114 protein-coding genes, 1 tRNA gene and 3 pseudogenes (1 of these 118 only partly in view) are annotated in these 113283 nt (G+C 58.8%); 79 read left to right on the top strand and 39 right to left on the bottom strand.

The features are described from left to right. Together J1G35_RS10625 and J1G35_RS10620 are read right to left on the bottom strand one after the other, a co-directional pair. A protein-coding gene (locus tag J1G35_RS10625; protein ID WP_223014907.1) for a BRO family protein crosses the window boundary here: on the bottom strand, positions 1–513 show its 5' portion. 336 nt of this gene lie to the left of the window's left edge; only the first 513 of its 849 coding nucleotides appear in the window; the start codon lies at positions 511–513; the stop codon falls past the left edge of the window. A 213-nt stretch (positions 514–726) separates the two neighbouring features. After that, positions 727–906: a Cro/CI family transcriptional regulator gene (locus J1G35_RS10620; RefSeq protein ID WP_017255748.1), complete on the bottom strand. Its 180-nt coding sequence runs from the start codon at positions 904–906 to the stop codon at positions 727–729. Positions 907–1015: 109 nt separating this feature from the next. On the opposite strand from J1G35_RS10620, the gene J1G35_RS10615 reads away from it, so the two are divergent. The 10 genes from J1G35_RS10615 (at position 1016) to J1G35_RS10570 (ending at position 7937) form a co-directional block, all read left to right on the top strand. Further along, on the top strand, positions 1016–1672 hold the full coding sequence (locus tag J1G35_RS10615) for an XRE family transcriptional regulator (protein WP_223014906.1): 657 nt from the start codon (positions 1016–1018) through the stop codon (positions 1670–1672). Positions 1673–1764: 92 nt separating this feature from the next. Then, positions 1765–2073 (top strand): hypothetical protein, encoded by a 309-nt coding sequence (locus J1G35_RS10610; protein WP_223014905.1) that lies wholly within the window; start codon positions 1765–1767, stop codon positions 2071–2073. A 22-nt stretch (positions 2074–2095) separates the two neighbouring features. Beyond that, positions 2096–2314 (top strand): hypothetical protein, encoded by a 219-nt coding sequence (locus tag J1G35_RS10605; RefSeq protein WP_223014972.1) that lies wholly within the window; start codon positions 2096–2098, stop codon positions 2312–2314. A gap of 109 nt (positions 2315–2423) precedes the next feature. Further along, a complete protein-coding gene (locus J1G35_RS10600; RefSeq protein ID WP_223014904.1) occupies positions 2424–4280 on the top strand; it encodes a DEAD/DEAH box helicase family protein in 1857 nt (618 codons plus the stop codon). Next, positions 4277–4705, top strand: coding sequence for a hypothetical protein (locus J1G35_RS10595; RefSeq protein ID WP_223014903.1), 429 nt, complete (start codon positions 4277–4279; stop codon positions 4703–4705). The genes J1G35_RS10600 and J1G35_RS10595 overlap by 4 nt, the downstream gene beginning before the upstream one ends. Before the next feature lie 248 nt (positions 4706–4953). Further along, positions 4954–5385, top strand: coding sequence for a hypothetical protein (locus J1G35_RS10590; RefSeq protein WP_223014902.1), 432 nt, complete (start codon positions 4954–4956; stop codon positions 5383–5385). Positions 5386–5494: 109 nt separating this feature from the next. Further along, positions 5495–5821, top strand: a complete 327-nt coding sequence (locus J1G35_RS10585) for a DUF2388 domain-containing protein (RefSeq protein WP_223014901.1) — start codon at positions 5495–5497, stop codon at positions 5819–5821. Between the two features lie 217 nt (positions 5822–6038). Further along, complete coding sequence (locus J1G35_RS10580; RefSeq protein ID WP_223014900.1) at positions 6039–6449, top strand: VOC family protein; 411 nt, start codon at positions 6039–6041, stop codon at positions 6447–6449. Positions 6450–6620: 171 nt separating this feature from the next. Further along, positions 6621–6872 carry a DUF1654 domain-containing protein gene (locus J1G35_RS10575; RefSeq protein ID WP_223014899.1) on the top strand — a complete coding sequence of 84 codons (252 nt, stop codon included), beginning with the start codon at positions 6621–6623 and terminating at the stop codon, positions 6870–6872. A 681-nt stretch (positions 6873–7553) separates the two neighbouring features. Further along, positions 7554–7937 carry a helix-turn-helix transcriptional regulator gene (locus tag J1G35_RS10570; RefSeq protein WP_223014898.1) on the top strand — a complete coding sequence of 128 codons (384 nt, stop codon included), beginning with the start codon at positions 7554–7556 and terminating at the stop codon, positions 7935–7937. Between the two features lie 7 nt (positions 7938–7944). Here J1G35_RS10570 and J1G35_RS10565 read toward each other — a convergent pair whose 3' ends face one another. Further along, positions 7945–8358 carry a hypothetical protein gene (locus J1G35_RS10565; protein ID WP_223014897.1) on the bottom strand — a complete coding sequence of 138 codons (414 nt, stop codon included), beginning with the start codon at positions 8356–8358 and terminating at the stop codon, positions 7945–7947. A gap of 206 nt (positions 8359–8564) precedes the next feature. Here J1G35_RS10565 and J1G35_RS10560 point away from each other — a divergent pair, with 206 nt between their 5' ends. From J1G35_RS10560 to J1G35_RS10520, 9 genes are all read left to right on the top strand, one after another. Next, the gene (locus J1G35_RS10560; RefSeq protein WP_223014896.1) at positions 8565–8831 is read left to right on the top strand and encodes a hypothetical protein; all 267 of its coding nucleotides are present in this window, start codon (positions 8565–8567) and stop codon (positions 8829–8831) included. Further along, positions 8809–9039, top strand: a complete 231-nt coding sequence (locus J1G35_RS10555) for a hypothetical protein (RefSeq protein WP_223014895.1) — start codon at positions 8809–8811, stop codon at positions 9037–9039. The genes J1G35_RS10560 and J1G35_RS10555 overlap by 23 nt, the downstream gene beginning before the upstream one ends. Then, complete coding sequence (locus tag J1G35_RS10550) at positions 9036–9263, top strand: hypothetical protein (protein WP_223014894.1); 228 nt, start codon at positions 9036–9038, stop codon at positions 9261–9263. The genes J1G35_RS10555 and J1G35_RS10550 overlap by 4 nt, the downstream gene beginning before the upstream one ends. A 57-nt stretch (positions 9264–9320) precedes the next feature. Next, positions 9321–10481 carry a hypothetical protein gene (locus J1G35_RS10545; protein ID WP_262417223.1) on the top strand — a complete coding sequence of 387 codons (1161 nt, stop codon included), beginning with the start codon at positions 9321–9323 and terminating at the stop codon, positions 10479–10481. A gap of 53 nt (positions 10482–10534) precedes the next feature. Beyond that, the gene (locus J1G35_RS10540) at positions 10535–11524 is read left to right on the top strand and encodes a RecT family recombinase (protein WP_223014893.1); all 990 of its coding nucleotides are present in this window, start codon (positions 10535–10537) and stop codon (positions 11522–11524) included. Beyond that, a complete protein-coding gene (locus tag J1G35_RS10535) occupies positions 11524–12186 on the top strand; it encodes a lambda exonuclease family protein (protein WP_223014892.1) in 663 nt (220 codons plus the stop codon). Before J1G35_RS10540 ends, J1G35_RS10535 begins: the two co-directional genes overlap by 1 nt. Positions 12187–12188: 2 nt before the next feature. Further along, positions 12189–12431, top strand: coding sequence for a hypothetical protein (locus J1G35_RS10530; RefSeq protein ID WP_223014891.1), 243 nt, complete (start codon positions 12189–12191; stop codon positions 12429–12431). Further along, positions 12428–12898 (top strand): hypothetical protein, encoded by a 471-nt coding sequence (locus J1G35_RS10525; RefSeq protein WP_223014890.1) that lies wholly within the window; start codon positions 12428–12430, stop codon positions 12896–12898. Before J1G35_RS10530 ends, J1G35_RS10525 begins: the two co-directional genes overlap by 4 nt. Positions 12899–12967: 69 nt before the next feature. Next, positions 12968–13291, top strand: a complete 324-nt coding sequence (locus tag J1G35_RS10520; protein WP_223014889.1) for a hypothetical protein — start codon at positions 12968–12970, stop codon at positions 13289–13291. A gap of 79 nt (positions 13292–13370) precedes the next feature. Here J1G35_RS10520 and J1G35_RS10515 read toward each other — a convergent pair whose 3' ends face one another. Continuing rightward, positions 13371–13742 (bottom strand): hypothetical protein, encoded by a 372-nt coding sequence (locus J1G35_RS10515; RefSeq protein WP_223014888.1) that lies wholly within the window; start codon positions 13740–13742, stop codon positions 13371–13373. A gap of 104 nt (positions 13743–13846) precedes the next feature. On the opposite strand from J1G35_RS10515, the gene J1G35_RS10510 reads away from it, so the two are divergent. Continuing rightward, the gene (locus J1G35_RS10510; protein WP_223014887.1) at positions 13847–14878 is read left to right on the top strand and encodes a hypothetical protein; all 1032 of its coding nucleotides are present in this window, start codon (positions 13847–13849) and stop codon (positions 14876–14878) included. A gap of 542 nt (positions 14879–15420) precedes the next feature. Then, entirely contained in the window at positions 15421–15597 is a 177-nt protein-coding gene (locus tag J1G35_RS10505; protein WP_223014886.1) for a hypothetical protein, read from the top strand. A gap of 51 nt (positions 15598–15648) precedes the next feature. On the opposite strand, the gene J1G35_RS10500 is transcribed toward J1G35_RS10505, so the two are convergent. Further along, positions 15649–16386 carry a hypothetical protein gene (locus tag J1G35_RS10500; protein ID WP_223014885.1) on the bottom strand — a complete coding sequence of 246 codons (738 nt, stop codon included), beginning with the start codon at positions 16384–16386 and terminating at the stop codon, positions 15649–15651. A gap of 138 nt (positions 16387–16524) precedes the next feature. On the opposite strand from J1G35_RS10500, the gene J1G35_RS10495 reads away from it, so the two are divergent. The 9 genes from J1G35_RS10495 (at position 16525) to J1G35_RS10455 (ending at position 21497) form a co-directional block, all read left to right on the top strand. Further along, positions 16525–16800, top strand: a complete 276-nt coding sequence (locus J1G35_RS10495) for a hypothetical protein (protein ID WP_223014884.1) — start codon at positions 16525–16527, stop codon at positions 16798–16800. Beyond that, positions 16797–17108: a DUF4406 domain-containing protein gene (locus tag J1G35_RS10490; protein WP_223014883.1), complete on the top strand. Its 312-nt coding sequence runs from the start codon at positions 16797–16799 to the stop codon at positions 17106–17108. The genes J1G35_RS10495 and J1G35_RS10490 overlap by 4 nt, the downstream gene beginning before the upstream one ends. Further along, a complete protein-coding gene (locus tag J1G35_RS10485; RefSeq protein WP_223014974.1) occupies positions 17105–17617 on the top strand; it encodes a hypothetical protein in 513 nt (170 codons plus the stop codon). Before J1G35_RS10490 ends, J1G35_RS10485 begins: the two co-directional genes overlap by 4 nt. 46 nt (positions 17618–17663) lie before the next feature. Continuing rightward, on the top strand, positions 17664–18107 hold the full coding sequence (locus J1G35_RS10480; RefSeq protein WP_262417222.1) for a hypothetical protein: 444 nt from the start codon (positions 17664–17666) through the stop codon (positions 18105–18107). After that, positions 18104–18850, top strand: coding sequence for a hypothetical protein (locus tag J1G35_RS10475; protein WP_223014882.1), 747 nt, complete (start codon positions 18104–18106; stop codon positions 18848–18850). The genes J1G35_RS10480 and J1G35_RS10475 overlap by 4 nt, the downstream gene beginning before the upstream one ends. 49 nt (positions 18851–18899) lie before the next feature. Further along, positions 18900–19370, top strand: a complete 471-nt coding sequence (locus tag J1G35_RS10470) for a class I SAM-dependent methyltransferase (protein ID WP_223014881.1) — start codon at positions 18900–18902, stop codon at positions 19368–19370. A gap of 249 nt (positions 19371–19619) precedes the next feature. Then, the gene (locus J1G35_RS10465) at positions 19620–20162 is read left to right on the top strand and encodes a hypothetical protein (protein ID WP_262417221.1); all 543 of its coding nucleotides are present in this window, start codon (positions 19620–19622) and stop codon (positions 20160–20162) included. Positions 20163–20246: 84 nt separating this feature from the next. After that, on the top strand, positions 20247–20462 hold the full coding sequence (locus J1G35_RS10460; RefSeq protein WP_223014880.1) for a DUF4224 domain-containing protein: 216 nt from the start codon (positions 20247–20249) through the stop codon (positions 20460–20462). Beyond that, positions 20463–21497, top strand: a complete 1035-nt coding sequence (locus tag J1G35_RS10455) for a tyrosine-type recombinase/integrase (protein WP_223014879.1) — start codon at positions 20463–20465, stop codon at positions 21495–21497. It begins immediately after the preceding gene. A 680-nt stretch (positions 21498–22177) separates the two neighbouring features. On the opposite strand, the gene J1G35_RS10450 is transcribed toward J1G35_RS10455, so the two are convergent. The 6 genes from J1G35_RS10450 to J1G35_RS10425 all read right to left on the bottom strand — a co-directional run bounded on the left by J1G35_RS10450 (position 22178) and on the right by J1G35_RS10425 (position 26088). Beyond that, entirely contained in the window at positions 22178–22582 is a 405-nt protein-coding gene (locus J1G35_RS10450; protein WP_223014878.1) for a HEAT repeat domain-containing protein, read from the bottom strand. A gap of 187 nt (positions 22583–22769) precedes the next feature. Beyond that, positions 22770–23321 (bottom strand): hypothetical protein, encoded by a 552-nt coding sequence (locus tag J1G35_RS10445; protein ID WP_223014877.1) that lies wholly within the window; start codon positions 23319–23321, stop codon positions 22770–22772. 275 nt (positions 23322–23596) lie between these two features. After that, positions 23597–24055, bottom strand: coding sequence for a hypothetical protein (locus tag J1G35_RS10440; protein WP_223014876.1), 459 nt, complete (start codon positions 24053–24055; stop codon positions 23597–23599). 10 nt (positions 24056–24065) lie between these two features. Continuing rightward, positions 24066–24647, bottom strand: a complete 582-nt coding sequence (locus J1G35_RS10435) for a hypothetical protein (protein WP_223014875.1) — start codon at positions 24645–24647, stop codon at positions 24066–24068. A gap of 13 nt (positions 24648–24660) precedes the next feature. Beyond that, a complete protein-coding gene (locus tag J1G35_RS10430; RefSeq protein ID WP_053129625.1) occupies positions 24661–24981 on the bottom strand; it encodes a hypothetical protein in 321 nt (106 codons plus the stop codon). A gap of 171 nt (positions 24982–25152) precedes the next feature. Continuing rightward, positions 25153–26088 (bottom strand): helix-turn-helix domain-containing protein, encoded by a 936-nt coding sequence (locus J1G35_RS10425; protein ID WP_053129622.1) that lies wholly within the window; start codon positions 26086–26088, stop codon positions 25153–25155. A 251-nt stretch (positions 26089–26339) separates the two neighbouring features. On the opposite strand from J1G35_RS10425, the gene J1G35_RS10420 reads away from it, so the two are divergent. The 10 genes and pseudogenes from J1G35_RS10420 (at position 26340) to J1G35_RS10375 (ending at position 37006) form a co-directional block, all read left to right on the top strand. Then, the gene (locus tag J1G35_RS10420; RefSeq protein WP_223014874.1) at positions 26340–27398 is read left to right on the top strand and encodes a phenylacetaldoxime dehydratase family protein; all 1059 of its coding nucleotides are present in this window, start codon (positions 26340–26342) and stop codon (positions 27396–27398) included. A gap of 95 nt (positions 27399–27493) precedes the next feature. Then, positions 27494–28363, top strand: a complete 870-nt coding sequence (locus J1G35_RS10415; RefSeq protein WP_053129616.1) for a transporter — start codon at positions 27494–27496, stop codon at positions 28361–28363. 184 nt (positions 28364–28547) lie between these two features. After that, positions 28548–30062: pseudogene (locus tag J1G35_RS10410) on the top strand (amidase). Positions 30063–30146: 84 nt separating this feature from the next. Next, the gene (gene nthA, locus J1G35_RS10405; protein ID WP_223014873.1) at positions 30147–30746 is read left to right on the top strand and encodes a nitrile hydratase subunit alpha; all 600 of its coding nucleotides are present in this window, start codon (positions 30147–30149) and stop codon (positions 30744–30746) included. 41 nt (positions 30747–30787) lie between these two features. Beyond that, a complete protein-coding gene (gene nthB / locus J1G35_RS10400) occupies positions 30788–31450 on the top strand; it encodes a nitrile hydratase subunit beta (RefSeq protein ID WP_223014872.1) in 663 nt (220 codons plus the stop codon). Next, positions 31447–32706, top strand: coding sequence for a GTP-binding protein (locus J1G35_RS10395; protein ID WP_223014871.1), 1260 nt, complete (start codon positions 31447–31449; stop codon positions 32704–32706). The genes nthB and J1G35_RS10395 overlap by 4 nt, the downstream gene beginning before the upstream one ends. 19 nt (positions 32707–32725) lie before the next feature. Then, positions 32726–34018 carry a PAS domain-containing protein gene (locus J1G35_RS10390; RefSeq protein ID WP_223014870.1) on the top strand — a complete coding sequence of 431 codons (1293 nt, stop codon included), beginning with the start codon at positions 32726–32728 and terminating at the stop codon, positions 34016–34018. A 78-nt stretch (positions 34019–34096) separates the two neighbouring features. Continuing rightward, entirely contained in the window at positions 34097–35737 is a 1641-nt protein-coding gene (locus J1G35_RS10385) for an AMP-binding protein (protein ID WP_223014869.1), read from the top strand. A 65-nt stretch (positions 35738–35802) separates the two neighbouring features. After that, the gene (locus J1G35_RS10380; protein ID WP_053129599.1) at positions 35803–36048 is read left to right on the top strand and encodes a hypothetical protein; all 246 of its coding nucleotides are present in this window, start codon (positions 35803–35805) and stop codon (positions 36046–36048) included. Positions 36049–36556: 508 nt separating this feature from the next. After that, a complete protein-coding gene (locus J1G35_RS10375; RefSeq protein ID WP_053129594.1) occupies positions 36557–37006 on the top strand; it encodes a response regulator in 450 nt (149 codons plus the stop codon). Between the two features lie 88 nt (positions 37007–37094). Here J1G35_RS10375 and treS read toward each other — a convergent pair whose 3' ends face one another. Then, on the bottom strand, positions 37095–39158 hold the full coding sequence (treS, locus tag J1G35_RS10370; protein ID WP_053129591.1) for a maltose alpha-D-glucosyltransferase: 2064 nt from the start codon (positions 39156–39158) through the stop codon (positions 37095–37097). Positions 39159–39281: 123 nt separating this feature from the next. Further along, positions 39282–40049, bottom strand: a complete 768-nt coding sequence (locus tag J1G35_RS10365) for an AraC family transcriptional regulator (RefSeq protein WP_223014868.1) — start codon at positions 40047–40049, stop codon at positions 39282–39284. Between the two features lie 211 nt (positions 40050–40260). Here J1G35_RS10365 and J1G35_RS10360 point away from each other — a divergent pair, with 211 nt between their 5' ends. From J1G35_RS10360 to J1G35_RS10350, 3 genes are read left to right on the top strand one after another with little or no spacing between them, the layout of a single operon-like run. Continuing rightward, a complete protein-coding gene (locus tag J1G35_RS10360; RefSeq protein WP_223014867.1) occupies positions 40261–41187 on the top strand; it encodes a 4-hydroxyproline epimerase in 927 nt (308 codons plus the stop codon). 40 nt (positions 41188–41227) lie between these two features. Beyond that, entirely contained in the window at positions 41228–42166 is a 939-nt protein-coding gene (locus J1G35_RS10355) for a dihydrodipicolinate synthase family protein (protein ID WP_223014866.1), read from the top strand. 3 nt (positions 42167–42169) lie between these two features. Further along, positions 42170–43429 (top strand): FAD-dependent oxidoreductase, encoded by a 1260-nt coding sequence (locus J1G35_RS10350; protein WP_223014865.1) that lies wholly within the window; start codon positions 42170–42172, stop codon positions 43427–43429. Between the two features lie 271 nt (positions 43430–43700). On the opposite strand, the gene J1G35_RS10345 is transcribed toward J1G35_RS10350, so the two are convergent. The 3 genes from J1G35_RS10345 to J1G35_RS10335 form a co-directional block, all read right to left on the bottom strand. Beyond that, a complete protein-coding gene (locus tag J1G35_RS10345; RefSeq protein WP_223014864.1) occupies positions 43701–44708 on the bottom strand; it encodes a GlxA family transcriptional regulator in 1008 nt (335 codons plus the stop codon). 315 nt (positions 44709–45023) lie between these two features. Then, positions 45024–45632: a LysE family translocator gene (locus tag J1G35_RS10340; RefSeq protein ID WP_090403747.1), complete on the bottom strand. Its 609-nt coding sequence runs from the start codon at positions 45630–45632 to the stop codon at positions 45024–45026. A 282-nt stretch (positions 45633–45914) separates the two neighbouring features. Further along, a complete protein-coding gene (locus J1G35_RS10335) occupies positions 45915–46073 on the bottom strand; it encodes a hypothetical protein (protein WP_167361111.1) in 159 nt (52 codons plus the stop codon). A gap of 153 nt (positions 46074–46226) precedes the next feature. On the opposite strand from J1G35_RS10335, the gene J1G35_RS10330 reads away from it, so the two are divergent. Then, positions 46227–46484: a hypothetical protein gene (locus J1G35_RS10330; RefSeq protein ID WP_053129569.1), complete on the top strand. Its 258-nt coding sequence runs from the start codon at positions 46227–46229 to the stop codon at positions 46482–46484. Between the two features lie 1296 nt (positions 46485–47780). On the opposite strand, the gene J1G35_RS10325 is transcribed toward J1G35_RS10330, so the two are convergent. Genes J1G35_RS10325 through J1G35_RS10315 form a run of 3 tightly spaced genes read right to left on the bottom strand, consistent with a single transcriptional unit; the run spans position 47781 to position 49918 of the window. Then, the gene (locus J1G35_RS10325) at positions 47781–48758 is read right to left on the bottom strand and encodes a saccharopine dehydrogenase NADP-binding domain-containing protein (RefSeq protein ID WP_223014863.1); all 978 of its coding nucleotides are present in this window, start codon (positions 48756–48758) and stop codon (positions 47781–47783) included. Next, the gene (locus J1G35_RS10320) at positions 48755–49156 is read right to left on the bottom strand and encodes a VOC family protein (RefSeq protein WP_223014862.1); all 402 of its coding nucleotides are present in this window, start codon (positions 49154–49156) and stop codon (positions 48755–48757) included. The genes J1G35_RS10325 and J1G35_RS10320 overlap by 4 nt, the downstream gene beginning before the upstream one ends. An 18-nt stretch (positions 49157–49174) precedes the next feature. After that, entirely contained in the window at positions 49175–49918 is a 744-nt protein-coding gene (locus J1G35_RS10315; RefSeq protein WP_223014861.1) for an SDR family oxidoreductase, read from the bottom strand. A gap of 138 nt (positions 49919–50056) precedes the next feature. Here J1G35_RS10315 and J1G35_RS10310 point away from each other — a divergent pair, with 138 nt between their 5' ends. After that, a complete protein-coding gene (locus J1G35_RS10310) occupies positions 50057–50953 on the top strand; it encodes an AraC family transcriptional regulator (RefSeq protein ID WP_223014860.1) in 897 nt (298 codons plus the stop codon). Between the two features lie 235 nt (positions 50954–51188). On the opposite strand, the gene J1G35_RS10305 is transcribed toward J1G35_RS10310, so the two are convergent. From J1G35_RS10305 to J1G35_RS10295, 3 genes are read right to left on the bottom strand one after another with little or no spacing between them, the layout of a single operon-like run. Further along, the gene (locus tag J1G35_RS10305) at positions 51189–51872 is read right to left on the bottom strand and encodes an HAD hydrolase-like protein (RefSeq protein WP_223014859.1); all 684 of its coding nucleotides are present in this window, start codon (positions 51870–51872) and stop codon (positions 51189–51191) included. Positions 51873–51903: 31 nt separating this feature from the next. After that, positions 51904–53418 carry an MFS transporter gene (locus tag J1G35_RS10300; protein ID WP_223014858.1) on the bottom strand — a complete coding sequence of 505 codons (1515 nt, stop codon included), beginning with the start codon at positions 53416–53418 and terminating at the stop codon, positions 51904–51906. 57 nt (positions 53419–53475) lie between these two features. Beyond that, positions 53476–53964, bottom strand: coding sequence for a heme-binding protein (locus tag J1G35_RS10295; RefSeq protein ID WP_223014857.1), 489 nt, complete (start codon positions 53962–53964; stop codon positions 53476–53478). 111 nt (positions 53965–54075) lie between these two features. Between J1G35_RS10295 and J1G35_RS10290 the strand changes: the two genes are divergently transcribed. Continuing rightward, positions 54076–54999: a LysR substrate-binding domain-containing protein gene (locus tag J1G35_RS10290; RefSeq protein ID WP_223014856.1), complete on the top strand. Its 924-nt coding sequence runs from the start codon at positions 54076–54078 to the stop codon at positions 54997–54999. A 71-nt stretch (positions 55000–55070) separates the two neighbouring features. Here the strand turns inward: J1G35_RS10290 and J1G35_RS30890 are convergent. From J1G35_RS30890 to J1G35_RS10265, 6 genes and pseudogenes are all read right to left on the bottom strand, one after another. Next, positions 55071–55163, bottom strand: a pseudogene (locus J1G35_RS30890) (SDR family NAD(P)-dependent oxidoreductase); the annotation flags it as partial. 561 nt (positions 55164–55724) lie between these two features. Further along, positions 55725–56540, bottom strand: a complete 816-nt coding sequence (locus tag J1G35_RS10285; RefSeq protein ID WP_223014855.1) for a lipase family protein — start codon at positions 56538–56540, stop codon at positions 55725–55727. Between the two features lie 251 nt (positions 56541–56791). Continuing rightward, positions 56792–57139, bottom strand: coding sequence for a barstar family protein (locus J1G35_RS10280; RefSeq protein WP_347709452.1), 348 nt, complete (start codon positions 57137–57139; stop codon positions 56792–56794). Between the two features lie 311 nt (positions 57140–57450). Further along, positions 57451–57762, bottom strand: a complete 312-nt coding sequence (locus J1G35_RS10275; RefSeq protein ID WP_223014854.1) for a hypothetical protein — start codon at positions 57760–57762, stop codon at positions 57451–57453. Between the two features lie 307 nt (positions 57763–58069). Further along, positions 58070–58143 (bottom strand) — tRNA-Cys (locus tag J1G35_RS10270). Positions 58144–58355: 212 nt separating this feature from the next. Further along, positions 58356–60644, bottom strand: a complete 2289-nt coding sequence (locus J1G35_RS10265; RefSeq protein WP_223014853.1) for an acylase — start codon at positions 60642–60644, stop codon at positions 58356–58358. Positions 60645–60881: 237 nt separating this feature from the next. On the opposite strand from J1G35_RS10265, the gene J1G35_RS10260 reads away from it, so the two are divergent. Further along, positions 60882–61259, top strand: a complete 378-nt coding sequence (locus J1G35_RS10260) for a fe2+ zn2+ uptake regulation protein (RefSeq protein WP_223014852.1) — start codon at positions 60882–60884, stop codon at positions 61257–61259. On the opposite strand, the gene J1G35_RS10255 is transcribed toward J1G35_RS10260, so the two are convergent. Further along, a complete protein-coding gene (locus J1G35_RS10255) occupies positions 61256–61444 on the bottom strand; it encodes a hypothetical protein (protein WP_016978057.1) in 189 nt (62 codons plus the stop codon). The two genes, J1G35_RS10260 and J1G35_RS10255, sit on opposite strands and share 4 nt — an antisense overlap. A 318-nt stretch (positions 61445–61762) precedes the next feature. On the opposite strand from J1G35_RS10255, the gene J1G35_RS10250 reads away from it, so the two are divergent. The 19 genes from J1G35_RS10250 to J1G35_RS10160 all read left to right on the top strand — a co-directional run bounded on the left by J1G35_RS10250 (position 61763) and on the right by J1G35_RS10160 (position 88937). Continuing rightward, positions 61763–65263: a membrane-targeted effector domain-containing toxin gene (locus J1G35_RS10250; protein WP_223014851.1), complete on the top strand. Its 3501-nt coding sequence runs from the start codon at positions 61763–61765 to the stop codon at positions 65261–65263. A gap of 183 nt (positions 65264–65446) precedes the next feature. Further along, positions 65447–67441 carry a methyl-accepting chemotaxis protein gene (locus J1G35_RS10245; RefSeq protein WP_223014850.1) on the top strand — a complete coding sequence of 665 codons (1995 nt, stop codon included), beginning with the start codon at positions 65447–65449 and terminating at the stop codon, positions 67439–67441. A gap of 78 nt (positions 67442–67519) precedes the next feature. Then, positions 67520–67978: an SRPBCC family protein gene (locus J1G35_RS10240; protein ID WP_053129558.1), complete on the top strand. Its 459-nt coding sequence runs from the start codon at positions 67520–67522 to the stop codon at positions 67976–67978. A gap of 81 nt (positions 67979–68059) precedes the next feature. Next, a complete protein-coding gene (locus tag J1G35_RS10235; RefSeq protein ID WP_053129556.1) occupies positions 68060–68506 on the top strand; it encodes a DUF411 domain-containing protein in 447 nt (148 codons plus the stop codon). A 3-nt stretch (positions 68507–68509) separates the two neighbouring features. Beyond that, complete coding sequence (locus tag J1G35_RS10230; protein ID WP_172681450.1) at positions 68510–68953, top strand: YqaA family protein; 444 nt, start codon at positions 68510–68512, stop codon at positions 68951–68953. A gap of 44 nt (positions 68954–68997) precedes the next feature. After that, positions 68998–69999, top strand: coding sequence for an alpha/beta hydrolase (locus tag J1G35_RS10225; protein ID WP_223014849.1), 1002 nt, complete (start codon positions 68998–69000; stop codon positions 69997–69999). 25 nt (positions 70000–70024) lie between these two features. After that, entirely contained in the window at positions 70025–70978 is a 954-nt protein-coding gene (locus J1G35_RS10220) for a D-2-hydroxyacid dehydrogenase family protein (RefSeq protein WP_223014848.1), read from the top strand. 465 nt (positions 70979–71443) lie between these two features. Beyond that, positions 71444–72997 carry a glycogen synthase GlgA gene (gene glgA, locus J1G35_RS10215; RefSeq protein ID WP_053129543.1) on the top strand — a complete coding sequence of 518 codons (1554 nt, stop codon included), beginning with the start codon at positions 71444–71446 and terminating at the stop codon, positions 72995–72997. Between the two features lie 19 nt (positions 72998–73016). Beyond that, positions 73017–74762: a malto-oligosyltrehalose trehalohydrolase gene (gene treZ, locus J1G35_RS10210; RefSeq protein ID WP_223014847.1), complete on the top strand. Its 1746-nt coding sequence runs from the start codon at positions 73017–73019 to the stop codon at positions 74760–74762. After that, a complete protein-coding gene (gene malQ, locus J1G35_RS10205; protein ID WP_223014846.1) occupies positions 74759–76843 on the top strand; it encodes a 4-alpha-glucanotransferase in 2085 nt (694 codons plus the stop codon). The genes treZ and malQ overlap by 4 nt, the downstream gene beginning before the upstream one ends. Beyond that, positions 76840–79590, top strand: a complete 2751-nt coding sequence (locus J1G35_RS10200) for a malto-oligosyltrehalose synthase (RefSeq protein WP_223014845.1) — start codon at positions 76840–76842, stop codon at positions 79588–79590. The genes malQ and J1G35_RS10200 overlap by 4 nt, the downstream gene beginning before the upstream one ends. Before the next feature lie 24 nt (positions 79591–79614). Next, entirely contained in the window at positions 79615–79884 is a 270-nt protein-coding gene (locus tag J1G35_RS10195; RefSeq protein ID WP_053129533.1) for a DUF2934 domain-containing protein, read from the top strand. Positions 79885–80014: 130 nt separating this feature from the next. Beyond that, a complete protein-coding gene (glgX, locus tag J1G35_RS10190; protein WP_053129530.1) occupies positions 80015–82174 on the top strand; it encodes a glycogen debranching protein GlgX in 2160 nt (719 codons plus the stop codon). Position 82175: 1 nt separating this feature from the next. Beyond that, positions 82176–83174, top strand: coding sequence for an acyl-CoA dehydrogenase family protein (locus J1G35_RS10185; RefSeq protein WP_223014844.1), 999 nt, complete (start codon positions 82176–82178; stop codon positions 83172–83174). Further along, on the top strand, positions 83171–83929 hold the full coding sequence (locus J1G35_RS10180; protein ID WP_223014843.1) for a PIG-L family deacetylase: 759 nt from the start codon (positions 83171–83173) through the stop codon (positions 83927–83929). The genes J1G35_RS10185 and J1G35_RS10180 overlap by 4 nt, the downstream gene beginning before the upstream one ends. Then, positions 83926–84525, top strand: coding sequence for an SAM-dependent methyltransferase (locus tag J1G35_RS10175; protein ID WP_053129523.1), 600 nt, complete (start codon positions 83926–83928; stop codon positions 84523–84525). Before J1G35_RS10180 ends, J1G35_RS10175 begins: the two co-directional genes overlap by 4 nt. After that, a complete protein-coding gene (locus J1G35_RS10170; RefSeq protein WP_223014842.1) occupies positions 84522–85181 on the top strand; it encodes a glycosyltransferase in 660 nt (219 codons plus the stop codon). Before J1G35_RS10175 ends, J1G35_RS10170 begins: the two co-directional genes overlap by 4 nt. Positions 85182–85358: 177 nt before the next feature. Further along, positions 85359–86120 carry a PIG-L family deacetylase gene (locus J1G35_RS10165; protein WP_053129518.1) on the top strand — a complete coding sequence of 254 codons (762 nt, stop codon included), beginning with the start codon at positions 85359–85361 and terminating at the stop codon, positions 86118–86120. A 249-nt stretch (positions 86121–86369) separates the two neighbouring features. Continuing rightward, on the top strand, positions 86370–88937 hold the full coding sequence (locus tag J1G35_RS10160) for an autotransporter outer membrane beta-barrel domain-containing protein (RefSeq protein ID WP_223014841.1): 2568 nt from the start codon (positions 86370–86372) through the stop codon (positions 88935–88937). A gap of 12 nt (positions 88938–88949) precedes the next feature. Here J1G35_RS10160 and J1G35_RS10155 read toward each other — a convergent pair whose 3' ends face one another. Continuing rightward, positions 88950–90356, bottom strand: a complete 1407-nt coding sequence (locus J1G35_RS10155; RefSeq protein WP_223014840.1) for an amino acid permease — start codon at positions 90354–90356, stop codon at positions 88950–88952. A 68-nt stretch (positions 90357–90424) separates the two neighbouring features. Then, positions 90425–91459 (bottom strand): histone deacetylase family protein, encoded by a 1035-nt coding sequence (locus J1G35_RS10150; RefSeq protein WP_223014839.1) that lies wholly within the window; start codon positions 91457–91459, stop codon positions 90425–90427. A gap of 121 nt (positions 91460–91580) precedes the next feature. On the opposite strand from J1G35_RS10150, the gene J1G35_RS10145 reads away from it, so the two are divergent. The 7 genes from J1G35_RS10145 (at position 91581) to J1G35_RS10115 (ending at position 101093) form a co-directional block, all read left to right on the top strand. Next, the gene (locus J1G35_RS10145) at positions 91581–92072 is read left to right on the top strand and encodes an Lrp/AsnC family transcriptional regulator (protein ID WP_053129505.1); all 492 of its coding nucleotides are present in this window, start codon (positions 91581–91583) and stop codon (positions 92070–92072) included. Positions 92073–92213: 141 nt separating this feature from the next. Beyond that, the gene (locus J1G35_RS10140) at positions 92214–94376 is read left to right on the top strand and encodes a TonB-dependent siderophore receptor (RefSeq protein WP_223014838.1); all 2163 of its coding nucleotides are present in this window, start codon (positions 92214–92216) and stop codon (positions 94374–94376) included. 361 nt (positions 94377–94737) lie between these two features. Then, entirely contained in the window at positions 94738–96231 is a 1494-nt protein-coding gene (locus J1G35_RS31185; RefSeq protein WP_223014837.1) for a methyl-accepting chemotaxis protein, read from the top strand. Between the two features lie 250 nt (positions 96232–96481). Continuing rightward, positions 96482–96988 (top strand): sigma-70 family RNA polymerase sigma factor, encoded by a 507-nt coding sequence (locus tag J1G35_RS10130; RefSeq protein ID WP_053129496.1) that lies wholly within the window; start codon positions 96482–96484, stop codon positions 96986–96988. Continuing rightward, entirely contained in the window at positions 96985–97947 is a 963-nt protein-coding gene (locus J1G35_RS10125) for a FecR domain-containing protein (protein WP_223014836.1), read from the top strand. The genes J1G35_RS10130 and J1G35_RS10125 overlap by 4 nt, the downstream gene beginning before the upstream one ends. Before the next feature lie 98 nt (positions 97948–98045). Further along, positions 98046–100469 (top strand): TonB-dependent siderophore receptor, encoded by a 2424-nt coding sequence (locus J1G35_RS10120; protein ID WP_223014835.1) that lies wholly within the window; start codon positions 98046–98048, stop codon positions 100467–100469. A gap of 354 nt (positions 100470–100823) precedes the next feature. Beyond that, a complete protein-coding gene (locus tag J1G35_RS10115; protein ID WP_262417215.1) occupies positions 100824–101093 on the top strand; it encodes a GGDEF domain-containing protein in 270 nt (89 codons plus the stop codon). A gap of 68 nt (positions 101094–101161) precedes the next feature. Here the strand turns inward: J1G35_RS10115 and J1G35_RS10110 are convergent, their stop codons facing one another. After that, positions 101162–101905: a class I SAM-dependent methyltransferase gene (locus tag J1G35_RS10110; RefSeq protein WP_223014834.1), complete on the bottom strand. Its 744-nt coding sequence runs from the start codon at positions 101903–101905 to the stop codon at positions 101162–101164. A 103-nt stretch (positions 101906–102008) separates the two neighbouring features. Between J1G35_RS10110 and J1G35_RS10105 the strand changes: the two genes are divergently transcribed. Further along, positions 102009–102368, top strand: coding sequence for a VOC family protein (locus J1G35_RS10105; RefSeq protein WP_053129485.1), 360 nt, complete (start codon positions 102009–102011; stop codon positions 102366–102368). Here J1G35_RS10105 and J1G35_RS10100 read toward each other — a convergent pair. Then, positions 102365–102775 (bottom strand): RidA family protein, encoded by a 411-nt coding sequence (locus tag J1G35_RS10100; protein ID WP_223014833.1) that lies wholly within the window; start codon positions 102773–102775, stop codon positions 102365–102367. The genes J1G35_RS10105 and J1G35_RS10100 overlap by 4 nt on opposite strands. A 136-nt stretch (positions 102776–102911) precedes the next feature. Between J1G35_RS10100 and J1G35_RS10095 the strand changes: the two genes are divergently transcribed. Further along, a complete protein-coding gene (locus J1G35_RS10095) occupies positions 102912–103829 on the top strand; it encodes a LysR family transcriptional regulator (RefSeq protein ID WP_223014832.1) in 918 nt (305 codons plus the stop codon). 33 nt (positions 103830–103862) lie between these two features. Here J1G35_RS10095 and J1G35_RS10090 read toward each other — a convergent pair whose 3' ends face one another. Then, entirely contained in the window at positions 103863–104345 is a 483-nt protein-coding gene (locus tag J1G35_RS10090; RefSeq protein WP_223014831.1) for a DUF2867 domain-containing protein, read from the bottom strand. Between the two features lie 294 nt (positions 104346–104639). Here J1G35_RS10090 and J1G35_RS10085 point away from each other — a divergent pair, with 294 nt between their 5' ends. Together J1G35_RS10085 and J1G35_RS10080 are read left to right on the top strand one after the other, a co-directional pair. Continuing rightward, complete coding sequence (locus J1G35_RS10085; protein ID WP_223014830.1) at positions 104640–105077, top strand: DUF3592 domain-containing protein; 438 nt, start codon at positions 104640–104642, stop codon at positions 105075–105077. Between the two features lie 10 nt (positions 105078–105087). Continuing rightward, positions 105088–105666 (top strand): hypothetical protein, encoded by a 579-nt coding sequence (locus tag J1G35_RS10080; protein ID WP_053129475.1) that lies wholly within the window; start codon positions 105088–105090, stop codon positions 105664–105666. Positions 105667–105867: 201 nt separating this feature from the next. On the opposite strand, the gene J1G35_RS10075 is transcribed toward J1G35_RS10080, so the two are convergent. The 5 genes from J1G35_RS10075 to J1G35_RS10055 form a co-directional block, all read right to left on the bottom strand. After that, complete coding sequence (locus tag J1G35_RS10075) at positions 105868–107214, bottom strand: OprD family porin (protein WP_223014829.1); 1347 nt, start codon at positions 107212–107214, stop codon at positions 105868–105870. A gap of 202 nt (positions 107215–107416) precedes the next feature. After that, complete coding sequence (locus tag J1G35_RS10070; RefSeq protein WP_223014828.1) at positions 107417–108439, bottom strand: histone deacetylase family protein; 1023 nt, start codon at positions 108437–108439, stop codon at positions 107417–107419. 89 nt (positions 108440–108528) lie between these two features. Further along, positions 108529–109461 (bottom strand): glyoxylate/hydroxypyruvate reductase A, encoded by a 933-nt coding sequence (locus tag J1G35_RS10065; RefSeq protein WP_223014827.1) that lies wholly within the window; start codon positions 109459–109461, stop codon positions 108529–108531. 2 nt (positions 109462–109463) lie between these two features. Beyond that, a complete protein-coding gene (locus tag J1G35_RS10060; RefSeq protein ID WP_053129469.1) occupies positions 109464–110216 on the bottom strand; it encodes a class II aldolase/adducin family protein in 753 nt (250 codons plus the stop codon). Then, positions 110216–111526 carry an MFS transporter gene (locus J1G35_RS10055; protein WP_223014826.1) on the bottom strand — a complete coding sequence of 437 codons (1311 nt, stop codon included), beginning with the start codon at positions 111524–111526 and terminating at the stop codon, positions 110216–110218. Before J1G35_RS10055 ends, J1G35_RS10060 begins: the two co-directional genes overlap by 1 nt. A 157-nt stretch (positions 111527–111683) precedes the next feature. Here J1G35_RS10055 and J1G35_RS10050 point away from each other — a divergent pair, with 157 nt between their 5' ends. Both J1G35_RS10050 and J1G35_RS10045 read left to right on the top strand, forming a co-directional pair. Further along, positions 111684–112661, top strand: coding sequence for a LysR family transcriptional regulator (locus J1G35_RS10050; protein ID WP_223014825.1), 978 nt, complete (start codon positions 111684–111686; stop codon positions 112659–112661). Between the two features lie 174 nt (positions 112662–112835). Then, a pseudogene (locus J1G35_RS10045) lies at positions 112836–113153 on the top strand (LysE family transporter); the annotation flags it as partial. Positions 113154–113283 lie beyond the last annotated feature (130 nt).

Here is a 113283-nt window from a genome sequence, read left to right as displayed (position 1 = left end):
GCCGTTGTTGGCGGCGATCTTGGCCAGCATCAGCATCTTGCTGGAGTTGGCAGGCTTCAACAGGCGGTCAAAGCACTCCAGGATGGCCAGCTCGCCGACGATTTTGGAGTTGTTCGGGCCTTGGGCAGAAAAGGTGCCGGTCTCGCGGATGCTCGGCAGCACCTGCCCGACCACCCACTCTTCGAACTTCTCGGCGGCCGGCAGCTTGGACTTCATCACCAGCCGGTACAGGTCTCGCTCCGGGATGATGGTCATGAAACCACCACCCTGTTTCGGGGTAGTGGTCGCAGCCTTGCAGTGACGGGCTACAGCGTTCTCTGGCTTGGAGTAGCCCAGGGCGTCAGCGACGTCGCGCGCGACAAACCACGGATCGCCAAGCTTGTCGGTGATGACCCGAATTGCGGCGCCGTCGAAGTCGAAGGGAATCACTGAGGAATTGCGGCCCACGTTTTCGGATTGCGAAAAACGTGGCGCGAGATTGGTAGTGCTATTGATATGTGGCGGCGTTTGCATATAATCGGCCTCGCTAAGTTTTATCGAAGAAGCCGACCTCGACCGTCGGCTTTTTTATTGCCTGTAATTCGGCGCCGAAGCGCCAACCACCTCGCCCTACTCCCCGCATCGCCTCTCTCTAAACCCACTGGATAAAACACCAGCGACCTCAGGTTTCTTACTTCGCAGACCGGCTGGGCCGATACTGGCTACATCGGCAGAAGGGTTTGCCTGTCAGGCGGCTTGGTCTTTCTTTGTCGCCTTAAACTTGCCCTTGGAAAGGACCTGGATCTGGTACTGCCGGGATTCGGGGATCGTTTCCCCCCACATGGTCACGGCGCTTGGGCGGATGCCCAAAGCGAGTGCCAGCTTCGTCTTGCTGCCGAAGAATTCGGCGACTTCATGCGTATTCATTGCGCATCCTCGTTCGAGCCTGTCGCAATTTAAGCATGCTTAAGTTATGGCATCAACGGTGATTTGCACCTACTGCATGCTTAAATTCAGTTAACTTAATATTGAGTCCATGGAAAGACACGAACGTATCGCCCGCGCCATACAGGTCAGCGGTAAAAAGAAAGGGGAAATTGCATCGCTTTGCGGCGTTGCAAATTCGGCCGTCACTCAGTGGATCACCGGCGAGAGCAAAAGCCTCAGGCCGGAGAACCTTTACGCCCTGGCGAAAGCGACTGGCTTTCGGGCTGAGTGGCTAGCCATTGGCGAGGGCAATGAGCGGGAGGCTACCGAATCAAATATCTCCCCCGCCGCCCAGCCCACCAAATCTTTCCGCTACCCAGTAGTCAGCTGGGTTGCCGCCGGCGCCTGGACGGAAGCAGTGGAGCCCTACCCGGCCGGATTCTCGGACAGCTACGAGTTCTCGGAGTACGACTCCAAGGGCACAGCGTTTTGGCTGAAGGTGAAAGGTGACTCAATGACTGCGCCCGCCGGCCAGAGCATCACCGAAGGCACGCTGATCCTGGTGGACACTGAGGCTGAAGTTGCACCAGGTAAGCTAGTCGTGGCCAAACTCCCTGACAGCAACGAAGCCACATTCAAGAAGCTGGTCAGCGACGGCGGTCGACTGTTCCTGAAGCCGCTGAACCCTAGCTATCCCATCGAGGCGGTCGACGAGAATTGCCGGATCGTGGGCGTAGTTGTGCAGGCGCTGCAGAAGTTCTACTGATCCGCAAGTGTGCCGGGGCGAGTATGCCCGGGCGGTAAGCTAAATCGAGATATCGAGCTGAGTAGCGCTCGTATGCACAAAGGAATGTGGTAATGAATGCCTTTCGGATAGCGACACTGATAGTTGCGCCACTTTTTATCTCCGGTTGCTACAGCACGCCAAAAGAAAAAACTGAGTACGAAAAACAGATCGACGCAGTACCGATGCCCGTGACGGAAGCTGAGCGTCTAGAGCAATGCCGTACCTTCAAGCTAGCCGCAGATAGCCAGCAGGCTGAGGATTTAGTGCAATACGCACTGCGGTCCAAGATGGGCGCCTCGGATTCGGAATATACCGAGACTCAAGCTCTTAGAAATCGCCTCAGAGCCATGAAGTGCCCTGGGTATGGCCGGTTTTCCTGATGCTGCTGCCCAGGGTGAGCCAATGACTGCATGGCGAGAGCAGAGCTTCTGGAGCAAGGTCGGGGTCATTGCTTGCGTGGTTTTCCTCATGATGATCCCCGGCTATTCCGACGTAGCTGGTCTTAGCTGGAGCTCATCCGGCCGCAAGCGGGTATTCAGTCCTGGATTCGTTGTGCTCTGCACCATCGTGGCGGTGGTTGAGCTGATAGCGCTGAAGCACTTCTATAGTGCGCGGGGATGAGGGAGACTGAGAAGGACGGGGCGCGGTCGGTGAGGGGTTGAAGGGTACGTAAAGCAGTATCCGGAAACCCATATATTTTTTAACTATAATTTCAGGGATTAGAAAACTCATGAGTTACTTTTTAAGTACAGCTGTCAATATTGAAGGCAACAACAAGCTAAGAACCCCACAAATTGAAGCCTACTTAAAAATCAAGTCTTTTTTTTCATCCGCAGATAACACCGAAGCGTTAGTAGTACTTCCAACGGGCACGGGAAAAAGCGGCTTAATTTCAATAGCACCCTTTGGCACATCGACCGGACGCGTACTGATAGTAACCCCCGGACTAGTAACCAAAGACAGCATAAGAAAGACCCAAGAAGCATTATATGATAATTTCTGGATAAACTACGATATCCTCTTCAGCCATAAAGACCTACCAATAACAGTTGAGTATTCTGCAGGACTGCTCCAACAGCATTTAGATGACAGCAATATTGTATATTCAAACATTCAGCAACTATCAAACAACAGAGGCAATGCGTTAATAAACACCGTCCCCAATGACTACTTTGATGTAATCATAATAGACGAAGCACATCATGCACCAGCAGATAGTTGGGTACAGCTCCTAGGGTACTTTGCCAAAGCAAAAAAATTATATGTTACGGGAACCCCGTACCGTGGGGACGGACAAAAGCTCCCAGGCACTCTGATACACGAAACACAGCTCTCGGAAGTCATGCGAGATAGATACGTAAAATGGCTCAGGAAAGAGACTGTCAACGCGCATTCTTTATTTTTCACAGTTGCAGACCACCCCGGAAAAAAGTTCACCATTGATGAGGTTATAGACCTCAAAGATAAAGAATGGGTCGAGCGAAGTGTCGCGCTATCCGAAGAGTGTTCCAAAGACGTAATCGAACATAGCATTGGAAGACTAGCAGAACTAAAACAGCAATCCCCTAAGGTTCCACATAAAATTCTAGCAATCGGATGCAGCATATCGCACGCGGAAGATCTCAAAGCCTGGTATCTGGAAAGGGGTTTATCAGTTGCCTTAGTCCACAGCATGATGGATGCTGACGACGTACTAGCAGAGTTTAGAAGAATAGATGGACATGAGGTCGAAGTAGTAGTATCCGTTAATATGCTAATGGAAGGTTACGATCATAAATATTTGACTATTCTTGCTCTGTTCCGGCCTTATCGCAGCATCAATGCCTTCGCTCAAATTGTTGGTCGTGTCTTACGAGCAATACCTCCGGAAGAGATCAGTGCGTTTGAAATAGATAACAACGCACTAATTATCTACCATCAAGAAACCGGACTTGATGAAATGTGGCGTATATTTCAAACAGAAGTAGACAGGGCCAAGCACCAGCGCACACGAGAGTACGAATTCCTGGAGCGCGACTATGTAGAGCGCGACAATTCTCTAGGAGGAGTTGTTACCGTAGAGACGTTTTCAGGAAATGCAGAATCCTACTTGGCAGACCTTGACTTCAATGAGCTTTTTAAACAAAAAAGAAAGGAAATAAATGAGGCTGCCGAAGCGCAACTTAGTGAAATCCAAAAATCCGGGGACTTCGACGAAGAAACACTAAAGCGCTTTAAGGAAGTGCTAGTCGAAACAAAAACCAAGGAAGCCTCACAATATATAGATCCAAACCTAGTAGAAAAGCGCCCCGCACTAGCTCGGCAAGAACTACGCAAAATATTAGCTAAAAAAATTCAAGATGAAACTGCAAGCTTATTAAGCGACCGAGGGCTAAGCGACAAAGGAACGGAGCTGTGCGGTTCATTTAAAAGAATTATTAGTTACATCAAGCTCGACGCTCCAAATGATGGAGTGCTTGTAATTTACATAAATCACAAGCTATACTCCCGCTTTGGCAAGCGTGAAGCCTTAGAAAACAAGACTTTGATGCAAGCATTAGAATATGTTCCGGCAATTGTCGAAGAGTTGAGAGGTATGCTCCGATGAAAAATATTATGGATGAAGCGATTCAGGGCCTGCTTAACCTCCACCTCACGAAAGGGGTTCAGCCCTCCGATCTTTCGAACAATTTGTTTGATCAGGAATACGTAGACTTCAATATCAAGAAAAAAAATGGTGCGCTGATTTTAGATCTGTCCTATATGGAAGAAACAGATGAACTCCCCCAAAAAATCAGTATGAGATACACTTACAACTCAGATCGCTACTTAGTACTGATAGAGCAGAAAATCGGCACTAAAAAGTTCAACGTTCAGTGGTGCAGATTAAGTGCAGTAGCAATCGCAATACGAAACGTTACTGATATACTTGCTGGCGCAGGAATTTCGCCAGCGGTAATTGGTTCAATTTTAGAAACGCTGCCAAATGATTTAAAAGAATCCATAGTCGTACGATTGCGATCGGTTGCCTGATTAAGAAGAGCCCGGCCCAGCGCCGGGCTTCTTGTATCTCCCCTTTCACACTCAGGCTTCTCCGGTCATCCCAATTCCCAGACCGCGCCTAAATCCGCCCTCCGTAGCCGAATCCATAACGGCATATCTTGTTACAACCATTCACCTGCAGGCTCCTCCCGCAAAGAACTTGAAACTTTTGCACTAGTCTTAATGCTAGGCGTGCTTTATCCGTGAGCGCCTGCTGACAACCCATAGAGGTTCACAAAATGAAAATCACACTGCCTGCCCTATTTTTGGGTGCCCTCATTTCGCAAGGAGCACTAGCTGCAGGAGATGGCACAGCTGCTCTTGGGGGCGGCGTTGGTGGTGCACTTGGCAATATCGTAGGTCAGCAACTCGGCGGCTCAACGGGCGCCGCGGTAGGCGCAGGCGTAGGTGGTGCTGCCGGTAGTGCTGTCGGCGCTCAAAGAGGTAACAGAGCGGAAGCCGCGTTAGGTGGCGGTATCGGCTCGGCTGGTGGCTCACTCATTGGTAACCGCCTCGGCGGCACGACTGGCTCGACGATCGGTGCAGGTCTCGGCGGCGCTGCGGGTGGTGCGCTAGGAAACAACCTAGCGGATGATGAGAGCAATCATCGATCTGATGGTAAGAAGCACAAAGGCAACAACAAGCATAAACACAAGAACAAGCATCGTTAGTTTCTGACTTTGTTACATCGAAGCCCGGCTCTACGCCGGGCTTCTTGTTTCTGGCGAGCTTCTACCCTGCTATGGTGGCGCCCTCAGATCGCAATGGAAGCAATCAAGCATGCAGTCATGGAAGACACTGGCGATAGCTCTACTGGCATCTGTCAGCACGCAGGCCGTATCAGGTGATGGCGCCAATCCTATCGCTGCAGCGATATTTCTAACAATCTCTGCGCCAACCATTTTAATTGGGGCGACCACATCCCTCACGACCGAGCCGCCGAAGGTTTTCAAGTCAGCCAAGACCGACGCCCTTGCCTACATAGGTTCGGATGGCGAGATTCGCGGCGCCCAGTTTGAGCAAGCATCCCGACACTACCGATTGAGCTACAGGTCGCCCCTCATGTCCGATATGCAACTCGCCAGGGCAATCGCGACGTCCTACTGAGCGCGACCTTTCACGACCTTTTCACAGTCGAGCGCCTAAGGTTACACCAGCTCCTAGAGAACATACCTTTAAGCCCGCTACTCCCCATCGCAGGCTTTTCTTTGCCTGCGATTTGGAGGGCCGACACTCGCCCTCCCCGACTTACCCGACGACGGCTATACACGCCCACCTTCAAAATGACACGATAACGTCTCGCCTTCGTAAGTAGGAATACAGGATGTTCAGTCACGTAACCGTTGGGACAAACGATCTTGATAAGGCATCTACCTTCTATGACGCGGTGCTGATCCCTCTGGGGCTCTGTCGCAGGCCTGTAACGCCTGATGGAGGACCACCTTCGGCATGCTGGATTAAGCCAGATAGCGTTCTCCCTCGTTTTTATGTGTACAGCCCCTATGACCGTAATGAAGCCGGAGCAGGGAATGGCAGCATGGTGGCTTTCACCGCACCATCTCCTAATGCGGTAGACAGCGCCTATGCAGCTGGGCTTCTTGCGGGCGGATCTGATGAAGGTGAACCTGGCCAACGTCCCCACTACGGTGGCGGTTACTACGGTGCGTACCTACGTGATCCAGATGGCAACAAGGTACATATCGCTCATCGTGGAGATTTGGACTTGGCGGTGTAGCCGCCGCTCACCGTATTCGTTTAAAGCCCGCCCAGCGCGCGCTTTTTCATGCCTACCGGAATGCACTCACCATAAAACATGCATTTATGCATGAAACTTCCTATCGCCCTCTTGCCAAGATATGTCAGCGTCAATACTGTGTATACATACAGTATTCGCAAGGAGCGACGCATGATCCAAGCACCCTACCCCACACCGAAACCGAGAAATTCCTACGAGCTTGTGGGCCACCGCCTGCAACGCTTGATCGCATCCCCCCGGGTACAGCGGGTTCAGTTGGTCGAAGTTTCCAGGCGCGACGACGAAAGCCCTGAAGCTTGGCACCAGGTTATCCAAGACATCGGCGACACCGCCGGCATAAAAATCGAGCATTTGGATGGCGGTGCCGTCCGGATCGGCTGGCGCGAATACTGCGACGCATAAAGGAGCCCGCCAATGAGCGGGCTTTTTATCGACCGCAAATTTCAGCATTCTGAATTTATCTATTCAGCATGCTTGACACATTAATTTCAGCTTGCTTAAATTCATTTCAAGCCAGCAGCGACCACCGCCGGCCAGCAGCGAGAGCTGCGCCGCTCTTTAACAGTCAGCGCAATACAGAAATACCAACAGACCGCATTGCCTCTACCGGCGACCGGCGATCAGACGGGTCAGATAGCCCGCTCACGACAGGAGAAACCTGTACGGCTGATCGAGAGCGAAACGCTCGAGCCGTGCGAATGACCTGGCAAGCAATGCGCCCCGCGAATCCCAGCGGTAGAAGGGAGATTCAACTGAACAGAATTAGCGCTCTGAGCTTCGGCTATGAGGAGCGCCGGACCTCATGTGGTGTGCCGAACAAACTACCCAGGCACAGGGCTGTACGCCGCATGTTGTAAATACCCAATGACCACGCCGGTAACGCTGCTGATCCAGCCGGAGTGACCAGGGAAGCCCGCCGCCGCACACGACTACCGAAACCTGCAATTAGCAGCGGGGAATAGGCACCAGCAACACGCACCGCTGACGCAACAACCCCGTCCTGTCGCCAGTAGCGAGGTCGGGGGTTTCACCGATAGTCCTTGGCAACAGGGCCTAACGGGAAGCCAACCGAGGGTCACCACGATGGAAGCAACAATCATCAACGGTTCATGGAAAGGCCACCTCGGACGTGGCCTTGCGCCGCGAGAGCTTCAGTTCCTGCTTTGGATTGCCCAGGGCTTCACCTCGAAAGAGATCGCCCGGGAAGCAGGCATTGAGGCAGGCACCGTCAAGAAGCGCTTGACCAATGCGATGTTCAAGCTGGGCGTGACGAAGCGCACTGCCTTGGTGGCTGAGGCCATGAAGCGCCAGATCATCACGCCGGTGTGCTTTGTGCTGGCGGCGCTGATCGCCATGCATTCAATGATCAGTGACGACTCACTGCGTCGTGATCGCCGGGCGCCAGAAAGGCGGATTGCTCAGGTGCGGATGGTACGCCGGGCGGAGTGCGCTGAATTGACTGTGTAAGCAGGTACTACCGATTTTTCCGAGAGCGGATTAGCTGCTGGCATGTATCAGCCACCTGCGGGTGAGATACAGCCACGCCAGACAGTACGCGGTACATTTCCTGCTCGTCCGGAAACGGGTACACCTCGAGGTTGAGAGCGATCTGAATCTTGCGTAGATCTGTGCCTTCGACGAGCCAGCGCTCAGCGGTGCGAGTCATCGCTGACCCGTTGTCATCCGTCTGCCAGGCAAGAAAGTCGAAGAGCCGGGCCACCTGCATGAAAGCGATCGAATCGGGAATATCGGCAAATAGCCGGTCAGCCAGATTTTCCTCCCCAAACTCAATCACGACTGCATGAACAGCACTAAAAGCCTCAGTGTATTCAGGCTCGTGGCTCTCTGCTGCGATCACCCTTAATGCCCTTTCAACGACCTGATGCATAGCGACCCCTTGCTCCGAGAAGGAGTGTCGATGCTACCAGCCTTCAGTGCGACCGGCTAAACGGCGAGAGCCACGGCAGCCGGAAAGAACCGACACATACCCCTGCACACCTCTATTACGTCAGCACTCCTCCCCCGCGCCAATCGGCAACCAGCGGGAGGCATGAGTGTTGACGAATACAGGTGAACCAACGAATGGAGTTGACCATGATCCAAAGTCAGCACGCTTACTGCGATGTAGCGCTCGCAATGAATCAGCGCCGCAATATGGCCTTGGCGCTTTGCCTCGGCCTGGTCGGCTCCAGTGCACCCAAGACCTCGCCGCTTTATCGCGTTATCCCGGCAGGCAATGAGTTCTTCCATGTTGTAGATTCCGCCACCGGCAAGGTGAAGGGGTTTCGCCGAAACCATAACGAGGCCTGTGCTCTCGCCCGGAGCCTGGAGACTCGCCATGCCAACCAGCTACGCGGATAGCGCCCAGGCCAGGGAATCCGACAGGCGCTGGGACTTGCCCAACTTTGGCAAGAAGCAGCACGTCGACCTGTTCCACGAGTACACGGCTGACGACCTCGCTGAGCGCGAGGCTCGGCGCATCAAAGAGCGCGCCAGCCTCAAGCTGCGCATAGGTGCCGCCATGGCTCAGATGGATCTTATCTGCCCGCCAGTAGGAGGTACCGAATGAACGTCGCACAGCGAGATCATCAGAACGCTGTTAGCTGGATTGAGGGCGAGATCGAAAACATGATCCGCGACCTGGGTAAGCCTAATGCCAGCTCAGCTGCTACATCGTGCGTCACCCTGGCCTTCATGCTGCGGGTTATCGACGACAGCGAACATCGCTACTTCCGGGCGCGCATCGACAAGATTTACGCCAACTACAACTCCTCTATCGTTTCTGCCGCCTGACGGCACCACACAACCCCACCACTTTCAATGCTGCGCCAGGCGCGGCGAGGGATCGTCATGTCCACCAATCCTAAAAAAGCACCCGCACAAGAATCGCTCGAAATGAGCGAAACGGAAGAATCCAAGAAGTCCATTGCCCCTGCTGTCGCCGTCACCGACATCGCTGAATACCGGCCGCACGAAGAACAAATCGTTCGCCTGGAAACAACCTACGCGAAGCTGGTCGTTGACTGCTCGACGAGCGAAGGCTTGGCGAGCGCAAAGGAAGTTCGCGTCGATATCCGCGACGTGCGTTATGCCCTAGCCAACACCACCAAAACGGCACTGGTGCCCTACCAGCAGGCGGTTAAAGACGCCCAGGCTCGCGTCAACCAGGTAAAGGAGTTCGGTGAAACGCTCAAGAGTCGTGTGCTGGCGATTGAAGAGCCTGTCGATGAAGCGATCAAGGCCGAAGAAAAGCGCATTGCTGATGCCAAGGCAGAGCGCGAGCGTGTCGAGGCTGAGCGTGTCGAAGCCATCCGGGCGAAGATTACCCGCTTCAGCTCTGTCGCTGCCGCATACGCAAGCCGCAGCGCTGCCGATGTCGCAACGGTTCTGCAAAGTGTCAAGGAATCGGTGATCCTGCCAGAAGAATATGCCGAATTCGAAGCCGAAGGCACCATCGCTCGCGACAACGCTATCGAGCAACTGGAAACGTTGCACAAGTCTGCGGTGGACCGAGAAGAGGCATCTGCCAAATTACTGGCCCAGCAGAAAGAGCTCGACGAGTTGCGCGAGAAGCAACGCATCGCCGACGCTGAGGCCGAAGATTTGCGCAAGCAGCGCGCCGAGGAAGATCGTCAGCGCTTAAAGAAGCAGCAGGACGAGCTGGACAAGCAGCGCCGCGACATGGAAGAACAGCAACGACAACAGCGTGAGCAGCATGAAGAGCAGCAGCGCCAGCAGCGCGAGCGCGACGCCCAGTATCATCGAGATCAGGAAGAGCTGGCCCGTCTGCGCGCCCAAGCTGCCGCGCCGGCCCCGGTCATAGCTACGGCTCCTGCCTCAATCGAAGCGAAGGCCGAGGTCGCATCAGTCAGCTCACAGGCGACCCTCGTTGAGCAGGACGATTTGACTACCTCCGCACCGGCAGTTGACGACATTGTCGAGGTTGTAGCGCTGGGCTTTGACGTCGACCTCGAAACTGCTCGCGCCTGGCTTCGTGCCATCCGCTTCTAACCACCCTTTCCATCTCACAGCCAGCAAATCTCATGCTGGCTACGGAGGGCGCTATGACCGATACAGATCCCCAAGCACAGACAGGCCTCGCTACGTACAACGATCCGTCGCACAACGCGGCAGCGCTCATCCTTGACCCAGGAACCATGCGGTCGATGAGTGACCTTGCAATGATGATGTCTAAGGGAGTGACCACCGTCCCGAAACATCTCAAGGGTAACCAGGCAGACTGCATGGCGGTGGTGCTTCAAGCGATGCAGTGGCAGATGAATCCGTTCGCCGTGGCGCAGAAGACCTTCATCGTCAACGGTGGCGCGTTGAGCTATGAGGCGCAGCTCGTTAACGCAGTGATCATCGCCAAGGCGCCAGTCAAGAGTCGCCTTAACTTCGAATGGTTTGGCCCCTGGGAAAACGTCATCGGGAAGATGCGTGAAGTCACCAGCAAGTCCAAAAAGGACGAGGACACCGGAGAGTTTAAAAAATACCGCGTCCCGGCCTGGAGCTTTGACGACGAAAAAGGGATCGGCGTTAAGGTTTGGGCGACCTTCCGGGGTGAAGACGAACCACGCACCCTTGAGCTTTTGCTGACCCAGGTCCGTACTCGCAACTCTACGCTTTGGGCGGAAGACCCAAAACAGCAAATCGCCTACCTGGTTACCAAGAAATGGGCGCGCCTCTTCTGCCCTGACGTAATCCTTGGCGTTTACACCCCCGACGAATTTGAAGATTCGTATGGTGGCGAGATCGACATCACTCCCGCCCAACAGGCCGCAAACACCGCAGCAGCGGCCGGTGTGTCATTTGGCCCGAAATCCCCCTCGCCAGAAATTGACGGAGTATTCGCGGATCTGCTGTCCGTTGCGAAGCGCCAGGACATCGACGCCTACGCAGCAGCCTGGGCAGGCCTCAAGCCGAAGCAGCGCGCAGCAATCGGCCTGGAGTGCCATGAAGCACTCAAGAGCATGGCGGCAACCGTCGACGCTGACTTCACAGACATGACCAGCACCAACAGCGGCCAGCCCCACACAGAGGAGGCTGCGTAGTGAGAACTGAGCTTCAGGGCACAGAGAAGTGGCATGCAGATCGATCTGGCCGCGTGACCGCCAGCCGCTTCAAAGATGTGATGGCCTGGGGGAAACCTGACAAAAATGGCAAGCGCGAGCCAATGGGTGCCCGCACGTCGTACATGCGGGAGTTGTGCTTTGAGCGCCTTGCCAAGAAGTCCAAGCACAACGTCAGTAGCGCGTCGATGAAGTGGGGTCACACCGAGGAGCAAAAGGCCCAAGACGCCTACGAAATGCTGACCGGCAACATCGTCCTCCCCTCCGAATTCATCGTTCACCCCAAGTACGACTGGCTCGGCTGCTCGCCGGACGGCCTGATAAATGATGACGGGGGCACCGAATCGAAGTGCCCATTCAACGAAGCAATACATATCAGGACTTGGCTGGAAGGAATGCCCGAAGAACACATGCCGCAAGTCCAGGGCTGCATGTTCGTTACCGGCCGCAAATGGTGGGACTTTATTTCGTTCGACTCGCGTCAGGATGAGGACTGTCAGCTCTACATCGAGACGATTTACCGCGACGAAGCCTACATCGCCAACCTGCACAGAGAACTGGTCCAGTTCAACCTGGAGCTGAATCGCATGGTTGATGAGGTAGCGGACAAAGCTCGGGCGCAAGCCCATCGTTTAGGAGCCTGATCATGATCAGCAACCACCTCAACCTTGTTGAGCAGCAGCGTCAGCACGCCGACTCAATATCGGAGCGCACGGCGCAGTTCCTGGCGGCCGGCGGAACGATCTACCTGGGCGAAAGTCCGGCGATCAACCCGCCACCGCCGAAACGCTCCACCAAGATCGATCCCGAAACCATCCTCAAGCGCCGCAAGCCGCCCATCACAGCGGCAGAGCGTAAGGCGCTGCGCAAACTCGCGGAGGCATTATGAGCAAACGCAAGCCGTGCAATCGGCGCGTTCAGATCGAACGCAGCATGCGGGCCCTGATCAACACCAACCATGCTGCCGTCATCAACATCGATCCAAGCGGCCTGCAGGTGATGATCAACTGGAAGAACGGAAAGCAGATTATTTCGAGAACGGTTTCCGACGCGCTCTGCGATGTTGCACACCGCTGGACGATATACATCGCCAGCATCTGTGTTCGCCAAGATGGAGCCCAGTACATAAAATCGATCGACATCAGACCAGACGGCGTGCACCTGGTGGAAAGGCTTTCGGATGTCCTTGAGCACTTCTATGAAGAGGTGAAGGCCGACTGTAACCCGAATCACCGAGTAGGTATGGGCTGGCTGGCCGTGCCTGGCGAAAAGACGGTAACCGAGGCGCAACTGTCTTCCTTGCTGGCTTCGGTCGGCGCCTGGCGACAGGTGAAGGTCGATTCATGCGCCGCATAGCCCGCACCCAGCAACGCAAACGTCAAACCTGGCTCGCACTACCGGCCAGCGGAATAGAAGAGGTAGGCCATGGCGAAAACACTGCAGGAACGCTCGGCCAAAACCGCCAGGAAGCGCGTGGCGAATGCCGAAGAGGAATTGAGGCTCAGGGTTCGGCCGGGCACCCGCAAAGCCCTGGCCGACCTGATGGAGTGGTCATGCATTACTGAACAGGGCGAGGCGATGACGCTGATGATACATCACCTGCATGCGATGGGCTCGAAAGCCACATTTCTGCTTGAACCCCCGCGCCACGAATTCCAGATATCCGAAAACGTGGCGCGGGAATTCCGCAACAAGAGCCTTCTCGCCATTCAGAAAGACCCAGGCGACGAAATCATAGGCCCGGAATAACCCACCCTACTTGCTGAAACTTCTTATCGGAGTGCAGTACAGTTTCAATGGGCTGTTGCCAAACCTCAGTTCCGCCCAGTCAACCTTTCTTCTTTTCTTCAGTAACCGATATCCCGCATGCCGCCGCCGCCAAGCGGCTCAAGGAGCGAGCGGATCCGGAAAGCGCCCCAGACAAAGAATCTCCGTACTCCCGAAGGCCCGTAGTTGCAAGCATCTCCAACAAGTCTGCAAATTCAGATAGCTCAATTTCGGTGACGTAATCGTATTCGCCACTGGCGCTGGGATGTTTGCATTTCCGGTGAAGTATGGTGAGAACAGGTGCAGGGCCTGTCATGGATGTACCTGGGGAGGGTATGGCAGGACCCAGGCCAAATATCTGCGCTTTTGATTTCCGCGCCTTGAGTCTGGTCCAGCCCTCTTTACGGTTGGCGCCTTGTCTATGAATTTCCATCTATCCCCCTAATTCGGCCCTATGCCGAACGCCGTAATACCCCAACCCAAACCAAATTGCCACCACCGGCCACCGGAGGGGGGCTCCTGACTGGAGATAATCCAATGCAAATTCAACGCGAAGGTTGCGTGTCGTTCGGCGAGGCGCGCTTGGCCGTGTGGGAGGAAGGTATTCCCCGCGAGTGGGACGCCAAGGTGATCTGGGAACGCAAGTTCAAGCGCGAAGTTTTCAAGCGGATCATTCAAACGCTCAATCGGATCGGATGGACCGTCGGCGAGCAGACCCATATCTTCACTGGCAACAATTCACGTCATTGCGTGAAAGGCGATCTACAAGCAGACCTAAAAATCAGTGGGCGCAGCATTGAACTGGAGTTCTTCCAGGCTGTGAACACCCCGGATCGCGCAGACCACGGCGGTCGGTACCAAAGCGACAAAGAAAAGCACATGCCTTACCTGGCTCGCCTGGAAATGCAGCGTACCCGCATGCGCATTCGTGACTACCTGTGCAACGTCTTCACTGGCTACACATTCAAGGCGTCAGATCGAAAGTGCGGTTTAGGCGGTTTGACCAACATCGAGTGGATAAATGCCGACTATGTAAGTAAGCGCCGCTTCGGTCCGCCGACCATTCCCGCCGCCGATTACAACTCGGGATCAGGCGACAAGAAAACCATTGAGCATGGCGCGAAGGTTTGGACCACTGACCGAAAAGGCCGCTGGTACCAGGGCACTGCGTTCGTGAACATCAACAACATGTGGTGGGTGGCTTACGGAAAATACGGCTACACCAACAAGGCGTGCTTTGAACTCTTTGTTGATCGGCCGGCAGACATCAGGACCAAGAAAAACGAGCGAGCCCGCCGACAACGCTTGGAAGACATGATCGCCAGAGCAGTGGCCGGGATGAACTATCAGCGGGCCGAGGTTTTGCGCAAGGTGCTTTTCCCTGAGCCTGAGCCATTGTTCATGATCCTCAATGTGAAGGACGGGGTCTATTTCCGGCCCAACTACAGCGGATACACCAGTGACACGATCAGGGCTGGCAAGTACACCCGCGCGGAACTGAAGCGTTATCTGGGCGACGCCGATGAAAAAGACGACCTGAAGGCCATCCCGATTTCTCAAGAAGCCTGACCCGGCGCCCCGCCGGTCACCCGTAACACCCCATATCAACGAATCACGCCAGCCGGCAGCGCCCTATCGCCTTCCGTTCGTATCGGGAATAAAGCTTCCCAAGAAAAAGATAGTCGCAGGCCCTATGAGCCAAGCGGCGGTCGTTCCTGGACTTAAAAATGGCACGGCAATAGCAATTGCAAACAGGCCTATTCCAGTCCATCGCCGTCTACGCGGCGTGAACCATTCGCGGAACGCTTCAAGCTTTTTACCCGCCATTACCACCTCCTTGTTTGATAAGCAGCAAAGCATATCACCCACTTAAACGAATCACGCCAGCCGGCGAGGCAGGCGCACGCTTGGAGACAACCCATGCAAGCAGTCATCTACGCTGGCCTGCGCAACGGCGAGCGCGATCAGCGAATCCACGACGCCTTGGTCTATAAGCACGTCGTTGAGGTCGCCAAGGAGTTCCAGCTGGCACCGAACACGATCCGAGCGGCGGCAAAGCGCATTCAAAACGCTGTTGCGTTCGATCTCTGTCTGCTAGGGGGGGGCAGCCAATGCCTATTGGCAAAGTCGTCGCGAACTGTTTCCGGAAAGCGGCCCTCGGCGCTTACCGGAACTACCACGGCACCTTCCGCAACCTTGAGCTGCCTTGCTGGGTGATCACCGATGGCACCAACCGCATCGAGGTGATGGAGCTTCGCAAGATCGATACCGGCGAAGTTTCGCTGTAGACACCCCCCTCTTCTGAGCCTCTCATGAATCACGCCACGCCTGATCTCGAGTTAATTGATTGCGTCGCTGATACCGCATGATCCAGGAATATGCTTTTCAACCGTCCATTTATACGATGGACTTATCAGTTTGAATTTGTCCTTTTTCTGACATAGGCGAAGAAGGTATTTTCCATTTACCGAACCAACCAGAACTCCCCCTACTGCTTGTTCCTCAACTGCAGCGTAGGGGAAAGCACCTTTTTCATAAGCAGTCGCAAACGTCTTAGTGCTATTCACCAAGTAAGATGAAAAGCACGATGCGAAAACAAATAAAAGCAAACCCGCTGCGATATACTCGTAGGAACCTTTTTCATAAGAGTATCTAGCGACATTAGCAATAAAAACGCCAATAACAAGGTATGAGGCGCCGTAGACCATCAGCTCACTTATATATACATCTAGCACATAACCTAGAAACCGAATGCCAATGCCAATACTTATTGCGATACCCAGCACTATAAGTCCGACGATACGTCGCCCGTGATTGTCTATTTCTAGAGAAGTTCTGTAACCAAAAAACAGTGGAACAGCCGTTAGCGCACAGAAGAAAACATCAACCACTCCGTTGGCAACAACATCCTGAACCGAATGAAACGGAAGCACCCAACTACAGTTGAAAGCTGAATATAGGAAATAGAATTTAAAATAGCCTGCTATATACGCTGCCATGCCAAGCACACCAACTGCCCCAACAATCTTTCCACCCCAATCAATAAAGCTTATTTCTTGCTTCTTCATTTTGCGCATGGTCTTCCCACCGTTGTATGTGCAGGTGTCCGGTATTCCTCGGAAATTATGACCTACATCTACTCAAACATCAGTAACCAGCCCTTACAGCTAACCACCTCCCTCCACCGCCCGGGCATGGCCCGGCAAGGACTCCCCATGCCTACAGAAAACAAACCGGCAGATCCTTTCGGGCCGCACGGCCGTACCTTTCACATTCACCTGAGCGTGCGCGGCGCAATCCGCGACTTCAGCAAGCGCCAGCTCAAGGGCATGTTCCGCGTGGATGGACGTGAGTGCACCGCCGACGAGGCGAAGGATCATCTGCTCGAAGCTCTGGCCCAGGGCAAAGAGGTACTTCCTTTCGGGCCGCCGTGTGAGGGGTTCGACTTTGCCGGCGGCGGCTGCCCAGGGCATGACAAGGAGGTCGCATGAAGCGCATCTACCTGAGCGGCCCCATGACAGGCGTGCCCGACCTCAACTTCCCGGCCTTTGCCGAAATGACCGCCAGCCTGCGCGAAGGCGGCCACACCGTCACCAACCCCGCCGAACTAAATCCGGACGGCGGCTCCTGGAACGACTGCATGCGCCGCGACATTGCCGCCCTGATGGAGTGTGACACCGTGGCCACCCTGCCGGGCTGGGAGCATTCAAAGGGTGCCCGCCTGGAAGTCCTGATCGCCGAACGCCTCGGCATGACGGTTGTGAATGCCCATGATCTGGTAACGAGGGAGGCTGTATGACGACCAACCAAACGATTGACGGCATGCCGCGCAAGTATGTGATGCACCTTACTGATGAGGCGCATTCGGTGCTGCTTGGTATGGTCGAGCACTGCCTGAAAGTCCGCGCCTGCATGGGCATGGATGAAGGCTACAGCGATTATGAAAATGAGATGGAAGAGCACGATTTTGTTAAAGAGCTGCGTGCCCTGCTGGGTGCCAAACCCGATGGTACCCTCACTGATGAGGGGACCATACCAGCCGCCCAGCCCCAGGGCGAGCCGGTGTACATGAAGCCCCAATACCTATCAGTTCCAGGGCTGTGGATTGTTTGCAAGGCCGGGGAGATTGGCGCGAAGCCCTTCTACGCCGAGCAGCCCGCGCCGGTAGCGGTGGTGCTGCCTGAGCGCCTGGATATTCCGCACCGTGAAGAATTCGAAAGCGCTGACCAGTATTGCGCCGCAATCGGCGAGGCCAAGAAGTGGAACGCCTGCCTCGACGAGCTGAAACGCCTCAACCCCTCTCTGTAACCCCTCCCCCTTCAAAGTCAGCCGCTATAGCGGCAAGGACGAAGTCATGCCTGAAGAAAAGATTACGTTCGTCAACAGCGAGCCAGCCAAATGCGGCTGCAAGATGGAATTCAGCTCTGGCGGCGGGCACTACTCCGACGTTGTTTACGTTACTCCCTGCGAGGCGCACAGCGGCAGCAAGCCGTTCGGGCCGGTCGAGGTGAAGCGCGAAGGGAATGGATGGTGGTGGCATCAAGGCATACCTGACTTCGGCGGCACCGAAGATCCCGCGCCATACCATGCGTGGCTCGCAGAAGAAGGCCTGCAATTGCGAGAGTGGAGCATGGAGCGTGATCTCGATGATCACCCCTACTTCGATGGAACAGTGGGCTGTGAGGGCTGTATAGGCTGGGATCCGCAGTCGCCAGGCCCTGAGTGGTTCCTGCTGGGGATTTTCGATACTGAAGAAGGACCGCACGTGCATTGGGCGCGCCGGGAGGTGGCACCGTGAGCCAGATCAAAGAACGCCCCATCCTGTTCTCGGCGCCGATGGTGCGCGCCATCCTGGAAGTCCGGAAGACGGTCACGCGTCGGGCAGTGAAAGGTTTCCAAATCCCTACCGAGGACACCTCCATTCCGATTGGCGATCGTCAGCGCTGGAGCGCAATAGGCCAGCGAGACCCGCGCTATGGTTTCTGCGTATTTGGATCGACCGAAGCAGAGTGCGCAAAGGAACTGGAAGTGTACGCACCTTGTCCCTACGGCAAGCCCGGCGACCGGCTGTGGGTGCGCGAGACCTTCACCATCGAATCGAGCCGCTGGGCGGACGACCCGTACTCGCCGCCACACAAGGATGGTAGGCCTACCCAGCGCTACGAGGACGATAAATGGGATCAACCGCACTACAAGGCAACCGACGCTGAGCCGGAGCTTTGGTACGACGACCGTGATAGCCCCGGCTGCCGATGGAAGCCATCTATCCACATGCCGCGCTGGGCCAGCCGCATCCTGCTGGAGATCACCGACGTGCGCGTCGAGCGGTTGCAGGACATCACCGAGGAGCAAGCCAAGGCCGAGGGCGTGCGGCTCTACACCGATCATGCCGAACTGGGTGATTGGTGGCACGTCGAGGGGATCGAGACCTACAGCGCTGATCCTCGAAAATCGTTTGAGCTGCTCTGGTCATCAGTAGGCGGTGACTGGCAAGCCAACCCGTGGGTCTGGGTGGTCGAGTTCAAACGGGTGACGCCATGATCGCCACCCTCTGGTTCGCCTACGTCTTCATCTACAAGGGGCCCAGGCCATGAATGCGCAAATCCTCGACCCTTGTAGCGCCAGCCGCATGATGTGGTTCGACAAGGGTGACCAACGCGCCCTGTTCGGGGACATCCGCGATGAAGAGCATGTGCTGTGTGATGGCCGGGTGCTGAAGGTTGAGCCGGACGTCATCATGGATTTCCGGCACCTGCCCTTCCCTGACGCCAGCTTTAACATGGTGGTGTTCGATCCTCCGCACCTGGTGCGCGCCGGCCGTGAAAGCTGGCTGCGGCTCAAGTACGGAATCCTGACAGACGACTGGCGCGATGATCTGCGCCAAGGCTTTGCAGAGTGCTTCCGGGTGCTGCGACCAGGCCAGTTCCTGATCTTCAAATGGAATGAAACCCAGATCCGAGTCAGCGAGATTCTCGCCCTCACCGACGAGCAGCCGCTGTTTGGCCACAAGTCCGGTAAGCGCGAAAAAACGCACTGGATCACGTTCATGAAGCACCCCTAACCCCAATCCCCCTACATGCCTGCCAGTGAGCATCAAGGCTGTTTCTTGCCCTTCGCCCATCCACACACCATCAGTACCAAACCGGTTATCCAGAGGGCCGGCGCAGTTATCGCGAGACCGCAGACTGCCAATGGGAGCCCAGTCAAAAACAGCGGGTTTCTAAACGCCTTATCCATTTCGCGTCACCTTTAAGAATTCATCTCATTAAATCACAAGTGCCTGCCGGTAAGCGGCGGGCGAGGTATTCCTATGTCCGAAGAAAAGAATGCATTCCGCGAAGCCGCTATCGAAGCGATCTCGGATATGGCGCAACACCTGCCGCTTGACTGCGAACTGCTGGTGGTTGCCTACCGCCCTGGCAAGAAAGACTTTGACCTGGTGCTGCCTTCGCCCGAGTCGAACCTGAACAACGCCTTGGATGCGCTGCGCCGAAACGGCCTGAGTATCGACGGCGACAACACCTACAAGCGTGACCTGTTGGACTGCGTTGTCGGAGCACTGGCTTTGGGAGCCCAAAACACCAACCCGCCGCCGGCGGATCATTGGGCGCAGCAGTTCTGGCAGATCGGCCGGGAGGAACGCGCCAGCAGCGAGCAACTGTTGAAAGCACTGACGGCGCTCACCCAAGTAGCGGGCGAATGCGAGCAGATCGCCAGTAACTACAGCGGAACCATCGACGGAATCTTCGAGCACGGCGGCGACGACCACGAAGACCCGAGCTGCGCGATCTTCCACCGCCTGTACTACGCCATGTTCGACGCGCGGGCCGCAATCAATAAAGCCACCACCTAACCCACCTTCTGCCGCCCAGCGCTGCAAGGACACCCCCATGAACAACGACAAGGCACTGCGCACTACGGGCAGTGGGAGGTAGGAATGGACGGAATTCAGTTCCTGTCGCACGAAGATGTTTGCGAGCTTACCGGCGCAAGAACAAAGGCTGGCCAGATAATGGTCCTCTCCCGAAATGGCATCCGCCACACCATCAAACGCAACGGTTGGCCATGCGTAATATCTGCGTCACTGCTGGCCGGCCCTAAAGATCGAAGGGCCGAAAAGGCCGAATGGCAACCACGGATGGGAATTCAGTAAATGGCAAGACGCCCCACTAACCCCGGCAGCATCCCCCGGCTGAGAAAGCGACTGCGCTCCGGGGGAAGGGTTTATTACTACTACGATGCAGGCGACAAACCCAGAAAGGAAATCGCGCTGGGTTCCGACTACGGCGCGGCTATAGTTGAATACGCCCGGCTGGAAAAGAGCCGCGCAGCGAGTGCCCTCGTCGGCGCCGTACTAACTTTTGAGTACGTCGCAAACAAGTACATGGAAGAGGTTGTGCCTACGAAGTCCTCAACCACACAGAAGGACAATATTAGGGAGTTGAAGCAACTCCTGATCTTTTTCAATGACCCGCCCGGCCCACTTGAGGCGATCGAACCGAAGCACGTTGTCCAGTACCTGCGTTATCGGTCGAAGACGGCAAAGGTTCGTGCCAACCGAGAGAAGGCGCTGCTCAGCGCCATCTGGAATTTCGCCCGTCAGAGCGGCTATACCTCACTTGCCAACCCGTGCGCGGGAATCAAAGGAAACAAGGAAACGGGCCGGGACACCTACGTCGAAGACGAAATGTTTGCGGCGGTGTACCTGCACGCTGATCAGCCACTCAAGGACGCATTAGACCTGTTCTATCTCACTGCGCAGCGCATAGGTGACACCCTGAAGATGGACGAGCGTGACTTGCTGGATAACCAGTTGCTGATCAAGCAAGGGAAGACCAGCGCTAAACGCCGCATTGAGGTTGTAGGAGAGCTGAAGGTTGTTATTGACCGCATTTTGGAAAGGAAAAAGGGGCACAAGATTCGATCAACCAGACTCGTCGTAATGGACAACGGCCAGGCGATGACAGTGAGCATGCTCAGAGGCAGATTTGACGCGGCCAGGATGAAGGCCGGGATTGAAAAGTCTGCGTTTCAGATGCGAGACCTTCGCGCAAAAGCGGCTACAGACAAGGAGGAATCGACAGGCAGTATTCGCGATGCGAGAGATCAGCTGGGGCACACAACTGTCGGTATGACGGAGCAATATATCCGGCGTCGTAAAGGCCTAAAAGTGCTGCCAACAAAGTGAAAACTCGTTCCGCAATAAAATATGAGCCCTTGAAAACAAAGGGCTTCAAGCGAGGCCCGTGCAAACAATTGCGGACCGACAATCGCCCTAACCTACTGTTTTATATATCTTTGTATGTGGACTTAAAATCCCCCGCTCGTAAGGGCGTCCCGGTTCGATTCCGGGTTCGGGCACCAAAGATATCAAGGGCTTGCATGATGAACTTCATGCAGGCCCTTATCTTTTCTGCACCGCAATTCTCCATTCTCCGGCGTCCTGCCGACCGAACACACTCCATCACCCTGATAGCCTTCGCAGGCCGCAACATCGCGGTTTGGATAGCCGAAAACGAAAAAGCCCCGGCAAATGCCGAGGCTTCTGTCATGAAGCTTCTGGCTCCACGACCTGGACACGAACCAGGGACCCAATGATTAACAGTCATTTGCTAGCTGTTAGTCGCAACGGTGCCACGGAAGAACGTGGTGGATATATAGGGTTACGTGCGGAGCGCCGGGGCTGAGAAGATCTTCACCGGCTATCCGGTTCAGTTTGCTACCCGTGATCAACCCGCCTTTTGACGTGAGGCGATTGCCACCCCGTGCTCGATAGAGCACCGGCACGAGGATTTCCCCCTCATTTACCTCAAACTAGTAAATCAACTAAATAAATTTGCCATCCCCTTTATTCCTTCCCCACAATTGCTACTCACTTAACTTCTTAGTTAATGTAGCCATCATTAGCTTTACCGTTCGACTCTCTCCCTCAAAACCCTCATTTAGAGTGAGTATGACCTGCGATCTATCGAAAATATAGCCAGCTAAAAAAATTGATTCAATTGATTCAACTGCGTGAAAGACAACCGATTCCTCTTTAGCCTTTAGAAGCGCTAACAGAATACGCAGGGCCCGTTCATCGTTTGAGTCACCAAGGGACTCCGCGCACCGACCTCGCCACTCTTCAGATTTCACCGAAATCGCAGACTCAAGTTCTCCCCAACTCAAACTATCAAACTGAGAGATTTTGGAAGCTGCGATATCGATACCTACATCCGACCAATAATCTTCTGAGCCTATCGAATCCAGCAAAAAATCATACTCTTTAAACACATATCACCTATCAAAATTTTGTTGGATCCATGCAGCCTCTGCCACAAAGCAGAAAAAATGGGTGGACTAGACCAACACTCTCATTTTTTAAAGAGCAATTCTGTTGGCTTTTATGAAAAAATTGGTCTGATCCCGATTTCTCACCCGGATTTCTCCACGGGTCGGTAGCTTGTCTTTTACTGGATGGCTATTTACTTTTATGAGCTATCATAAGTGCTCGATCAATCATATCGGAAGTAACGTAAGGCACAAATCCCGGCCTATCACCCATCTCAAAACTCTTCTTATACTCATCTAAACGCCCAGTATCACCAGCCATTGCTAGTGCAGCCAAATGTCGAATTGGCATTGCACCTTTAACATCTGTTGGCAGCGCTCTATAAACTCTCAACCCCTCGTCAATACTTTGAGAGCGAGCCCAAGAGATAGCCTTATCAGACAACCTAATAATATCATCACCAGAAAAACTCGAAAATTTCTCCGGAGCTTCATTACTAACTATAATTGGAGCATTGCTACTGCCGTCACCAAGTACAAAAGAAACAGCCTCAGAAAATTCTTTGGACGAAATGGAAGGCATAAGCAAAACTCGAAAATGGTCCGAGCGCTTACCTACAGATGGGATAACCTGAAGTTGAGCCTCTCCGATATCGATGAGGCAAAAATAATCACCAACTTCATCCTTGCTACAAACCCAGCCCTGCTCCTTCAAGATTGAAACAATATCTTTTTCTTTCATTATTTGGCACGAGGAAAATTCATAATCTCAATGGGAATTCCGTTAGGATACCCTTGCTTCTTTAACGGTGCACCCGACTTCAGCCCAAAGCTTTCAGCCACTTCCCCCCCTAAGATTTGAATGCCCATCTTTTATTTGAGGGAAAATCTCGGACTGACGAACACTTAGTTCCGCACTCCCTGTCTTAACCTCAACATTGCTAATGCAGTTAGGGTGCAAAAACAACGGCGCAACTCCTGTGTAGACAGTGTCAGATCAAGTGAAACTTCTACAACTCACCAAACCTCATGGGTCTCGGCTCTGTAATTTTTTTCAATACGCTCAACAAGCAATGGCGCACTGATAATTCCTCTTGTGGAATGCTTCAACTCTTCCGAGCTAATCTTTCTCTCCAGCCGAAGTGCTTCGCTTCCATTCCACAGCCAAATAGAGCCTCCCGTCCCGCCATTCCTGGAGCGGAACGTAGGAAACATTTGTAACCTTTCCGGAACAGGAACATTTGCCACAACGGATAGAAGCCCTTGATTTACCGCACTTTGAACAACAAAGAATGCGGAAAATTGTGGCTCACCATCAACAACAACTGAAAAATCTTTTGGGTGTTCATTATGAAATCGGGGAAAAATACGAATTAAAAAACCAAATTCCGGATGCTTATGAGTAACTTGCGCATATGCGACACCCTGCGAGGTTAACACCTGCAAAATGTCGCCCAGCTTTTTCTTCTTAGCCATTTAAAACCCTTCATATCCAGCTTTTTTCAGCAGCTCGGACTTTCCCAAGATCGGTCGCCACAGGCAACGTTGCTTTTGCACCCAAAGCGTCGAGCTCCGACGGGGTCAAACCCCCAGGACCGTTCTCAGCCTTATCCTCCTCGGCTTTCTCCTTCTCGCCCTTGCAAGCCTTGTCTCCACGAGGGTGATCATTCACCGAACCGCCACCTACAGAGATGTGGTTGTCTCTCTTCGCTCGCCCAGGCAGGCCTCCAGTCAAAATACTAGTGATCAGCCTCCCACCGCCGATGAGAGAATCATCGTCTTTGTCGGCCGGATTCAGCTCAACCGTCCCCTCTTTAGTGCTCAGCATAAACTGCGCCAGCTCTGTGGCGGCTTTGGTTTGAAGAGACTCCATCATCTCAGAAAATTTCTGGCCTCCCGTCGTATTACTGACGACACCACCTACTAGTAGAGTCAAAACCCCCTTCGGCCCTTGGGAAAGCGCAAGAACATATCCAACCGCTTCGGCTTTTTCAGGACTAGCCTTGATATATTCATTCAGGTTAGGGAGAAATAGGTGTAACCCTATTTCAGGACTAAACAAGCTCAAACGGGTGCTTTGATCAGGCCAGTTTGGCGCCGCCAACAAACCCGAGGAAAACTAAAATCACATCGGCGGTGAAGAGCGCCTTGTAATTAGGAAGGTTCTTGACTTCATCCAAGGCCAGCTCAGCAATATCTGGACTAAACGTCGCGTGGAAGCCATTCGGTACAATGGCTAAGAAGGACAAGACGCCAAATAGCACCCAAAGGGATGCTGATTCAAAAGAGTACTCATTTTTACGCAATCTCAGGACGGCAAAGCTGATCAGGACAGCGACGAAAACCAGCCAAATATGATCAATAGCGCCACTCACCACGGCGACAATAAAGTTAAGTTCCAAGACTGCGGGCTCCTGCCATTATCAATGAAGTCACAATGACATCACAACGCAGCCGGTAAAAACAACCATGCAAGCCTTAAAAGGTGCCAAATACCGGGTATTCAGCACCTGGAAGACTGCCTCGACAGCGCGAGCCGTTCGGACCGGATCCATCCAGAAAACCGTTGAGCGTCAGCTGCGAGGCAAGAGCGTGTGCGGCGCGACCCCGAAAGCCTTGCGAAAAGCATGGCTGAAGTGGGAGAAATCGGAAAATCCGAAGTCCAGTGCGGCTTGGGAAACGCTACGCACCTGACCGCACTCGATAGCCGCTCGACTTGCATTGAGCCGTTCTCTCCAGATCTCCGCGACCGGGCTTTTCTGATGGCGGGCGAATGCACGGGTCACCGTGCGTGTGGACACGTGGTGAGCTTGGGCGAGCAGTTCGATCGACAGTTCCCGTTCAGTCAGATGGCACTGGATGTAGGTCATCATCCGCGCGTACAGATCCAACTCCTGATGGGTCGTCTTCAGTTCCTGAAGTTCCAGACTGATCACCAGCAGGTCGAGAATGGTGCTGGAGTATCGGCTGCAAATCCCTTCATCTTGCACAAGTGCGGGTGTGCTGGCCGTATGGCGCAGCATCTCGCGCAACGGGACCACGCCAGGGCGGCGATCATCCAGCACCATTGCGGTGCATTCAGCAACACGCGGAAGGCGTTGCGTCAGCAACTGTCGAGGGATGCGGACCAGGTGGTTTTCAGTGCCCCCCAGGCTGAATCGAAACGGCCGGGTTGCGTCATAAAGGAACAAATTGCCGGGCCCCAGTGTGGATTTACGCCCCCCTTGCTCAAGTTCGCCATACCCATTGAGCGTAAAGCCCAACCATAAATCTTCTGCCGGACCCGTGCGCAAATGTCGCTCGGAACGCACCCAGTGGTGCAGCGGGGACGACAGTTTGGAGATATCCAGCATGCCCACGCCGGTGACCTCCAGCGTTCCGTTGAAATCGCTCTGGGACGAGGGTTTGCTGTCGGCCACAAGGCAGTGGCGACACACCACTTCCTTCCAGTATTCGAAGCGACGCGGTTGCGAAACGGCAAGGGTGGAATATTGATTGTTCTGAGCCATGGCACTCACCTTAATGCAACGACTTGAAGCAGCGACACGCTGTCAGTCGAGCTGAGCAAGCAAAATCCAGACCAGCGCCACTCACACTTATCACCCTCATTGGGCGCTCCTGTTCAGGTAATCGGTGGCTGTCTTTTCCAACCAAACGATTGGCCTTGCGAACAAAGCGGCGTTGCACACGCCTGCCTAACGTTTACCTCACGGCCTTTGCAGCCCACTCAGCCTGAACCTAAAAAAACAAGGAGCCTCCCATGGAATCTGCGATCGACAAACACCTCAAGTGCCCACGCACGTTGTCCCGCCGTGTGCCCGAAGACTACCAGCCGCCCTTCCCGATGTGGGTCGGACGCGCCGACGAACACTTGAAACAGGTGGTGATGGCCTACCTGGGTGTGCAGTTTCGCGGTGAGGCGCACCGTGAACGCGCCCTGCAGGCGATGCGAGACATGGTCGCCAGCTTCAGCCTGCCCGACGGCCCGCAGACCCACGATTTAACCCATCACACGGACAACAGCGGCTACGACAATCTGATGATCGTCGGCTACTGGAAGGACCCGGCAGCCTACTGCCGCTGGCTGCGATCACCCCAAGTGAATGAGTGGTGGACGTCGCCGGAGCGCCTCAACGAAGGCCTGGGTTACTTTCGGGAAATCACCGCCCCGCGCGCCGAGCAATTCGAAACCTTGTACGCGTTCCAGGAACAGCTGCCGGGCGTCGGCGCGATCATGGACAAGACCAGTGGCGAGATCGAAGAGCATGGCTACTGGGGCTCGATGCGCGATCGCTTCCCCGCGTCCCAGACCGACTGGATGAACCCCAACGGCGAGTTGCAAGTGGTGCAAGGCGACCCCGCCAAAGGTGGGCGTGTCGTGGTCATGGGCCACGACCATATCGCGCTGATCCGCTCCGGTCAGGATTGGGCGGATGCCGAGGCTGACGAACGCTCGTTGTACCTCGATGAAATCCTGCCGACGCTGCAGGACGGCATGGATTTCCTGCGGGATAACGGCGCGCCCCTGGGCTGCTACAGCAATCGCTTCGTGCGCAATATCGACCTCGACGGCAACTTCCTCGACATGAGCTACAACATCGGTCACTGGCGTTCCGTCGAGAAACTGGAACGCTGGGCAGAATCCCACCCCACCCACCTGCGCATCTTCGTCACGTTCTTCCGCGTGGCTGCAGGCCTGGTGAAGTTGCGGCTGTACCACGAAGTGTCGGTCTCGGACGCCAAGAGCCAGATGTTCGAATACATCAACTGCCACCCGCAGACCGGCATGTTGCGTGATGCAGTCGTCGCGCAGGGCTGACAGCCGCCGCCGACCAGTCCGTCTCCCCCGTTTAATGTTTGGCCCCTTCTCTCTAGCGCATGGGGTTGGGGCCACTTTTTGCCAGGAATTCGATCATGAAATTGAGTCGCATCGTGCTGGTGTTGGGAATGCTGCCGTTTGTCAAAAGCCACGCCATTGAGGTCGCACCAGGAGATTTCGAACCGCTGCCCGCAGGCGCCAATGCCCTGCTGTTTTACTACCAGCACGTCGAGCGGTCAGACCTTTATCAGAACGGGCACAGAACCTCCGACAACGCCAAGCTGAGCTCGGATGTAGGCATCCTTCGTTACATCCACGCCATCGGCCTGGCGGACAATCTCGTCTGGGAGCCGCAGATCCTGCTGCCGTTCGGCTACATGAACGCCTCGGGAGATGTCGGGGCACTGGGTGATACCCACGGTGTCGGCGACCCGATCCTCACCGCCCCGCTGAAGTGGACATTGCCGACGGCCAACAAAGATGTGTTCGCGCTGGCCCCCTATCTGTACATCCCTGTCGGCAGCTACGACAAACATGACGCCCTGAACCTGGGTGAGAACCGCTGGCGCGCGACGTTACAAGCGGCCTACATCCACCACTTCTCAGCCCAGTGGGCGCTGGACACCGTCGCGGATGTGTCCTGGGTATCAGCCAATCACGACTATGGCGCGAACAGCGCGAAACTTGAAGAAAACGCTCGATACGAATATCAGACCGCGCTGCGCTACAACTGGACGCCAAGCACCACCTTTGCGGTCGGCGCCGGCTACATCACGGGCGCGGCGACAAGCGTCGACGGTGTCGATCAACACGACGGTCTTTCAACCTCCTACGGGCGCTTTACCGTCACTCACTTCGTTGATCCGACCCTGCAGATACAGGCCCAGCTAGGCCGGGATATCGAGGTCGAGCAAGGGTTCAAGGAAGGTGCACGGCTGAACCTGCGCATCTTGAAAGTGTTCTGAGCGGGCCGCCGTCCTCCGGTGTCTTTTTCAGCCAAGCGAGTGTCCTGCTCAACCAAGCAACTCGCGCCAAAGCTGCCTAATTTGTTCTCCATTGCCACCCGTAATGATCGGGTCTCGCAGGCTCGGGAAGACCTTGAACAACCCCGCGCCTGCGTGCCGATCATCGATGATATCAAGGAAAGTCATGGCTATTATTCGACCCACGCTGGATCAACTGCTGGGCATCGCATCCCAGTTGAACATGCAACTGACGGCCGAGCAGGCAGCGCTCTACCTGGAGCTGATGCAACCGAGCTTCGATGCCTACGACCTGGTCGACGAGCTGCCTGATTTCGTGCCGCCAATACGCTACGAGCGCAGTTCCGGCTACCGTCCCTCGGACAAGGAAAACCCGTTGAACGCCTGGTACTACAGGGCTGAAGTGAACGGTGCCCGCGAGGGCATACTGGCGGGCAAAACCGTCGCGCTGAAAGACAACATCGCCTTGGCGGGCGTGCCGATGATGAACGGCGCCGCACCGCTGGCCGGTTTCGTGCCGTCCTTCGACGCCACCGTCGTGACGCGCTTGCTGGATGCCGGGGCGACTATCCTGGGCAAGGCCACCTGTGAACACTACTGTTTGTCCGGCGGCAGCCACACCTCTGATCCAGCCCCCGTGCACAACCCCCATCGTCACGGTTATGCCGCCGGCGGCTCGTCCTCGGGCAGTGCGGCATTGGTCGCGGCCGGTGAAGTGGACATCGCCGTGGGGGGTGACTAAGGCGGGTCGATCCGCATCCCGTCGTCTTTCTGCGGCATCTACGGCATGAAGCCGACTCACGGCCTGGTGCCCTACTCCGGGATCATGGCGATTGAAGCCACGATCGACCATGCCGGCCCGATTACCGCGAACGTGCGCGACAACGCGCTGATGCTGCAAGCCATGGCCGGTGCTGATGGGCTGGACCCACGCCAGGCGTCGCCGCAGGTCGACGACTATTGCGCCTATCTGGCAAGGGGCGTGAAAGGCCTCAGGATCGGCGTACTGCAAGAGGGGTTCGCGCTTGCCAACCAGGATCCGCGGGTCGCTGACAAGGTGCATGACGCCATCGCCCGTCTAGCGGCGTTGGGCGCGCATGTGGAGTCGGTATCCGTTCCCGAACATAGCCTGGCGGGATCGTTGTGGCACCCCATCGGTTGCGAAGGTTTGACCATGCAGATGATGCATGGCAACGGCGCGGGCTTTAACTGGAAAGGCCTCTACGATGTCGGCTTGCTGGACAAACAGGCCGGCTGGCGCGAACAAGCCGACCAATTATCCGCCTCGCTCAAGCTCTGCATGTTCGTCGGCCAGTTCGGCCTCACGCACTACAACGGGCGCTATTACGCCAAGGCCCAGAACCTCGCGCGCTTTGCCCGCCAGGGCTATGACAAGGCGCTGCAGACCTATGACCTGCTGGTGATGCCGACCACACCGATCATCGCCCAGCCCCACCCTCCTGCGGATTGCTCGATCACCGAATACGTGGCGCGAGCCCTCGAAATGATCGGCAATACCGCGCCGCAGGACATCACCGGGCATCCCGCCATGTCGATTCCATGCGGCCTGGTAGACGGCCTGCCGGTCGGGCTGATGCTGGTCGCGAAACACTACGCCGAAGGCATGATTTACCAGGCAGCGGCGGCGTTTGAAGCCTCTGTGGACTGGCGCACGCTCTGAGCCTTTCAACGGCTTCGCTACTGGCTGAAGAACAATAAGAAACTCAATCACCACACAACCGCGTTGACTGATAGGAGTTACCCCATGAGTACATCCATTCCCGCAGCGACCCCTTCAACGCCCGGCGAAAGAGCCTGGGCACTGTTCCAAGTGCTCAAGAGCAAGGAGCTCATCCCGGAGGGCTATGTCGAGCAGCTCACGCAATTGATGGAGCATGGTTGGAGCCCGGAAAACGGCGCCCGCGTGGTTGCCAAGGCCTGGGTCGACCCGCAGTTCCGCGCGCTGTTGCTCAATGACGCAACCGCCGCGTGTGCGCAGTTCGGGTATACCGGCCCCCAGGGTGAATACATTGTCGCGCTCGAAGACACGCCGGTGCTGAAGAACGTGATCGTCTGCAGCCTCTGCTCGTGCACGAACTGGCCGGTCCTTGGCCTGCCGCCTGAGTGGTACAAGGGCTTTGAGTTTCGTGCACGCCTGGTCCGGGAGGGCCGCACCGTACTGCGCGAACTCGGCACGGAGTTGCCCAGCGACATGGTGGTCAAGGTCTGGGATACCAGCGCCGAAAGCCGCTACCTGGTATTGCCGGTAAGGCCTGAAGGCAGCGAACACATGACCGAAGAGCAGCTGCAAAAGCTGGTCACCAAAGACGTGCTGATCGGCGTCGCCCTGCCCAGCGTTGGCTGAGAACACCCCCTCATCATCGTTCAACTCCCGGAGTTTTGATTATGGATGGCTTTCACGATCTCGGCGGTTTCCAAGGTTTTGGAAAAGTACCCCACACCATCAATAGCTTGAGCTACAAGCAAGTCTTCAAGCAGGACTGGGAACACCTGGCCTACAGCCTGATGTTTGTCGGCGCCGACCACTTGAAGAAATTCAGCGTCGACGAGGTGCGTCACGCCGTCGAACGCCTGGATGTTCGTCAGCACGTCGGCACGCAATATTACGAGCGCTACGTCATTGCGACCGCCACCCTGTTGGTGGAAACGGGCGTGATTACCCAGGCCGAACTCGATCAGGCCCTGGGCTCTCACTTCAAGCTGGCGAACCCCGCCCATAGCGCAGGTCGCCAGGCGATCACCGGGCGGCCGCCCTTTGAAGTGGGCGACCGGGTGCTGGTGCGCGACGAGTATGTGGCCGGGCACGTCCGCATGCCCGCCTATGTGCGCGGCAAGGAAGGCGTGGTGCTGCACCGGACAACAGAAAAATGGCCGTTCCCGGACGCCATTGGCCATGGCGATGCGAGCGCGGCCCATCAACCGACCTACCACGTCGAGTTCCGTGTGAAAGACCTGTGGGGGGATGCCGCCGATGACGGGTTCGTGGTGGTCGACCTGTTCGAAAGCTACCTGGACAAAGCCGCCAGCTCGCCAGCGGTGAACGCATGATTGACGGCGCCCAGGCGGGCCGCCTGCCGGTGACCGTGCTTTCCGGCTTCCTCGGCGCCGGCAAGACCACCGTACTGAACCACATCCTGCGCAATCGCGAAGGCCTGCGAGTGGCGGTCATCGTCAACGACATGAGCGAAGTCAATATCGATGCCGAAGAGGTGCAGCGCGAGGTCGCGCTGCACCATGGTCGCGATGAGTTGATCGAGATGAGCAATGGTTGTATCTGCTGCACGCTGCGCGCCGATCTGCTGGAGCAGATCAGCGCCCTGGCGCGCCAGCAGCGTTTCGATTACCTGCTCATCGAGTCCACGGGCATCTCCGAGCCAATGCCGGTGGCGGAGACGTTCGCGTTCCTTGACGCTGATGGCTTCAGCCTCAGCGAACTGGCGCGCCTGGATACGTTGGTGACGGTGGTCGATGGCAGTCGTTTCCAGGCGTTGCTCGAATCACCGCACACCGTTGACCGCGACGACGCATCGCCGGACGCGCCCGAACGCCCTCTGGCGGATCTTCTGATCGAACAGGTGGAGTACGCCAACGTCATTCTCGTCAATAAGCTGGACCTGCTCGATGAGCCAGGCTACCAGGCCGTACACGCGATCCTCACGAGCCTCAATCCAAGCGCGCGGATCCTGCCGATGACCCACGGTCACGTCGGGTTATCCAGCATCCTCGGGACCCATCTGTTTGATTTGCCCAGTCTGGCGGCGTCGCCGGGCTGGATGCAGAAGATGGCAGCGACGGACGCGCCGTCCTCCGAGTCGGACACCTATGGGGTGACGTCCTGGGTCTACCGTGAACGCGCGCCTTTCCACCCCCGGCGATTGCTCGATTTTCTCCAGCGCCCCTGGCACAACGGGCGGCTGTTGCGCAGCAAGGGTTATTTCTGGCTTGCCAGCCGCCACTTGGACATCGGCCTGCTGGTGCAAAGCGGCAAGCAGTTCCAGTGGGATTATGTCGGGCGCTGGTGGAATTTTGTCGAGCAGCCGCAGTGGCCGCGAGATGAATACCGGCTGCAGAGCATCCTGGCCAAATGGGACAGCGTGGTCGGCGACTGCCGGCAGGAATTGGTCTTTATCGGCCAAGGGCTCGACACCGACGTGTTACAGCGCGAGCTCGACCACTGCCTGCTGAGCCCGCAGGAAATCGCCGCCGGCCCACTGGCCTGGCAGACATTCCCAGGGGCAGCCGCATTTGACACCGGGGCCCTATCGGCATGCCCCGCGCAACCCTTGGCGGTTGCACCCATTTGATCCGAGGTAGAGGTACCCGATGCTTTTTTTCAGTCGAACCACCCGCCGGGTATTGGCGCCGCTGGCCGACAGACTGGACCAGCCTGACCAGCCGAGTACGCCGCTGTCGTCGAACAACCCGCTGCTACGCCGCATCCTCGCGGGCGTCGAGACCTTGCTGCAAGAGCGGCGAGCACTGCAGGAACAGGTTCGCGCGCTGACATTGGAAACCAGCCGTCTAGCCGAACAACTCGCCGGCCGTGACACGCTTTTGCAGGAATGGGAGGCGCGCTGGGCGCTGATCACTCAAGGCGCCGGTGACCTGTTTTGGGAACTGGAAACCCAGGGGCTCGCTGCACCTGCGCTGGAGTGTGCAGTGCGGTGGACCGGGGTCGCGTCGATCCAACCCCAAGGTATCGATCAGCTGGGTCGCTGGAACGAACAACTGCACCCCGCCGACCGCCAACGGCAGCTAGACGCGCTGGCCAGGCACCTGGCTGATCGCAGCGGACGAACCGCGTTTACCCTGGACGTGCGCATGGCCCTTGCCCCAGGTGACGACTATCGCTGGTGCAGGATCAATGGTGCGGCGCGCCGCGATGCGCAAGGCGTGCCGGTCGCCATCGGCGGCAGCCTGCGCGATATCCACCAACAACATTTGCGCGACGAGGCACTCGAACTGGCGGCCACACGCTTCGAGATTTCCCGTGAAATGCTCCATGACGGGCTGTGGGATATCGAGGTGGTGGCGGGTGATCCGGCGAACCCGAAAAACACCATCTGGTGGTCGTCGCAAATGCGTCGACTGCTGGGACACAACACCGTCGAAGAGTTTCCCAACACCTTGGAAAGCTGGACGTCACGCCTGCACCCCGATGACAGCGACCGGGCAATTGCAGCGTTTGTCGCCCACGTCGACGACCGCAGTGGACAAACACCGTTCGATGTCGACTACCGGCTTAAGCACAGCAGCGGCAATTACCGCTGGTTTCGCGGCCGTGGGCAAACGCGACGCGCAGAGGATGGTTCCCCGCAAAGAGTGGTGGGCGCCATCACCGATATCCATGCCAACCACGAAGAAAGCGCGATGCGCGCGGCTCAGGAACACCAGCACCAGGTGATGCAGGAGACCTTGCGCAAGCTGACGCACATTGTCGCCACCATCCAGGGCATTGCCAGCCAGACCAACCTGTTGGCGCTGAACGCCGCCATTGAGGCCGCCCGCGCTGGCGAGGCCGGACGCGGATTCGCGGTGGTCGCCGACGAAGTTCGCAAGCTGGCCACTCGCACCAGCCAGGCCACCCAGCAAGCGGCCGACATGATGGACAGCTAGCCCGCTGAACCGCGCAGCGCCGATCAATCGGCAAAGCGCGCCACAGTACTAACCCAATAAAAATAACCAGGTGTCGTTATGCGTGATTATCAATCTGTCGCCACGTCCTTCAATTATCTGCACACCGCCGAGCAGGCGTTGCAAGGCGACCTCGCGGCCTTGAACGCCTGCATCGAGTGCTGTGACCGACACGCCCACGCCGAAGCCGTGGCGTTGTATTGCGAAGCCCAGGATGGCAGCGCTACGCACTACACCTTCAAGCAATTGCAGGCAGACGCTGCACGCTTCGGCAATTTTTTGCGTGAGCAGGGTGTGCAGCCGGGAGATCGTGTTGCCGGCCTGATGCCGCGCACGGTTGAGCTGTTGATTGCGATCTTAGGCACCTGGCGGGTGGGCGCGGTCTATCAACCGCTCTTCACCGCCTTTGGTCCCAAGGCGATCGAGCAGCGATTGGACTGCTCCAACGCTCGCTGGATCATCACCGACAGCCAAAACCGCCCCAAGCTGGACGACGTTGCCAACTGCCCCAGCATCGTCGTCACCGGCGATCACCCAAAGCACCCGGGCGATTACCCGTTCTGGACCACGCTGGATCGCCACAGCGTCGAGTGCGAACCCGTGCTGCTGGACGCCAGCGCGCCGTTCCTGTTGATGTGCACATCGGGCACAACCGGGCCGGCCAAGCCTCTGGAAGTGCCATTGCGCGCCATTCTGGCCTTCAAGGGTTACATGCGTGACGCGATTGGCCTGCGTGATGACGACCGTTTCTGGAACCTGGCCGATCCCGGCTGGGCCTACGGCCTGTATTACGCAGTGACCGGCCCGCTGGCGTGCGGTCATGCGACGCTGTTCTATAACGGCCCGTTCACGGTAGAGAGCACGTGCCGAATCATCGCCAAGTACGCCATCAGCAATCTGGCCGGTTCACCCACGGCGTATCGCCTGCTCATCGCCGAAGGGGCGGCGTTCGCCAGCGCCGTACGCGGCCACCTGCGCGCCGTCAGCAGTGCCGGCGAGCCGCTCAACCCACAAGTCATCCGTTGGTTTGCCGAGCAACTGAACGTGATCATTCACGATCATTACGGCCAGACCGAAGTCGGCATGGTGCTGTGCAATCACCACCGCTTGCGCCATCCGGTACGTGAGGGCTCGGCGGGTTATGCGGTGCCCGGCTACCGCATCGTCGTGCTGGATGACGCTCATCGGGAATTGCCGGCAGGTCGGCCGGGCGTCCTGGCGGTGGATCGCGAGCGCTCGCCCCTGTGTTGGTTCGAGGGGTATTTGAAGATGCCCACCCAGGCCTTTGTGGGTCGCTATTACCTGAGCGGCGATATTGTCGAGTTGAATGACGACGGCAGTATCAGCTTCGTCGGCCGCAATGATGATGTGATCACCACGTCCGGCTATCGCGTCGGGCCTTTCGACGTCGAAAGCGCCCTGATCGAGCACCCGGCCGTGATCGAAGCGGCCGTGATCGGCAAGCCCGACCCACAACGCACCGAGCTGATCAAAGCCTTTGTGGTGCTGAGCAACCAGTACCCACCGAGCACCGAATTGGCCGAAGCACTGCGCCTGCACGTCCGCCAGCGCCTGGCCGCACATGCTTACCCTCGGGAGGTGGAGTTCGTCGAACAACTGCCCAAGACGCCCAGTGGCAAGTTGCAGCGGTTCATTCTGCGCAACCAGGAAATTGCCCGACAGCAGTCCGCCGGTGCATGAAGCCGTTGGCACTTTTTCCAGCGCCGCCTGTCAACCCTGCATCACTGACGAGTTAGCGGGTCATCATGCACAGTTGGAAGAAGCTATCACTGACCGCGGACCTGGAGCGCAGCCTGCCCGGTCACCAGGTGGATTGCATCCTGATCAATGGCTGGACGGCTACCGTCCTGGTCAGGCAGCCCGAGCATGACGCGATGTTTTGCACGACGGGTATCAACCTGGCCACGCTTGCAGACAGCTCAAGTATTCAAAAACTGGCTGAAGAGCTGGTGTTTGAGATCGACATGTCCAAGGGCGGGAGAGTGGGCTAGCTCTCCCGTTCTGATTCATTCGGCTGTGCTTGCGAGGAATTCGCCTGCTCTGCGAACAAGCCTCCTCCACTCACTCCCATTGATGAGGCCGGTGCTCTCCATCTCGTCGGCCTTCCTCAGCAATTTGAAATATTTGTCCTCAATATCCCGATCATTTACAGCCTGGGAGTAGATATCCGCCCAGGCCTTTACTGCAGAACGCCGTGTTGATTGCTGCATTTGAGCACCTGATTAAGTCCGCGCAAGTAGAGCGGTGCCCCTCAAAAATCGTTCCTATGCGCCGCTGACGATCCGACCAGCGGTGGCACTAAGCTACTACTGATTCCTATTCCAGGCTGCCATTCCAGGGTGGCGGTTATTCCTTGCGCGTAAATACAGCGCCAGGGCGCCCCCACCCAGTCCGGCCCAGTGTCCTGAGCGCGGAACTTTCAGACCCGTCTTAATCCAATCCCTGCCTGTCATCGCTACGCTGGGCCCCTACCCATCCGCACGCTGACAGGTCCTCTCCATGATCGACAAACACCTGCGCATCCTTATCGTGGATCCACTGCACGCCCATGTCCTGCAGATCGAAAAAATGCTCAACCGCATGGGTTATTACTGCATTGCGACGGCCGGCAGTGCCACCGAGGCCCTGAGAATGAGCCGCGCCGGACGGACGCCGTTCGACGTGTTGCTGGCGGCCGACAACCTGGTGCGAACACCCGGGATGAACGGGTCTTCGTTTGAGGTGTACGCCATCGAAAACGTGTTTATCTACAGCCGCCCGGCTGACTGTGCAGACGTGCACCTGCCCCACCAAGGTGAACGTTACTGGCGCTGCGGCTTGCCGGAATACCTGGTGCTGGAGTGGTTCATGGCGCGCTCTCAACGCCGCACACCTGGGGCTACTGCCACCCGCCCCCCATCACTTTGTACAAACTCACCCGATTACTTTGCTCTGCCAGGCGCAGGGTGATATCCGCAACCTGCGGCGCAAGCTGGAACAGGTGTGCCTGGGGGAAACCCCTCCCACATTTGGTTCTTCGGGGCTTGGAGGATTGGGGTTACATCGGCGTGCTGCTGATAACCCGCAGCGCCAACCCCTCGTACGCATCCAGGGTAATGGTGAACTCACCCTCCGCGGTCAGGTCCCCTTCTACCCGTTCGTTGATGATGTCCACCACCATCCCGGCCGCGATGTCCGGCAGGTGCAGGGTTTCGGTGATCGGTGTGGCGCCGAAGTTCAGCGCGGTGATTTGCGTGCCTTTGCCGGCTGGCAAGTCGTGGACCATGATCAACAGGCCAGGGTTCTGCACGTCTGGCACCAGTATCTGGCGGCTGGCGGCGATGTCGTAGGCACGGCGCACGGCGAGGATTTTTTGCAGTTGCGAGGCAAACGATTCCGGGTCCTGCAACTGGCTGTTGAGGCTGCCGTAGAGGCTTTTAGAGCGCGGCATCTGACCGGCCGACAATTCTGCGTCCGGGTTGAGGTCCACCAGGTCGTAGGCGCCGCGATGAATCCAGCGGGTATCGCCATCCTGCATCAAGTGCGCGACCTCATCGGCCGCCAGCGGCAGCGCGCCTACCAGGTCCCAGCCGGACAAGGCGAACACCCCCGGCTGCATGGCGTTGTACATCACCAGCAGTAAGTGGATCTGGCGAATCTGTTGAATGTCCGCCGCACTGATCGCCTCCAGGTCGCGAATGCCCAGCGCCGCCGTGATGATGCTGGCGGTGGTGCAGGACACCCCATTGGTCACGAACTTGAGGTTGTACGGCGCGTGCTCGCCGGCCAGGCGCTCGTACATCTGCTCGCGGATGTGCTCGCGCAGGATATTGCCGGGGAACGTCTGGCCCTGGTAAAGGAAGGTGTCGTGGGCGTGCAGGGTCCAGAAGTGCACCAGTTCCAGGGTCAGCTCATCGTGGTTCTGCAACGCATGGATCAGCGAGCCGGGGTCGATGCCCTGGCGGTGCATTTCGCGCAGCATCAGGCGCAGGAATTCGGCATCGCCCATCAACAGCGCGTGTTGGTACGCCGGGCGGGTGATGAAGTCATAGGACAGGTCGGCGCCGCCGTGGGACATCGACGCAATGTCATCCACCGTGAGGTTCAACTCCTGGAAGCTGAAACCGCCGGCCTTGCGAATCGCCCCGCCCAGCAACTGGTTGCCGGTAATCGACAGCGGATGGCTCTCGGACCAGGCCGTGCCATCGAGGGTGCGTTCCACACCGAGGAAGCCATTGGCGTCCAGGCGCAGGATTTTCGCGCCCATCACATCGATGGCGTGCAAGGCGTCGCCGATGATCATCTGCTGCGCGGCGAAAGTCGGGTCGAGCCAGTTCAGCGACGGCTGGCCTTCCTTGAAATAGTGCAGGTACACCCAGCGGCGCGGCTTGCCATCCACGCCGATGACCACGGGCGTGGTGCTCCAGTCGGTTTCCTTGACGCCGGGCTCGAAGAAAATCACCCGTTGCAACTGGCCGACGATGTAGTGCTTGTCGCGCAGTGCATCGACTTGCAGCGGGCTGAGGTTCTGCGCATCGCGGCCCTCGGCTACGTCGGGCAGCAACGGCCAGTCTTCCTCGCGGATCTCCACCATGTGGTAAAGGCCGGGGTAATCCTCGTAGGCCATCTCGGCCAGGCGAAAGTCCGCGCCCTTGCCGGTGTGGGACGGAATCACATCGTCAATGATCACCGCGTTGTGCGCGGCGGCCATGCGCGTCAGCGCCTGCAACTGCGCCTCGGTGCCCAACTGCGGGTCGATCTCGAAGCTGATGCGGTCGAAGTTGCCGTCGATGGTCGGCGTGTGCCGTGTGCCGGTGAGGCCACCGGATTTTTTCAGCGGGCCATTATGGATGCCCTGGATGCCGATCTTCGACAGTGCCTGCCACAGCGTCTCGTCCCCCAACGCCTCCAGCACCGTACCGCCCTCGCGGGTCACAATCGACGCCGGGTAGGCGGTAAACCACACCGACGACAAGGCCGAGGCATCACGGGGCCGGGTCTGCGCATACGGCTGTTGCCACAACCGGCCCTGGCCTGAATAGAGCTTGGCGCGCTGGCGTGCCGCGTGCAGCATCGATTGTTCCACCAGCCAGTTCACATGGTTGTTTTCAGCCGCGGTCATAAGCTCGGTACCTGTCGTCGTTAAACATTACTCGTGAACATATGAGGGTTCGGTGGGCCATTCGTTGCATTGCAATGTGGCTTGCCGGCGACGACCTTCGGTATCTCCACCTCTTCAGCGTGCTCAGCAGGTTTCCCGATACTGCCTCGGCGTAAACCCGGTCGACGCCTTGAACTGCCGCGTAAACGCGCTGTGGTCGGTATAGCCGCATTGCAGCGCGACTTCAGTAATCGGCATGTCGCTGTGCAATAAGCGATGGGCGTGTTCCAACCGCACTTTCTGGATCATCTGCCGGGGTGTCAGGTGGAACACGCGTTTGCAGTAGCGCTCCAGTTGCGCCACGGAAATACCGGCGATGCGCGTCAGTTCGCCGAGGGTGACGCGGCGGTTGAAGTGCGTGCGGATGTGCTCGTCCACGGCGGCCAGGCGTTGGTAGGCCGGGTGGGTTTGGCTGGCCGATTGCAGGTCGACCGAGATCCCGGCCAGGCCGATGATGCGGCCTTCGTGGTTGTACAGCGGCCATTTGTGGGTGAGGCACCAGCCGGGCTCGCGGCTGCCGTAGAGGTGCAGTTCGAGTTGGTCTTCCAGCACAAGGCCCTGCTCCAGCACGCGCCGGTCCTGCTCGGTGTAGCCCGGCCCCAATTGTGCGGGAAACACTTCGGCGCTGGTCTTGCCCAGCAATGGTTGCAACTGCTTGAGGCCGCAACGTTGCACCAGGGTGCGGTTGGCGAGGACGTAACGGGCGTCCGTGTCCTTGATGAAGATGGCGGCATTGGGGAACACGTCCAGCATCGGCAGCAACTGCGCCACACCGGCCAGTAGCTGCTCGATGCTGTGGGGAGGGCTTGCCCCGAGCCCTTGGCAAAGGCTTGCAAACGCGCTTTGAAGCATGAGTGTCTCTCCCCGGCGTTCACCTTGATGGCAAGCAGATTGCCCCATGCCCGGGGTGCTGTCGAGCATGGCGGACTGTGCTGAATTCGTCATCGATGCCAGCAAAAAACATCAATCGCCGCCGCGCTTGCGCGTTCACGATAGGGCCACTGCATGCCTATCCATACACTCACAGGAAAGCACCCCACAGCTTTCAGAGAGGGAGCGCGTTATGAAGCGACTGCACGTGATCGACTCCCATACAGGCGGCGAGCCCACGCGCCTGGTGATGACCGGCTTCCCCGCGCTCAAGGGCGCGAGCATCGCCGACCAGTTGGAAAACCTGCGCACAGAGCACGACCGGTGGCGCCGCGCCTGCCTGCTGGAACCGCGTGGCAATGACGTTCTGGTCGGTGCGCTGTACTGCGCGCCCGTCACCCCAGGCGCCACCTGCGGGGTGATCTTCTTCAACAACGCCGGTTACCTGGGGATGTGCGGCCACGGCACCATCGGCCTGATGGCGTCCTTGCACCACTTGGGGCGCATCCAGCCGGGTGTGCACAGCATCGACACGCCGGTAGGACCGGTCACGGCGACACTGCACGATGACGGCGCCGTGACCCTGCGCAACGTGCCCGCCTATCGTTATCGCGAGCAGATCGCGGTGTCGGTGCCGGGCCACGGCGTGGTCCAGGGCGATATTGCCTGGGGTGGCAACTGGTTTTTCCTGGTTTCCGAGCACGGTATAGCGCTGGAGATGGACAACGTCGACGCCCTCACCGACTACACCTGGGCGATGCTCAAGGCCCTTGAGGCCCAGGGCATCCGCGGCGCCGATGGCGCCCTGATCGACCATGTCGAACTGTTCGCCGACGACGCCCACGCCAACAGTCGCAACTTCGTGATGTGCCCCGGCAAAGCCTACGACCGCTCACCCTGCGGCACCGGCACCAGCGCCAAGCTGGCGTGTCTGGCCGCCGATGGAAAGCTCGCCCCCGGTGCGCCCTGGATACAAGCCAGCATCACCGGCAGCCAGTTCGAAGGCCGCTATGAATGGGACGGCCAGCGTGTCATCCCTTTCATCACAGGCCGCGCCTACATGACCGCCGACAGCACGCTGCTGATCGACGAACAAGACCCGTTTGCCTGGGGCATCTGAGCCCATCCCGTTTGATTGAACGTTGTAAGGAGCCAGGACAATGAGCGACAACATCTTCACCGGTTGCATCCCCGCGTTGATGACCCCGTGCACCGCCGCGCGCAAGCCGGACTTCGACGCGCTGGTCGCCAAGGGCCGCGAACTGATCGATATCGGCATGAGCGCCGTGGTGTACTGCGGTTCCATGGGCGACTGGCCGTTGCTCACCGAAGCCGAGCGCCAGGAGGGCGTAGCGCGCCTGGTGGCGGCCGGCGTGCCGACCATTGTCGGTACCGGTGCGGTGAACAGCCGTGAGGCGGTGGCTCACGCTGCCCACGCGGCCAAGGTTGGCGCCCATGGTTTGATGGTGATCCCTCGCGTGCTGTCCCGTGGCGCTTCGGCCACTGCGCAAAAAGCGCATTTCTCGGCGATCCTCAAGGCCGCGCCCAACCTGCCGGCGGTGATCTACAACAGCCCCTACTACGGCTTCGCCACCCGCGCGGAATTGTTCTTCGAACTGCGCCGCGAACACCCGAACCTGATCGGTTTCAAGGAATTCGGTGGCGGCGCCGACCTGCGCTACGCCGCCGAGCACATCACCTCCCAGGACGACAGCGTGACCCTGATGGTCGGCGTCGATACCCAGGTGGTGCACGGTTTCGTCAACTGCAACGCTACGGGCGCGATCACCGGCATTGGCAACGCACTGCCTCGCGAAGTGTTGCACCTGGTAGCCCTGAGCAGGCAAGCGGCCAAGGGCGATGCCAAGGCCCGCCGCCTGGCCCGTGAGCTGGAAGGCGCGCTGGCGGTGCTGTCGTCCTTCGATGAAGGCTGCGACCTGGTGCTGTATTACAAGCACCTGATGGTACTCAACGGCGACCAGGCCTACGCCCTGCACTTCAACGAGACCGACGTGCTCAGCGATGCCCAGCGGCGTTACGCCGAGCATCAATACGCGCTGTTCCGCCAGTGGTATGCCAACTGGTCGAGAGAGGCGTAGCTGATGCACGACCCTGCCCCTGCAGATATCGCCGTAATCGGAGCCGGCATCATTGGCGTTGCCTGCGCCCTGCAGCTGGCGCGACAGGGACGGCAAGTGCTGGTGATCGACCAACTGGAACCCGGCATGGGCGCCTCCTACGGCAACGCCGGGCACCTGGCGACCGAACAGGTGTTCCCGATCGCCGACCTGTCGATCCTCAAGCGCTTGCCCGCCATGCTCATGGACCCCATGGGCCCGCTGCGCCTGGACTGGAAATACCTGCCGCGCGCCCTGCCCTGGTTCATCCGCCTGCTGCTGAACCTGCGCCCGGCGAGTTACCAGCGCACGGTGACGGGTCTGCGCGCGCTCAATGAAGCGAGCCTTGGCGCCTGGCAACGGTTGCTGGCAAGCATCCAGCGCCCGGAGCTGTTGCGCGAAGATGGCTCGCTGCTGGTGTTCGAACGTTCAGACGCCCGCGCGGCCATCGATGGGTTGCAACAGCGTATGCGGCAGCAAAACGTGCCGGTGGATTTCTGGTCGGCGGATGCCATTCGAGGGATCGCCCCGCAATTGAGCGCCCGGATCCAGGGCGGCCTGTTTTTCCCGCAAACAGGGCACTTCCTCGACCCTTACCGGTTGGTCTGCGAATTGGTGGATGCGGCCAAGGCCAGTGGCGTGCAGTTCCTCCAACGCCAGGTGCTGGATGCGCGGGTTGAAGGCGATGGGGTCACCATGAGCACCGATCAAGGCACCTTCGCCGCCCGCCAGGTCCTGATCGCCTGTGGCGCCCACTCGGCCAAACTCACCGCCGCCCTGACCGGCAAAAAAGTCCCGCTGGACACCGAACGCGGCTATCACCTGATGCTGCCCCATGAACAGCAACGCCTGCCGTTTGCCGTCACGTCCCTGGAACGCAAGTTCATCATGACCCCGATGGCAGGCGGGCTGCGCCTGGCCGGCACGGTGGAATTCGCCGGCCTCGACCGCCCACCGAACATGGCACGCGCGTGGGAGTTGCATCGGTTGAGCCAGGGGCTGTTTCGCAAGGACCTGAGTGCAGAAGATGCGACGCCGTGGATGGGATTCAGACCATCGCTGCCGGATTCGCTGCCGATTATTGATCGGGTGTGTGACGGGAAGGTGCTGCTTGCGTTTGGGCATCAGCATCTGGGGCTGACCCAGGCGGCGGTGACGGCGGAGATGGTGGGGCAATTGGCGTCGGTGACGCATGCGCTTTCAGGGTTGCCGGCGCTAGGGCCGTATCGCCTGGAGCGGTTTTGAGGAGAGCCGCGCACTCTTATTACTGGTTAAACATTTTATTGATCGAACACATTCTTGTGGCGAGCGGGCTAGCCCCGCGTTGGGCTGCGCAGCAGCCCCAAAACCAGCCTCTGCGGAATATCAGGTAGACCGTATTTGTCCTTCATTGGGGGCGCTTCGCACCCCAACGCGGGGCAAGCCCGCTCGCCACAGGGGGTTCCGTTTGCTGTGCGACAGCGCTAAGTCGGAGATTCAGCGGGACCTCCGGCATTTATTTGGATTTCCTCGCACCTTACTTGACCAACCGCTTCTCCTTGGAGGGGCGATATCCGAAATACGAGCTGTAGCACTTGCTGAAATGGCTCGGCGAGACAAACCCGCACGCCACCAGCACTTCCACCTGTGACAGTTCGGTGTGCTGCAACAACCGGCGTGCTTCGGTGACGCGCAGTTCCATGTAGTAGCGCTGCGGTGTGGTGCCCAGTTGCTCTTTGAACAGGCGCTCCAACTGGCGGCGCGAGCGGCCGGCGTAGACGGCGAGTTGGTCGAGTTCCAGCGGTTCTTCGAGGTTGGCGTCCATCAGCTTGACCACTTCGCGCAGGGGCGCGCTGACGCTGATATTTTCGGTGGGTTTGATGCGCCGGTAGCGCGACTCTTCGAAGGCCAGGATGTCTTCGATGCCTTCAACCAGGGCTTTGTCGTGCAGACTTTTGATCCAGTCCAGGGCCATGTGGAAGGCACCGGAGGGGCTCGACGCGGTGAGGCGGTCGCGGTCGATCACGTAGGGTTCGCTGGTAACATGGGTGGCCTTGGACACTTCCGCCAAGGCCGGGCGGTGTTCGGGGTGGATGGCGCAGCGGTAGCCTTGCAACAGGCCGGCGCGGCCGAGGAACCATGCGCCGTTCCACAACCCGGCGAGGCTCACGCCCTGCTCGGCGGCGCTGCGCAGCAGCTGGATCAAGTGCTCGCTGGCCTTGAGTTCGGTGCGAAAGCCGCCGCAGATCACCAGCAGATCCAGGCCTTGCAGCGCAGGGGCATCGAGACGTGCATCCGGGCGGATCACCAGGCCCAGGTCGCTGATGACTTCGCCGTCATCACACCCGAAGGTTCGCGTGGCGAACAGATCAGGGCGCAGCAGGTTGGCGGTGACCACGGTGTCGAGGGTCTGGGTGAAGGCCGGTAGGGAGAAATGTTCAAGCAGCAGGAAGCCGACGCGGATGACCGACGCCGGCTGGGAGGTTTCGTTGAGGTAGCGCAGGTTCTTGCCTTTCATGCCACCGCTGAACTGGCGTCTTTCCATCGAGGGTTGGCCCACTTTTATTGTTGATGCAATGGGCGCCATCTTAGGGGGAAAAGCCGTGGTTGTCCCAGGCACTGATCTTGAAAAAATCACAGGCCCCAAAAGCCCGTGGCAGAACACTCCCCAGCGCATCTGATACGGTTTTTTCTTTTCTATCTGCGCCTGTATTGAAATGCCGTCTGGGCGGACAATAGCCCACATCCCCACCCCCTTCCCTTTGGAGGCCTTATGACCAAGATGGCGATTTTCCTGTTCGGTTTTTTAGTACTGACCATCGGCATCGGCCTGCTGGCGACCATCTCGCCGGTCTGACGCCTAGCCGGCAAACAGCATCGGGTACAGCGACAGCACCAACAGCCCGGCCATTGACCAATTGAACAGCCTCAACCAGCGCGGCTCGCGCAGCACATTACGCAAGCCGCTGCCACATCCGACCCACACGCACACGCTGGGCAGGTTGACCACGGCAAAGACCAGCGCAATCACCAGCACGTTGGTGACATAGCCCTCAGCCGGCGTATAGGTGGTGATGGCCCCGAGCGCCATGATCCACGCCTTGGGGTTCACCCACTGAAACGCCGCCGCACCGAGGAAGGTCATGGGTTTGCCGTGCTCATCATTGCTATCGGACATACCGCCCGCCGTCGCGATCTTCCAGGCCAGGTACAACAAGTACGCCGCGCCCACGTAGCGCAACACCGTGTAGGCCCACGGGAACACCTTGAACACTTCGCCCAGTCCCAGGCCGACCGAAATCACCAACAGCATGAAACCGATACTGATCCCCAGTGCATGGGGCATCGAGCGGCGAAACCCGAAGTTCACTCCCGAGGCGAGCAACATGGTGTTATTCGGACCTGGGGTGATCGAGGACACGAAGGCGAACAGCACAAAGGCTGAGAGCAGGCTGGTAGACATGAACATGGTGCGGCTTCCGAGCGGTGTGATATGCCTGCGACAGTAGTGGGTTATGCCTCCCGGCGCCCCGTACAGCCAGGCACGGATCGAGGCATACACTTCCAGGTTCAAATCGCTCAGGCGCTTTCACAAACCTTTCACACACACAGCCTTATGGTGAACCCAGCTCCTAATGAACATCCCTTTTAGCCCGTGCTCCCCATCACGGGCTTTTCTTTGCCTGGGATTTATCCCGGGCAAAAAAAGAGGTGGGCCATAATTCATGGCCCACCTCTGGTTGACTAACGGTTAACGCGGACCGCCCCCTGGGCCACCGCCTTGACCATGACCACCACCGCCGTGGCCACCACCCCCGCCACCGCCCGGCGGCATGAATATCCAGCAGCCCGACAAGGTCGACAACAGCGCGACAACAACAGCCGCCTTGGTTAGGTAATTCAACTTCATGACAACACTCTCTGCTTTACAAGGTTGGGTGTACTTAAAGTAAGACCGCCGCCACTGAAGTCCGTCACGGGTTTCGTGTAACGTCTTGGTAGGGTTTGTGTAGGGGTGGATACACGTCAATTCATTGATGCGAGTTAATCCGGAGTGACGGAAATGAAAGAGTTGATACAGGGCCTGGACGGACCCAGAACGGCCCAGCAGGAATTGTTTTACGACCTGGAAGATGCAGCGGCGGTCATCGGCTGGTCCGTGGTTGAGCTGACAGCCCTGGCAACCAGCAGCAGAACGCCGAGTGAGGCGGTGGCGTTGATGAAGGTCTGTACGTTGCTGGCAACTCAGCAGGAGAAACTGGCCAAGTACGCGGGTGAAGTGAAGGAGCAGCGCATCAGCAGGTCCGAGACTGACTACTGAAGATTGAGGTCAGTACGCTCAAGAATGGAGGCCTCGACTCGTCAATCGTAGTCGGCCCCCAATTCGTCACTTCGGTGAATGGCGCGAGCCAGCCGCAGCCGACTGGCTCGATCAGGTCGTTCGACAGCAGCTCTACGTTGAGCGGCTCTCGCCAGGATTATGTTGTTTTTTAACGCCCTTCCCCGACTTCCGTTCGTATTGGTGATGAAAAAACCAAGCGATCAAAACCAGTATCGCCAGACCAAAAACGAATAGAAGCAGCTCTATCGCGGGACCTTCGTGTGAAAACATTTTTCGTTCCTCATCCTGAAGTAGCGTGACCTGAAAACGGTCACAACCGAAATTATTCGTAACAATACGAACATTTTCAGAGTAGTCGCCAAGACGCGCCGTGGCAACCTGAAAAGCCTCAGAACCATTGATCTAGACACGTCACTCGTCGAAAACCCTTAGAGCGCGTCAAGGGATACGGCGCAACGTTTTACCCAGCGAGAGCGGAATCACGCCTGCGCGGGCTGATGCGGATGGAGACAGTTAGGCCTGCTCGAAAGGTTGGTACCGGACCTTTTCTTTCGGGCAATAAAAAACCCCGGAGACGTTAATCTACGGGGTCTCTAAGAGTGGAGGCTGAGGTCGGAATCTAACCGGCGTAGGTGGATTTTAAATCCTCGAATATCCTGATGTATTTCAATTGCTTATATCAACATCAATTCCGCATCGCCTAGATCTCTAACCTGCTGGAGCCCCCTGAAATCGGGAGGTCTTATATCGATTGCGGAATGGATTTTCTACGTTTGGATCACCTCAATTGTAGGATTTGAAAATCCGACTCAGGCTCGGGGGCCCCTCGAGCCCTCAATTCAGCGAATACTTCCGCAGAGCACTCACCGTAACCCCAATAGCCGAATTTGATGAGCGACAGACAGCTCCTGGCCGGAAGAAGCCTTCCGTGACAAACAGCTATCGGCCGAGGCTGTGTAAAAACGATTTCGAGCGCGACAGGCACTCACCACCGAACTGGAAATCACGCATCTGCGCGAAATCCACATCTGCTGACGTGCCGATAAGTGTCAGATTTAACGTAGACGCGCGCACCTCAATTATGATGAAGCGTTTTTACACACTCTGGGCCAGAGGCGGCCGGTCACCAATACGGTGGAGTATGAAAGTACCTTGCAATTCAACCGAGCGTACTCACGGTTTTTTGGCCTGACGTCTGCGTGCGATGCTACGAGATTTAGTCCGCCCGCCTCCGCTACAGAGCGTACAGCGGCCATTTGAATCGCCAGCATCAAGTTAGAAGTCGGTAATTATCGTCCCGGCAATGCTCTCGGCAAATCCATCTCCGAAGACCGTGGCCGGTGTCGCAAATCCCGGGCGCCGCTCACCGTTCAGTACCCGGCGCGCAGCTTCCACCGCTGCCAATGGCGTATAGGAATAGCCGTTCACGGTTTCGATCACAGACGTTGCGGTTACTCCATCAGCGCCTATGACCTCAACCACTGCGCGGGCGCGATGCGTATCCCGTTGCTCTGCCGTGGGTCCGTCAGGCAGTTGCGACAGATCACCTTCTGGAAACGCATCGCCCGCGATATGCACATACATCGCGATATTAGGAATGCCCGTCGAATGCCAGCCTGTGACCAGGTCACCGAAAGAAAGCGGCGCGCAAAGGACCGGCCCCTGACCAAAGTCGAAGTCCCGTGGCGTCGCATCGGGCGCCATAACCAATTCGCCGTTCACCCTTGCGAGTAGGCCTGCACTGATGATCTCACTAACGCTCATGGCCGACCCACGGGACATTGATCCTGGGACCTGAAGTGCGATGCTCATTGCGAGCGGATTTTCAACGCGCCTAGCAACCTGCACCGCCAGCGAATCAGTGGGGACGACGTCCCAACCAACGCCTGGCAAAAGCATGACCTTATTGGCAGCGGCTTGAACGCCCAGTCTCTCAGCCAGCCGGTAAACGTTGATCTCGGCGGTGATGTCCAGATAGTCGACCCCAGACTTGATGCACGCGTTCATCAATGGCTCTGCTGTTTGCGCGAATGGCCCCGCGAAGTTTAGTAATACCGAGATGCCAGACAGATCAGTTTCGAGAACTGCGCCAGCATCGAAAACTCGATATGGCACGTCCAACTGCGCTGCAAGGATCGCAAGCTGTTGCTTGCTGCGCCCTGCGATTTCAAAATTCAGATCAAGCGCTTTTGCCCGCTTGACCGCCATACGACCGGTGTAGCCCGTGGCTCCGTAGATCAGAAGTGTGCTCATTGGACGTGTTGCCATTTTTTATAGACGAATTCCAGGCTGTACCCATCCGGGTCCAGTAAATTGGCTGAGTAGTAATCGGGGTCGTAGTGTAAGCGGGCGCCTGGCGCGCCATTATCGATGGCGCCCTGCGCTATGGCCGCCGCGTAGGCAGCATCAACTTCTACCTTGCTGTTCGCGACGAAACCAACGTGCACAGCCCGCCCTCTCGATACACTTTCACGCAACCAGAAAAACATTCGGCCATTGCTGCCAAAACCTTTCAGGTCTGGATGCCCGGGTGGGCCGTCCTTGCCGTCGTAGTCTAAACGCGCGGTGATGCCCAGCGGCTTCAGTACAGTCTCATAGAAACTGATAGAGCGTGCGATGTCGCTTACCGACAAAAAAATATGATCAAGCATGGTGTACCCCCCGTATGCTCAGATGTTGTAGCCGCCGGCGACTTCAATAGTCTGGGCATTGATCCAAGTGCCCTCTTCGGACAGCAGCATGGCAATAACCCGCGCAACATCTTCGGGCTCACCCACCCTTCCAAGCGCTGTTTGCGCCGCCAGCATCGCTTCGAACTCGTCGTTCAACCCGCCACCCAGCTCAGTACGGATAGCACCCGGTGATACAGCATTGGCCCGTATGTACCGCTCACCAAACTCTTTGGCCATATAGCGGGTGAGCACTTCGAGCCCGCCCTTGAACGCGGCGTACGGTGCAACTCCGGCGGTGGCTACACGAGTAGTGGCGCTGGTCAGGTTGACGATACTGGCGCCTTCCGCCAGCAGCGGCAGCAATACCTGAGTGAGAAAAAACGGGCCTTTAAGATGCACTTTGAACAAGTCGTCGAACTGCGCCTCGCTGACGGTGGCCAACGGGTTGAACAAGCCATAGCCGGCGTTGTTGACCAGGCCACTCAGCGTTGTGGCATTCCACGTCTCCCGCAGAGCTACCACTACTGATTCGCGAAATGCCTCGAAACTGCCAACATCCGAGACATCGAGCTTGAGCGCTATGGCTTTCCCACCTGCGTCTTTGATGTGCTCCACAACCGAAGCCGCCGCCTGGGGGTTGGCGTTATAGGTCAGGATGACGCCCATACCTTTTTTGGCAATATGCTCGGCGGCACTGGCACCGATTCCGCGGCTGCCGCCTGTGATCACGATGACGCCCATATCGGTTTCCTCTGTGGTTGGAATGTGCGTCCAGAGTAATAATCAGCGCCTAGGGGGTCATATCCGTTCCTACTCTAAACATGCCTGTTTCTGCTTTTTGCTTGCACGAGGAGTCGTTATACCTTCAGCATGCTAATCATGGACAACCAACTCAAAGAACTTAGATCACTGGCGGCCGGCGCTGAAAACCGCCGAACCGAAACCGGCATCCCGCGCGTAGCCATGGTTCAGGGCAAGATTCCAGAGCACCTGCTGGCGGCGGTCTATGACCCCATGATCAATCTGATTCTGCAAGGCAGCAAAAGCATGACGGTGGGTAACCGCACGCTTAGATATGATCCTGCGACCTACTTTGTCATGTCCATCGACCTACCAGCCGTGGGTTCAGTACATCCCGCCGCATCAGGCGAGCCGTATCTGGCAGTCAGTCTGACGCTTGATCCGGCAGTCCTGTCGACATTATTCGGCGACTTGCCCAAACCTGCCGTCCGCCTGGAAAGTAATCCCGGCTTTTCGGTGGCCTCAGTTACGACCGAGCTGATGGACGCTTGGATACGAATGCTCCGACTGATCGGCGATCCAGATGCCATCGCAGCTTTGGCCCCGGTTTACGAGCGGGAGATCATCTTCCGCGTCCTACAGGGACCGCATGGGTGGATGCTCAGAGAGATCGCAGCGCCTGATACCGCAATGGCCCGCGTTAACATGGCTATTCAATGGATTCGCCGCGACTTTGCCAAGCCCATCGGCGTAGAACGCTTGGCAGAACGAGCATCGATGAGCGTCTCGGCATTTCATCGCCATTTCAAGGCTGTTACCAATTTGAGCCCTTTGCAGTATCAGAAGCGCGTGCGCTTGCTCCACGCGCGAACACTGATGGTGGCAAATGCCAAGAGCGTCATGGCTGCTGCCTTCGAGGTTGGCTACGAAAGTGCCACGCAATTCAGTCGCGATTATGCTCGGGTGTTCGGGCTACCCCCTGCAAAAGATGCGGGGCGGATCCTCGGGGATACGAGAGACGTCAGGGTGACGTGAGCACTCAACTGAACCCTTCCGCGCAGTGCCGCACGGAGTCAATTGAAGCCAAATCAGTGAGCGGCAATTCTGGGACGAATATCGATGACGGAGTACTGTACCTGATCCACCCTTGTCCTCTCCTGAGGAGGAGGAATCCACCATGAACACCATTGGAAACCTCTGACCTTGCTACCTGCTAAGAATCCGGAATTTAGTAGACCGACGAGGACGGGAGTCGATCCTTAGCTGCCGCTCAGTCGCCAGGCAAGCCAACGATGTCGAGAACATCTCTGAATTCTGTGAGATTAACGGCTTTGCAATCGTCAGCCAGAGATCCATAGCCCCAACTGGCAAAAGCAAACGGTATTCCGTATCCGCGTGCGGCTTCAAAATCGTTCCTATTGTCTCCGATCATTATCTTGGGGAGCTTTCCGTAATCGGCACGCGCTACCAATGCACCCAGGTGTCTGGGGTCAGGCTTCTTAAAGGACACGGTATCCCCGCCACAGACCACATCCATAAATTTCAACAGGTTGGTTTGCTTGAGAATATCGATGGCAATCGATTCGTCCTTATTCGTACAGACAGATATTTGCCACCCCGCTTCTCGCAACGCGCTAAGGGTTTCAATTACCCCTTCATAAGGTTTTGTCATCGGATGGTCAGCGTGTTCGTAACGCGAGATGAAGGTATCAATCGCTTCTTCCATGTTATTTATTCCACGCAAGTAGAACGCTCGCCTGGCAAATGACCGCATTCCGTCACCGAGGAATAATGAAGTTGTTGCGACCAAAATTGGCTCAAGATTCCGCTCGATCAGAATTGTGTTCAGTTGCGCTGTCATGTCGTCCGCAGAGTCAACGAGAGTACCGTCAAGGTCAAAAATAATTGCGTCGGCCTGAATTGGGTGTGCAATTTTCAGTTCATTTATCGACATATATCTTTACTCACGTTTTGCAGGGCTGTGGCTAGATGGCAGGGCTCGGGCTATGCCTTTTTTTGCTACGCATCAGCACATACACCGCACCGGATGCGAGTAGCGAGAACATAGCGGCAATCAAAAATGCGCCCGCGAATCCCTGGCTGTAACTCTGCTGAGCGAGCCCATTCAGCGTATTGGTTAAGTCGTGGGGATACATTGCGATAGCACGTTCGAAGTCGCCTGCCATCACGTATTCGGAAAATCCGGGTTTAGCAGATACTCCTGCGTCTATCAGCCTGCTTTCGACCGCCGATTTCACTCCGCTGGCGAGTACCGCTCCCAGCCCGGCGAAACCCAGCAATATGCCGGTGAATCTGGATGTGGTGCTGATGCCGGATGCCATTCCGGCGCGACTCCGAGGAACTGTGCCCATGATCGCCTTCTGGGTTTCGCCATTCAGCAATCCTCCACCAGTTCCCAAAATAGCCATGCCGGAAATCAGCAATAGTTCTCCCTGCTGAATGGCGGCGAACATCAGAATAAGGTTACCCAGTGCAACGATTAAGAGGCCCAGTGCCAGGATACCCGCGCTCTCGAGGTAAGGCGAAAGTCGCCTACCTACTTGGGGGAAAATCAGCATCGCAATGGCAAATGGAAGCATGGCGATACCCGCTTGGAGTACTCCGTTGCCACGGCCATTTTGTAGAAAGAGCGGTAACAGCGATGCCATGACTTGAGCAGATGAGGCATAGGCTAGCATCGCGAGTACTGCGCCAACGAAGGGCCTGGCTGTGAACAATTCGAGATCAAGCATTGGGTGGGTGCGACGTTTTTCGACCCAGACAAAGACTACGAAAAACAGCACGCCCCCGATTATGCTCACGAGGACAGGGATACTGGACCACCCATGACTGGGACCGGCTATGAGTGCCCATGTGGCACTGAACATCCCTAGCGCGAAAAGCGCAATTCCCGGGATGTCCAGAGTTCTCGGAATGGGGTCACGAGATTCATCCACCAGCATCACGACCGCTGCCGCCAGCAATAAGCAGACTGGGATGTTGATATAGAAAGCCCAGCGCCACCCAAGTGAACTACTGATCACTCCACCAATGAGCGGCGAGACAACCATTGTGAGCCCCATGATGCCGCCCCATATCGCCCATGCGTGGCTGCGCGCTTTTTCATCGTGAAAAGTGTGTCCGATGATGGCTAGGGCAGGAGCAAGCAGGAAAGCGGCTCCGACTCCCTGTACCGCTCGCGCCAGATAAAGGCCTGACGCTGAAGGTGCCAAACCACAGGCCAGAGAAGAGACTGCAAAGAGCGCTATTCCGAACAGAAAGACGCGTCGTCGGCCATATCGGTCAGCGATGGAGCCAGCCGGAAGCAGGAGGGCAGCGAAGCAGAGCACGTAGGTGCTTATGACCCACTCGACCTCTGCAAACGATGCCTGAAGATCCCTGGCAATGGTTGGCAAAACAATGCCTACGACGTTCGTATCTAGAACTGTCATGGCACAGCCCGCCGACGCGACAACCAGTATGGCCGCTTCTTTTCTCATGGAATGACAGTCTCTTCTGATAACGGGAGCGGTAACTGCACTTTTTGAAACGGGCGTTTATTTGAATGCAGCTAGCCCGGCTTGAGCGATCTCTTCATCGTGCTGTGGTGTGTCCGCAGATACCCCTACAGCCCCAACGGTGTGTCCGTTGATGATGATTGGAAAACCACCACGCATCAGCACAAAGCCTTGGGCGGTGATGGCGGCAGGTCGGGTGCCGTTGACGGCATCTTCTAGCGCGCCGCTGGGACGTCGGAACAGAGCGGCTGTACGAGCTTTTCCGGGAGCCAGTTCTACACCCGCTGGGACAGCGGCGTTGTCCATTCGAGCGAGGAGAATAGGCAAACCAGCACTATCGACAACTGCGATCACGCACGGCCAACCAGCCTTTTGCGCTTGTGTTTGCGCTGCTGTGAGGATCTGTTGAGCGGCGGCAAGCGTCAGAACTGGCTGCCTAGGCAAATCCCATGCTGCTGCTGGCAGAGAGAGCAGAGCAAGCGTTCCAGAAAGAGCCAAGACAGTCGCGATGTGAGGAAGACGGAACATGGTGAACTCCTAATGTAGTGAGTCCAATGATTGGAACAGGGGGAATAATTCAGTACAACAAAGCTTGATGGCTTTATAATTCAGAAAAACTGAATACTAGGTTCCGCTGCCATGGACATTCGCCATCTCCGCTCTTTCGTAACAGTGGCGGAAAATCTACATTTTTCACGCTCGGCCGAGCAACTGGGCGTTTCTGCCCCAACTCTCACTGCGCAGATTCAGGAAGTGGAGAGCTTGTTAGAAGCTCGGCTTTTTAATAGAACAAAGCGATCTGTCGCTTTGACGCCAGCTGGGGAAGCGTTTCTGACAGAAGCCCGCGCTACTCTCGAACAATTCGAGAGAGCTGTTAACGTGGGCCAACGTGCAGGCCGAGGCCAAGTTGGCCGAGTGGAAATCGGATACGTGGGTTCAGCCGCCTTTTTCGGGGTACTCCAGGACCAGATCAAGCGCTTTCGCAATCAGTGGCCAGACGTCATGGTGAACACCAAGGAACTCCCTACCGAGCAGCTCACGGCACTTCTCGAGGACGGTCGGATTGACGTGGCCTTTGTACGGATGCCGGTGCATTTGCCCGACGCAATCTCCAGCCATATTTTGGCCCGAGACCGATTCTGCGTCGCTTTGCCAGCGGACCATATCCTGGCAAAGACAGTTGATGACATTCGCCCGAGTGCGCTTGCTGGCGAGTTGTTTGTGCTACCTGAACAAGGGTTAGGGTTGCGTGAAGTGGCCAAGCGCGGGAGATTCGATCCATACATTGGTTCGGCTCCCGGAAGTCTGGTCGCAGTGCTGACACAGGTGGCACTGGGTGTTGGTATAGCAGTCATTCCCAGCGTTCTGATTCAAACTGTTCAACTGCCAAATGTGGTCTTTAGGCAGATAGCTGCGCCTCCCATTTTTTCAGAGGTGGGAGCTTTGTTTCGCCGCCATGAGAGGCTACCGATTGTGTGCAACCTGATTAGCCAGATCCTTGAGACCGATGAACGCGTGTGGAACGGCGATCCTCTGCGGAGGGCACAGAAAGAAATGCTCTGAAGGTTAAACTTCCCGTGGGCCATATGGCGAGATGGTTACTCCTCCAGGGGCTCCTCCACTGGATCAGTACAGGAGACCCCAATCAGCGTGTACTCATTCTCACCCAGCCCCTCAACCAGGGCTTTGCCCAAACCTCTGCTTGCACCGGCCACCATGATTTTGATCGATTGTCTCCTTGACCTGAACAGGTCGTTTTAGGGCCCGCTTATCAAGCTAAGAAATCTCGTCAAGCCCACCAAGACGTTCCTGGCTAAACCAATAGCTATTTGACGATAAGTTTTCGACAAACAACCGGCGACGCTTCTCGCCGACAATGTGTACGGGTGTTTTTACACACTCTGGTCCGAAAGCGGCTAGTCGCGACTGGCGGCAATCGGCCAGGAGTAGCCGTTCGCTAACTGCCCTTTACGGGCACATCGCAGGAGGTTCAGCCCGCATTGGATGGAAGTATATGACCGCTTGAGAGCCAATTTCTCTAATCAAATATTGGCTAGCCATACCCCATTCGACAGAACTGTAACTCGTAGAGCCTGTGAAAATTCTTCAACAACCTAACTTGATTGCCAGTAGCTTGATACGGCAGGAGTTGTTAGGCGCACTTGCCCTATTATTTTCGCAGTCTGGTTATGGGCTTGAAAATTTTGCCGCTCACTTCGGTATAAACTTCAAGCGTCACGATGCAGAAGAGGATGCGCATGCTGTGCGCAAGAAGGCAGAGGCGCTAGTCATCTTTCCAGACTATTGGTTTGAGCGCTTATAAGAGCTTTTAGCTTCAATATATATTGCACTATTGAATGATCGGATGAGAAATTCGATGCTGGCCCTTTTAGTGCCTTGGCAAGGCGCGTAAGCCAGCCAGCATTTGTTGAGATTCCTTCATTTTGCAGCCATATTTCAGATCCCACATGCTGATAGAATAATGGCGGGGTGAAAGGGACTGCATCTGAACTATTTATCAGTCGTACTGTTTTTTCGCCCAGTTCTCCATAGAGTTTTTTGAATGCAGATAGACCAACAGCTGGCGATCCAAAAGTTATTATTGATTCGAGATTTTCTCTGACTTTATCAGGGTGCGAGCTTCGCAGTTTGACTGCAAATAATATCGCTAGAGCGCCTCCGAGCGAGTGCCCGGTGATAGCAATTTTTTTATCTAGCAAGCTGTTCTCTTCGAGGCAACGAAGTATTGCATCAAGACTGCGAAGCTTGGTGGTTTTATCATCGTAGTTTAGAGTTCTTTGGAATCCTCGATGCACGAGAGTATTGGAGGCTTCTGGGCAGTCTTGCAACTTAACCGGAAAAGCTCGTAGATTTGAAATTTGCCAATCAACACTTTCTCTAGTGCCTCTAAAGCATATTACTACCGATTCGGTGTTCCAGAAGATACGACAGAACCCTCTGCCGATAGAACCGTGAATTATTCTCTGGTCATCGAAGGGCTTTCCTTTGTAGCTTTGGTACTTGTGGGCGATCGGGCTGGCATATGCAGCTTTACTGACTTTTGCTAACTCTAAGAATGCTTTGAGTGATTCCATATTTTGCATTAGGTCGCCCTTTGCTGCTCATGCATCGCTGATGTCAGATAGATATAATAATCCATTTTAGTATTAAATCGGTGATCTATGTATTGCTTCGGAGTGCTCCGGTAGTGCTTCAGTAGATGAGCAACAGCTTTGTCTTGTAAGAGGCGTAATCAGTTGGGCGGTGGAGCGTCCACTCTTGGCCGATAGTATCCTGTCCTGACGGTCAACTTTCGCCCGATCGCAATCGTTGATCGATTGACGTGAGCGAGCATTTAAACATTGAAAGCAAGTGCCACGAGCGGGGTGCCGCCAGCAACCACGATTCGCCAGTTCACAAAAGCTGCACATTCCACAAGCGCTTCAAATTGTTCAGGACAGCGGCGCTTGAAGCTCTGGGCATTGTCAATGACTAATGAAAGCGTTTGTCCGTTTTGAACGTGGATAGATGACATTTCTGCGCTGGGGTCATCGAGGTATGAAAGACAATCAACCCAGGCATCCATATTGCGACCGTAGAAGCCAGGGAAGCCGAACTTTTCTGCGAAAACACTGTGGAATGTTTGCCAGTCAGAAATCAGGTTTGCATCCACTTGCACCATTGTCAGATCAACCTTCGCCACGTTGAAAAAATCAGGTATGGCGGTCTCGCAAGATGAAGTCAATTGCTGGATGCATATTTGCGCAATTCAGGCCTCAATCAGCTACAAACGATGTTGCAGTGGCCGCTTCTGGCCGAGGCTGTGTAAAAACGTTTTTGAGCGCGACAGGTACTCAAAACCGGACTTAAAATCTCGCTTCTACGCGAAATCCACATCTGCTGACGTGCCGATAAATTTCAGATTTAACGTAGACGCGCGCACTTCAATTTTGACGAAGCGTTTTTACACACTCTGGGCCAATAGCGGCCTCCCAGAAGGCTAATGCTGAGCGGTCACTCGTCAAACAAGGTCCAGCCATGGCAAATGCCGACAAAGTCTTTTGCCGTAAAAAATAATGTCAGCTCCTCGGGGTCAAATTCTTTGTAGAGCCAATGCCCGGGAATTGGGCCTCTCGTTATCACGTATTCCAAGCGGTATTTTTGAACCGGTCCAAAACTGAAGGAGTGTGAGTTCAGCTCAAATTTGTCACCTCTGTTGAGCGCCCATAGCTTTTCAACGAGACAATCATCAAGCACCACCCCTCCAGCTATCTCAATGAGATACCTTGAATGAAGTTTCTTTTGAAGCCTAACGCTTCTGGCCATACATCAACCTACCTATGAACAGCTCGGACATCGGCATGATAATACTGGAACGTGATGAGGGCCGCTTCGGGTCGAAAGCAGCTTTTCATGATCGGCAGCTGTTGGCCGTTAGTGAATGCTCACGCTCCTCAGTCTTGAGCACAACGCTACGTCCAATCGAGGAGTAGAGCCATTCCGATAAAGGCGTCCCAAATTCCCAGACAAAAAAGACAGGGTTGCGGGAGCGATCCGAAAAATTGCGGAAGTGATGACCAAATCGCAGACAATAAAAAACCCCGTAGACGTTAATCTACGGGGTTTCTAAGAGTGGAGGCCGAGGTCGGAATCGAACCGGCGTAGGCGGATTTGCAATCCGCTGCATAACCATTTTGCTACTCGGCCTCAAACGATCAATGCCCTTGCTGCTGACATTCACCGTATAAAAACTTGAGTGGGCTGTAAAACCCTGCCTCTACTCTAACTCATTGAATACATTGAAGTTTTTAATGCTTCGTTGCGTTCGATGGGCGCCATTATGTACTCATTTGCTTTTGCCTGCAACCCCTTGATTTCAAAAATATTTCGCATTGGCATCAAGGGGTTGCGTGCCTGCCCTACTCCTTGATGAGCTGCTGCTGGTACTGCGGGTCGGCCTTGATCTGGGCGTCGGTGAACGGCAGTGGGCGCAGTTTTTTCTCGGAGAACGCTTGGGTCTGGTCCTTCGAGTATTTCGATGCTGGGTTGCTGGACAGGGAGAATGCCAGCAGGCCTTGGGCGTGTGGGCCCTGGTCGTCGAAGGTGACGATCTGCAGGTAGCTGCTGCCGCTGACCACTTCGCGCTTGCCGTCGGCACGGGGCACGGTTTGCATGGCGTTGTAGATCCCCAGCGCCTGCGGGCCGCCATGGATCGGGGTTTGGCCGCTGACCTGGATATCGCCCCACTTGCTGTCGGCGTTGAGGCCGAGTTTGGCGACGGCTGCGGTGGAGGCCAGCATGGCTTCGCGCAGGGCCTTGGCCACGGGCCCGCGGTCGATGGCCAGGCCGCGTGGGGTGGTCAGGGGCTGGGCCGGGTCGAAAGCAACGCGCCAGGCATCAGGGATTTGCTGCAGGTGCTCGAACAGGTTGATGAAGTGCACCAGGCCCAGGCCGCTGTCGAGGTTGGCGTGTTGGTCCCAATCTTTGAGGCTGGTGCATAGCGGTGTCAGCGTAACCGCGTCGGCGCCCAGGTGTTTGGCGCAGAATTCCAGCAGGTCGGGCATGACCTGGCCAGCCAGGTACACCTCGTTGTCCATCACCATGTTTTGCAGGTCGGCGACGTTGATCGGGCGCTGCTCAAGGGATTGCAGGCGTTGCACGGCGAAGCGTGCCCTCGGGCCGAGGCCGATGTGGTCCTGGCTGATCACCGGGGAGAAACCGGTCAACGGCGCCTTGGGGTTGGCCAGCCACGCTGAATCGTTGGAGTGCTGCACGTAGTCGCTACGCTCCAGCTGCGGCAACTGGTCAGCCGGGAAGATGCCGGCCTGGGCGGCGCGTGGATCGACGTCCCAGGCGCAGGCGCTGTGGGCGCCATCAAGCATGATCATCTGCAGGCCGGCACGCGGGTCGCTGCATTGCGCCAGTTTCGCCGCGCTGACGTTGGGCACCACCGACAGGTTCATGTACAGGCTCTGGCCCTGGTCATCGGCGGCCAGGGTGTTGACCCACGGGATACCTTGCAGAGTGTGCACCGAGGTTTGCAGATCTTTAAGGCTCGTGGCGCGGTTCATGGCGTACCACTGTTGCAGGACACGGTCGTTGCCCAGGTTGGCGTCGCGCAGGCTGAAGGCGTAGTGGCTGTCCCAATCCAGCTTGCCGGGCCATTGCACCACGGGGCCGAACTGCGAGCTATAGACCGGATGGGTCACAGGCTTGACGCTGCCGTCCGCTTGCCTAACCTGCACCGTCACCAAGGTCTTTTCCAGGGGGATGGATTTTCCATCCAGCATGTAGCGCGTGGAATCCTTGGGATCCAACGTCAGGCGATACAGCGTGAAGTGCTTGGACGTGTCCACCGTATGCGTCCACGCCACATGCTGGTTAAAGCCGATATTGATCACCGGCAGGCCCGGCAACGCGGCGCCCATCACATCCAGTTGGCCGGGGATGGTCAGGTGCATTTCATAAAAGCGCATGCCGCCCACCCAAGGGAAATGCGGGTTGGCCAACAACATGCCACGTCCATTGAACGAACGGTCACGCCCCACCGCCACCGCGTTGCTGCCGCGATCGAGACTGAAGCGATGTTGATTGGCGGCGGCCAGTTCAAACGCCTTGGCGCTGGGCTGCACACTCGCCGTTGCCTGAGGCGGCTTGGCGCCGACCAGGGCTTCGGCGAATTGGCCGACACCGCCTTCCACCAGCAGCCTGCGGGTCAATTTCACCAGGTCTTCAACCACCAGCGGCCGTACCCAGGCCGCCTGGCACTGGGCGGGTGCGCCCTGCTCTTTCAGGTAGCGGTTGTAACCGGCCACATAGCCTTGCATGCGCTGCTGGATCTGCGGGCTTTGCGCCTTCCAGAAGGCCGCCACGGCACCGGGCGTATTGAGCCAAGTGAAAAACACGTCGCTGGCCAGGTTGTTGCGTTCTTCCAGGGTCGACTGCTCGGGGCCGAAGTACCTGGCCCGCTCGCCGTTCACCGTGACCACTTCATTGGCCAGCAGGCACAGGTTGTCCTGGGCATAGGCGTAACCGATGCCCAGGCCCAGGCCGCGCTCATCATTGGCGCGAATATGCGGCACGCCGAAACTGGTACGCCGGATATCCGCCGACGCTTGCGTCACCTGTTCCCGTGCCGAAGCAGCCAGGCTCAACCCGAGCAACAACCCCGCCACGCACACCCTGGACAACCCGTTGGAAATAATCACACAGACTCCGCAGTCAAATTGAACACCCTCACCGGGGATTGCTACCCCACCGTAAGGACGCAAAAAACCGCGAAAAATTTAACCCGGTCAGGCGTTTATTTAAGGCTCCAGAGATGTGACAAAACCGATACCGACGAAATTTCTACATCCCTCACTTCATGATTTCCCTTGCTCGTTCGTCTTATTAGATAAGAGCGCCATCATTTTCCTGATCAGGCTCTGATAAGGAGTTTTTGCATGTACAACCCGCAAGTGCCCACGGACGGACATTCGGTCGCCGATAGCCAATTCACCAGCGGCGCGCAAGTGTTCGGTAAAACGCCCGAACAGCAAGGCAACCAGCGTATTCGGCATTTACTCAAGTGTTTTGGTTTGCGCACCAGCCTGATTCGGCTGAAGGTCATCGACGCCCTGCTCACCGCCGCCGACAACCAGCGCGCCCTGGGGGTACGCGGCGTGCACAGCCATCTGCTGGAGCTGGGGATTCCGCTGTCGTTCCTGAGTGTGCGCGAGGTGCTCAAGCGCCTCTGCAGCGAGGGGGTGATCACCCTCAACGCGGATAAAAGCTACAGCCTCCATGAAGAGGCTGCGAAGGTACTCGAAGGTCGGGCTTAGAGCTTGACCTTGCGGCGCATGATGCCGTTGATCACCACCACGACCACTGCGACCGCAATGGCGATGGTCTGGAACGTCTTCTCACTGATAGCCCCGATGTTCTGCAGGTAGGACAGGCCAAACATCGTCGCCAGTACCGCCAGGGCGATCAGGATCGAGTATTTCAAGCGTTGCTTTTGGGTCATGAGGGGTTCCTGAACCGGAAGAGTGTATCCACTGTGTTCGCCGAACATGCCAGGCATACACCCGGCGACGGGTGCGTATGTTACAGGTGATAAAACACTTTGGCGCGTCCGGCATTTCCGTCATCCCCCCGGCAGCAGACGAGTGGACCGCCCCCCTGATGGACGTTTCACGCCGTTACCGACACCCGACTTTACAAACCGCAAGCCTCCCGGCAGGAACCCCGGTGGGTGTTTCCCACACCCAATGGGGCGTCTGGGGAATAGGGAACCTCCTAATAACAGGCGCTTTTGTTGCCACGTCAAGAAAGGTACCCCCCCATGACAACCCCTTCTGTAGCCGTCCAGCAGCCTCGCCCTTTTCTGCCCTCCCTCCCCATTGATAACCACCGCCAGCCATTAGCCGGCCAGTCGTCCACAGGTACCCAGCATGCGGACTCTGCCAATACGGGCCTGGAACAGGCCCAGGCAAACATGCAGAACCTGCGAGCCCTGGGGCAAAAACTCAACGAAATCGCCCTAGACCTGGGCAAGACCACACTGCCTCAGGCAATCCTGCGGGCGCTGAGAACGACACTCATCGATGTGCATCCCGCGTCTTCCTCTTCCGAAGCCGGTAACACCGTCACGCTTGAGGCGTATATCCGCTCGTCCAACTTCAGCGTACCCACCAGCCATTTTGCACTGACCGCGTTGGCTGACGCGGTGCTCAATAGAACCCAGCAACACCCTTTGGGTAACTTTGGCGGCGCGCTGTCCTGGCCGATGCCCTTGAGTGCCCAGGGGCAGAACGCGCTGCTGGAAACTGCCCTGCGCTATGCGACCCAGCATCCGAACCCTCGACCGATGGGGACAAGCCTGGGTGTACTGGAGTATTTGAACAGCAACCAGCCATTGTCCGCCGAGGCCATGAAAGACCCGGCCAAGGCCCTGGAGGCACTGCTTGGCACCCCACGCGCGCAGGATCTGGGCCAAGCCTTGCAGACTCAGTTGAGAGGTATCGCCACCGACACCAGCGTGAACGACTACACCTTGGCGGCGATGAATGTGCTGCTGGACCCGGCGTCCATTGGCGAGCCCCATGCAAACACCGTCGCCAACTTCGATCTGGCCCAGCAAAGTCATTGGGGCAAACCCGCGTCGGCGGTGTTGGGCAACCTCAGTGCGCATCTGGAGACCGAAGGCTACGCCACACCTGCAATGGCCAACGTCGGCGCCTACCTGTTACTGGCCAGAAAAGCTCCCGAGCTGCTGATCAAAGACATCCCCGCCAACGTGACCTACGGCAGCGCTGCCTGGGTCAACCTGTCCATCGCAGCGGCAACGATCGAAGCCTGGACACCCGGCAGAGTGCCCAACATGACCTTCGCCCAAGTCATGATGGAAGCCGAAAATGCCGGCCTGCAAAACCTGTCCGTCACCCAGCAGGCACAGACCGCTGCGCTGCGGGTCTGGGGTGTCGTCAACGGCGTGCTCTCTGAAACAGAAGCTGGCCGTTACGCTACCCCCGACATTGAGAAGGCCAGGAGCGCCTTCAACCGGCAGGCAGACGCCCGGGTCGGCGCCAGCGACCAGATCGAGGCCGCAATCCCCAACCGTAAAGAAATCGCACTGGCCAAGCTGAAAGAACGATTTGGCGAGGATGTACCTTTTGAAGAGAAACTGCTGACCGTCAAGAACACCTCGCAGCCCTACGACCAACCGCTCTATGACCCTAATCGCGCACCCGCCGGTCGACACTCGTTGCTGGATATCGCAATGAGCGGGCTGCATCAGTATGAGTGGGAATCCACAGACGAGCGGATTGTCAACGCCACACAAGGCAAGTCCCTCGCATTTGACGTAAAGGAAGTGTTCGATACTCAGCTCACTCAGGCCATGGAAGCCCGCAAACAAGGGATCTCCATCGCCATCGGGCAGATGATCAGCCAACTTCCGATCGAAGACCGGGAGAATCTCGAATATGGACGGCTTGAGTTCTATCAGAACCATACCTACACCCTGGACCCAGGCTTCACTGGGCGAACCCTTGCCAAAAAAAATGATCGGTTGCTGATCAAGTCCACAGGCGTGAGCGGCGAGACGGTTTATGAAGTGGATCTCAAACAAGCCACTATCAAGGCGGTTCCCGGTACCGTATTGACCCAAGAGCAAACGCGCGAGGCCAGCCGAATCTATCCAATAGAGACGTTCACCCCAAAAGACATCGCTGCGACCGCGTTTGAAAAAAGTAAAGAGGCGCGCACACCACTGCCGGTGCCCGACAGCTTCTCCAGCCCCCGTACGCTGGCGATCGCCGACGCGTTTACCCAACATCTGGATATCTATAACTCAGATGTGATCAAGCAGGCCAAAGGCGCAACCACCTTTGATCGGCAAATGGAGACCCAGTCAAAACTGGCGAATTTTTTCCTTGATTTGATTCCACTCAAATCGTCGATCCAGAACTTTTCGGAGGGCAACTACCTGGATGGAGCCGTCGACCTGGGCATGGATATTTTCGGTTTCGTCACGGCGGGCGCAGGTGCGGCAGCCAAGGTGGCTACTGTCGCGTCCAGGACCGTTAAAGCGACGACCAAGGCCCTCAAGGTTGCCAGAATCCTCGGCACCACCGTGATCGGTGAACTCAATCCGTTGAGCGGGGTGGGCGACCTGGTACAGGGCGGTGCCAAGCTGATCGGCAAGGGCGTGGACAAGATCAAGGGCGCCACTGGCACTTATGATTTAACCCGCACGATCACCCGCGAGCATGGGCCCATTACCCACGGCACGTTCAAGGTCGCAGACCAGACCTACCAGGGCGACACAGTCCTGTTCAACGGCCAGCGATATGCCTATGACCCGGACAAGATGAAGCCTTACGGTCCTCCCCTGAGCGACTTCAACCCGCTTGACACGCTGTCCCCCCATTCGCCATTGACGCACTCCCCCAGACAGCGTCACGCGCAGCGATTCAATCCCATGGATGCCAGTGGCCGCCCGATTCGGGTCAGAAAACCGCTACCCGACGGCGACTATGTAGAAGCCACGCGCGGAAGGTTGGAGCCGGACCATTTCAAGCCCGATACCAAGATGGCGACGATGAATAGGTTCAATGAGCAAATGAATGAATACTACGACGCCATGAAACAAGGGGGGCTCCCATCACGGCCCGCCATTCCTGACGTCCCTGAACCGATCCCCGTACCCGAGCTCATCACAAAAGCCCTTGAACACTCGCCCGGGGTGGTGTTTGGCGAAAGCCACAATCAGATGGCCAGCTTCCGGGTGCTGTTCGATAACGTGGAAACGTTGAAGAACCAAGGTGTCAAAAAAGTCTACTTCGAGGGTTTGATCGACATGCCGCAAGGGCTTGTGGATGACGGCGTGGGACGGTTGGGACGAAGCGACTCACCTCGAACCCAACCGACATTTGTGCAGTTACGCGAAAAGCTGGAGGCCGACGGCATCGAAGTGTTGCCCATCGACCACTACTACCTCACCCGACACATTGATATTCGTCGTCACCTGCACGAACCCACGCAGACAGGTCACGGTTCTGTACGGCGACTGGAAGAATTCAACTACTACGCCGCAGAAACCATCCAGGCAACGTCCGGTACAGAAAAGTGGGCCGCATTGGTGGGCCATTCCCATATGAACACCTCAGAGGGTGTACCAGGCCTCGCAGAGCTGACAGGGAGCATCGGCATTGGCGTATTTGACAACTCCAAAGTACCGTGGAGTGCTGGAATGAAGGTCCAGGGCCGTGCACCGGACCCCACCAAGGCAATCTCCCCCAGAGATATCCCAGGGGATTTGCACATCTACATGAAGCCATAGGTCACCCCCGCACGCGCCGTCACGTCCTAAAGGCATCGGGCAACAGCCCGGTGCCTGTCCTCGCTATGCCGAAACACCGCGATTTAGCACCAACGTACCTAAAGCTGCGCACATTCAAGCCGATAGCCCTACGAAGCTCCAAAAAGCCGCGTCGATAATAAACGCTTCGTAAGGACGACCCCCATGCCCCCACTGCGCTCCATCCAAGCTCGCTATACCCTGTTTCTGGTGCTGTTCGTCCTGGTGCTATTCGTGTTGACCGTCGTCGGTATCGGCCAGTTGGTCGCGCCCAAGCTGCGACAGACCGAAGAACAGGTGGTGCTCAACCGCATCAGTGAGGTGGCCGAACAGATCCAGGGCGAACTGAACAAGGTTCAGTCCCAGCAACGCACCATCACCCAAACCATTCCCCTGCTCGACAGCGATGCCATCGACAAAGTCCTGCCGGGCCTGGTCGACCAGTATGGCGAGCTGAAAGTATTCGGTGGCGGTATCTGGCCGCTGCCCAACCAGCGCACGCCCGGACGTAACAAGCACAGCACCTTCTGGCACCGTGACGCCTCGGGCAAGCTGGCGGTCAACACGTTCTGGAACAGCGACCCCGCCCCCAACTATTACGACCAGAGCTGGTACAAGGGCGGCCTCGCGTCGCCACGCGGCCAATGTGCCTGGGCCGCGGCCTATAAGGACGATGCCAGCCAGGAGCCGCGCACCAACTGCGCCATGGCGATCCAGCGTGACGGCGCGGCGTACGGCGTGGCCACCATCGACGTGACCCTGGGTTTCTTCAATGAGCTGGTGGCGAGCAAGGAAAAAGACATCGGCGGGCAGATGCTGATCGTCGAAGGCGACGGCAAGATCATCAGCAACAGCACACGCCTGAGCAGCCCGGTGGTGTTGAAAAACATCAGCGAACTGGCCGGCACCTCGGCCTTTGCCGCCCAGATCAGCAAAGCCCTCACCCATCGCGACCAGGCCTTGCAGAGCAGCGAATTCGATAATCAGGGTGTGGCCAGTACCTTCTACATGCGGCCTATCGAAGGCACGCCGTGGTTCCTGGCCACCGCCCTGCCGACCTCGCTGATCACCGCCCAGCGCGACGATGTGCTCGGCAGCCTGGCCCTGCTGCAGGTCCCCATGGTGTTGCTGCTGGTGCTGCTGGCGGTCTATGCGATCCGCCAATTGGTGCAACGCATGACAATCCTGAAGACCAACATCGACGCACTGTCCACCGGTGATGCCGACCTGACACGGCGCATCACCATCCGCGCCGAAGACGAACTGGGCGCCATCGGTCATTCGGTGAACCGCTTTATCGTCTACCTGCAAGACATGATCGGCGAAGTGACCCAGGCCACCGGGGCCATGTCATCGGGCCTTGAGCAATTGCAGCAAACCTCGGCGCACACCAACAGCATCCTGGTGCGCCACGCCTCGGAGACCGACCAGACCGTCACCGCCATCACCGAGATGAGTTCTACGGCCGATACCGTGGCGCAAAACGCGGCGGAAACCGCTTCGTTCACCCAACGCGCCAACGAACACGCCGACCGCTCCCGCGTGGTGGTGGGTGAAGCGTCCACCAGTGTCAGTGCGCTGATCGGCGAAGTCGCCAGTGCCACCCACACCGTCGAGAACATGCGCCAGGACGCTGCGCGCATCACCGAAACCCTCGGGGTGATCGGCGCGATTGCCGGCCAGACCAACCTGCTGGCCCTCAACGCGGCCATTGAAGCAGCGCGTGCCGGCGAGCAGGGGCGTGGGTTTGCGGTGGTTGCGGATGAAGTCCGCGCACTGGCGGCTCGTACCCAAGCCAGCACCTCGCAGATCAATGAAATGCTCGCGCGCTTGACCACCGGCGTGAGTTCGTCGGTAGCGGCCATGGAAAACACCCAGGCCAGTTGCCAGTCGGCGGCGGATGCCACGGCACGGGTAAACACCGGCCTTGACGAGATGGCCGGTTCGGTCAGCCATATCAACAACCTCAGCACCCAGATCGCCACCGCTGCCGAGCAGCAAAGTGCGGTGACCGAGGAGATCAACCGCAGCATGGTGCATATCCGACATATGGTCGACGAACTGGTGGAAAGCGGCCACGCCACGCAAACCAATACCCAAAGCCTGCTGGACGCCAATGGCCGGGTGATTGCGTTGATGAGTCGTTTCAAGGTGCGCTGATAAATGGCTGAGACACTCCCGTGCAATGTGCGGGAGTGGGACTATTCTGACAGTTCATAGCCACACAGGAGGTGTGCCATGCGCGCTGTCGAGCAGTCGGTCCGCTTGGAGCAGATCAGTCAGGAACGCTTTATCCAGGCCCCTATCGATGCCGTCTACGACTATGTGACCCAACCGGATCGCTGGCACGAATGGCACCCCACCTCCCTCGGTGCCGACACCGGCACCAGCGGCTCCCTCCCTGCCGGAGCACGCTTTACTGAAATGATCGACCTGTTGGGTGTACGTGTGCCGATGAGCTACCGCGTGCAGATCGCCCGGCGTCCTCGCGAATTCAAGACGGTGTTCACCTCACTGGTCGTCGACGGCTCGATTCACTACTTTTTGCAGCCCTTTCGCGACGGCACCCTGTTCAAGCGCGTGCTGACCTATGAAACCGAATTGCAGTTGGCCAGCCTCCATGAGCGCATGACCGAGCTATCGGCCGTTGCACTGGACCAACTCAGGCACCGCATGGAAAACCCGCCCTTCGTATAATTTTGAAACATTACCGCAACGTCCTACGGATAAAAGCAGGGAGAATGCCCGACCTACTGCCCGGTATTGGACGACACCCGAATGAAAACCCCATTGCGATTGGCCCTGCTTTCAGCGCTGTTCACCACCACCCTGGCCCAGGCCGCCGACCTGATTCCCATCGACGTGCATCGCGACGCCAGTTGCGGCTGCTGCAAAAAGTGGATCAGCCACCTGGAAAGCAACGGCTTCAAGGTCAATGACCACCTCGAAACCGACATGAGCGCCGTCAAGCAACGGCTGGGCGTGGCCCCGCGCCTCGGTTCGTGCCATACCGCCGTGATCGACGGCAAGTTCGTCGAAGGCCATGTACCCGCCGAGCAGGTGCTGGCGTTGCGCAAGCGTGACGACCTGCTGGGTATCTCGGCACCGGGCATGCCCATGGGTTCGCCTGGCATGGAGATGGACGGGCAGAGTGAGGCCTATCAAATCATCGGCCTGACCCGCGACGGCCATGATGTGGTGGTGGCGGACTACCCGGCGCACTGATCGGTGCTGATGGGTTACCTGGGGCTGTTCGTCGCGGCATTTGGCGCGGCGACATTACTGCCACTGCAATCGGAAGCCGTACTGGTTGGCCTGTTGATCAGCGGACATTACAGCCTGTGGTTGCTGCTGGGGATTGCCACCTTGGGCAATGTCCTTGGCTCGCTGGTCAACTGGTGGCTGGGGCGCTGGGTGGAGCACTTCAAGCAGCGTCGCTGGTTTCCGGTAAGCGACAAGCAACTGGAAAAAGCCCGCCATCATTACCAACGCTGGGGGCATTGGACACTGCTGCTCAGTTGGGTGCCCGTGATTGGTGACCCGTTGACGCTGGTGGCCGGCGTGATGCGTGAACCGTTTTGGCGGTTCCTGCTGCTGGTGACCCTGGCCAAGGGCCTGCGTTACGCGGTGCTCGCCGCCGTGACCTTGCAGTGGGTGTTAATCCCCCGTTAATCCCCCGCAAAGAGCATCCGAGCACCCTACTCGGAGCCCCGCCCATGCCTCTATCCCGTGCTTTTTGCATCGCCGGCCTGTTGACGGCCAGCATCGCCCCGGCGTTCGCCGCCAGCTATGGCCCTGAGCTGCAAGGCTTCCAATACCCCTACCCCCTCAAACATTTCCAATTCCAATCCCAAGGCAAATCCTTGCAAATGGGCTACATGGACGTGCCAGCCAAAGGTCACCCCAACGGCCGCAGCGTGGTACTGATGCACGGCAAGAACTTTTGCGGCGCCACCTGGGAAGGTTCGATCAAGGCCCTGAGCGACGCCGGATATCGGGTGGTCGCACCGGACCAGATCGGTTTCTGCAGCTCCAGCAAGCCCGAACACTACCAGTACAGCTTCCAGCAGTTGGCCCTCAACACCCATCAACTGCTGGAAAAACTCGGCATTCAAAAGGCCACGCTCATTGGCCATTCCACCGGCGGTATGCTCGCCACCCGCTACGCGCTGATGTACCCCGAGCAGACCGAGCAGCTTGGGCTGGTCAATCCGATTGGCCTGGAAGATTGGAAAGCCTTGGGCGTGCCCACGCTGAGCGTCGACCAGTGGTATGCGCGAGAGCAGAAAGTCAGCGCCGAGGGGATTCGCAAGTACCAACTCAATACCTATTACGTCGGACGCTGGAAGCCGGAGTACGAACGCTGGGTAGACATGTACGCCGGCCTGAGCAATGGCCCCGGGCATACGCTGGTCGCATGGAACTCGGCGTTGATTTACGACATGATCTTCACCCAGCCGGTGTACTACGAGTTCAAGAATCTGCAGATGCCTACCCTGTTGCTGATCGGGACCGCCGACACCACCGCCATTGGCAAAGACATTGCGCCGCCGGCGGTCAAGGCCAGGATCGGCAACTACGCGGTATTGGGCAAGCAAGTGGCCAAGCTGATTCCCCACGCAACGTTGGTCGAATTCCCAGGCCTGGGGCATGCGCCGCAGATGGAAGAGCCCGCGAAGTTTCACCAGGCACTGTTGCAGGGGTTGAACGCCCTTTAATCCAACTTTTTCGAGGCACTCGTGAATGTCGGTACAGATCGCAGTCATTGATGATTGGCAGCATGTAGCCAGTAGCGTGGTGGATTGGTCAGCGCTGGAGGCCGTGGGGCGAGTGCACTTCCTGCACGATTACCCGGCAGATACCGCCACGATGATTGAGCGTTTGAAGGGGTTCTCGGTCATTTGCGTCATGCGTGAACGCTCGACCTTCGACAAAGCCCTGTTGCAGGGTTTGCCCAACCTCAAGTTGCTGGTAACCGGTGGCATGCGCAATGCCGCCATCGACCTCGCCGCCGCCAAGGCCCTGGGTATCCAGGTGTGCGGCACCGACAGCTACAAGCAGGCGGCGCCGGAACTGACCTGGGCGCTGATCATGGCCTCCACCCGAAACCTGTTGGCCGAAGCCAATTCCCTGCGCGCGGGTGGCTGGCAGGTCGGCCTGGGCGGCGACCTGCATGGCAAGACCCTGGGCATACTCGGCCTGGGCAGCATTGGCCAGAAGGTCGCGCAGTTCGCCCAGGTGTTTGGCATGCGGGTGATTGCCTGGAGTGAAAACCTCACGCCGCAACGCGCAGCCGAGGCCGGGGTGACCTGGGTCAGCAAGCGCGAACTGTTTGAGCAGGCCGATATTCTCAGCGTTCATTTGGTGCTCAGCGACCGCAGCCGCGGCCTGGTCGACGCCGAGGCCTTGGGGTGGATGAAGCCGACGGCCCGCCTGGTGAACACGGCACGCGGGCCAATCGTGGATGAGCAGGCGCTGGTGCAGGCATTGACCGATGGCCGCCTGGCGGGCGCGGCCCTGGACGTGTACGCCGAAGAGCCGCTGCCGGCCGATCATGCGTTTCGCCACCTGCCCAACGTACTGGCCACCCCCCATGTGGGCTACGTCAGCGAGCAGAACTACCAGCAGTTCTATCAGCAGATGATTGAAGACATCCAAGCCTGGGCCAACGGCGCGCCCATTCGCGTGCTTGGCTGACGCACCAATCAGGTGCGGCCCGCACTAAGGGTGTGAGCGTAATCTTTGTGGTGAGCAGGCTTGCCCTGCGCTGGGGCGCGAAGCGGCCCTGAACCGGCGCAAGCCTGCTCACCACAACCTCTCGCCTTCCTCAATTGCATATGGTTACAAGTTTTTTGTCCTACAAAATTCCCACATAAACCCTACAGGCTCTGGAATCTGTCCTAGACTCATGACCGATGGGTCCGTTCCAAAACAAAAACCCCGCAAAAAATCGAAACTTTCGAACTCTGCCATAGGTCAGGTCTAGGGTAAGGCGCGCACAAGCGGTGCATACCAGATGCCGTCTATCTATTCTTTTTTGCTTACCGTGCAACTGGCATACGCCTTGCCAGTTTGTTATTGCGCTTGTGCGCCTGGCCGCAGGATGCGGTCATCGGAGCTAATGGCAGCGGGCCATTAGCCGACCAACACGTGGAGATAGCTATGATCAGTGCCGCTGCAAGTATTCAGGGAGAGCGTGTTAGTCAGCCAGTTGGCGGGTCGACAGCTTTAGTCGACCTCAACACGGTGCGGCCGGTCCCGAGTCATAACCCCAATCGCAAGAAAGTCCTGTTCGTGACGTCCGAATTCGCCGACCTGGTGAAAACCGGTGGCCTGGGCGACGTGTCTGCGGCGCTGCCCCGCGCCATGGCCCACTTGCATGATGTGCGCGTGCTCATCCCGGGTTACCCGCAGGTGATGGAAAGCGACAACCCGATCCATATCATCGGTGAGCTGGGTGGCCACGCCGCACTGCCGCCGTGCAAGATCGGGCGCATGGACCTCAAGGACGGCCTGGTCATCTATGTGCTGATCTGCCCCGAGCTCTACGAGCGCGAAGGCACGCCGTACGGCGCCAACAACGGCCGCGACTGGCCGGACAACCATATTCGCTTCGCCCGCCTGGGCCTGGCCGCTGCCGACATGGCCGCCAACCTCGCGCAGATCCATTGGTGCCCGGACCTGGTGCACGCTCACGACTGGCCCGCTGGCCTGGCACCGGCCTATATGCACTGGCGTGGGTCACGCACACCGACCCTGTTCACCATTCATAACCTCGCCTATCAGGGCGTGGTCAGCCTGGCTTCGACGCCAGAGCTGGGAATTCCGCCCCACGCGTTGCAACAGGAAGGCATGGAGTTCTACGGCAAGATGTCGTTCCTCAAGGCCGGCATGGCGTATTCCAGCCATATCACCACCGTGAGCGCGACCTACGCCCAGGAAATCACCACCCCCGAATTCGGCTGCGGCCTCGACGGCTTCCTCGCCGCCAAGACCCAGCAAGGCCTGCTCAGTGGTATCCCCAACGGCATCGATGAAAGTTGGGAAACCTCCACCGACACGCACCTGACCCACAACTTCAATATCGGTGACTGGGAAGGCAAGGCCGTCAACGCCGACCACGTACGCGAACTGTTCGGCCTGCATGCCTCCACCGGCCCGCTGTTCGCCGTGGTCTCGCGCCTGGTCTACCAGAAAGGCCTGGACCTCACCGAAGCAGTGGCCAGTTTTATCGTCGAGCACGGCGGCCAGATCGCCATCATCGGTCGCGGCGAGCCGGAAGAAGAACAAGCCATGCGTGAGCTGGCGCTGCGCTTCCCCGGCCAGGTCGGTGTCCGCATCGGCTTCAACGAGACCGACGCGCGCCGCATGTTCGCCGGCAGTGACTTCCTGCTGATGCCATCACGCTACGAGCCGTGTGGCCTGAGCCAAATGTACGCCCAGCGCTTCGGTTCACTGCCGGTCGCGCGTAATACCGGCGGGCTGGCAGACACCATCGAAAATGGCGTCACCGGCTTCCTGTTCAATGAATCCACGGTCGAAAGCTACGAAGAAGCCCTGAGCCGCGCGTTCCGGGTATTCGCCAATAAAGGCCTGCTCAACGCCATGCGCAGCCGCTCCATGACCCAACCCTTCAACTGGTGCCAGGCGGTGGAACCGTACGCCGAGCTGTATGAACAACTGGTGGCCAAGGCCTTGGGGAAATCGACTAAATAATCAAGGGAGGTCTTCATAGATGCCGTTACGGACTTTGGAAACCTGGCCCCACGGCGCAATCATGCTGGACGCGCAACACACGCGTTTTGCCTTGTGGGCGCCAGACGCGTTTTATGTCAGCGTTGAATTGGAAAACGGTAAATCCATCGCCATGCTGCCCCAGGCAGAGGGCTGGTTCGAGACTGAAGTAAAGTGCCCCGCGGGCACGCGCTACCGTTACAACATCGATGGGGAAATGAAAATTCCCGACCCTGCGTCCCGGGCCCAGGCCTCGGACGTGCATGGTTGGAGCGTGGTAGTCGACCCGCTCGCCTACCCCTGGCGTCACGACAATTGGCCAGGCCGCCCCTGGCACGAAGCCGTGATCTACGAATTGCACGTCGGCGCGCTGGGCGGCTACGCCGAAGTCGAAAAGCACCTGCCACGCCTGGCCGAACTGGGCGTCACCGCGATCGAATTGATGCCGCTGGCGCAATTTCCCGGTGAGCGCAATTGGGGATACGACGGCGTGCTGCCCTACGCACCGCACTCCTCCTACGGCACCCCCGAGCAACTCAAACACCTGATCGACAGCGCCCATGAACACGGCCTCGCCGTGATCCTTGATGTGGTCTACAACCACTTCGGCCCGGACGGCAATTACCTGGGCCAATACGCCAAGGGCTTCTTCCAGGAAGATGTGCACACGCCATGGGGGGCGGGCATCGACTTTGAGCGGCGCGAAGTACGGGATTTTTTCCTCGATAACGCGCTGATGTGGCTGCTCGAATACCGCTTTGATGGCCTGCGCCTGGACGCCGTGCACGCCATCGACAACCCCGGCTTTCTCCAGGAACTCGCCCACCGGGTCCGCCAGCAGGTGGACACCGGGCGGCACGTGTGGCTGATGCTGGAAAACGAGCTGAACCAGGCCAGCCTGCTCAAGCAGGATTTCGACGCGCAATGGAATGATGACTTTCATAACGTGCTGCACGTGTTGCTAACCCGCGAAACCGATGCCTATTACAGTGACTTCGCCCAGGACCCCACCGCCAAACTCGCGCGATGCCTGGGCGAAGGGTTTATCTACCAGGGCCACACCACGCGCCACGGCCATCAGCGTGGCGAACCGAGCGGTGAGCTGCCGCCCACGGCCTTCGTGGCCTTCCTGCAGAACCACGACCAGATCGGCAACCGCGCCCTGGGCGAACGCCTGCACCAGCTCTGCTCGCCCCAGGCGCTCAAGGCCGCGACCGCCCTGCTGCTGTTGTCGCCGATGATCCCGCTGATGTTCATGGGCGATGAAGCCAATGCGCGCGAGCCGTTCCTGTTTTTTACCGACCACCACGGCGAATTGGCCGAAGCGGTGCGTGAAGGCCGGCGCAATGAGTTTGCCGACTTCGCCGCGTTCCACGACCCCGAGCGCCGTGAACGCATCCCGGACCCCAACGCGCTGTCGACATTCGAGCAATCGACCCCGTTGATCGCCGACAACGAACATGCGCAGCTCTATCGCCAATTGCTCAGCCTGCGCCATCGCCACATCATGCCGCACTTGCCCGGCGCCGTGGCCTTGGGCGCGCAGGTGCTCGCCGATGCAGCCGTCAGCGCGCGCTGGCGCCTGGGCAATGGCAGCCTGCTACAGATCGACCTGAACCTGAGCGCCACGCCGCTGGATCACCCGGCAACCGCGCCAATCCTATTTGAAACGCCGGCCCCGCAAAGCGCGCAACTGCCGCCCTTCAGCGCCCGCGTCACCCTATCACCTGTTGGAGAGCACCCTTGAGCGAAGCGAACCTGGAAATCCTCGCCAGCCGAGCGGGACTGGCCGTCGATTGGATCGACGCAAACGGCCGCCCGCAACGAGTGACACCCGACGCCCTGCGCGCCGTCCTCAAAGGCCTGGGCCACCCGGCCGACAGCGATGCAGACATCAACGCCAGCCTGCTTGAATTGGAGCAGGTGCAACAAGACAAACACCTGCCCCCCTTGATGACCGTCGACAGCGGCGAAGGCCTCGACCTGGCACGCTACTTCGAACCCGACACCCTGTGCCGGGTCAACCTCGAAGACGGCGAAACCCTGGAGATGCGCCTCGACGGCGATGCCGTGCTGCCCGGCGTTATCGCCCTGGGCTACCACCAGGTGCATATCAATGACCAAGCCTTCACCCTCGCGGTCGCCCCCACCCACTGCTACAACGTGGCCGAAGCGGTGGACAACCAGCCAGCCCGCGCCTGGGGCCTGAGCGCCCAGCTGTATTCACTGCGCCGCCTGGGCGACGGTGGCTTCGGCGACACCCTGGCCCTGGAACACCTGGCGCGTTCCGCCGCCGAGCGCGGCGCCGATGCCCTGGCCATAAGCCCGATGCACGCGATGTTCAGCGCCGACACCGAGCGCTACAGCCCGTACTCGCCGTCCAGCCGCCTGTTCCTCAACAGCCTGTATGCCTCACCCGCCTGTATTCTGGGTGAACGTGAGGTGCGCAATGCAATTGAAGCCCTCGGCCTGGAAGAAGAGTTGCACACGCTGGAACAGCACAGCCTGATCGACTGGCCCGTCGCCGCCCAGGCCAAACAGCGCCTGCTGCGCGCGCTGTATGAAGACTTCCGCCACGGCCATCACCCGCAGCACGCCGACTTCCTGAGTTTCCGCCAGGCCGGTGGCGAGGCCCTGGAGAACCATTGCCGCTTCGAAGCCGTGCAGGCTGTGCGCGCCGCCGCAGGCGAAGACCTTGACTGGCGCCACTGGCCTGAAGAGTGGCGTTCGCCGCAGAGCCCGGCGCTGGTTGCGTTCGCCGAGGAGCACCCCGCCGAGATCGGCTTCTACGCCTTCGGCCAATGGCTGATCGCCCGTTGCCTGGAGCGCGCCCAACAAGCCGCCAAAGGCAGTGGCATGGGCGTCGGCTTGATTGCGGACCTGGCTGTAGGCGCCGACGGCGGTGGCAGCCAGGCCTGGAGCCGCCAGGATGAACTGCTGGCCGACCTCACCGTGGGCGCGCCACCCGACATCCTTAACCGCGCCGGCCAGGGCTGGGGCATTTCCGCGTTTTCTCCCGAAGGCCTCAAGCGCAACGGTTTCCGCGCGTTTATCGAGATGCTGCGGGCCAACTTCGCCCATGCCGGCGGCTTGCGCATCGACCACGTCATGGGCCTGCAACGCCTGTGGGTGATCCCCATGGACGCCTCGCCGCGTGAAGGGGCTTATCTGTATTACCCGGTGGACGACCTGTTGCGCCTGCTGGCGTTGGAATCCCACCGCCACCAGGCCATCGTGCTCGGTGAGGACCTCGGCACCGTGCCTGACGGGCTGCGCGAAAAGCTCATCGCCCGCTCGATTCTCGGCATGCGCGTGCTGCTGTTCGAACAGGGCCACGACGGCCAGTTCAACCCGATCCTCGACTGGCCGGATAACGCCCTAGCCACCACCAGCACCCACGACTTGCCGACTCTCAACGGTTGGTGGCACAGCCGCGATATCGACTGGAACGTCCAGTTGGGCCTGATCGATGCACCGACCGTGGAGCAATGGAGCGAACACCGCCTGCGTGAACGCCAGGCGCTGCGCCAGGCCTTGAGCCAGGACCCGCAGAACTTCGTCGATGAGATCCGCAATGAAACCGACCATATGATCGACGCCAGCGTGCGCTACCTCGGCCACACCCGTGCGCCGCTGGTGCTGTTGCCGCTGGAAGACGCGCTGGGCCTCGAAGAACAAGCCAACCTGCCCGGCACCACCGACACCCATCCCAATTGGCGCCGCCGTTTACCGGGCGAGGCCTCCAGCCTGCTCGACAACGCCGGTGCCGCGCGCCGCCTCGAACTGCTGGCTGTTGCGCGCAACCAAGCCTATGAGCGTGACCGATGAAAGCCCTGCCCCTGCGCGCGACCCAGCGCCTGCAATTCCACAAAGGTTTTACCCTGGATGATGCGGTGCCGCTGGTGCCGTACTTCGCCCAGCTCGGCATCAGCCATCTATATGCCTCGCCCTTGCTGAGTGCGCGTGCCGGTTCCATGCACGGCTACGATGTAGTCGACCCCACCAGCGTCAACCCCGAGCTGGGTGGCGAAGCCGCCTTGCGCCGGTTGGTCGCGGCCCTGCGTGAGCACGATATGGGGCTGATCCTCGATATCGTCTCCAACCATATGGCCGTGGGCGGCGCCGACAATCCCTGGTGGCTGGACCTGCTGGAATGGGGCCGGCTGAGCCCCTACAGCGAATTCTTCGATATCCAGTGGCACTCCCCCGACCCGCTGCTCAAGGGCCAACTGCTGATGCCGTTTCTCGGCAGCGACTACGGCGAAGCCTTGCAGAGCGGCACGTTGACCCTGCATTTCGATGCGGCCCATGGCGCGTTTTACGTCGAACATTACGAACACCGTTTCCCGATCTGCCCACGGGATTACGCAGCGATCCTCGGCACGGATGAGCTGCTTAAACCCCTGGCCGACCGCTTCAGCGCCCTCGCCTATCAGGATGACGCCTACGCCGAAGCCGCCTGGCTCAAGCAGGCATTGGCCGAGCGTGCCACCGAAGTGTCAGCGGCCATCGAACACCGACTGACCGAGTTCGACGGACGCACGCCGGAGGGCTTCAACCGTCTGCACCACTTGCTCGAGCAACAGGCCTATCGCCTGGCCAGCTGGCGCACGGCGGCGGACGACATCAACTGGCGGCGTTTCTTCGACGTCAACGAGCTGGGCGGCCTGCGGGTCGAACGCACGGCGGTGTTCGAAGCCACCCACGGCAAGATCTTTGAATTGATCAGCGCCGGTCTGGTGGATGGCCTGCGCATCGACCACATCGACGGCCTGGCCGACCCGCGCGGTTACTGCCGCAAGCTGCGGCGTCGGGTGGACACGCTGTCGCCGGAACGGCACTTGCCGATCTTCGTCGAAAAAATCCTCGGTGAGGGCGAAACCCTTCGCGAAGACTGGCAAGTGGACGGCACCACCGGCTACGAATTCATGAACCAGTTGTCGCTGCTGCAACACCATCCCGAGGGTTTTGCGCCGCTGGCCGAGTTATGGACGCGCCACAGCGAACGGCCCTCGGCGTTTATCGAAGAGGCGCGGCTGGCGCGCCAGCAAATCCTCAACGGCTCCCTGGGTGGCGACTTTGAAAGCGTGGCCCAGGCCCTGCTGCAGGTGGCCCGCGACGATGTGATGACCCGCGACCTGACCCTCGGCGCCATCCGCCGCGCGTTGCAGGAACTGATCGTGCATTTCCCGGTGTACCGCACCTATATCAGCGCCCAAGGCCGTAGCCGCGACGACGACAAGGTGTTCCAGCAAGCCCTGGACGGCGCGCGCACGACCCTTGGCGAGGGCGACTGGCCGGTGCTCGAGCACCTGGAAAAATGGCTCGGCGGTCAACCCTGGCGCAATCGCCCGGTGGGTCGCGAGCGCAAGATCCTCAAGCATGCCTGTGTGCGCTTCCAGCAACTGACCTCGCCGGCGGCGGCCAAGGCCGTGGAAGACACCGCGTTCTACCGCTCGGCCGTGCTGCTGTCGCGCAACGATGTGGGCTTCAGCACCGAGCAGTTCAGCGCGCCGCTGGCCGAGTTTCATGGGATCAACCAACAGCGCTTGCAGACCTTCCCCGATAACCTGCTGGCCACCGCCACCCATGACCACAAACGCGGCGAAGACACTCGTGCGCGCCTGGCCGTGCTCAGCGAGTGCGCACCGTGGTACGTCGAGCAAGTGGAGCACTGGCGAACGCTGGCAGCGCCGTTGCGTGACGATGCCGCCACCCCCTCGGCCGGCGATGAGCTGATCCTGTATCAGGTGTTGCTGGGCAGTTGGCCACTGGACCAGGCCGAAGACTTCGAGGGCTATCACCAGCGCCTGTGGCAGTGGCAACAAAAAGCCCTGCGCGAAGCCAAGTTGCAGAGCAGTTGGAGCGCGCCCAACGAGGCCTATGAACAAGGCGTCGAAGCCTTTCTGTCACGCCTGTTGCTCAGTGATGAAGGACGCCCATTACGCCACGCCATCGGCAGCGCCGCCCAAGCCATCGCCCCCGCCGGCGCGCTCAACGGGCTGGCGCAAACCTTGCTTCGCATTACCGTGCCGGGTGTGCCGGACCTGTACCAGGGCGATGAGTTCTGGGACTTCAGCCTGGTGGATCCGGACAACCGACGCCCGGTGGATTTCACCGCGCGCCAACAGGCACTCGACACCCCGCCGGACATCGGCGAGCTGTTGTTCAACTGGCGTGACGGGCGTATCAAACAAGCGTTGATTGCCCAGGTACTGGCCTTGCGCAAGGCCCATCCGGACGTGTTCCGCAGCGGCAGCTATACACCGCTGCAAGTGGTCGGCCAACACGCCGAGCGGGTGGTCGCGTTCTGCCGTGAACACCAGGGCAAACGCCTGCTGGTGGTGGTGCCACGTTGGTCCCATCACCTGCTTGAAAACGGTGTGCATCCCCAGATCAATGCGCAGGTTTGGGGCGATACCCGGGTGAAATTACCGTTCGCCGCGACAACGCAAAACTGGAAGGGACTTTTTCACACAGGCGCAGTCACACCAGACAAGGAGCTGTTGATCAGCACTGCCCTGGGGGATTTCCCGGTCAATGTCTTTATCAATCCTGATGATCAAGAAAGCTGAAAATTTTCTGTGAGGAGCATTGTGATGAGTACTGAAGACAAACGCATACGCGAATTAGCGCATCAGATCTGGGAGTCTGAAGGCAAGCCCCACGGGGAGGACGCGCGCCACTGGGAGATGGCGCGAAAGCTGGCCGAAGCCGAAGCGCTGACGCCGAGCAAGCCAAAACCGGCCGCCAAGCCCAAGACCGCCCCCAAGCCTGCGGCAAAGGCCAAGCCACCAGCCCCAAGCGCGAGCAAACCGGCGCCCCCGGCGGCCAAGAAGCCGCCAGCGCCGAAGAAGCCCAAGGCTTAACGCGCACGGCGCCACGAACCTTTTGCCGGCGCTGTCGGCAAAAGGTGATTTCACTCTTCTTATCATTCGCTGAAAACTCGTCAGCAGGGCCGCGTTCGGCCCGAAAAAATAGCCTTGCAGGAGCAACTCAATGAGCAAACCCCATAAGACCCCATCGACGCCGGGTAACGAGCCGTCGCGGATTCGTGAAGGTTTGCCCTTCCCCCTCGGCGCAACCTGGGATGGCCTGGGTGTCAACTTTGCGCTGTTCTCGGCCAACGCCGAGAAAGTCGAATTGTGCCTGTTCGATGACACCGGCGAAATCGAGCTGGAGCGCATCGAACTGCCCGAGTACACCGACGAAACCTTCCACGGTTACTTGCCCGACGCCCACCCTGGGCTGATCTACGGCTACCGTGTGTACGGGCCTTACGACCCGGCCAATGGTCATCGCTTCAACCACAACAAACTGCTGATCGACCCCTACGCCAAACAGTTGGTCGGCGAACTCAAATGGTCCGAAGCGCTGTTTGGCTACACCATCGGCCACCCGGATGACGACCTCAGTTTCGACGAGCGCGACAGCGCGCCCTTCGTGCCCAAGTGCAAGGTCATCGACCCGGCGCACACCTGGGGTAACGACCAGCCGGTGCGGGTGCCGTGGGACCGTACGATCATCTACGAAACCCACCTGCGCGGCATCAGCATGCGCCACCCTTCGGTCGGCGAAGAGGTGCGCGGCACCTGTGCCGGCTTGATGGAAGATGACGTGCTCAAGCACATCCGCCAGTTGGGCATCTCTTCGGTGGAACTGCTGCCGGTGCATGCCTTCGTCAACGACCAGCACCTGCTGGAAAAAGGCATGACCAACTATTGGGGCTACAACAGCATTGCGTTCTTCGCCCCCGACCCGCGCTACCTGGCCAGCGGTAAGATCGCCGAGTTCAAGGAGATGGTTGCGCACCTGCACGAGCAGAAGCTGGAAGTGATCCTCGACGTGGTCTACAACCACACCGCCGAAGGCAACGAGCGCGGCCCGACCCTGTCCATGCGCGGCATCGACAACGCCTCGTACTACCGGCTGATGCCCGATGACAAGCGCTTCTATATCAACGATTCGGGCACCGGTAATACCCTGGACCTGAGCCACCCGTGCGTGCTGCAAATGGTCACCGACTCCTTGCGTTACTGGGCCAACGAGATGCATGTCGATGGCTTCCGCTTCGACCTGGCGACCATCCTCGGCCGCTACCGCGATGGCTTCGATGAGCGCCACAGCTTCCTCGTGGCCTGCCGCCAGGACCCGGTGCTGCGCCAGCTGAAGTTGATCGCCGAACCCTGGGACTGCGGCCCCGGCGGCTATCAAGTCGGCAATTTCCCACCGGGCTGGGTTGAATGGAACGACCGCTTCCGCGACACCGTACGTGCCTTCTGGAAAGGCGATGACGGCCAACTGGCAGACTTCGCCGGGCGCATGACGGCCTCGGGCGAGATGTTCAACCATCGCGGCCGCCGTCCGTACAGCTCGGTGAACTTCATCACCGCCCACGACGGTTTCACCCTACACGACCTGGTGTCGTACAACGACAAGCACAACGAAGCCAACGACGAGAACAACCAGGACGGCAGCAACAACAACCTGTCGTGGAACCACGGCGTCGAAGGCCCCACCGACGACCCGGAAATCAACGCCCTGCGCCTGCGCCAGATGCGCAACTTCTTCGCCACGCTGCTGCTGGCCCAAGGCACACCGATGATCGTCGCCGGTGATGAGTTCGCGCGTACCCAGCACGGCAACAACAATGCCTATTGCCAGGACAGTGAGATCGGCTGGGTCAACTGGGATCTGGACGAAGACGGCAAGGCGCTGCTCAAGTTCGTCAAGCGCTTGATCAAGCTACGCCTGGCCTACCCGATCCTGCGCCGTGGTCGCTTCCTGGTGGGCGATTACAACGAAGATATCGGCGTGAAAGACGTCACCTGGTTGTCGCCGGACGGCAACGAGATGACCACCGAACAGTGGGAAGACAGCCATGGCCGCTGCCTGGGCATGCTGATGGATGGCCGCGCGCAGGAAACCGGGATTCGCCGCGCCGGCGCCGACGCCACCCTGCTGCTGGTGGTGAACGCCCACCATGACATGGTCAATTTCCGCCTGCCGCCGGTACCGCAGGGTGAGTTCTGGACCTGCATGCTCGACACCAATGAACCGGCAGTACGCGGCCAGGAGCGCTTTGAGTTCGACCACGAGTACGCCGTGACGGGCCGTTCGCTGCTACTGTTCGAACTGCAGCGTGACGACGAGGTGTGACATGGCACTGCATGGATTCCTTCAAGGCTTCCCAGGCTATGCGGACACGCATGACCTGGCCAAGGCCCTGAGGGCACTTCAGGAGGAAGGGCTGGACCAGTTGCCGCTGCCGGGCAGCGGCGCAACACTGGCGCGGTTCAGCCGCCTGGCACAGGTGGCAGGCCATGACCTGCGCTTGTGCAAGTTATTCGAAGGTCACACCGACGCGCTGGCGATCATTGCCGAACTCGACTGTCCGCTGCCGCCCTTGGGCAGCCTGTGGGGCATGTGGGCGGCGGAACCGCCGAGTGCCAAGGTGCACGTCCGTCGCGAGGGCCATCGCCACCTTCTGCACGGGCGTAAAGCCTGGTGTTCCGGCGCCGCCGTGGTCAGCCATGGGCTGTTGACGGCCTGGGATGAAGACGGTCACCAGCAGTTGGTGGCGGTGCAGATGGATCAGCCGGGCATTACGGTCACCAATGAAGGTTGGAATGCCGTGGGCATGGCCGCCACCGGCAGCGTCGAGGTCATCTTTGATGGCGCCCATGGCATTGCCGTGGGCGGCCCCGGCGACTACCTCGCGCGCCCCGGATTCTGGCAAGGCGGCATCGGCATTGCCGCCTGCTGGTACGGTGCCGCGCAACGCCTGGCAGAGGTACTGCGCGACCAGTGCAGCAAGCGCCCGGAGCCCCATGTCCTCGCCCACCTGGGCGCCGTCGACAGCGCCCTTAACAGCGCCGCCTGTGTGCTGCGGGCCAGCGCCGAACAGATCGACCGCGAGCCCAAGGCTGACGCCCGGCAACTGGCGCAGCAGACGCGCGCCTGTATCGAGGACACTGTCGAGCAGGTCATGCGCCATGTCGGCCGCGCCGTGGGGGCGGGACCGTACTGCAAGGATCCGCACTTCGCCCAGTTGATGGCGGACCTGCCGGTGTATGTCCGCCAAAGCCATGCCGAACGCGACCTCGCCGGCCTGGGCGAGCTGGTCGCCGGTGAACCCACCGGGAGGTGGCAGTTATGAAACCCAACCCGATCGTGGGCCAGGGCACGCCCCTACAGCGCTGGCAGGACTCGGCGCTGATGGCCGGACTGCCACAGATCAGCGTCGCCGAGTTGGTGCCCGAAGGCTTTCGCGCCGTGATCATCGCTCCGCACCCGGATGACGAAGTGCTGGGCTGTGGCGGACTGCTGCAAGGCCTGGCTGAGCTGGGCCGGCCGATGCTATTGATTTCGGTGACCGATGGCAGCGCCAGCCACCCCGGCTCCACACAGTGGTCGGTGGAGCGTTTGAGCGTGGTGCGCCCGCAGGAATCGGCACAGGCCCTGCATCGCCTGGGTGTGCCGTTGCACAGCCTGAAATGGCTGCGGGCCGGCTTCACCGACAGCCAGGTGGCAGCGCGCGAAGACCAGCTCAGTGCCTTTATCCAACGCCATCTCAAGCCCACGGATGCGGTGTTTACCACCTGGCGCGAAGACGGCCATTGCGACCACGAGGCCGTTGGCCGCGCCAGCGCCAAGGCGGCACACGCGGTGGGTGCAAGGCTGTATGAACTGCCGGTGTGGACCTGGCACTGGGCGTCTCCCGAGAACAGCCTGGTACCGTGGCACCGTGCACGCAAAATCCCGCTGAGCTGCGAAGCCGTCGCGCGCAAGCGCCACGCCATCCATGCGTTCGCCAGTCAACTGGAGGGTGATACGCACATCGGCCTGCCGCCGGTGCTGGCGCCCTATGTGGTGGAGCGTCTGCTACAACCTTTTGAAGTGGTATTTGTATGAGTGTGGCGACGCCGTATTTCGATCAACTGTTTGCCGGTAACGATGACCCCTGGGCCTTTCGCCAACGCTGGTACGAACGACGCAAACGTGCGCTGACCCTGGCGCTGCTGACTCGGCCACGCTATGCCTCGGTGTTCGAACCCGGTTGTGCCAATGGCGAACTGAGTGCCGAACTGGCGCCACGCTGCGATCGCCTGCTGTGTTGCGACACCGCCTCGGCCGCCGTCAGCCTGGCGCGTGGCCGCTTACTGGGCTTCGCCCATGCCCAGGTGCAGCAGAGCCGCCTGCCTGGGCAATGGCCGACCGAAGAGTTCGAGCTGATCGTATTGAGCGAGCTGTGCTACTACCTGGACCACGATGACCTGTGCCGCTTGATCGACCGCGCCCTCGCCAGCCTGACTGCCAACGGCCAGATACTGGCCTGTCACTGGCGCCCCGCTATCGACGGTTGCCCGCAAACCGCCGAGCAGGTGCATGCCCTGCTGCATGAGCGGCTGGCGATGCCCCTGATCGCGTCGCACCACGAACACGACTTTCTACTCGACCTGTGGAGCCGCGACGGCACTTCGGTTGCCACCCACGAGGGCCTGCGATGATCGGCGTGCTGATTCCGGTACACAACGAAGAGGCCTTACTCGGCGAATGCCTGGAGGCAGCATTGGTCGCCGCCAGCCACCCAGGCTTGCTGGGCGAAGCGGTGAATATCCTGGTGCTGCTCGACAGCTGCAGCGATGCCAGTGCGACGATTGCCGAAGGCTTCCCGGTGCAGCGCCTGGACGTGCAGGCGCGCAATGTGGGCCATGTGCGCGGGGTGGGCGCGCGGCACCTGCTCAATCAGGGCGCACGCTGGATCTCGTGCACCGACGCCGACAGCCGTGTCGCTCCCGATTGGCTGGTGGCGCAATTGGCACTGGGCGCCGATGCGGTGTGCGGCACGGTGACCGTCGACGCCTGGAGCGAAGGGTTCGACCCGGCGGCGCAGATCCGTTACCAGCAGGCGTACCAGGCCCGCGATGGTCACCGCCATATCCACGGTGCCAACCTGGGCATCAGTGCCGGTGCGTATGTGCGTGCCGGTGGCTTCGAACCGCTGGCCTGCCATGAAGATGTGCAACTGGTGCGCGACCTCGAGCGCTGCGGTGCGTCCATCGCCTGGAGCCACGCCCCGCAAGTTATTACCAGCGCACGCCTGGAGGCCCGCGCCCAAGGCGGTTTCGGCGATTATTTGAAAAGCCTGATGTGCGCTTCCTGAAAAAAACGGCATTACAGAATGTAAAAAAGACCAATCCTTGTCTATGCTGATGACGCCTTGCTGGCAATTCAGGATTGAATGGCCACGCACGCACCACGGCGGAGTCTGTGGTGAATAAATAGAGTCGTCCCGTAAACCGGGCACGACCCAGCATCAATCGACAAGGATGTAACTCCCATGAAGCCTGCCTCCCTGAGTGAAGGCCGTCGCGGCCCTGCGCAAATCTGGAACAGCGCGCCGCAGTTGGCGCAAATCCCCCCCATTTCTACCGCCGCACTGGTGCCGCCCGGCGCGCGCGTGGTGATCATCGCGCCCCATCCCGGCGACGAAGTCTTGGCCTGCGGTGGTTTACTGCAATTGCTCAGCACGCTGGAACACCCCCTGCAACTGATCTCCATCACCGACGGCAGCGCCAGCCACCCGGGCTCCCACGTATGGCCGGCGAGCCGCCTGAGTGTGGTGCGGCCCCAGGAAAGCGCCGAGGCACTGCGCCGCCTGGGCATGCCGTTGCACAGCCTGAAATGGATTCGCGGCGGTTTTTGCGACAACGCCCTCGCCTCTCGGGAATCGCAACTGAGCCAATTTATCGCGCGCTACCTGCAACCGGGCGATGTGGTGTTCTCAACGTGGCGCAACGACGGCAATGACGACCATGATGCCGTCGGCCGTGCCAGCGCCAAGGCTTGCAGCCTGGTGGGTGCGAAACTCTATGAACTGCCGATCTGGGCATGGCACTGCCCCGCCCGCGAGGGGGCGATGATCCCCTGGCAACGGGCGCGCAAGGTGCGCCTGGACACCTGGACCGTGGCCCGCAAGCTTCACGCCGCCCATGCGTATGCCAGTCAGTTGGCGGGCGATCCGCAGATCGGCCTCGCGCCGATATTGGCCCAGGTGCTGCTGGAGCGGATGCGCGAGCCTTACGAGATCGTGTTTACCTAGTCCCCCACTCGTCTGTACCTGTTATTTCTGACAGTGGCGGCCGACAGGATGTGTGGCTATGGTGCAAAAAGTACTGCACAGCTTCAGGTGCAGTCGAGAAAGCTATGCCAACCCTTTGCATTGGCCGGTGTTTTCAGATTCAGGTAACCCGTCGTCCCTGATCCGTATCGCGTTCTTCGTTGTCATGGTCTTTAACCGTGCCTGTCACCAGGCACCGTGGAGATAGGCCGCCTTGAGCGAGGATGGATCATGAGCAAACCCCTTTCCCCCTTAGCGTGCCTGAGCGTAGCGATTGCCACGCTCTCATGGCTGGCAATCGCTCCTGACCGTGCACAGGCCTGCGCCTTTACGATCACGGCGGGCGATGACGTGATCAACTGCACCAGTGGCGCGGGCGGCAATCTCGTTGACATGCAAGGAAACAACAGCCTGATTTTTCCGTCAGGCAACGGCAGCGTGATGGGTGTGGCCTACGGCGCTGGCAATGACTTGATCGAGCTCAATGCACCTGACGCAGAGATCGGCCCCAGCGGTGTCAGCATGGGGGATGGCGCGAATATCTTTCGGCTGTTCCAAGGCCGCGTCAACAGCTCGGTTTTGCAAGGCGCGGGTAACGACATTGTGCAAATCAGCGGAGGACAAGTCGGTAGCATCAGTCAGGGCAACGGTGCCGACACGTTTTCCATGAGCGGCGGCATGACCACTGCACTGTTCCAGGGCGATGGCATTGATCACTTCACCATGAGCGCGGGCATCATCACGGGGGCCTTTGAGGATGGCGATTTCGCGCTGATGACCGGCGGCAGCATCGGTCGTGTCGACATGAAACTCGACGACAACGTATTTGATATGCGCGGGGGAACCATCGTCGGCAACCTGGTGACTGGCTTTGGCAACGACACCATCCTGGTCTCGGGCACCAGCTACATAGGTGGCAATATCAGTACCAGTGGTGGCGTAGACATCATTACCATCACCGGCGGTACGGTGAATGGGCAAATTCTTGCCAGCTTCGGCAACGACGCCTTCAGTTGGATCGGTGCGGGTCGGATCAACTCGGCGGTGTTGCTGGGCGGCGATAACGATACCGGCCTGCTGCAGAACCTGACGGAAGCTATTGTGGCACCCACCCCAGTGGTGGACGGTGGCCTAGGGGTCGATACCTTGACGTTCGATAACTCACAGGTCAGCACGCCGACGCGGTATCAGAACTGGGAAAACGTGAACCTGGATAACGGCTCGCAATTGACCCTTGGCGGCACATTGACCCTGGGTGACACCGGCACCGGTACCGGCACGTTGAACATCCATGGCAGCAGTGCGTTGCTGGTTAGCACGGGCGTGATCAGCCCTTTTACCGCCGGCCAACTGACGACGTTGAACAACTTAGGCCTGATCGACATGACCACCGGCAGTTCCAGCGCCACCGACACCCTGACGGTCAATGGCAACTACAGCGGCACCGGTGGCCAGCTCGCGCTGCAAAGTGTCCTCGGCGCCGACGGCTCGCCCAGTGACAAACTGGTGATCAATCAAGGCACCCTCAGCGGCACCACGGCAATCAACGTCACCAACCTGGGCGGTGCCGGCGCGGCGACCCTGCAAGACGGGATCCAGGTGGTGCAGGCCCTCAACGGTGCCACCAGCAGCGGCAGCGCCTTTACGCTCGGTCGTCCGGTGTCTGCCGGCGCGTTCGACTACTACCTGTTCAAGGGCGGCGTGACGGCCGGTACCGCAGAAAACTACTACCTGCGCTCGACAGTCCCGGTGGTGCCACCGGACCCGGTGATCATCGTGCCGTTACCCACCCCCGTTCCGGGTGACCCGCCGCTGCCGACCAACCCCGGGCTTAAGCCGATTCCCATTTACCGTCCGGAGGTGCCGATCTACGCCGCGCTGTTTCCCGCCGCCCAGCAATTGGTGCAAGGCATGCTCGGCACCTTTCACCAACGCATGGGCGACCAGAGCCAGCAACTGCACAGCGGTGCATTCACGTCCGGTTGGGGGCGGTTCTATGGCAACAGCACTCGCCAGGGCTTCGCGGGGACCGTCAGCCCATCGATCAATAGCTCGGTGACCGGCTTCCAGGTGGGCAGCGACGTGTACGCCAGCACCCACGACAATGGCCTGACCCAACGCAGCGGGTTCTTTGTCGGCCACAGCACCCTCAAAGGCAGCATCAAAGGCTTCAACGGTGGCTGGCAGGACAAGGACGCCGGCAAGACCACCCTGCGCGGGGACAGCGTGGGGGTTTACTGGACGCTGATCGGCGCCAACCAGGCCTACCTCGACCTGGTGCTGATGGGCACCCGCTTCGACGGCAACAATGAGTCCGATCGCGGCGTGAAGATGAACACCCACGGGCACAACGTCACAGCATCTGCCGAGGTCGGCTGGCCGTTTGCGTGGGTGGGTAACTGGGTGGTTGAACCCCAGGCGCAACTGATCGTCGGCAAGACCAAGCTGGATAAGCAAAACGACGGGATCTCCGACGTTTCCTATGACGCCGACACCCAGGTCACCAGCCGCCTGGGCGTGCGCCTGCGCGGCGACTACCAGGTCCGCAGCATGCCGCTGCAACCCTACGTACGGGCGAATGTCTGGCACACCAGCGCCGGGCAGAACACCGTCACCTTCAACGAGGTGACAGCGATCGACACCGAGCAGAAGTCCACCACCCTGGACCTGAATATCGGCGCCACGTTGAAGGTGGCCAAGGACATCAGCCTGTACGGCGAGGTGGGCTACAACCGCAACCTCGACAGCAACACCTTCAACGGCCGCCAGGGCACGGTCGGTTTGAGAATGGAGTTCTAAGGGACCCGTGAATCACCTATGACTGGCATTGACCACGCTGGCCGCCTTGAAGCGTGAAAACTGAAAGGCAATGCCCAGCCAGATAAACCAGGCCGGCATCACGCACAGCGCCAGGCGTGTATCCGGCCGCAACGCCAGCAGGCCCAACACGAAGAGCAGGAACGCCAGGGAAAACCACGCCATCGGCACACCGCCGGGCATCTTGTAGAGGGATTTGGCGTGCAGGTCCGGGCGCTTTTTACGGTAGGCGATGTAGGACGCGAGGATGGTCGACCAGGTGAAAATCACCAGGATCGCCGACACCGTCGACACAATCGTGAAGGCGGTCATCACCTCCGGCACCACAAACAGCAACACCAGGCCCAGCAGCATCAACAGGGTGGTAAACGCCAGGCTTATAAACGGCACGCTGCTTTTCGACAATCGCCCAAAGATACCTGGCGCGTCCCCCAGGTCAGCCAGGCCGAACAACATGCGGCTGGCGGAAAACACCCCACTGTTGGCCGACGATGCCGCCGAGGTCAGCACCACGAAATTGACGATCCCCGCCGCGGCCGGAAAGCCTGCGACCAGGAACAACTCAACGAACGGACTTTTAGTCGGCGACACCTGTTGCCACGACGTCACCGCGATGATGCACGCCAGGGCCAGCACGTAAAACAGGATGATCCGCAGCGGAATCGAGTTGATCGCCTTGGGCAAGGTCTTCTCTGGCGCACGGGTTTCAGCCGCTGCGGTGCCGATCAGTTCGGTGCCGGCAAAGGAAAAGATCGCCATCTGGAAGCCGGCGAAAAACCCGAACAGGCCATTGGGAAACGCCGCCTGTTTATCCAGCAAGTGGCTCAAGGACGCCGTGACCCCGGTGGGCGAGACAAACGAGCTGGCAATCAGCACCACACTCACACCGATCAGGGTCACCACCGCGATGATCTTGATGATCGCGAACCAGAACTCCACTTCGCCGAACAGCTTCACCGTCAGCACGTTCAATGCGAACAGCGTCAGCAGCATACCCACCGCTGGCATCCATGCCGGCACATGCGGGAACCAGTACTGGAAAAACCCGCCGACCACCACCGCATCCCCCACCACCGCCACGCTCCAGCTCAGCCAGTACGACCAGCCGAGAAAGAACGCCGCACGCGGACCCAGGTAGGCGCCGGCAAAGTCGGCGAAGCTCTTGAAGTTGAGGTTGGACAGCAGCAGCTCACCCATGGCGCGCATCACGAAGTACACGAACAGCCCGATGATCATGTAGATCAGGATGATCGAGGTGCCAGACAACGCGATGATCTTGCCGGAGCCCATGAACAGGCCGGTGCCGATCGCACCGCCCATGGCCATCAGCTGGATGTGGCGGTTGCTCAGGGTGCGTTGCAATGCAGGCTTTTCATAAAGCCCGGACGTGGTTGTTTTCATCACAAAACCTCTTGTTATGTTTTTGAGTTTTGGCAGAAAAAAAGAATCGAGCGTGTGTTGTTATTGGGTCAGGCAGTCTTGCTTTCGAAGCCGTGCAGCACGTTGACGGCGTTGATGCCGATCTCATCGACCATGTAGCCGCCTTCCATCACGAACAGCGTCGGTACGCCCACGCTGGCGATGAGTTCGCCCATGCTGAGGAAGTCCTGGCTGTCGAGCAGAAAGTGGCTGATGGGGTCGTCCTTGAAGGTGTCGACGCCGAGGGAGATCACCAGCACCTCGGGGGCGAAGTGTTTGAGTTGCTGGCAGGCGTGGGTCAGCGCGGTTTTGTACTGGCCCCATGTGGTGTTTTTCGGCAAGGGGTAATTCAGGTTGAAGCCCTCCCCCGCACCTGAGCCGCGCTCGCTGCTGGCACCGGAGAAATACGGATAGGACACCGCAGGCTCACCGTGCAGGGAGATGAACAGCACATCCGGGCGGTCGTAGAAAATATTCTGCGTACCGTTACCGTGGTGGAAATCCACATCCAGTACCGCGACGCGCTTGGCGCCTTGGGTGATCGCCTGTTGGGCGGCAATCGCGGCATTGTTGAGGTAGCAATAACCGCCCATGTATTCGCGGGCCGCATGGTGCCCCGGTGGGCGGCACAGGGCGAAGGCGCTGTTATGGCCTTCGTCGATCAGCGCCAGGCCGGTGAGCGCAATATCGGCGCTGGTCTTGACGGCGTGCCAGGTGGTGGCCGTGATGGGCGAGCCGGCGTCCATGGCGAAGAAGCCCAGCTTGCCGTCGATGAAGTCCGGTACCTGTTGATTGGCCAGGTCGCGCACCGGCCATACCAGCGGCAGCGCGTCATGGCTGCGGCCGATGGCGGTCCATTCGGCCCAGGCGGTTTCGAGGAAGCTGACGTAGCGTTCGCTGTGGGCGTTGACGTAACAGGCACGCTCAAAACTGCGCGGTACGATGATATCGCCCAGCCCAACGTGCCGGACGCGGTCACGCACGGTGTCGGCGCGGCTGGGTTGTTCGAATGAGGGCTTGAGCACACCGTCCTTGAGTTCGGTGCCGTGGTGCAAACGGTGGTCATCACTAAAAACAGTCAGCATTTGGATACATCCGCCAGTAAAAGACAGGGTCTATTTTGTTCTGGCAGCGCCGGGCTTTCTTTGCTTTTACTTCTGGTGCTGGTAGCTTTATCGGGTGTTTTTACCCCAGTGACAGCCAAATATGAAAAATAAAACCAAACAGGTCGTTCTTGACGACACCGATCTCGCCATCCTCGCCCTGCTGCAGGAAGACGCGAGTATTTCCAACGCACAACTGAGCGAGCGTCTGTCCCTGAGCCTCACGCCCTGCTGGCGGCGACGCAAACGCCTGGAAGAAGAAGGCGTGATCAAGGACTACCAGGCCAACCTCGATCGCAAGCTGCTCGGCCTGGACATCATGGCGTTTGTGCATGTGCGTTTTGCGATCCACACCGACCATGCGCCGGATGCGTTTGAAGCGGTGGTCAAAGAGCTGCCTCAGGTGCTGTCGTGCCACAAGATCACCGGCGATGCGGATTACCTGTTGCAGGTGTTGGCGGAGGATCTGGACAGCTACAGCGAGTTTGTGGAGAGCGTGCTGCGGCGGCAGTTGGGGATTGCGTCGATCCAGTCGAGCCTGGCGTTGCGGGAGGTAAAGGCGACGAGCCGGGTGGCGATTCCAACACGCGATTGAGCGCGCGTGAAATGTGAAAAATTCGTTAACCAATTCTCCCCAAAGGCTTTTTCCCACAGATTTAATCTGCCAAACTAATGCGAATAATTATCAACAGATTTATTATTCGCCAGGGACGGTACTTAAGGGAGAGTCCGTTCCATGTCAGTGCAACAACACGGCGGTAAAGGTTTTACACCCAGTCTGATCGCTTTGGCGGTGTGTCTTGCCACCTCGCACGCGGCCTTTGCTGCCGACACTGAAACGCCGGCAGCCACGCTGGAACTGGGCGCTACCCAGATATCCGGCGAGCAGCAGTTGGGCGAAACCACCGAGGGCACACAGTCCTACACCACCGGTGCGATGAACACCGCAACCAAACTGCCCCTCACCCTGCGGGAAACCCCACAGGCCGTCACCGTCATTACCCGTCAACGCATGGATGACCAGGCGATGACCAGCATCAACGACGTGGTCAACGCCACGCCCGGCCTGTTCCTGAACTTCTCCAGCGGCCCTGGCCGGCAGTCCTATACCGCACGCGGTTTCGACATCGACAACCTGATGTATGACGGCATCCCCAGCGGCTACAACGGGGCGACGGTTGGCGCCCAGCCGAACCTGGCGATGTTCGATCGCGTCGAGGTGGTACGCGGCGCTACCGGCCTGGTGACCGGTGCGGGCAACCCTTCGGCGGCCATCAACATGATCCGCAAACGGCCGCTGGACGAGCAGAAAGTCACCCTCACCGGCGCCGCCGGCAGCTGGGATGACTACCGTGGCGAGCTCGACGCCTCCAGCCCGCTCAATGACAGCGGCACCTGGCGCGGCCGGGTGGTCACCTCTTACCGCGACGCCAACAGCTTCATCGACCATGCCGAGGAGTATCACGGCCTGTTCTACGCCGTCACCGAAGCCGACCTGAGTGAAGACACCAGCCTGACCCTCGGCTACTCAAACCAGAAGGACAAGACCAACTACTTCTGGGGCTCGTCGATGATCGGCCAGGACGGCCATCACCTCGACCTGCCGCGCGCCTACAATCCCGGCACCGACTGGGAAAACAAGGACCAGGAAGTCAACACCGTCTTCGCCGAACTGCGCCAGCGCCTGGCCAACGACTGGACACTCCAGGTCAACGCCAACTACGCCGAACAGAACGCGTTGTTCTCCGGTTCCTACCAGTCGCGCTGGGTCAACAACACCCTGGCGCGTACGGTCTACCAGGCCGCCTACGACGAAAACCAGGCCGGCGTGGATGCCTTTGCCAGCGGCCCATTCCAGGCGTTCGGACGGACCCATGAACTGGTGGTGGGTGCCAGTCGGCGGATCTACGACATGACCAGCCACGACTACAGCCCCTATAACACCAACTGGCCGTTGACGGCGGGCAAACCGGACTTCGTGCATACCTCCGATACCCGCGAAGTCACCACCCAGGATGGTTTCTACCTGACCTCACGCCTGAGCCTGGCCGACCCACTGAAGCTGATCCTCGGCGCGCGCCTGGATTGGTATGACTACGATGCCCATGGCAGCAACGACGGCGACTACAAGGTCACCCGCAACCTCACGCGCTATGCGGGGCTGATCTACGAGCTGGACGACCATCACTCGGTCTACGTCAGCTACAGCGACATCTTCACGCCGCAGAGCTACAAGGACACCTCCGGTACCCCGGTCAAGCCGATTGTCGGCAAAAACTACGAGGTGGGTATCAAGGGTGAATACCTGGACAGCACGCTGAATGCGAGTGTGGCCTTATTCCGTGTCGACCAGGAAAACCGCGCCACGCAGGTGTACGTGCAAAACTGCCCACAGTCGGCCTGCTATGACGCCTCCGGCGAAATTCGCAGCCAAGGTATCGATTTCGAACTGCAAGGCGCGCTGACCGAGAACTGGCAGGTCGGCGGTGGCTACACCTACGCCCGCACCCACACCCTCAAGGACGACGCCAACCCACAAAAGGTCAACAAACAGTACGACACCGACACCCCGGAGCACCTGTTCAAGCTGACCACCCGCTACAACTTCCAGGGCCCGCTGAAGAAACTGCGCGTGGGTGGCAACATCTCCTGGCAGAGCCGCATGTACAACGATGTCAAACTGGCGGATGGCAGCACCTACCGCCTCCAGCAAGGCGCCTACGCCGTCACCGACCTGATGGCCGGCTACAAGGTCAACGACCACCTCGACCTGCAACTCAACGCCAACAACATCTTCGACCGCCGCTATTACTCAGCCATCGCCAACTCCGTGAGCTACGGCGGTGATACCTACGGCACTCCACGCAACATGATGCTGACGGCCAAGTACAGCTTCTGATCCACCTGGCGCCAGCCCGCTCGGGCGGCCGCTCAGCGAACTATTTCCCCGTGGTGAACGAGGGTCCTAATGTGGGAGGGGGCTTGCTCCCGATAGCGGTAGCACAGTCACAGCATCATTGACTGACCCACCGTTATCGGGAGCAAGCCCCCTCCCACATTACCCCCCGCTTGCCACCAGGAATGTCGTCTGCCCCCTCTGAACGCGTTCGCGCTTAAAGTCCCCTCCCTCCATGCCGATAAGCTTGTTGGTTTCCCTGCACCTGCAAAAAATGCCTGATACCTGCTTTGCCTTTAACCAGCGGGCCATAGTGGCACGCCGCATGCTTTGATCCTGGCCAGACCACATGGAGTAAGAGTGAATGCCCGCAAGCGCCCGTTTTTTGGAGCATTACCGTAAAGCCGACCGCATCATGCTGGCCTTGATCTGGCTGATGACGCTGTTCTCGATAGGCCTGGCCTTCTGGCACGACACCCTGATCCAGGCGATTGTCGTCGGTGGTGGCACCAGCGTGGTACTCACCGCGCTCTATCGCGCCATCGGCGGCACTCGGGTGATGCGTTGCGCACTGGGCGCGGGCTTGATGGTCATGGCGGCGCTGCACATCAACCAGGCCCAGGGCGTAATCGAAGCGCACTTCGGGATTTTCGCGCTGCTGGCGGTGCTGACGTTCTACCGAGACTGGTTGCCGATCCTGGTGGCCGCACTGACGATTGCCGTACACCATGTGGTGTTTCATGCCTTGCAACATCAAGGTTTCCCGGTGTTCGTGATGGAACACCACGGCGGCTGGACCATGGTATTTGTGCATGCCTTCTACGTGGTGATGGAAACCGTCGCCCTGCTCTACCTCGCCGTGCACAGCCAGGCAGAAGCGGTGGAGAGCCAGGAAATGCTGGAAAAAATGCTCGCCGCCACCACCCAATTCACCGTGGAAAGCGCCAAAGGTGAAGGCAAGGTGCACGTCTCCCTCAGCAAGCGCTTCGACCATTTCCTGCAACAAATCACCCACCTTATCGACGGCGTCGCCCGCGACTCCCATGGCCTCGGCCAACTCGGCCAGGAACTGGCCCACGCCAGCGGCACCCTGGAAAAAGGCGCTCGCCATCAACTGGCCGAAATCGCGCAAATGACCGACTCCATGCAGCGCATGGAAGACGCCATGGGCCACATTACGGTGCACGTCGAAGAAGCGGTTGAACACGCCGGCGTCGCCAGCCAGCAAATCCTGCGCGGCCAGGAAAGCGTCGGCCGCGCCCAACACGAAATCGCCCAACTGGCCACGCGCCTGGAAGGCACCAACCAGACCGTCCAAGGCCTGGCCGTACAGGCCGAACAAATCGGCTCGGTACTCGAAGTCATCAGCAGCATCGCCAACCAGACCAACCTCCTCGCCCTCAACGCCGCCATCGAAGCCGCCCGCGCCGGCGAACAAGGCCGCGGCTTCGCCGTCGTCGCCGATGAAGTACGCAACCTGGCGCAACGCACCGCCGTCTCCACCCAAGAAATCAAAACCATCATCGAAGGCCTGCAACAAGGCAGCCGCCAGGCCGTAGAAGCCATGCACGACAGCCGCCAGGGCGTGGAACGGTGTGTGGAGGACAGCCAACTCGCGGTGGAAATGCTGCGGGCAGTGGGCAATGACATTACCCAGATCGACGCGCTGAATGGGCGGATTGTCACCACCACACGGGAACAGACCTCAGCGAATCTGGAGATTGTCGGGCGCTTGCAGTCGGTACAGAGCATTGCGCAGAGCACGGCGCAGGATGTGGAGATGTTGGCCAGGAGCAGCGAGCAATTGCCGCCGATTGCGGTGCGGTTGGATGCGTTGGGGCAGCGGTTTCATCAGTGATGGGAGGCTGTTTTCGGCGCAAGTGCATTATTTTTGAAGGCCGCCATCGGCCGGGAGCGAACATTTTCAGCGACCGATAGAGCGGGAGGCAAACATTCTCGGGTGCGAATAAACCCGGTCAGGGTAATTCAAGGGCCTTCAGGAATATTGGCCGAGAATTCCACCGCATCAAACATGTGTAAACACTGTACAACCATCCGCCCGACCAATAAGATGAGAAGCGTTATCATTCACGTAGTGCGAGCCTCACATGCAGGATGCCAGCCCAACATCGTCCGTCGAACAGTTGTACGAGAATCATCACGGCTGGCTACAGGGCTGGCTGAACCGGCGGTTGGGACACCGTGCCGATGCCGAGGATCTGGCCCACGACACGTTCATCCGCGTGCTGCGTGCCCCTCAGCAGGTACGCGAGCTGCGTCAGCCCATGGCGTTTCTCGCGGCGATTGCCAATGGGCTGCTGGTTAATCGCTGGCGCCGCCAGGAGATTGAGCGGGCTTATCTTGCAGCGTTGGCTGCTCGGCCCGAGGGGGTGCAATCGTCACCCGAGGACCGGTATCTGGTGATAGAAACCTTGTTGCAACTTGACTCGCTGCTGATTGGCCTCTCCGAGCGCATACGGCAGATTTTCTTCATGTCTCAGCTCGACGGCCTCACGTATCCGCAGATCGCTGCGCAGTTGGGGCTGACCGTGGCTCAAGTGCAACGGGCCATGGGCAAGGCATTCAGTGTTTGCTATGCGAGCCGTTTCGAATGAGGGCCGAGATTAGTCCGCAGGTGCGTGATATCGCCATTGATTGGCTTGTGAGGATGCAGTCCGGGCTTATGAGTGCGCCTGATCTGGACGCATTGCAGCGTTGGCGCGAGGCGAGCAATGAGCATGAACAGGCTTGGCAACGTGTCGCCAGCTTGCTGCTGTTGCAACAGCCTGGAGCGAATCTTTTGCGCGATACCACCGCGCGCAGGGCACTGGAGTCGGCCGGACCGGACATGCAGAAACGTCGGCAGGTACTCAAGCGCCTGCTGGTCCTTGGTGCGGTTGGCGGGGTTGCCTGGCAAGGCGCGGGCGCCACGCCGGTGCGCGCCGTACTGGCGAACCACCGAACAGGAACGGGCGAGCGTCACCAGTGGACACTGGTTGATGGCAGCTCGCTGTGGCTGAACACGGCCAGTGCCGTGAACCTGGATTTCACTGATCAGGTGCGGCGCATCCAAATGATCGAGGGCGAGTTGGCCTTGCGCGTGCGGGCAGAGTCGCGCTCGCTGCAACTGATCACACCGGACGCGATCCTGCAGAGTAGCGAAGCGCATTTGCAGGTGCGCCATGATCGGCAAGGCACACAGGTAACCGTGCTGGAAGGCCAGGTGCGGGTGCACTCACGAGGCCAACAAGCGCCATCCTTGCTTGAGGCAGGATGGCAGGCACGCGTGGACCGTTTCGGGATCGGCATGCCAAACCGTGCCGACCTCATGCTCACCCAGGCTTGGCTGCGCGGAGTTCTGCCGGCGGATCGCCTGCGCCTGGATGCCCTGGTGGCGGAACTCTCGCGTTACCGTCCCGGTGTTTTGCGTTGTCATGAGCAGGTGTCCGGGTTACGCCTCACGGGCAGTTTTTCGCTGGATGACACCGATGCAGCCTTGACGCTGGTAGCGCGTACGCTGCCGGTGCGTATCGAGCGCATGACCCGCTATTGGGTCTCGATCGTACCCGTCTGAAATTATTTTTTCGCTGCGCGATAGTTTTTTAAAACTCGCTTGGCCTATAGGGATCACCCACCCGCCAGAGGTGGGTCTTAACCCCTTAGGAGCCCCGTATGACTTCACCTTCCCGCGCCCTGCGTGCCCGCACGCTTGGGCTGTTATTGCTCAGCGTGCAACCGCTTTGCAGCCTTCCAGTCTTTGCCGCGGGTAGTTCGCAGCATTACAGCATCGACGCAGGCCCCCTGGACGCCGCGCTGTCACGTTTTGGCGCACAGGCGGGGATTAGCATGGCGGGCAGCTCAACGCTGACAGCTGGCAAGAATACCCAGGGGCTGCAAGGCGACTTCAGCACTGAGGCCGGCCTGACGCAGCTCTTGCTCGGCTCGGGGCTGACCTATGAGCGCCAGGACGACGGTAGCCTGCTGCTGGTACCGGGCAACAGCGACGTGCTGGAGTTAGCGCCGACCGCCATCAGTGGCACGGCGTACGACACCTCGTTGGGCCGCAACGATGGCCTGGTCGCCAGCCGAACCATGAGTGCCAACAAGACCGATACGTCGATCATGGAAACGCCTCAATCGATCAGCGTGGTCACCCGTAAGCAGATCGATGCCCAGCAGCCACAAAGCATCGGGCAGGTGCTGCGCTACACCGCCGGGGTCAATGGTGAAGCCAACGGTGTCGATACCCGGCGCGACACGATTAGTATTCGTGGCTTTGACGCGACGACTGGCGGTGGTATCTATCGCGATGGCCTGCGCCAGTACAGCTTTGCCAACCAGAGCCGTGCCGTGGGTGAAGTCTATGGACTGGAGCGCGTGGAGGTACTGCGCGGACCATCGTCGGTGCTCTATGGTCAAAGCTCGCCGGGTGGCATGGTCAACGTGATCAGCAAGCGTCCCACCGATGAGCCGCTGCATGAACTGGTGGCGCAGGCAGGCAGTTTTGATCGCAAGCAATTGGCTGCGGACTTCGGCGGGCCGCTTAGCGATGACGGCGTCTTGACTTATCGCCTCACCGGGCTGTGGCGAGACAGCGGTACACAAATCGACTACGCCCGTGATGACCGTCAGTTCATCGCCCCGGCAATCAGTTGGCGCCCCTCGGAAGACACCTCGTTGACGGTGCTGGCATCCTTTCAAAAAGACCGCAATGTGCTGGGCTACTACGCCTTGCCACGGGTCGGCACCCTCGACAGCTCGCGTTACGGACGGATCGCTACGGATCGTTTTGTCGGCGACCCTGACTTCGACAAGTACGATGTAGAACAGTGGTCACTGGGTTATCAGTTTGAGCATCACCTCAATGATATCTGGACATTCCGCCAGAACGCCCGTTACAGCCGCTCCTATCAGGAACAGCGCACGATTTACCAGTACGGCCTGGATGACGACCAGCGCACCGTGGGCCGCTTCGGATATCTGGGCCACGAAAAAGTGAAGAATGCGCTGCTCGATAACCACTTCCAAGCCCAGTGGAGCGCCGGCCGTTTCGAACATACAACGTTGGTCGGTATCGATTTGCAGCACGCCAGTACCAACCAGTTGGGGGGTGGCAACGTGGTTGATCCACTGGATATCTATGCGCCGGTCTATCACCAGGATTACAGCGACCTGAACGCCTTTTACGACATCAACCAGCGTCGTCAGCTTGACCAGGCGGGTGTATATCTCTCGGAACAGCTCAAATTCGACGAGCACTGGGTCTTCAACCTGGGCGGTCGCCAAGACTGGGCACGCTCGAAAACGATCCATTACGCCACCGATACTGCGGCAGACCTCAAGCAGCGCGATCACGCCTTCACCTGGCGAACCGGTGTGATGTACCTGGCAGACAACGGCGTGGCACCCTACGCGAGCTATTCCGAGTCGTTTTTCCCAAATATAACGGCGGTGGCGCGTGACGGCAGTGCCTTCGAACCCGAAACTGGCCGCCAGTACGAAGTCGGGATCAAATTCCAGCCCAAGGGAAGTGACAGCTACGTGACTGTCTCGCTGTTCGACCTGACGCGGCAAAACGTACTGACTGCCGATCCTGCCAACAATCGTTTCTCAGTGGCGACCGGAGAAATCCAGTCGCGCGGTATCGAACTGGAAAGCAAGGCGCAGTTGTCCGACGCGCTGGAGTTGATGGCCAACTACAGCTATTCACACCTTGAAATTACCCGCAGCAATACGGCCGATGAAAAAGGCAATCAGCCTGGCAATACCCCTGAACAACTGGCCTCGCTGTGGTCGCAATACACCGTTCAGGGCGGTGCGCTATCGGGCTTGGCGATAGGGGGAGGAGTACGCTATGTCGGCAGGAGCTATATCGACTCGCAAAATAGCGAGGGCATTCCCCACTACACGCTGTTTGACGCCAGCCTGAGCTACGACCTGGGCAAGCTGTCTTCATCCTATGCAGGGGCGAAGCTGGCGCTCAATGCGTCCAACCTGACCGACGAAACCTATGTCTCTCAATGCGGGTACACGGGCGACAGCTGCAAATACGGGTATCGCCGAAATGTGACCGGGTCGGTGAGTTACAACTGGTAAGGCGTTGCGCTTACTTGCGAAAAGTATCGATCGGTCAGCGCCACCTTGGCGAGCGGATCGGCAAGTAAGCGCCGTTGCCAGACAGCTCGAGACTTGAACCGTTAACCGGTAGTAATCCTTGCTCTAACGCCTGATTTATAAAGATAACGAAAAGCGTGCCGATACTGCCAAAGGACTCCAGGTCACTGCACACTTTTTTGGCGATGAGCAAGGCACACAATATGATCTCTACTCGTCAGAACCCACTCAAAGCATCAGACGTGACCTTTTGCGGTCTGGTGTGCCTAGCAGGGGTAGCCGTCACGTTCCTGGTGCTGGTGCTGTTCTTGGGATCAGAGCAGCGCACCGTTAGCGTTGCTGTGCAGAACCGGTGGAGAAGAGTTTGCATTGATCTGCCCGGATAGCGAACTGAACGATACAAGGCTGCTGGCAGAAAAGCTTCGAGCTGTAATAAGCACCCTGCCATTCGATGATATTGGCCAGGCGACTTGTAGTTTCGGCGTTGCAACGTGGATTCCATCCGAATCGTTTGACGCCTTCATCCGGCGTGCCGATACCGCAATGTACAGCGCAAAATCAAATGGTAGAGATCAAGTCCAACTTGCCGATATGAATGCCGCTTAAGTCCACTCCGTCGCCCACATGGCAAATTGCGATCCAGCGCCCTGGCATCAGCGCTCTCGGGCGGTTTATTAACGCCTCACACACACAAACAACCCATTCCCGGTCACGCCTTCCCAAGGCGTGATCCGCTCATAGTCATGCTCAAACACCTGCACTTCAAAGTACGGCGCTAACAGTGTCTGCAACTCAGTAAAACTCAGCGCCACCATGGCATGCTCATCCTGCCAGGCCTCAGTCACCCCCGCCGTGGTCTTCTCGATGCTCAGGCGCAGCGCCTGCTGCTCCCCTTCTCCGCTGTAATGCCAGCCGGAGCCGAAGGTGAAATGGCTGCCTTCAAACTCGACGCTGTGGCGTACCAGCAAGCGGTTGTCGATGTGCAGCTTGTCCACCGCGTTGAAACAGAACACGCCGTTTTCTGCGAGTGCGCCGTGCACGCTGGCGAAGCAGGCGCGCAGTTGGGCCAGCCCGGGGTTGTAATGGGTCGAGTACAGGAAGCAGGTGATCAGGTCTTGCGGTTCGTCTACCTGGAAGCCAGCCATGTCCTGGCGGCTGAACTGTGCTTCGGGGCAGCGCAGTTGAGCGAGATCCAGCATCGGTTGACTGATGTCCAGGCCGGCGCTGTGGTAGCCGAAGTCGAGGAAGTGGCGCACATGGGGCCCGGTGCCGCAGGCGAGGTCGAGGTGGCGGCGCCCGTTATTGCCGAACAATTGGTGCAGGCGGCGCACGCTGTGGCTCTGCGCGCGGTAGTCGATGTCGGCGCACATCAGGTCGTAGTAGATGGACAGGTCGGTGTACAACGCGTTGGAGGACATAAGTGGCCAGAGGGTTCGGCGGGAATTTCGCGGCGCCATGGTAACCCAGTCCTGGGCGTAAACCGCTAGACTCGCACCTCAACCATCCGCCAAGGAGGCAACCATGAGCGTTCGCGGTCAAGACCGGCAGATCGACAATATCGAGTTCAACGTGGGTGATATCGCCCGCAGCAAAGCCTTTTACGGCGCGGTTTTCGGCTGGGCATTCGTCGATTACGGCCCCACCTACACCGAGTTCAGCGATGGGCGACTGACCGGCGGCTTCACTACCGGAGAGCCCGTTCGACCGGGTGGCCCGTTGGTGATCCTGTACGCGGATGATCTTGAAGGCACGCAGCAGCGGATCAAATCCGCAGGCGCCGTGATCAGCCGCGAGACCTTTTCATTTCCCGGAGGCAGCAGGTTTCACTTCATTGATCCGGATGGTTATGAACTGGCGGTGTGGACCTCGTCGGCCCCTTAAGTGATCGTTGGTCCCGAGTCTGGCAGCTTGGCAATCACCTTGATCTCAAACTGGTACCCATACAGCCACGTAACCCCTACGCCCGTCAGCGTCGGGTGTGGTGCGTTGCCCCAGAACTCCGGCACCACCTTCCAGATCGTCTCGAACCTGGATTCGGGATCAACGATAAATACCGTCACATCAATCACATCGTCAAAGGTGCAACCGGCAGCGCCCAGGATCGCATTCAGGTTGTTGAATGCCAGACGGACCTGATCCTCCAGATCGGGCTCGGGCGAGCCGTCTTCATGGCTGCCGACCTGCCCCGACACGAATAAAAAGCCATTGGATTTAATGGCGGGTGAATAGCGATTGCGCGCATACAGCGCCTGGCGTCCAGGCGGAAAAACCACATTACGCTGCGTCATGAATGCCTCCATCAAAGGGTCGAAGTGACCCGTAATTAGCGATAGGCAGACTCTAGGGGCTTGTGCCAGGACGATAAACCAGCAACCTTAGCCAGCACTGTTTGCGAAACCCAAACAATCGATCGCCGAGGCCGTCATGGACCGTTTTGATGCAATGCAGGCATTTGCTCGCGTGGTGGAAGCCGGCAGCTTCACCAAGGCCGCCGAGACCCTGCACATGAGCAAGACTACCGTGACGCAACTGGTGCAGCAGTTGGAGGCGCGCCTGCGGGTCAAATTGCTTAACCGCACCACGCGCAAAGTCAATGTCACGGCCGACGGTGCGGTATATTACGAACGCGTGCTGCAACTGCTGGCTGACATGGACGACGCCGAGACCAGCCTGTCCGGCGCGGCGACCCTGCCCAGGGGCCGCCTGCGCGTGGATGTGCCAAGCCCGCTGGCGAGCCTGATCCTCGTGCCCGCATTGCCTGCATTTTACGCCCGGTACCCGGACATCCAGATCGATATGGGCGTCAGCGACCGCATCGTCGACATGATCGATGAAAACGTCGATTGCGTGGTGCGCGGCGGCGAACTCACCGACCAATCCCTAATGGCCCGCCGCGTAGGCGATCTCCCCCTCGGCGTTTTTGCCGCGCCGAGCTACCTGGCACGCGTGGGTACGCCCGCACACCCACTGGAACTGGAAGACTCGCACCATCGTATCGTCGGCTTCCTCTGGGCCCGCACCGGCAAGCCCTTGCCCTATGCCATGCGCAGGCACCTTGAAACGCTGCAGATCAAAGGCCGCTACGCCCTGGCGGTCGATGACGGCAATGCCTACCTCGCCGCCGGCCTGGCGGGTCTTGGGGTGCTCTGGCTGCCCACCTACATGTCGAAAGCCTTCGAGGCGCGGGGCGAATTAGTGCCCTTGTTCGAGGACTGGAATCTCGATCCGATGCCGCTTTACGTGGCCTTTCCACCGAACCGGCATATCAGCCTCAAGCTGCGTGTGTTTATCGAGTGGGTGGCTGAGTTGATGGCCGTGCATGCGCCTGTCAGTGGGCGATAGGACCGGTGCTGATGGAGTCGGAACAACCAACCTCTACCGCCTTTCAAGGCTTCTTTTCAGTCGCCGCAGATGACTACTGACGATCACTCTATGGGCGAGCCCCACCGGTAACATGTAGATGCGTCCATAGAGGTTATGCGTGATGACCGATGATGTGATGGTGAGCACACGATCGGTTATCGAAAGGCAGATCATGACATCCAGGTGCCGGTCACGCTCTGTAAGAACCAGGATATCGGGGGCACTGTGCTCCACCAGAAAGAAATCCAGGTGTTCGCCTGTGTCTACTGTTGTTCGCGCAACGCCGGAGAATCCGCCGATTCGCCTCACGCCGAATAACGAAGAAATGACGTCCCTTATTCGGAAAGCCAGCCGCATGGCCAGTCCCGGCTCAGCCGTTGTGATGTTCCAAGCTTCAAGAGTGGTGATTCCAACGGGGAGTTGAACCGACCTGATGTGGTAGTAATCGAGCTCCGACCGTGCACGCAACGTGTGAGCTGGTGATGTGATAGGCAAATTTCATCCCGTCCAGTGGGCCAATTTTCATTCCCGATAACATCCGAGGCTGAGTGTCATGCGGCTATGTTACGTCAATGTACAGCCCCACGCGCCGCAGCCGGCAAGAACGTCCCTCACCCTGCCCCTTCCCCGCGTGTATCGCAAGTGGGCGGATGTTCTGCCGGATCAAGATGTTAGGCGCGGCGTATGAAGGCTGGACGGGGTCAGACGCAGTTCTTGCCCGGCCGATTGACAGCGTCCCCCCGGTTGATTGTAATAGCCGCCGTTTATGCATGATGCAAGGGACCTGCCATGACCAAGATACCCTCTCCCGGGCGCGGCGATCTGCCCCGTGCGCTGATATTCATTCCGCTGGGCCTGTGCCTGCTCTACCTCACCCTATGGCTGGTCGAAGATCGGCTGAGCTTTCTGGCCCAGGCGCAACGCGCCGAAGGGCATGTCAGCGCCCTGAACGCGGGCGGCAGCCACCCACAAATTGATTTTACCGACGCCGCAGGCAAGGCGGTCAGCTACCCCGAGAGCGGGTTTATATTCGGCTACGCGGTGGGCGACTCAGTGACAGTGTTTTACCGCGCCGATGCGCCCTCCAGTACCGCAATCATTGAAGACCGTGGTGCGCTATGGGGCGCGAGCCTACTGACGGGCCTGTTCGCAATCGTGTTTATCGCAGGCGGCGGCTACCATGTGGCCGCCTGGATTCGTCGGCGCCGGATGGCGCGGCACCTATAAGGATATTCAAATGCAAATCCCATTACCTGTCACTGTCAGTGACTGGCGCTACAAAACAGCCAGCAGCGGCGGCTTGACCGTAGTATTCGCGGCCGCCGCTGGCGGTGCATTGACACTGACCGACCCCAAGGGAGTCGACCAGCAGTTTCGTTATGGCTCGGTCGGGGTTGGCATGGGCATCGGCGCGCGCCTGCCACGTTTCGGCAAGGTCAACTTGCACGTGCGCGGCAAGAGCGTCGGGGCCGCTGGCGCAAGCGAGGACTTTCCGGCGTTTGGCCAAGTGCTGGTTGCAGACTCGATCGCTGCCCGCGGTCTGACCCGGGAGGACTTCCAAGGCGCTTGTGTGTTCATTGAAGCGGGCGTGGGCCTGGTCGGCGGGGCCAGCGGCTCGGCCATGCTGTTCGGTCTGGACCCCAAGCTGCTGGCCATGGCCGCTGCCACACTGACGCCTATGGGCAACCTGCTCCTGCCCCACGACAGCACGACGCGCCTGCTGCGCTCGGCCAAAGGCGTGATCGTCGCCGCTGGCCTTAACGTTGGACTGCAGGCTGGGGGCGGCGCGACGATTTCGTTGGGCGGGCTGTTCTGATCATCAGCGGCGAATCATCACGGCGTTGAGTGCGGGGTAGTCATCAATGAGTGCACCGCCGAACTCGTGACCAAAACCTGAGGATTTGTTAACGCCGCATCCAGCATTGTGTATAGGCAACACGACGCGTGTTTGCCTGTGGCATTTGGCATCTGCCCTCGCTCAGTGAATGCCACAGGCCCCTCAGCGATTGTGGTTGAGCTATCGCAGAAAGCTCAGGTCCAAGGGGTAATCAAGGATGATCCGGGTTTGATCCAGGTCGTTGGCAATCGCGCCGTAATCGCCACCGGTACGCATCGAGGCGAGCATCAAGCGCATCGACAGGTTCTTCGCTGGTCCTGACTGCACCACGTATTTGACCCACAGGTCCCGCTCCCACTGCGAACCATCGCGCACGGCCTGGTATCGAGAGTAGGCGCCGCCGGCATCCCTGCCATCGATGTCGGTACCGCGAATGTAGCGCGCGGTGAAGGTCAGGCCCGGTACGCCAAGCACTGCGGCATCCAGATCGTAGCGGGCGCTCCAGGCTTTTTCGTTGGGGCTGTTGAAGTCACTGCCCTGGGAGGCCGCATCCAGCTCGATATCAAAACTGTTCCAGACATAGTCAAATGGCTGGTCGCCATCGATCTGCGTATAGGCCAGTTCAAACTTGTGCCCACCCAGCGCATACCCCGCACGCGCACTCCAGGCATCGTTGCGAATATCGCCCAGCAATGCCGCGCCGGTATTGCGGGTCCGGTAATAATTGACGCCAGTGTTCACCACGCCGCCCACGGTCAACGGAAGGCGGTAATCAAGCGAGGCAAACTGCTGATTCCAGATGTCATCCAGTTCGGAACCAAATAACTTGATCTTGAGGTTGTTGACCCCGGTGTAAATACCGCCGTAATAACTGACAAACTCGCTATCAGCCTGACGCCCGCTGTAAGCCGTGCCCAGATGCCCACCATGATTGGGTTGCGCCCGATCACTACTGGAGAAAAAACGCCCGGCATTCAGGGTCAGGCCATCGAGCGAGCGATCCGTGGCATTGAAGCCCCTTAATGTTTGCGGCAACAGACGAATGTCGCCGTATTTGAGCACCGGCGAATCGGGGAACAGATCACCGTAGGCAAACTCGGTCTGGCCGACACGCATCTTCACCGCGCCACCGGCCTTGGAGTAGCCACTTTTAGGCTCGCCCTGATTGTCCCGCGCAACGATGCCGCCATTGCCGATGCCATCCCCGACGCGGCCGTTGCCACCGTCGAGTTTCAGCGCCCCCATGTAATGCAGATCCACGCCGAAGCCAATCAGCCCCTGCGTATAACCTGAGTTGAACTTGGCAAGTACCCCTTGCGCCCACTCCTGACGATAACTTTGCCGTTCACCTTCGGGGTTGCGGTAACTGCCGTTACGGTTGTCGGCATTCCAGTAAAAGTTGCGCAAGCCTACCGACGTCGTGCTGCCTTCAATAAAGCCTTTGTCCGACTCTGCCGCGCTCACAACGGTGCTGCTCAAGCAGACACTGGCACCGGCCATCCCCAGGGTGAAAAGTTTGAACCACATAGTGCACTTCCTTTTTGCCAACGTTTAAGAGTGGCAGCGTCAAATTTTTATTGTTATTGACCAGGTGTGTTTGCAGCGGGCAAGGTCAAGCCCGACCGCTGACTTGCGGCTAGCCGTAAGTTGCACCCTTGTTGTTTTAGGTATTGCTCGGTAAACCCGGGCTGGAAACCGTGGTGGGTTAGTCAGCCCAGGCGAATGACTGTCAGCGCGAAGCGGTCAAGCCGTCGAAGAACCGCGCGGCGTTTTCATCGAGGGTGGCGATGTCGTAACCGCCTTCCTGCACCACGACACACGGCAGGCCCAGCGCCTTGATTCGCTGCCCCAGCACCCGGAAACCTTCATCGCTGACGGCGACCTTGGACTGCGGGTCGTTTTCGTAGATATCAAAGCCCAGCGACAGCACCAGTACGTCCGGGGCGAAGGCGCGTAAGGCAGTCTCTGCCTGATCCATGCAAGCGAAGAAATCCGCCTCGCTGGAGCCGTGGGCCATCGGCAGGTTCAAGTTGAAACCCTCGCCTCGGCCAGTGCCGGTTTCGTCGTCGAAGCCGGCCACTACCGGATAGAAATTGGTGGGGTCGCCATGGATCGACACGTAGAGCACGTCATCGCGGTCGTAGAAAATCTCCTGGATGCCCTGACCGTGGTGCATGTCAGTATCCAGCACCGCGACTTTGGCGAACTTGCCTCGCAACACCTGGGCAGCAATCGCCGCATTATTCAGAAAACAGAAGCCGCCAGCGCCTTCGGCACGGGCATGGTGTCCCGGTGGACGGCACAGTGCGTATGCCGCGTCATCGCCTTCGATAATCGCGTGGGCGGCGGCTACCGCACTTTGCGCTGACCAGTAAGCGGCCTGCCAGGTGTGTTGGCCAATCGGGCAACTGCCGTCGGCCAGGTAACGGGCGGTCTTGCCCAGGATGCCACGCAGCGGATTGCCCTCGCGGATGAAAATGTTCGACATCACCTCATCGCCCCAATCCTCAGGCACCTCGTGCCATTGCTGGTAGGCGCTGCTCAGGTATTCCAGGTATGCCGGGCTGTGCACCGCGGCCAGTGGCGCCTGACCAGAGTCGGCAGGTTCCAGCAGCGGGTAGCCGAGCTTCTTGACCACCGCCAACAGCGGGTCGATACGCGCGGGGACCTCTAGCGGCTCGCGCATTTGCCCACGCGACAGGTAGGAACGTGGATGGTGCAGACGCTGTGCCGGATGGAAAAATGTTTTCATGGATAACCTCATGCCAAGACAATTCAGACTGCACACGCTTCGCGCCGACAACGCAGCACGCAACGCGCAGTGATTAATTCGCTGTCCGCTCAATAGCCCTGTTCGGGATCGACCAGATTGTTCAATGCCAGTCCCGCCGTCAGCCGCGAGACGTTGTCGGCGACCTGCTGGGCGATGCATTGATCCGAGGCGGCAGACGCCATGTGCGGCGTCACCCATACCCCAGGGGTGTGCCATAGCGGCGAATCCGCAGGCAGCGGCTCCTGTTCAAACACGTCAAGCAAGGCCCCACGCAGCTGCCCGCTGGCCAGGGCCTGTTGCAGGTCCAACTGATTGAGGTGCTGGCCACGCCCGCAATTGATCAAGGCACTGCCCCGCGCCATGTGCTGGAACACCTCGCGGCCCAATACACCTTGAGTGGCGGCGGTCAGCGGCAGCAAGTTGACGAGCACATCCAACTCCGTAAGAAACCCCTGCAGCGCGGACACTCCGCTGAAGGTGCTCACACCGTCGATCACCCGCGGCGTGCGAGCCCAACCGCGCACGGCGTAGCCGGCCTCGGCCAGCCGCGTGGCCACCGGTGCGCCGATCGCTCCGAGGCCCATCACCCCGACCTTGAACCCTTGCGCACGGCGCTGCAGCGGACGCTGCCAGCGTTGCATAGCGTTGCCGGTTATCACTTGGTCGAAGCCGCGGTGAAAGTGCAGCACACCCCAATGCACGTACTCGCTCATACCCTGGGTGTGATCCGGGTCGACAACCCGACATACCGGCAGCGCAGGATCACGCGAAGGGTCCTGGGCCAGATGGTCGACCCCCGAGCCAATCGAGTACACCAGGCGCAAGTTCGGTAAGGCACCGAGGCTGCCCGCTGGCGGAAACCAGCACACCGCGACCTGGGCCTGCCGTGCGCCTGGATCTTCAGGGCGCAGCACCTGCAAGTGCGGCGCATGGCTGGCGAACAGCGCGGCCAGCCAATCGGTCAACGCCGGGTTCTGGCACAACAACACGAGACTGGCCATGGTCAACTGCACCAATCGGCGCGCTGCTCGTCGATCAGACTGAGCGCGGCCTGCCAGGCCAGATCAATGATCCCGTCGATCCCATCACGGCCAAACTGCGCAGCGGTGTGACGGCATACGGCTTCGTCGGGGATGTTCAGCGCCACCCCGGCGGACATCGCCTGGATCTGCGCCTGGCAGGCACGCTCCAGGAAGTAGATCTCGTGGAACGCGGCCGCCACGCTGCCACCGGCCGCGAGCAGGCCGTGGTTACGCAGGATCATCGCTTTGTGCGAGCCCAGGTCGGCCACCAGCCGCTCGCGCTCCTGCATCGACAGCGCGATGCCTTCGTAGGTGTGATACGCCAGGTTGCCGTAGAACTTCAGGGCGTGCTGGGTCAGCGGCAACAGCCCGTCACGCTGCGCGGCCACCGCCATACCGGCAGCGGTGTGGGTGTGGATGATGCAATGCAGGTCCGGGCGAGCTTCATGAATCGCCGAATGGATGATGAACCCGGCCGCATTCACGTGCCCACCGTGCTGACCGTCGACCACCTTGCCCTGGAGGTCTATCAAGACCAGGTCACTGGCGCGCATTTTCTCGAACGCCACGCCGTAGCGATTGATCAGGAAATGCCGCTGCGGCCCGGGCACACGCAGGGTGATGTGAGTGTCGATCAGGTCGGTCATGCGGTAGTACGCGACCAGGCGATACAGCGCGGCCAACTCGCAGCGCGACTGCCACTCGATGTGCGACATAGCGCTTGGCTTACTCATTAAACAACTCCTTGGGAAAGGGGCAACCCGACCGTCTTGGCGTTGACGCCACGCAAATAAGCCAGGCCCAGCACGCCGATCAACGACATCAGGGCCAGCCCGCTGAAGAAGATTGCCAGCGGCCACCACTGACCGGCGAATTGACCCGCCAGGAAGGTGCCGATCAGCGGCGTCAGGCCGCCGCTCACGCCGCTGCCCAGTTGATAGGCAATCGAGATGCCCGAGTAACGCACCCGTGCCTGGAACGCTTCAGCCATGTAGCCGGCAATCACTGCGTACAGCGCTGCCAGCAGTACTACCGCCAGGGCAATCCCTGCGGTCATGTAGAACAGATTGCCGGTCTGCACCAGCAGGAACATCGGGTACGGCACCAGGATGCACAGCGACGCCACCCATTTGAGGAAGCGCCCCTCTCCCAGGCGCTCGGCCAACAGCGCAGAACAGGGTTGCGATAAAAATTGCAGGACGGTGACCACGAACAGACAGTCGAGGATCGTGGTCTTGGCGATGCCCTGGTACTGGGTGACGTAGGTGATCATGAAGGTGTTGGTGAAGAAGAAACCGCCCGAGCCGATGGTCACCGCCAGGGCCGCGAACAGAATGCTTTTCCAGTCCTTGCGGATAACTTCCAGCACCGGGTTCTCGGATGTCTGGCCGCTGTCCTTGACCTCGGCAAACTCCGGCGACTCAGGCACCCCGAAACGAATCGCCAGGCCGACCATCATCAGCACGCCGCTCATCAGGAACGGAATACGCCAGCCCCAACTCATCAGCGCGTCCTGCTCCATTTCGCTGATGCAGCGGAATGCGATCAGCGCCAGCAGCAGGCCCGCCGGGCTACCCCACTGGGCGAACGAGGCGAAGAACACCTTGCGGCCCTTGGGCGCGTGCTCACTGGCCATCAGTACCGCACCGCCCCATTCGCCACCGACCGAAATCCCTTGCAGCAAACGCAGAACCACCAGGCCGATCGGGGCCCAGATACCCGCCTGGGCATAAGTGGGTAACAGACCGATGCAGGTAGTCGCCAACCCCATCAGCACGATGGTCACCAGCAACATTTTCTTGCGCCCCAGGCGGTCGCCAAGATGGCCGAAGACCATGCCGGCGAACGGGCGGGCAATAAAGCCGACCGCGAAGCTGCCGAACGCCGCCATAGTGCTGAGCATCGGATTTTCACTGGGGAAGAACAGTTGGCCGAGGACCAGCGCTGCCGCGAAGGCATAGATGTAGAAGTCGTAGAATTCGATGGTGGTGCCGATAAAGGCCGCTGCCGCGGCACGTCGCGGACTTGAGGTAGTGCTCGTCATCTGTAGCTCCTGGGCGTCATTGTTATAAGCAGGAGAAAAGGTGTGTCGTGCGCAGGCACAACGTTCGCACTCTGGCGGTGCGTTGCTGGATCTTGCGCCAGCCCCTATGCTAGGAAAAGCTTCTAATCTAAATACTCAAGTATAAGCACCAGGAATAATGATGAACCCTATCGGCCCTTCGTTACGCGATCCCGATGCCAAGCGCTTCCTCAACGATCGCCTGGACTGGAATCTGTTGCGCACCTTCCTGGTCATCGGCCAGGAAGGCAGCATCAGCCGGGCCGCCGCGCGCCTGCACTTGAGCCAACCCGCCATCAGCCAGGCCCTGCGGCGCCTTGAAGAACAACTCGATAGCGCGCTGGTGATACGTCGTGGACCGCGTATCAGCCTGTCCAGGGCCGGCGAAGAAGTGATGCAAATCGCTGCCGACCTGTACGGCACGGTCTCGCGCCTGGGCCCAGCCCTGGATTCACCCGCCGAGACGGTGGTGGGCAAGATCCGCATGCTGACCATCAGCCGTATCCAATCACGCTGCTACGATGAGTTCCTCGCGCAATTTCACCTTGAATACCCGCAGGTGGAATTCGAGGTCGATGTGCTGCGCAGCTCGGATGTCGCCAGCGCACTGCTGCAAAAAACCGCCTCGTTCGGCCTGGGCCTGTGCCGCACTCCGCAGCCCAAGCTTGAACAGCGTGTGTTGCTGCAGCAGCGCTATGCGTTTTTCTGCGGCAAGCGGCACCGGTTGTTCGGTCGCAAGAACCTGACCCTGGCGGATTTGCAGAGCGAAAACTTCGTCAGTTTTACCAGCGACCAGATCGGCGGCAACCTGTCACCGCTCACGGTGTTTCGTGATCAGCAAGGGTTCACCGGGCGCATTGTTGCTTCTTCTCCGAGCCTGGATGAAATCCGCCGGCTGGTGGGCGCCGGGTATGGCATTGGTTGCCTGCCGGAACATATCGTCGCAGCTGACGTGCTGGCTGAAGAAGTCTGGCGCTTGCCGCCCTGGGAGGGAGTCATTGACGTGAATGTCTACCTGCTCTGGAACCGTGAACAGAAACTGACCCAGGCCGAGTCGGTGTTTCTGGAGAGGTTCGAGCAGATGCTCATGACCACGGACATGGCTGAGCGATTCTAGGCTCAGCACGCGTCGCAGCGGCTGAGGAAACGCCAGCAGCAGGCGGAATCCAACCGGCTCGACGCGCGTTGGCATTTTTTCGATGCCCGCGTGCGCACTGTCCAACCACCCCCACTCCCCTTATCCTCGACGCTCCCCGCCCGTCCAAAATCGGAGCCGCCCTTCGCCCTGAACATGGCCCCCGGCCCCAACAACCTGCTCTCCGTGAGCAACGCCACCCGTTACGGCTATCGCACATCCTGCCTCGCCGGCATTGGCCGCCTGCTGGCCTTCGCCGGCATGATCGCCCTTGCCTTTGCGGGCCTCGCGGTGGTGTTGCAAACCTCGGAACTGCTGTTCTATGCGATCAAGATCCTGGGCGCGGCGTATCTGTTTTATCTGGCGGTTCAACTGTGGCGCGCGAATCCGCAGGCGGAGATGAAATCGGTAACCGCCAAGGTGAGTTTTTGGGCACTGGCGCGGCAGGAGTTTCTGGTGGCGGCGGGCAAGCCTCATGATGGGCAATATAAAAACTTCTGACAGGCCGTTATCGGCCGATTCTGTTGAAAAAGTAGCTCCCCTGTCTGGCCTGCGGCAAAATCTCCGCATCGGCCAGCAGGGAAGCACGCAGCATGATGGGACA

This window comes from Pseudomonas sp. SH10-3B, assembly GCF_019891415.1.
GTDB lineage: Bacteria > Pseudomonadota > Gammaproteobacteria > Pseudomonadales > Pseudomonadaceae > Aquipseudomonas.
Note: the sequence above shows the minus strand (reverse complement) of the source record. Positions and strands in the feature narration are given on the sequence as shown.

Excerpts from the sequence above, each read along its gene's own strand:
- J1G35_RS10620 (WP_017255748.1), bottom strand. The coding sequence starts at position 906 with ATGAATACGCATGAAGTCGCCGAATTCTTCGGCAGCAAGACGAAGCTG.
- J1G35_RS10615 (WP_223014906.1), top strand. The coding sequence starts at position 1,016 with ATGGAAAGACACGAACGTATCGCCCGCGCCATACAGGTCAGCGGTAAA.
- J1G35_RS10610 (WP_223014905.1), top strand. The coding sequence starts at position 1,765 with ATGAATGCCTTTCGGATAGCGACACTGATAGTTGCGCCACTTTTTATC.
- J1G35_RS10605 (WP_223014972.1), top strand. The coding sequence starts at position 2,096 with ATGACTGCATGGCGAGAGCAGAGCTTCTGGAGCAAGGTCGGGGTCATT.
- J1G35_RS10600 (WP_223014904.1), top strand. The coding sequence starts at position 2,424 with ATGAGTTACTTTTTAAGTACAGCTGTCAATATTGAAGGCAACAACAAG.
- J1G35_RS10595 (WP_223014903.1), top strand. The coding sequence starts at position 4,277 with ATGAAAAATATTATGGATGAAGCGATTCAGGGCCTGCTTAACCTCCAC.
- J1G35_RS10590 (WP_223014902.1), top strand. The coding sequence starts at position 4,954 with ATGAAAATCACACTGCCTGCCCTATTTTTGGGTGCCCTCATTTCGCAA.
- J1G35_RS10585 (WP_223014901.1), top strand. The coding sequence starts at position 5,495 with ATGCAGTCATGGAAGACACTGGCGATAGCTCTACTGGCATCTGTCAGC.
- J1G35_RS10580 (WP_223014900.1), top strand. The coding sequence starts at position 6,039 with ATGTTCAGTCACGTAACCGTTGGGACAAACGATCTTGATAAGGCATCT.
- J1G35_RS10575 (WP_223014899.1), top strand. The coding sequence starts at position 6,621 with ATGATCCAAGCACCCTACCCCACACCGAAACCGAGAAATTCCTACGAG.
- J1G35_RS10570 (WP_223014898.1), top strand. The coding sequence starts at position 7,554 with ATGGAAGCAACAATCATCAACGGTTCATGGAAAGGCCACCTCGGACGT.
- J1G35_RS10565 (WP_223014897.1), bottom strand. The coding sequence starts at position 8,358 with ATGCATCAGGTCGTTGAAAGGGCATTAAGGGTGATCGCAGCAGAGAGC.
- J1G35_RS10560 (WP_223014896.1), top strand. The coding sequence starts at position 8,565 with ATGATCCAAAGTCAGCACGCTTACTGCGATGTAGCGCTCGCAATGAAT.
- J1G35_RS10555 (WP_223014895.1), top strand. The coding sequence starts at position 8,809 with ATGCCAACCAGCTACGCGGATAGCGCCCAGGCCAGGGAATCCGACAGG.
- J1G35_RS10550 (WP_223014894.1), top strand. The coding sequence starts at position 9,036 with ATGAACGTCGCACAGCGAGATCATCAGAACGCTGTTAGCTGGATTGAG.
- J1G35_RS10545 (WP_262417223.1), top strand. The coding sequence starts at position 9,321 with ATGTCCACCAATCCTAAAAAAGCACCCGCACAAGAATCGCTCGAAATG.
- J1G35_RS10540 (WP_223014893.1), top strand. The coding sequence starts at position 10,535 with ATGACCGATACAGATCCCCAAGCACAGACAGGCCTCGCTACGTACAAC.
- J1G35_RS10530 (WP_223014891.1), top strand. The coding sequence starts at position 12,189 with ATGATCAGCAACCACCTCAACCTTGTTGAGCAGCAGCGTCAGCACGCC.
- J1G35_RS10525 (WP_223014890.1), top strand. The coding sequence starts at position 12,428 with ATGAGCAAACGCAAGCCGTGCAATCGGCGCGTTCAGATCGAACGCAGC.
- J1G35_RS10520 (WP_223014889.1), top strand. The coding sequence starts at position 12,968 with ATGGCGAAAACACTGCAGGAACGCTCGGCCAAAACCGCCAGGAAGCGC.
- J1G35_RS10515 (WP_223014888.1), bottom strand. The coding sequence starts at position 13,742 with ATGGAAATTCATAGACAAGGCGCCAACCGTAAAGAGGGCTGGACCAGA.
- J1G35_RS10510 (WP_223014887.1), top strand. The coding sequence starts at position 13,847 with ATGCAAATTCAACGCGAAGGTTGCGTGTCGTTCGGCGAGGCGCGCTTG.
- J1G35_RS10505 (WP_223014886.1), top strand. The coding sequence starts at position 15,421 with ATGCCTATTGGCAAAGTCGTCGCGAACTGTTTCCGGAAAGCGGCCCTC.
- J1G35_RS10500 (WP_223014885.1), bottom strand. The coding sequence starts at position 16,386 with ATGCGCAAAATGAAGAAGCAAGAAATAAGCTTTATTGATTGGGGTGGA.
- J1G35_RS10495 (WP_223014884.1), top strand. The coding sequence starts at position 16,525 with ATGCCTACAGAAAACAAACCGGCAGATCCTTTCGGGCCGCACGGCCGT.
- J1G35_RS10490 (WP_223014883.1), top strand. The coding sequence starts at position 16,797 with ATGAAGCGCATCTACCTGAGCGGCCCCATGACAGGCGTGCCCGACCTC.
- J1G35_RS10485 (WP_223014974.1), top strand. The coding sequence starts at position 17,105 with ATGACGACCAACCAAACGATTGACGGCATGCCGCGCAAGTATGTGATG.
- J1G35_RS10480 (WP_262417222.1), top strand. The coding sequence starts at position 17,664 with ATGCCTGAAGAAAAGATTACGTTCGTCAACAGCGAGCCAGCCAAATGC.
- J1G35_RS10470 (WP_223014881.1), top strand. The coding sequence starts at position 18,900 with ATGAATGCGCAAATCCTCGACCCTTGTAGCGCCAGCCGCATGATGTGG.
- J1G35_RS10465 (WP_262417221.1), top strand. The coding sequence starts at position 19,620 with ATGTCCGAAGAAAAGAATGCATTCCGCGAAGCCGCTATCGAAGCGATC.
- J1G35_RS10460 (WP_223014880.1), top strand. The coding sequence starts at position 20,247 with ATGGACGGAATTCAGTTCCTGTCGCACGAAGATGTTTGCGAGCTTACC.
- J1G35_RS10455 (WP_223014879.1), top strand. The coding sequence starts at position 20,463 with ATGGCAAGACGCCCCACTAACCCCGGCAGCATCCCCCGGCTGAGAAAG.
- J1G35_RS10445 (WP_223014877.1), bottom strand. The coding sequence starts at position 23,321 with ATGAAAGAAAAAGATATTGTTTCAATCTTGAAGGAGCAGGGCTGGGTT.
- J1G35_RS10440 (WP_223014876.1), bottom strand. The coding sequence starts at position 24,055 with ATGGCTAAGAAGAAAAAGCTGGGCGACATTTTGCAGGTGTTAACCTCG.
- J1G35_RS10425 (WP_053129622.1), bottom strand. The coding sequence starts at position 26,088 with ATGGCTCAGAACAATCAATATTCCACCCTTGCCGTTTCGCAACCGCGT.
- J1G35_RS10420 (WP_223014874.1), top strand. The coding sequence starts at position 26,340 with ATGGAATCTGCGATCGACAAACACCTCAAGTGCCCACGCACGTTGTCC.
- J1G35_RS10415 (WP_053129616.1), top strand. The coding sequence starts at position 27,494 with ATGAAATTGAGTCGCATCGTGCTGGTGTTGGGAATGCTGCCGTTTGTC.
- nthA (WP_223014873.1), top strand. The coding sequence starts at position 30,147 with ATGAGTACATCCATTCCCGCAGCGACCCCTTCAACGCCCGGCGAAAGA.
- nthB (WP_223014872.1), top strand. The coding sequence starts at position 30,788 with ATGGATGGCTTTCACGATCTCGGCGGTTTCCAAGGTTTTGGAAAAGTA.
- J1G35_RS10395 (WP_223014871.1), top strand. The coding sequence starts at position 31,447 with ATGATTGACGGCGCCCAGGCGGGCCGCCTGCCGGTGACCGTGCTTTCC.
- J1G35_RS10390 (WP_223014870.1), top strand. The coding sequence starts at position 32,726 with ATGCTTTTTTTCAGTCGAACCACCCGCCGGGTATTGGCGCCGCTGGCC.
- J1G35_RS10385 (WP_223014869.1), top strand. The coding sequence starts at position 34,097 with ATGCGTGATTATCAATCTGTCGCCACGTCCTTCAATTATCTGCACACC.
- J1G35_RS10380 (WP_053129599.1), top strand. The coding sequence starts at position 35,803 with ATGCACAGTTGGAAGAAGCTATCACTGACCGCGGACCTGGAGCGCAGC.
- J1G35_RS10375 (WP_053129594.1), top strand. The coding sequence starts at position 36,557 with ATGATCGACAAACACCTGCGCATCCTTATCGTGGATCCACTGCACGCC.
- treS (WP_053129591.1), bottom strand. The coding sequence starts at position 39,158 with ATGACCGCGGCTGAAAACAACCATGTGAACTGGCTGGTGGAACAATCG.
- J1G35_RS10365 (WP_223014868.1), bottom strand. The coding sequence starts at position 40,049 with ATGCTTCAAAGCGCGTTTGCAAGCCTTTGCCAAGGGCTCGGGGCAAGC.
- J1G35_RS10360 (WP_223014867.1), top strand. The coding sequence starts at position 40,261 with ATGAAGCGACTGCACGTGATCGACTCCCATACAGGCGGCGAGCCCACG.
- J1G35_RS10355 (WP_223014866.1), top strand. The coding sequence starts at position 41,228 with ATGAGCGACAACATCTTCACCGGTTGCATCCCCGCGTTGATGACCCCG.
- J1G35_RS10350 (WP_223014865.1), top strand. The coding sequence starts at position 42,170 with ATGCACGACCCTGCCCCTGCAGATATCGCCGTAATCGGAGCCGGCATC.
- J1G35_RS10345 (WP_223014864.1), bottom strand. The coding sequence starts at position 44,708 with ATGGAAAGACGCCAGTTCAGCGGTGGCATGAAAGGCAAGAACCTGCGC.
- J1G35_RS10340 (WP_090403747.1), bottom strand. The coding sequence starts at position 45,632 with ATGTTCATGTCTACCAGCCTGCTCTCAGCCTTTGTGCTGTTCGCCTTC.
- J1G35_RS10335 (WP_167361111.1), bottom strand. The coding sequence starts at position 46,073 with ATGAAGTTGAATTACCTAACCAAGGCGGCTGTTGTTGTCGCGCTGTTG.
- J1G35_RS10330 (WP_053129569.1), top strand. The coding sequence starts at position 46,227 with ATGAAAGAGTTGATACAGGGCCTGGACGGACCCAGAACGGCCCAGCAG.
- J1G35_RS10325 (WP_223014863.1), bottom strand. The coding sequence starts at position 48,758 with ATGAGCACACTTCTGATCTACGGAGCCACGGGCTACACCGGTCGTATG.
- J1G35_RS10320 (WP_223014862.1), bottom strand. The coding sequence starts at position 49,156 with ATGCTTGATCATATTTTTTTGTCGGTAAGCGACATCGCACGCTCTATC.
- J1G35_RS10315 (WP_223014861.1), bottom strand. The coding sequence starts at position 49,918 with ATGGGCGTCATCGTGATCACAGGCGGCAGCCGCGGAATCGGTGCCAGT.
- J1G35_RS10310 (WP_223014860.1), top strand. The coding sequence starts at position 50,057 with ATGGACAACCAACTCAAAGAACTTAGATCACTGGCGGCCGGCGCTGAA.
- J1G35_RS10305 (WP_223014859.1), bottom strand. The coding sequence starts at position 51,872 with ATGTCGATAAATGAACTGAAAATTGCACACCCAATTCAGGCCGACGCA.
- J1G35_RS10300 (WP_223014858.1), bottom strand. The coding sequence starts at position 53,418 with ATGAGAAAAGAAGCGGCCATACTGGTTGTCGCGTCGGCGGGCTGTGCC.
- J1G35_RS10295 (WP_223014857.1), bottom strand. The coding sequence starts at position 53,964 with ATGTTCCGTCTTCCTCACATCGCGACTGTCTTGGCTCTTTCTGGAACG.
- J1G35_RS10290 (WP_223014856.1), top strand. The coding sequence starts at position 54,076 with ATGGACATTCGCCATCTCCGCTCTTTCGTAACAGTGGCGGAAAATCTA.
- J1G35_RS10285 (WP_223014855.1), bottom strand. The coding sequence starts at position 56,540 with ATGCAAAATATGGAATCACTCAAAGCATTCTTAGAGTTAGCAAAAGTC.
- J1G35_RS10275 (WP_223014854.1), bottom strand. The coding sequence starts at position 57,762 with ATGGCCAGAAGCGTTAGGCTTCAAAAGAAACTTCATTCAAGGTATCTC.
- J1G35_RS10260 (WP_223014852.1), top strand. The coding sequence starts at position 60,882 with ATGTACAACCCGCAAGTGCCCACGGACGGACATTCGGTCGCCGATAGC.
- J1G35_RS10255 (WP_016978057.1), bottom strand. The coding sequence starts at position 61,444 with ATGACCCAAAAGCAACGCTTGAAATACTCGATCCTGATCGCCCTGGCG.
- J1G35_RS10250 (WP_223014851.1), top strand. The coding sequence starts at position 61,763 with ATGACAACCCCTTCTGTAGCCGTCCAGCAGCCTCGCCCTTTTCTGCCC.
- J1G35_RS10245 (WP_223014850.1), top strand. The coding sequence starts at position 65,447 with ATGCCCCCACTGCGCTCCATCCAAGCTCGCTATACCCTGTTTCTGGTG.
- J1G35_RS10240 (WP_053129558.1), top strand. The coding sequence starts at position 67,520 with ATGCGCGCTGTCGAGCAGTCGGTCCGCTTGGAGCAGATCAGTCAGGAA.
- J1G35_RS10235 (WP_053129556.1), top strand. The coding sequence starts at position 68,060 with ATGAAAACCCCATTGCGATTGGCCCTGCTTTCAGCGCTGTTCACCACC.
- J1G35_RS10225 (WP_223014849.1), top strand. The coding sequence starts at position 68,998 with ATGCCTCTATCCCGTGCTTTTTGCATCGCCGGCCTGTTGACGGCCAGC.
- J1G35_RS10220 (WP_223014848.1), top strand. The coding sequence starts at position 70,025 with ATGTCGGTACAGATCGCAGTCATTGATGATTGGCAGCATGTAGCCAGT.
- glgA (WP_053129543.1), top strand. The coding sequence starts at position 71,444 with ATGATCAGTGCCGCTGCAAGTATTCAGGGAGAGCGTGTTAGTCAGCCA.
- treZ (WP_223014847.1), top strand. The coding sequence starts at position 73,017 with ATGCCGTTACGGACTTTGGAAACCTGGCCCCACGGCGCAATCATGCTG.
- J1G35_RS10200 (WP_223014845.1), top strand. The coding sequence starts at position 76,840 with ATGAAAGCCCTGCCCCTGCGCGCGACCCAGCGCCTGCAATTCCACAAA.
- J1G35_RS10195 (WP_053129533.1), top strand. The coding sequence starts at position 79,615 with ATGAGTACTGAAGACAAACGCATACGCGAATTAGCGCATCAGATCTGG.
- glgX (WP_053129530.1), top strand. The coding sequence starts at position 80,015 with ATGAGCAAACCCCATAAGACCCCATCGACGCCGGGTAACGAGCCGTCG.
- J1G35_RS10185 (WP_223014844.1), top strand. The coding sequence starts at position 82,176 with ATGGCACTGCATGGATTCCTTCAAGGCTTCCCAGGCTATGCGGACACG.
- J1G35_RS10180 (WP_223014843.1), top strand. The coding sequence starts at position 83,171 with ATGAAACCCAACCCGATCGTGGGCCAGGGCACGCCCCTACAGCGCTGG.
- J1G35_RS10175 (WP_053129523.1), top strand. The coding sequence starts at position 83,926 with ATGAGTGTGGCGACGCCGTATTTCGATCAACTGTTTGCCGGTAACGAT.
- J1G35_RS10170 (WP_223014842.1), top strand. The coding sequence starts at position 84,522 with ATGATCGGCGTGCTGATTCCGGTACACAACGAAGAGGCCTTACTCGGC.
- J1G35_RS10165 (WP_053129518.1), top strand. The coding sequence starts at position 85,359 with ATGAAGCCTGCCTCCCTGAGTGAAGGCCGTCGCGGCCCTGCGCAAATC.
- J1G35_RS10160 (WP_223014841.1), top strand. The coding sequence starts at position 86,370 with ATGAGCAAACCCCTTTCCCCCTTAGCGTGCCTGAGCGTAGCGATTGCC.
- J1G35_RS10155 (WP_223014840.1), bottom strand. The coding sequence starts at position 90,356 with ATGAAAACAACCACGTCCGGGCTTTATGAAAAGCCTGCATTGCAACGC.
- J1G35_RS10150 (WP_223014839.1), bottom strand. The coding sequence starts at position 91,459 with ATGCTGACTGTTTTTAGTGATGACCACCGTTTGCACCACGGCACCGAA.
- J1G35_RS10145 (WP_053129505.1), top strand. The coding sequence starts at position 91,581 with ATGAAAAATAAAACCAAACAGGTCGTTCTTGACGACACCGATCTCGCC.
- J1G35_RS10140 (WP_223014838.1), top strand. The coding sequence starts at position 92,214 with ATGTCAGTGCAACAACACGGCGGTAAAGGTTTTACACCCAGTCTGATC.
- J1G35_RS31185 (WP_223014837.1), top strand. The coding sequence starts at position 94,738 with ATGCCCGCAAGCGCCCGTTTTTTGGAGCATTACCGTAAAGCCGACCGC.
- J1G35_RS10130 (WP_053129496.1), top strand. The coding sequence starts at position 96,482 with ATGCAGGATGCCAGCCCAACATCGTCCGTCGAACAGTTGTACGAGAAT.
- J1G35_RS10125 (WP_223014836.1), top strand. The coding sequence starts at position 96,985 with ATGAGGGCCGAGATTAGTCCGCAGGTGCGTGATATCGCCATTGATTGG.
- J1G35_RS10120 (WP_223014835.1), top strand. The coding sequence starts at position 98,046 with ATGACTTCACCTTCCCGCGCCCTGCGTGCCCGCACGCTTGGGCTGTTA.
- J1G35_RS10110 (WP_223014834.1), bottom strand. The coding sequence starts at position 101,905 with ATGTCCTCCAACGCGTTGTACACCGACCTGTCCATCTACTACGACCTG.
- J1G35_RS10105 (WP_053129485.1), top strand. The coding sequence starts at position 102,009 with ATGAGCGTTCGCGGTCAAGACCGGCAGATCGACAATATCGAGTTCAAC.
- J1G35_RS10100 (WP_223014833.1), bottom strand. The coding sequence starts at position 102,775 with ATGACGCAGCGTAATGTGGTTTTTCCGCCTGGACGCCAGGCGCTGTAT.
- J1G35_RS10095 (WP_223014832.1), top strand. The coding sequence starts at position 102,912 with ATGGACCGTTTTGATGCAATGCAGGCATTTGCTCGCGTGGTGGAAGCC.
- J1G35_RS10085 (WP_223014830.1), top strand. The coding sequence starts at position 104,640 with ATGACCAAGATACCCTCTCCCGGGCGCGGCGATCTGCCCCGTGCGCTG.
- J1G35_RS10080 (WP_053129475.1), top strand. The coding sequence starts at position 105,088 with ATGCAAATCCCATTACCTGTCACTGTCAGTGACTGGCGCTACAAAACA.
- J1G35_RS10075 (WP_223014829.1), bottom strand. The coding sequence starts at position 107,214 with ATGTGGTTCAAACTTTTCACCCTGGGGATGGCCGGTGCCAGTGTCTGC.
- J1G35_RS10070 (WP_223014828.1), bottom strand. The coding sequence starts at position 108,439 with ATGAAAACATTTTTCCATCCGGCACAGCGTCTGCACCATCCACGTTCC.
- J1G35_RS10065 (WP_223014827.1), bottom strand. The coding sequence starts at position 109,461 with ATGGCCAGTCTCGTGTTGTTGTGCCAGAACCCGGCGTTGACCGATTGG.
- J1G35_RS10060 (WP_053129469.1), bottom strand. The coding sequence starts at position 110,216 with ATGAGTAAGCCAAGCGCTATGTCGCACATCGAGTGGCAGTCGCGCTGC.
- J1G35_RS10055 (WP_223014826.1), bottom strand. The coding sequence starts at position 111,526 with ATGACGAGCACTACCTCAAGTCCGCGACGTGCCGCGGCAGCGGCCTTT.
- J1G35_RS10050 (WP_223014825.1), top strand. The coding sequence starts at position 111,684 with ATGATGAACCCTATCGGCCCTTCGTTACGCGATCCCGATGCCAAGCGC.